109 protein-coding genes and 1 riboswitch (1 of these 110 cut by a window edge) are annotated in these 115,343 nt (G+C 51.6%); of the genes, 57 read left to right on the top strand and 52 right to left on the bottom strand.

Features of this window, described 5'->3' with window-relative positions:
- Together nfsA and G434_RS01575 are read right to left on the bottom strand one after the other, a co-directional pair.
- Nucleotides 1-417, bottom strand: partial view of a nitroreductase NfsA gene (gene nfsA, locus G434_RS01570; RefSeq protein ID WP_000189140.1) — the 5' portion only. The gene continues 306 nt to the left of window position 1, outside the view; only the first 417 of its 723 coding nucleotides appear in the window; it begins with the start codon at nucleotides 415-417; the stop codon falls past the left edge of the window.
- The gene (locus G434_RS01575) at nucleotides 401-688 is read right to left on the bottom strand and encodes a DUF1418 family protein (RefSeq protein WP_001201580.1); all 288 of its coding nucleotides are present in this window, start codon (nucleotides 686-688) and stop codon (nucleotides 401-403) included. Before G434_RS01575 ends, nfsA begins: the two co-directional genes overlap by 17 nt.
- 159 nt (nucleotides 689-847) lie before the next feature.
- On the opposite strand from G434_RS01575, the gene grxA reads away from it, so the two are divergent.
- Complete coding sequence (gene grxA, locus G434_RS01580; protein WP_001195231.1) at nucleotides 848-1,105, top strand: glutaredoxin 1; 258 nt, start codon at nucleotides 848-850, stop codon at nucleotides 1,103-1,105.
- Between the two features lie 29 nt (nucleotides 1,106-1,134).
- Here the strand turns inward: grxA and G434_RS01585 are convergent, their stop codons facing one another.
- A complete protein-coding gene (locus G434_RS01585) occupies nucleotides 1,135-1,512 on the bottom strand; it encodes an inner membrane protein YbjM (RefSeq protein WP_000681108.1) in 378 nt (125 codons plus the stop codon).
- A 269-nt stretch (nucleotides 1,513-1,781) separates the two neighbouring features.
- On the opposite strand from G434_RS01585, the gene G434_RS01590 reads away from it, so the two are divergent.
- Nucleotides 1,782-3,467 (top strand): aspartate:alanine antiporter, encoded by a 1,686-nt coding sequence (locus tag G434_RS01590; protein WP_001024876.1) that lies wholly within the window; start codon nucleotides 1,782-1,784, stop codon nucleotides 3,465-3,467.
- A gap of 174 nt (nucleotides 3,468-3,641) precedes the next feature.
- Here G434_RS01590 and rcdA read toward each other — a convergent pair whose 3' ends face one another.
- Complete coding sequence (gene rcdA / locus G434_RS01595; RefSeq protein WP_001297003.1) at nucleotides 3,642-4,178, bottom strand: DNA-binding transcriptional regulator RcdA; 537 nt, start codon at nucleotides 4,176-4,178, stop codon at nucleotides 3,642-3,644.
- Between the two features lie 83 nt (nucleotides 4,179-4,261).
- Between rcdA and G434_RS01600 the strand changes: the two genes are divergently transcribed.
- The 3 genes from G434_RS01600 (at nucleotide 4,262) to ybjH (ending at nucleotide 6,654) form a co-directional block, all read left to right on the top strand.
- Complete coding sequence (locus G434_RS01600) at nucleotides 4,262-5,470, top strand: MFS transporter (protein WP_000217859.1); 1,209 nt, start codon at nucleotides 4,262-4,264, stop codon at nucleotides 5,468-5,470.
- Entirely contained in the window at nucleotides 5,470-6,285 is an 816-nt protein-coding gene (gene ybjI / locus G434_RS01605) for a 5-amino-6-(5-phospho-D-ribitylamino)uracil phosphatase (protein ID WP_001305939.1), read from the top strand. The genes G434_RS01600 and ybjI overlap by 1 nt, the downstream gene beginning before the upstream one ends.
- A gap of 84 nt (nucleotides 6,286-6,369) precedes the next feature.
- A complete protein-coding gene (gene ybjH / locus G434_RS01610; RefSeq protein ID WP_000605480.1) occupies nucleotides 6,370-6,654 on the top strand; it encodes a protein YbjH in 285 nt (94 codons plus the stop codon).
- A 40-nt stretch (nucleotides 6,655-6,694) separates the two neighbouring features.
- On the opposite strand, the gene mdfA is transcribed toward ybjH, so the two are convergent.
- Nucleotides 6,695-7,927: a multidrug efflux MFS transporter MdfA gene (gene mdfA, locus G434_RS01615; RefSeq protein WP_001309380.1), complete on the bottom strand. Its 1,233-nt coding sequence runs from the start codon at nucleotides 7,925-7,927 to the stop codon at nucleotides 6,695-6,697.
- A gap of 284 nt (nucleotides 7,928-8,211) precedes the next feature.
- Here mdfA and ybjG point away from each other — a divergent pair, with 284 nt between their 5' ends.
- Nucleotides 8,212-8,808 (top strand): undecaprenyl-diphosphate phosphatase, encoded by a 597-nt coding sequence (gene ybjG / locus G434_RS01620; protein WP_001309379.1) that lies wholly within the window; start codon nucleotides 8,212-8,214, stop codon nucleotides 8,806-8,808.
- Between the two features lie 57 nt (nucleotides 8,809-8,865).
- Nucleotides 8,866-9,624, top strand: coding sequence for a DNA-binding transcriptional repressor DeoR (deoR, locus tag G434_RS01625; protein WP_000450119.1), 759 nt, complete (start codon nucleotides 8,866-8,868; stop codon nucleotides 9,622-9,624).
- A 46-nt stretch (nucleotides 9,625-9,670) separates the two neighbouring features.
- Here the strand turns inward: deoR and dacC are convergent, their stop codons facing one another.
- Nucleotides 9,671-10,873 (bottom strand): serine-type D-Ala-D-Ala carboxypeptidase, encoded by a 1,203-nt coding sequence (gene dacC / locus G434_RS01630; protein WP_000195961.1) that lies wholly within the window; start codon nucleotides 10,871-10,873, stop codon nucleotides 9,671-9,673.
- 246 nt (nucleotides 10,874-11,119) lie between these two features.
- Here dacC and gstB point away from each other — a divergent pair, with 246 nt between their 5' ends.
- Nucleotides 11,120-11,746, top strand: a complete 627-nt coding sequence (gene gstB / locus G434_RS01635) for a glutathione S-transferase GstB (protein ID WP_001295292.1) — start codon at nucleotides 11,120-11,122, stop codon at nucleotides 11,744-11,746.
- On the opposite strand, the gene yliI is transcribed toward gstB, so the two are convergent.
- Both yliI and bssR read right to left on the bottom strand, forming a co-directional pair.
- Entirely contained in the window at nucleotides 11,743-12,858 is a 1,116-nt protein-coding gene (gene yliI / locus G434_RS01640; protein ID WP_000555038.1) for an aldose sugar dehydrogenase YliI, read from the bottom strand. The genes gstB and yliI overlap by 4 nt on opposite strands.
- Before the next feature lie 110 nt (nucleotides 12,859-12,968).
- Complete coding sequence (gene bssR, locus G434_RS01645) at nucleotides 12,969-13,352, bottom strand: biofilm formation regulator BssR (protein WP_000497137.1); 384 nt, start codon at nucleotides 13,350-13,352, stop codon at nucleotides 12,969-12,971.
- 212 nt (nucleotides 13,353-13,564) lie between these two features.
- On the opposite strand from bssR, the gene rimO reads away from it, so the two are divergent.
- The 3 genes from rimO (at nucleotide 13,565) to G434_RS01660 (ending at nucleotide 15,821) form a co-directional block, all read left to right on the top strand.
- Nucleotides 13,565-14,890, top strand: a complete 1,326-nt coding sequence (gene rimO / locus G434_RS01650) for a 30S ribosomal protein S12 methylthiotransferase RimO (RefSeq protein ID WP_000049367.1) — start codon at nucleotides 13,565-13,567, stop codon at nucleotides 14,888-14,890.
- Between the two features lie 225 nt (nucleotides 14,891-15,115).
- Nucleotides 15,116-15,502: a type II toxin-antitoxin system RelE/ParE family toxin gene (locus G434_RS01655; protein WP_000539521.1), complete on the top strand. Its 387-nt coding sequence runs from the start codon at nucleotides 15,116-15,118 to the stop codon at nucleotides 15,500-15,502.
- Nucleotides 15,492-15,821 (top strand): helix-turn-helix domain-containing protein, encoded by a 330-nt coding sequence (locus tag G434_RS01660; RefSeq protein ID WP_001280945.1) that lies wholly within the window; start codon nucleotides 15,492-15,494, stop codon nucleotides 15,819-15,821. Before G434_RS01655 ends, G434_RS01660 begins: the two co-directional genes overlap by 11 nt.
- Before the next feature lie 69 nt (nucleotides 15,822-15,890).
- Here G434_RS01660 and G434_RS01665 read toward each other — a convergent pair whose 3' ends face one another.
- The 7 genes from G434_RS01665 to iaaA form a co-directional block, all read right to left on the bottom strand.
- Entirely contained in the window at nucleotides 15,891-17,219 is a 1,329-nt protein-coding gene (locus G434_RS01665) for a GGDEF domain-containing protein (protein ID WP_000086879.1), read from the bottom strand.
- Nucleotides 17,220-17,226: 7 nt separating this feature from the next.
- Nucleotides 17,227-19,575, bottom strand: a complete 2,349-nt coding sequence (locus G434_RS01670; protein ID WP_001322378.1) for a sensor domain-containing phosphodiesterase — start codon at nucleotides 19,573-19,575, stop codon at nucleotides 17,227-17,229.
- 177 nt (nucleotides 19,576-19,752) lie between these two features.
- A complete protein-coding gene (gsiD, locus tag G434_RS01675) occupies nucleotides 19,753-20,664 on the bottom strand; it encodes a glutathione ABC transporter permease GsiD (protein ID WP_001236042.1) in 912 nt (303 codons plus the stop codon).
- A 2-nt stretch (nucleotides 20,665-20,666) separates the two neighbouring features.
- A complete protein-coding gene (gene gsiC, locus G434_RS01680; protein WP_000936043.1) occupies nucleotides 20,667-21,587 on the bottom strand; it encodes a glutathione ABC transporter permease GsiC in 921 nt (306 codons plus the stop codon).
- 17 nt (nucleotides 21,588-21,604) lie between these two features.
- A complete protein-coding gene (gene gsiB, locus G434_RS01685; RefSeq protein WP_000090155.1) occupies nucleotides 21,605-23,143 on the bottom strand; it encodes a glutathione ABC transporter substrate-binding protein GsiB in 1,539 nt (512 codons plus the stop codon).
- 19 nt (nucleotides 23,144-23,162) lie between these two features.
- Entirely contained in the window at nucleotides 23,163-25,034 is a 1,872-nt protein-coding gene (gene gsiA, locus G434_RS01690) for a glutathione ABC transporter ATP-binding protein GsiA (RefSeq protein WP_001309378.1), read from the bottom strand.
- Nucleotides 25,021-25,986 (bottom strand): beta-aspartyl-peptidase, encoded by a 966-nt coding sequence (iaaA, locus tag G434_RS01695; RefSeq protein ID WP_000513763.1) that lies wholly within the window; start codon nucleotides 25,984-25,986, stop codon nucleotides 25,021-25,023. Before iaaA ends, gsiA begins: the two co-directional genes overlap by 14 nt.
- 203 nt (nucleotides 25,987-26,189) lie before the next feature.
- On the opposite strand from iaaA, the gene moeA reads away from it, so the two are divergent.
- Entirely contained in the window at nucleotides 26,190-27,425 is a 1,236-nt protein-coding gene (gene moeA, locus G434_RS01700) for a molybdopterin molybdotransferase MoeA (protein ID WP_000397322.1), read from the top strand.
- Nucleotides 27,425-28,174 carry a molybdopterin-synthase adenylyltransferase MoeB gene (gene moeB, locus G434_RS01705; protein ID WP_000829211.1) on the top strand — a complete coding sequence of 250 codons (750 nt, stop codon included), beginning with the start codon at nucleotides 27,425-27,427 and terminating at the stop codon, nucleotides 28,172-28,174. The genes moeA and moeB overlap by 1 nt, the downstream gene beginning before the upstream one ends.
- 75 nt (nucleotides 28,175-28,249) lie before the next feature.
- Here the strand turns inward: moeB and fsa are convergent, their stop codons facing one another.
- Complete coding sequence (gene fsa / locus G434_RS01710; RefSeq protein ID WP_001305948.1) at nucleotides 28,250-28,912, bottom strand: fructose-6-phosphate aldolase; 663 nt, start codon at nucleotides 28,910-28,912, stop codon at nucleotides 28,250-28,252.
- A gap of 130 nt (nucleotides 28,913-29,042) precedes the next feature.
- On the opposite strand from fsa, the gene G434_RS01715 reads away from it, so the two are divergent.
- From G434_RS01715 to G434_RS01730, 4 genes are all read left to right on the top strand, one after another.
- Nucleotides 29,043-29,942 carry a glycyl-radical enzyme activating protein gene (locus G434_RS01715; RefSeq protein WP_001305949.1) on the top strand — a complete coding sequence of 300 codons (900 nt, stop codon included), beginning with the start codon at nucleotides 29,043-29,045 and terminating at the stop codon, nucleotides 29,940-29,942.
- Nucleotides 29,943-29,947: 5 nt separating this feature from the next.
- Nucleotides 29,948-32,380 (top strand): glycyl radical protein, encoded by a 2,433-nt coding sequence (locus G434_RS01720; RefSeq protein WP_000209345.1) that lies wholly within the window; start codon nucleotides 29,948-29,950, stop codon nucleotides 32,378-32,380.
- A gap of 145 nt (nucleotides 32,381-32,525) precedes the next feature.
- On the top strand, nucleotides 32,526-33,341 hold the full coding sequence (ybiV, locus tag G434_RS01725; RefSeq protein ID WP_000114248.1) for a sugar-phosphatase YbiV: 816 nt from the start codon (nucleotides 32,526-32,528) through the stop codon (nucleotides 33,339-33,341).
- 151 nt (nucleotides 33,342-33,492) lie between these two features.
- Complete coding sequence (locus tag G434_RS01730; protein ID WP_000168809.1) at nucleotides 33,493-34,758, top strand: DUF1479 domain-containing protein; 1,266 nt, start codon at nucleotides 33,493-33,495, stop codon at nucleotides 34,756-34,758.
- Here the strand turns inward: G434_RS01730 and G434_RS01735 are convergent.
- Nucleotides 34,725-35,885: a LacI family DNA-binding transcriptional regulator gene (locus G434_RS01735; protein ID WP_000505360.1), complete on the bottom strand. Its 1,161-nt coding sequence runs from the start codon at nucleotides 35,883-35,885 to the stop codon at nucleotides 34,725-34,727. The genes G434_RS01730 and G434_RS01735 overlap by 34 nt on opposite strands.
- Before the next feature lie 237 nt (nucleotides 35,886-36,122).
- On the opposite strand from G434_RS01735, the gene G434_RS01740 reads away from it, so the two are divergent.
- Both G434_RS01740 and G434_RS01745 read left to right on the top strand, forming a co-directional pair.
- On the top strand, nucleotides 36,123-37,424 hold the full coding sequence (locus G434_RS01740) for an MFS transporter (protein ID WP_000077528.1): 1,302 nt from the start codon (nucleotides 36,123-36,125) through the stop codon (nucleotides 37,422-37,424).
- A gap of 14 nt (nucleotides 37,425-37,438) precedes the next feature.
- Nucleotides 37,439-39,802, top strand: coding sequence for a glycoside hydrolase family 31 protein (locus G434_RS01745; protein WP_000854251.1), 2,364 nt, complete (start codon nucleotides 37,439-37,441; stop codon nucleotides 39,800-39,802).
- Between the two features lie 179 nt (nucleotides 39,803-39,981).
- Here the strand turns inward: G434_RS01745 and G434_RS01750 are convergent, their stop codons facing one another.
- Complete coding sequence (locus G434_RS01750; RefSeq protein WP_000961457.1) at nucleotides 39,982-41,577, bottom strand: ABC-F family ATPase; 1,596 nt, start codon at nucleotides 41,575-41,577, stop codon at nucleotides 39,982-39,984.
- Nucleotides 41,578-41,795: 218 nt separating this feature from the next.
- On the opposite strand from G434_RS01750, the gene ldtB reads away from it, so the two are divergent.
- Nucleotides 41,796-42,716: a L,D-transpeptidase gene (gene ldtB, locus G434_RS01755; RefSeq protein ID WP_001056384.1), complete on the top strand. Its 921-nt coding sequence runs from the start codon at nucleotides 41,796-41,798 to the stop codon at nucleotides 42,714-42,716.
- 57 nt (nucleotides 42,717-42,773) lie between these two features.
- On the opposite strand, the gene G434_RS01760 is transcribed toward ldtB, so the two are convergent.
- Nucleotides 42,774-43,892 carry an anion transporter gene (locus G434_RS01760; RefSeq protein ID WP_000056477.1) on the bottom strand — a complete coding sequence of 373 codons (1,119 nt, stop codon included), beginning with the start codon at nucleotides 43,890-43,892 and terminating at the stop codon, nucleotides 42,774-42,776.
- Nucleotides 43,889-44,356 (bottom strand): manganese-binding transcriptional regulator MntR, encoded by a 468-nt coding sequence (mntR, locus tag G434_RS01765; RefSeq protein ID WP_000091016.1) that lies wholly within the window; start codon nucleotides 44,354-44,356, stop codon nucleotides 43,889-43,891. Before mntR ends, G434_RS01760 begins: the two co-directional genes overlap by 4 nt.
- Nucleotides 44,357-44,541: 185 nt before the next feature.
- On the opposite strand from mntR, the gene mntS reads away from it, so the two are divergent.
- Together mntS and opgE are read left to right on the top strand one after the other, a co-directional pair.
- The gene (mntS, locus tag G434_RS01770; protein WP_001001761.1) at nucleotides 44,542-44,670 is read left to right on the top strand and encodes a manganase accumulation protein MntS; all 129 of its coding nucleotides are present in this window, start codon (nucleotides 44,542-44,544) and stop codon (nucleotides 44,668-44,670) included.
- A 271-nt stretch (nucleotides 44,671-44,941) separates the two neighbouring features.
- A complete protein-coding gene (gene opgE / locus G434_RS01775; protein WP_001054646.1) occupies nucleotides 44,942-46,525 on the top strand; it encodes a phosphoethanolamine transferase in 1,584 nt (527 codons plus the stop codon).
- Between the two features lie 48 nt (nucleotides 46,526-46,573).
- Here the strand turns inward: opgE and ompX are convergent, their stop codons facing one another.
- Nucleotides 46,574-47,089: an outer membrane protein OmpX gene (gene ompX, locus G434_RS01780; RefSeq protein ID WP_001295296.1), complete on the bottom strand. Its 516-nt coding sequence runs from the start codon at nucleotides 47,087-47,089 to the stop codon at nucleotides 46,574-46,576.
- 52 nt (nucleotides 47,090-47,141) lie between these two features.
- Nucleotides 47,142-47,207 (bottom strand): protein YliM, encoded by a 66-nt coding sequence (locus tag G434_RS30115; RefSeq protein WP_120795379.1) that lies wholly within the window; start codon nucleotides 47,205-47,207, stop codon nucleotides 47,142-47,144.
- Between the two features lie 234 nt (nucleotides 47,208-47,441).
- Between G434_RS30115 and rhtA the strand changes: the two genes are divergently transcribed.
- The 6 genes from rhtA (at nucleotide 47,442) to ybiO (ending at nucleotide 54,284) form a co-directional block, all read left to right on the top strand.
- Nucleotides 47,442-48,329, top strand: a complete 888-nt coding sequence (gene rhtA / locus G434_RS01785) for a threonine/homoserine exporter RhtA (protein ID WP_001446792.1) — start codon at nucleotides 47,442-47,444, stop codon at nucleotides 48,327-48,329.
- Nucleotides 48,330-48,627: 298 nt separating this feature from the next.
- Nucleotides 48,628-49,131, top strand: a complete 504-nt coding sequence (dps, locus tag G434_RS01790) for a DNA starvation/stationary phase protection protein Dps (RefSeq protein WP_000100800.1) — start codon at nucleotides 48,628-48,630, stop codon at nucleotides 49,129-49,131.
- A 403-nt stretch (nucleotides 49,132-49,534) separates the two neighbouring features.
- Nucleotides 49,535-50,281, top strand: a complete 747-nt coding sequence (gene glnH, locus G434_RS01795; RefSeq protein WP_000843866.1) for a glutamine ABC transporter substrate-binding protein GlnH — start codon at nucleotides 49,535-49,537, stop codon at nucleotides 50,279-50,281.
- Between the two features lie 138 nt (nucleotides 50,282-50,419).
- The gene (gene glnP / locus G434_RS01800) at nucleotides 50,420-51,079 is read left to right on the top strand and encodes a glutamine ABC transporter permease GlnP (RefSeq protein WP_001159065.1); all 660 of its coding nucleotides are present in this window, start codon (nucleotides 50,420-50,422) and stop codon (nucleotides 51,077-51,079) included.
- A complete protein-coding gene (glnQ, locus tag G434_RS01805; protein WP_000569080.1) occupies nucleotides 51,076-51,798 on the top strand; it encodes a glutamine ABC transporter ATP-binding protein GlnQ in 723 nt (240 codons plus the stop codon). Before glnP ends, glnQ begins: the two co-directional genes overlap by 4 nt.
- Before the next feature lie 260 nt (nucleotides 51,799-52,058).
- Complete coding sequence (gene ybiO, locus G434_RS01810; RefSeq protein WP_001267252.1) at nucleotides 52,059-54,284, top strand: mechanosensitive channel protein; 2,226 nt, start codon at nucleotides 52,059-52,061, stop codon at nucleotides 54,282-54,284.
- Here ybiO and rlmF read toward each other — a convergent pair.
- A complete protein-coding gene (gene rlmF, locus G434_RS01815; RefSeq protein ID WP_001305954.1) occupies nucleotides 54,281-55,207 on the bottom strand; it encodes a 23S rRNA (adenine(1618)-N(6))-methyltransferase RlmF in 927 nt (308 codons plus the stop codon). The two genes, ybiO and rlmF, sit on opposite strands and share 4 nt — an antisense overlap.
- Nucleotides 55,208-55,482: 275 nt before the next feature.
- Between rlmF and mcbA the strand changes: the two genes are divergently transcribed.
- The 5 genes from mcbA (at nucleotide 55,483) to ybiJ (ending at nucleotide 59,874) form a co-directional block, all read left to right on the top strand.
- On the top strand, nucleotides 55,483-55,743 hold the full coding sequence (gene mcbA / locus G434_RS30110) for a DUF1471 family periplasmic protein McbA (protein WP_000710619.1): 261 nt from the start codon (nucleotides 55,483-55,485) through the stop codon (nucleotides 55,741-55,743).
- Nucleotides 55,744-56,007: 264 nt separating this feature from the next.
- Nucleotides 56,008-58,290 carry a catecholate siderophore receptor Fiu gene (locus G434_RS01825; RefSeq protein WP_000430000.1) on the top strand — a complete coding sequence of 761 codons (2,283 nt, stop codon included), beginning with the start codon at nucleotides 56,008-56,010 and terminating at the stop codon, nucleotides 58,288-58,290.
- Between the two features lie 41 nt (nucleotides 58,291-58,331).
- Nucleotides 58,332-59,009, top strand: coding sequence for a PKHD-type hydroxylase YbiX (gene ybiX / locus G434_RS01830; RefSeq protein ID WP_000990140.1), 678 nt, complete (start codon nucleotides 58,332-58,334; stop codon nucleotides 59,007-59,009).
- 73 nt (nucleotides 59,010-59,082) lie between these two features.
- Nucleotides 59,083-59,349: a C4-type zinc finger protein YbiI gene (gene ybiI / locus G434_RS01835; RefSeq protein ID WP_000146357.1), complete on the top strand. Its 267-nt coding sequence runs from the start codon at nucleotides 59,083-59,085 to the stop codon at nucleotides 59,347-59,349.
- Between the two features lie 264 nt (nucleotides 59,350-59,613).
- Complete coding sequence (ybiJ, locus tag G434_RS01840; protein ID WP_000849302.1) at nucleotides 59,614-59,874, top strand: DUF1471 family protein YbiJ; 261 nt, start codon at nucleotides 59,614-59,616, stop codon at nucleotides 59,872-59,874.
- Nucleotides 59,875-59,976: 102 nt separating this feature from the next.
- Here ybiJ and ybiE read toward each other — a convergent pair whose 3' ends face one another.
- The 4 genes from ybiE to dinG form a co-directional block, all read right to left on the bottom strand.
- Nucleotides 59,977-60,036 (bottom strand): protein YbiE, encoded by a 60-nt coding sequence (ybiE, locus tag G434_RS30555; RefSeq protein ID WP_211180490.1) that lies wholly within the window; start codon nucleotides 60,034-60,036, stop codon nucleotides 59,977-59,979.
- Between the two features lie 66 nt (nucleotides 60,037-60,102).
- On the bottom strand, nucleotides 60,103-61,188 hold the full coding sequence (hcxB, locus tag G434_RS01845; RefSeq protein WP_000443544.1) for a hydroxycarboxylate dehydrogenase HcXB: 1,086 nt from the start codon (nucleotides 61,186-61,188) through the stop codon (nucleotides 60,103-60,105).
- A gap of 140 nt (nucleotides 61,189-61,328) precedes the next feature.
- Nucleotides 61,329-62,291 (bottom strand): DNA-binding protein YbiB, encoded by a 963-nt coding sequence (gene ybiB, locus G434_RS01850; RefSeq protein WP_000386513.1) that lies wholly within the window; start codon nucleotides 62,289-62,291, stop codon nucleotides 61,329-61,331.
- A 27-nt stretch (nucleotides 62,292-62,318) separates the two neighbouring features.
- Nucleotides 62,319-64,469: an ATP-dependent DNA helicase DinG gene (gene dinG / locus G434_RS01855; protein ID WP_001309370.1), complete on the bottom strand. Its 2,151-nt coding sequence runs from the start codon at nucleotides 64,467-64,469 to the stop codon at nucleotides 62,319-62,321.
- Nucleotides 64,470-64,588: 119 nt separating this feature from the next.
- On the opposite strand from dinG, the gene ybiA reads away from it, so the two are divergent.
- Nucleotides 64,589-65,071, top strand: coding sequence for an N-glycosidase YbiA (gene ybiA, locus G434_RS01860; RefSeq protein ID WP_001145139.1), 483 nt, complete (start codon nucleotides 64,589-64,591; stop codon nucleotides 65,069-65,071).
- A gap of 235 nt (nucleotides 65,072-65,306) precedes the next feature.
- Here the strand turns inward: ybiA and rhlE are convergent, their stop codons facing one another.
- Nucleotides 65,307-66,671, bottom strand: a complete 1,365-nt coding sequence (rhlE, locus tag G434_RS01865; protein WP_000007147.1) for an ATP-dependent RNA helicase RhlE — start codon at nucleotides 66,669-66,671, stop codon at nucleotides 65,307-65,309.
- A gap of 228 nt (nucleotides 66,672-66,899) precedes the next feature.
- Between rhlE and cecR the strand changes: the two genes are divergently transcribed.
- The 5 genes from cecR to G434_RS01890 are packed head-to-tail and all read left to right on the top strand — an operon-like array spanning nucleotide 66,900 to nucleotide 72,541.
- A complete protein-coding gene (gene cecR / locus G434_RS01870) occupies nucleotides 66,900-67,571 on the top strand; it encodes a DNA-binding transcriptional regulator CecR (RefSeq protein ID WP_001296991.1) in 672 nt (223 codons plus the stop codon).
- A gap of 2 nt (nucleotides 67,572-67,573) precedes the next feature.
- Nucleotides 67,574-68,569, top strand: a complete 996-nt coding sequence (gene hlyD, locus G434_RS01875) for a secretion protein HlyD (protein WP_000743444.1) — start codon at nucleotides 67,574-67,576, stop codon at nucleotides 68,567-68,569.
- Nucleotides 68,562-70,298 (top strand): ATP-binding cassette domain-containing protein, encoded by a 1,737-nt coding sequence (locus G434_RS01880; protein ID WP_001309369.1) that lies wholly within the window; start codon nucleotides 68,562-68,564, stop codon nucleotides 70,296-70,298. Before hlyD ends, G434_RS01880 begins: the two co-directional genes overlap by 8 nt.
- Complete coding sequence (locus G434_RS01885; RefSeq protein WP_000070131.1) at nucleotides 70,291-71,424, top strand: ABC transporter permease; 1,134 nt, start codon at nucleotides 70,291-70,293, stop codon at nucleotides 71,422-71,424. Before G434_RS01880 ends, G434_RS01885 begins: the two co-directional genes overlap by 8 nt.
- 10 nt (nucleotides 71,425-71,434) lie before the next feature.
- Nucleotides 71,435-72,541, top strand: coding sequence for an ABC transporter permease (locus G434_RS01890; RefSeq protein WP_000469031.1), 1,107 nt, complete (start codon nucleotides 71,435-71,437; stop codon nucleotides 72,539-72,541).
- On the opposite strand, the gene G434_RS01895 is transcribed toward G434_RS01890, so the two are convergent.
- On the bottom strand, nucleotides 72,503-72,913 hold the full coding sequence (locus tag G434_RS01895; protein WP_000871982.1) for a YbhQ family protein: 411 nt from the start codon (nucleotides 72,911-72,913) through the stop codon (nucleotides 72,503-72,505). The two genes, G434_RS01890 and G434_RS01895, sit on opposite strands and share 39 nt — an antisense overlap.
- Nucleotides 72,914-73,045: 132 nt before the next feature.
- On the opposite strand from G434_RS01895, the gene G434_RS01900 reads away from it, so the two are divergent.
- The 3 genes from G434_RS01900 to G434_RS01910 are packed head-to-tail and all read left to right on the top strand — an operon-like array spanning nucleotide 73,046 to nucleotide 76,001.
- Complete coding sequence (locus G434_RS01900) at nucleotides 73,046-73,807, top strand: endonuclease/exonuclease/phosphatase family protein (RefSeq protein ID WP_001113348.1); 762 nt, start codon at nucleotides 73,046-73,048, stop codon at nucleotides 73,805-73,807.
- Nucleotides 73,804-75,045 (top strand): cardiolipin synthase ClsB, encoded by a 1,242-nt coding sequence (gene clsB, locus G434_RS01905; protein WP_000650337.1) that lies wholly within the window; start codon nucleotides 73,804-73,806, stop codon nucleotides 75,043-75,045. Before G434_RS01900 ends, clsB begins: the two co-directional genes overlap by 4 nt.
- Nucleotides 75,045-76,001 (top strand): lysylphosphatidylglycerol synthase domain-containing protein, encoded by a 957-nt coding sequence (locus G434_RS01910; RefSeq protein ID WP_000045450.1) that lies wholly within the window; start codon nucleotides 75,045-75,047, stop codon nucleotides 75,999-76,001. The genes clsB and G434_RS01910 overlap by 1 nt, the downstream gene beginning before the upstream one ends.
- A gap of 35 nt (nucleotides 76,002-76,036) precedes the next feature.
- Here G434_RS01910 and G434_RS01915 read toward each other — a convergent pair whose 3' ends face one another.
- The 7 genes from G434_RS01915 to moaA form a co-directional block, all read right to left on the bottom strand.
- Complete coding sequence (locus G434_RS01915; protein ID WP_000446924.1) at nucleotides 76,037-76,426, bottom strand: Bax inhibitor 1 family protein; 390 nt, start codon at nucleotides 76,424-76,426, stop codon at nucleotides 76,037-76,039.
- 204 nt (nucleotides 76,427-76,630) lie between these two features.
- Nucleotides 76,631-77,335, bottom strand: coding sequence for a Bax inhibitor-1/YccA family protein (locus G434_RS01920; protein ID WP_000373624.1), 705 nt, complete (start codon nucleotides 77,333-77,335; stop codon nucleotides 76,631-76,633).
- 136 nt (nucleotides 77,336-77,471) lie between these two features.
- Nucleotides 77,472-77,924 carry a molybdopterin synthase catalytic subunit MoaE gene (gene moaE / locus G434_RS01925; RefSeq protein ID WP_000852278.1) on the bottom strand — a complete coding sequence of 151 codons (453 nt, stop codon included), beginning with the start codon at nucleotides 77,922-77,924 and terminating at the stop codon, nucleotides 77,472-77,474.
- Nucleotide 77,925: 1 nt separating this feature from the next.
- Nucleotides 77,926-78,171, bottom strand: a complete 246-nt coding sequence (moaD, locus tag G434_RS01930; protein WP_000598612.1) for a molybdopterin synthase sulfur carrier subunit — start codon at nucleotides 78,169-78,171, stop codon at nucleotides 77,926-77,928.
- Entirely contained in the window at nucleotides 78,164-78,649 is a 486-nt protein-coding gene (gene moaC / locus G434_RS01935; protein WP_000080885.1) for a cyclic pyranopterin monophosphate synthase MoaC, read from the bottom strand. Before moaC ends, moaD begins: the two co-directional genes overlap by 8 nt.
- Nucleotides 78,650-78,651: 2 nt before the next feature.
- Nucleotides 78,652-79,164, bottom strand: coding sequence for a molybdenum cofactor biosynthesis protein B (gene moaB, locus G434_RS01940; RefSeq protein ID WP_000084639.1), 513 nt, complete (start codon nucleotides 79,162-79,164; stop codon nucleotides 78,652-78,654).
- A gap of 21 nt (nucleotides 79,165-79,185) precedes the next feature.
- Nucleotides 79,186-80,175 (bottom strand): GTP 3',8-cyclase MoaA, encoded by a 990-nt coding sequence (gene moaA, locus G434_RS01945; protein WP_001305603.1) that lies wholly within the window; start codon nucleotides 80,173-80,175, stop codon nucleotides 79,186-79,188.
- A riboswitch (molybdenum cofactor riboswitch) is annotated at nucleotides 80,163-80,307 on the bottom strand. It overlaps the preceding gene by 13 nt.
- A 264-nt stretch (nucleotides 80,308-80,571) precedes the next feature.
- Here moaA and yvcK point away from each other — a divergent pair.
- Complete coding sequence (gene yvcK / locus G434_RS01950) at nucleotides 80,572-81,480, top strand: uridine diphosphate-N-acetylglucosamine-binding protein YvcK (protein ID WP_001305602.1); 909 nt, start codon at nucleotides 80,572-80,574, stop codon at nucleotides 81,478-81,480.
- A 146-nt stretch (nucleotides 81,481-81,626) separates the two neighbouring features.
- Here the strand turns inward: yvcK and uvrB are convergent, their stop codons facing one another.
- From uvrB to bioB, 5 genes are all read right to left on the bottom strand, one after another.
- Nucleotides 81,627-83,648, bottom strand: a complete 2,022-nt coding sequence (gene uvrB / locus G434_RS01955) for an excinuclease ABC subunit UvrB (RefSeq protein WP_000042533.1) — start codon at nucleotides 83,646-83,648, stop codon at nucleotides 81,627-81,629.
- Between the two features lie 578 nt (nucleotides 83,649-84,226).
- On the bottom strand, nucleotides 84,227-84,904 hold the full coding sequence (gene bioD, locus G434_RS01960) for a dethiobiotin synthase (RefSeq protein WP_000044833.1): 678 nt from the start codon (nucleotides 84,902-84,904) through the stop codon (nucleotides 84,227-84,229).
- Nucleotides 84,897-85,652: a malonyl-ACP O-methyltransferase BioC gene (bioC, locus tag G434_RS01965; RefSeq protein WP_000246782.1), complete on the bottom strand. Its 756-nt coding sequence runs from the start codon at nucleotides 85,650-85,652 to the stop codon at nucleotides 84,897-84,899. The genes bioD and bioC overlap by 8 nt, the downstream gene beginning before the upstream one ends.
- Nucleotides 85,639-86,793, bottom strand: a complete 1,155-nt coding sequence (gene bioF / locus G434_RS01970) for an 8-amino-7-oxononanoate synthase (RefSeq protein ID WP_000118805.1) — start codon at nucleotides 86,791-86,793, stop codon at nucleotides 85,639-85,641. Before bioF ends, bioC begins: the two co-directional genes overlap by 14 nt.
- Nucleotides 86,790-87,830 (bottom strand): biotin synthase BioB, encoded by a 1,041-nt coding sequence (bioB, locus tag G434_RS01975; RefSeq protein WP_000951213.1) that lies wholly within the window; start codon nucleotides 87,828-87,830, stop codon nucleotides 86,790-86,792. The genes bioF and bioB overlap by 4 nt, the downstream gene beginning before the upstream one ends.
- A gap of 86 nt (nucleotides 87,831-87,916) precedes the next feature.
- Here bioB and bioA point away from each other — a divergent pair, with 86 nt between their 5' ends.
- The 3 genes from bioA to G434_RS01990 all read left to right on the top strand — a co-directional run bounded on the left by bioA (nucleotide 87,917) and on the right by G434_RS01990 (nucleotide 91,176).
- Entirely contained in the window at nucleotides 87,917-89,206 is a 1,290-nt protein-coding gene (bioA, locus tag G434_RS01980) for an adenosylmethionine--8-amino-7-oxononanoate transaminase (RefSeq protein ID WP_001309367.1), read from the top strand.
- 58 nt (nucleotides 89,207-89,264) lie between these two features.
- Nucleotides 89,265-89,741: a kinase inhibitor gene (locus G434_RS01985; protein WP_000767422.1), complete on the top strand. Its 477-nt coding sequence runs from the start codon at nucleotides 89,265-89,267 to the stop codon at nucleotides 89,739-89,741.
- A gap of 151 nt (nucleotides 89,742-89,892) precedes the next feature.
- Nucleotides 89,893-91,176, top strand: a complete 1,284-nt coding sequence (locus G434_RS01990; RefSeq protein WP_001091561.1) for a putative acyl-CoA thioester hydrolase — start codon at nucleotides 89,893-89,895, stop codon at nucleotides 91,174-91,176.
- Between the two features lie 140 nt (nucleotides 91,177-91,316).
- Here the strand turns inward: G434_RS01990 and G434_RS01995 are convergent, their stop codons facing one another.
- From G434_RS01995 to G434_RS02005, 3 genes are all read right to left on the bottom strand, one after another.
- Complete coding sequence (locus G434_RS01995; RefSeq protein ID WP_000593905.1) at nucleotides 91,317-93,578, bottom strand: hydratase; 2,262 nt, start codon at nucleotides 93,576-93,578, stop codon at nucleotides 91,317-91,319.
- A 182-nt stretch (nucleotides 93,579-93,760) separates the two neighbouring features.
- A complete protein-coding gene (locus G434_RS02000) occupies nucleotides 93,761-95,194 on the bottom strand; it encodes an anion permease (RefSeq protein ID WP_001036475.1) in 1,434 nt (477 codons plus the stop codon).
- Nucleotides 95,195-95,269: 75 nt separating this feature from the next.
- Nucleotides 95,270-96,322 (bottom strand): 4-oxalomesaconate tautomerase, encoded by a 1,053-nt coding sequence (locus G434_RS02005; protein WP_000723651.1) that lies wholly within the window; start codon nucleotides 96,320-96,322, stop codon nucleotides 95,270-95,272.
- A 183-nt stretch (nucleotides 96,323-96,505) separates the two neighbouring features.
- Here G434_RS02005 and G434_RS02010 point away from each other — a divergent pair, with 183 nt between their 5' ends.
- Entirely contained in the window at nucleotides 96,506-97,459 is a 954-nt protein-coding gene (locus G434_RS02010; protein WP_000679972.1) for a LysR family transcriptional regulator, read from the top strand.
- A gap of 40 nt (nucleotides 97,460-97,499) precedes the next feature.
- Here the strand turns inward: G434_RS02010 and pgl are convergent, their stop codons facing one another.
- Nucleotides 97,500-98,495: a 6-phosphogluconolactonase gene (pgl, locus tag G434_RS02015; protein ID WP_000815435.1), complete on the bottom strand. Its 996-nt coding sequence runs from the start codon at nucleotides 98,493-98,495 to the stop codon at nucleotides 97,500-97,502.
- A 154-nt stretch (nucleotides 98,496-98,649) separates the two neighbouring features.
- Here pgl and ybhA point away from each other — a divergent pair, with 154 nt between their 5' ends.
- On the top strand, nucleotides 98,650-99,468 hold the full coding sequence (gene ybhA, locus G434_RS02020) for a bifunctional pyridoxal phosphate/fructose-1,6-bisphosphate phosphatase (RefSeq protein WP_001309353.1): 819 nt from the start codon (nucleotides 98,650-98,652) through the stop codon (nucleotides 99,466-99,468).
- On the opposite strand, the gene modC is transcribed toward ybhA, so the two are convergent.
- The 4 genes from modC to acrZ all read right to left on the bottom strand — a co-directional run bounded on the left by modC (nucleotide 99,469) and on the right by acrZ (nucleotide 102,308).
- Complete coding sequence (gene modC, locus G434_RS02025) at nucleotides 99,469-100,527, bottom strand: molybdenum ABC transporter ATP-binding protein ModC (RefSeq protein ID WP_000891696.1); 1,059 nt, start codon at nucleotides 100,525-100,527, stop codon at nucleotides 99,469-99,471.
- A gap of 2 nt (nucleotides 100,528-100,529) precedes the next feature.
- A complete protein-coding gene (modB, locus tag G434_RS02030; RefSeq protein WP_000604034.1) occupies nucleotides 100,530-101,219 on the bottom strand; it encodes a molybdate ABC transporter permease subunit in 690 nt (229 codons plus the stop codon).
- Nucleotides 101,219-101,992 (bottom strand): molybdate ABC transporter substrate-binding protein, encoded by a 774-nt coding sequence (modA, locus tag G434_RS02035; protein WP_000101994.1) that lies wholly within the window; start codon nucleotides 101,990-101,992, stop codon nucleotides 101,219-101,221. The genes modB and modA overlap by 1 nt, the downstream gene beginning before the upstream one ends.
- Nucleotides 101,993-102,158: 166 nt before the next feature.
- Entirely contained in the window at nucleotides 102,159-102,308 is a 150-nt protein-coding gene (gene acrZ / locus G434_RS02040) for a multidrug efflux pump accessory protein AcrZ (RefSeq protein ID WP_000891515.1), read from the bottom strand.
- 128 nt (nucleotides 102,309-102,436) lie between these two features.
- Between acrZ and modE the strand changes: the two genes are divergently transcribed.
- The 7 genes from modE to gpmA all read left to right on the top strand — a co-directional run bounded on the left by modE (nucleotide 102,437) and on the right by gpmA (nucleotide 110,241).
- The gene (gene modE / locus G434_RS02045) at nucleotides 102,437-103,225 is read left to right on the top strand and encodes a molybdenum-dependent transcriptional regulator (RefSeq protein WP_001147439.1); all 789 of its coding nucleotides are present in this window, start codon (nucleotides 102,437-102,439) and stop codon (nucleotides 103,223-103,225) included.
- A gap of 67 nt (nucleotides 103,226-103,292) precedes the next feature.
- A complete protein-coding gene (modF, locus tag G434_RS02050; RefSeq protein WP_000096900.1) occupies nucleotides 103,293-104,765 on the top strand; it encodes a molybdate ABC transporter ATP-binding protein ModF in 1,473 nt (490 codons plus the stop codon).
- Between the two features lie 262 nt (nucleotides 104,766-105,027).
- Nucleotides 105,028-106,044 (top strand): UDP-glucose 4-epimerase GalE, encoded by a 1,017-nt coding sequence (gene galE, locus G434_RS02055; RefSeq protein ID WP_001265443.1) that lies wholly within the window; start codon nucleotides 105,028-105,030, stop codon nucleotides 106,042-106,044.
- 9 nt (nucleotides 106,045-106,053) lie between these two features.
- Nucleotides 106,054-107,100: a galactose-1-phosphate uridylyltransferase gene (galT, locus tag G434_RS02060; RefSeq protein WP_000191517.1), complete on the top strand. Its 1,047-nt coding sequence runs from the start codon at nucleotides 106,054-106,056 to the stop codon at nucleotides 107,098-107,100.
- A gap of 3 nt (nucleotides 107,101-107,103) precedes the next feature.
- A complete protein-coding gene (gene galK / locus G434_RS02065) occupies nucleotides 107,104-108,252 on the top strand; it encodes a galactokinase (RefSeq protein WP_000053399.1) in 1,149 nt (382 codons plus the stop codon).
- Nucleotides 108,246-109,286 (top strand): galactose-1-epimerase, encoded by a 1,041-nt coding sequence (gene galM / locus G434_RS02070; RefSeq protein WP_000931394.1) that lies wholly within the window; start codon nucleotides 108,246-108,248, stop codon nucleotides 109,284-109,286. The genes galK and galM overlap by 7 nt, the downstream gene beginning before the upstream one ends.
- Nucleotides 109,287-109,488: 202 nt before the next feature.
- Nucleotides 109,489-110,241: a 2,3-diphosphoglycerate-dependent phosphoglycerate mutase gene (gene gpmA, locus G434_RS02075; RefSeq protein WP_001295305.1), complete on the top strand. Its 753-nt coding sequence runs from the start codon at nucleotides 109,489-109,491 to the stop codon at nucleotides 110,239-110,241.
- 165 nt (nucleotides 110,242-110,406) lie between these two features.
- On the opposite strand, the gene aroG is transcribed toward gpmA, so the two are convergent.
- Nucleotides 110,407-111,459 (bottom strand): 3-deoxy-7-phosphoheptulonate synthase AroG, encoded by a 1,053-nt coding sequence (aroG, locus tag G434_RS02080; RefSeq protein ID WP_001109183.1) that lies wholly within the window; start codon nucleotides 111,457-111,459, stop codon nucleotides 110,407-110,409.
- A 315-nt stretch (nucleotides 111,460-111,774) separates the two neighbouring features.
- On the opposite strand from aroG, the gene G434_RS02085 reads away from it, so the two are divergent.
- Together G434_RS02085 and zitB are read left to right on the top strand one after the other, a co-directional pair.
- Nucleotides 111,775-112,155: a YbgS-like family protein gene (locus tag G434_RS02085; protein WP_000784342.1), complete on the top strand. Its 381-nt coding sequence runs from the start codon at nucleotides 111,775-111,777 to the stop codon at nucleotides 112,153-112,155.
- A 113-nt stretch (nucleotides 112,156-112,268) separates the two neighbouring features.
- Nucleotides 112,269-113,210, top strand: a complete 942-nt coding sequence (gene zitB, locus G434_RS02090; RefSeq protein ID WP_000951276.1) for a CDF family zinc transporter ZitB — start codon at nucleotides 112,269-112,271, stop codon at nucleotides 113,208-113,210.
- On the opposite strand, the gene pnuC is transcribed toward zitB, so the two are convergent.
- The gene (pnuC, locus tag G434_RS02095; RefSeq protein WP_000345388.1) at nucleotides 113,207-113,926 is read right to left on the bottom strand and encodes a nicotinamide riboside transporter PnuC; all 720 of its coding nucleotides are present in this window, start codon (nucleotides 113,924-113,926) and stop codon (nucleotides 113,207-113,209) included. The two genes, zitB and pnuC, sit on opposite strands and share 4 nt — an antisense overlap.
- A gap of 37 nt (nucleotides 113,927-113,963) precedes the next feature.
- A complete protein-coding gene (gene nadA, locus G434_RS02100) occupies nucleotides 113,964-115,007 on the bottom strand; it encodes a quinolinate synthase NadA (RefSeq protein WP_000115310.1) in 1,044 nt (347 codons plus the stop codon).
- Nucleotides 115,008-115,343: the final 336 nt, after the last annotated feature.

Raw genomic sequence — 115,343 nt, 5'->3', positions numbered from 1 at the left:
CACCGCTTCAATATTATTGCGCAGGCCGCCGATATATACCCCGCCCAATCCCAGCGATTCCGCTGCGGTTAATGCATTCTGCGCCATCATTGCCGTATCAACGACACCGAGCAACAGTTGTTCCGCCAGGCCAAGTTGTGCATCCGGACAGATCTGTAAATGGCGGTTAAAGTCGGCACAGAACACCCAGAACTCCGCCGCTTGCGCTACGTGTTTTTGCCCGCCGGTCAGCGTCACCAGTTCATCACGTAACGCTTTGTCGGTAATGCGAATAATGCTACTGCACTGCAAAAAACTGGAACTGGACGTCGCACGGGCGCTGTTAATAATCGCCTCACGCTGCGCTTCGGAAATGGGTTCATCAGTGAAATGGCGAATGGAGCGATGGCCACAAATAAGTTCAATGGTTGGCGTCATTATCTTTTTCTCTTTCTGAACGTGAATATTGCGGTGGACGGTTCATCAGCTGTGGGGCAAGACGTTTTGCCACCTGAAGAATAACCACCACCGCAGCGGGAAGCATGAGCAAAACACCGAGAAAAATCATCAGAATCTGCACTTCTGGCCGAGAAAATGGCTCAGGCAGCGACAGGGAGCCGCTTACCGACAGCAGCGCCACCGCCAGCAACATCATTCCGATAAATTCCAGTATCAACACGCTTTTAGGCAATTTACCGATCGCGCGCATACGCTTCCCTCTGCAAAGTGAGCCTTCAGTCTAAAACTTTTCACTGTATTGTGTTTAACAGTTATAGCTTTTAGCAATTAATGCAACAGGTTAAACCTACTTTCAGCGAATTCATTTTAGCGTGATCATTACAGGCATAAATCTATGAGGAGAGAAATAATGCAAACCGTTATTTTTGGTCGTCCGGGTTGCCCTTACTGTGTGCGTGCAAAAGATCTGGCTGAGAAATTGAGCAATGAACGCGATGATTTTCAGTATCAGTATGTAGATATTCGTGCGGAAGGGATCACTAAAGAAGATCTACAACAAAAGGCAGGTAAACCCGTAGAAACCGTGCCGCAGATTTTTGTCGATCAGCAACATATCGGCGGCTATACCGATTTTGCTGCATGGGTGAAAGAGAATCTGGACGCCTGATCGTCTGACAAGCCCTCGCGTTGAGGGCTTTATTGATTTTTTCTGTGCTGTGGTTTAAACAAACTACTGATAAATAAGAAACACAGTGCCCCCAGCGCACACCAGAACACCGCACTTAATAACCATGCCAGCTCTTGCCAGAATGAGCGCGTCGGTGAAAAAAACAGCCGCATAATAAGCATTGAACAGGGTGCCGCCAGCATTGCGCCAAACAGAGGTTTCAAGACTTCTCTACGCTGTGAAAAGAAGCTGGCAACTGCTCCAGGAAGAATGAAAAACAGCAAGCCGATTTCAGGATGCCCGGCAGCCCGAAAAGCGCCTTTCATGTGCGTCGCCAGAAAAAGGCACACCACAATGAAGAGGACAAAACAGCAGATTGCCCCCGCCCAACGTTGTTTATGTTTCACTCGTTCCTCCTGACACTGCGTCTATCGAACACATTTTTCGCCAGTGTGGCGTTCAGTAAGATAAAGCCGCTTCGCATTCCATGCTAATATAGGCCAACGCAATTCATATAGCCGTTGATACCTAATGTGATTACACTAGTAAAATATATTGTTACTTTACTATCGTTTAGGTGCGCTGAATGAATCTGCGCCCTGAATTCTGGTAAAAAACATTATCGTAAATTACCATTTCTTTCAACAGCTTACTAGTAAACAAGAAGTTAGCCTCCGTGAATATAAACGTCGCCGAATTGTTAAATGGGAATTACATTCTGTTATTATTTGTGGTCCTCGCGCTTGGGCTATGTCTCGGGAAATTACGACTTGGTTCGATCCAACTGGGTAATTCCATTGGCGTTTTAGTCGTATCGCTGTTATTAGGCCAACAACATTTCAGCATTAACACCGACGCGCTTAATCTTGGCTTTATGCTGTTTATTTTCTGCGTCGGGGTCGAAGCCGGACCGAACTTTTTTTCCATTTTTTTTCGCGATGGGAAAAATTACCTAATGTTAGCACTGGTGATGGTTGGCAGTGCGCTGGTGATCGCCTTAGGGTTAGGTAAGCTGTTTGGCTGGGATATTGGCCTGACGGCCGGTATGTTAGCAGGCTCTATGACGTCAACACCGGTTTTGGTCGGTGCTGGCGATACACTGCGTCATTCCGGCATGGAAAGCAGGCAGCTCTCACTGGCACTGGATAATCTGAGCCTCGGGTATGCCTTAACCTATTTAATCGGTCTGGTGAGTTTGATTGTTGGTGCGCGTTACTTGCCGAAATTGCAGCATCAGGACTTACAGACCAGCGCCCAGCAAATCGCCCGCGAACGTGGCCTGGACACAGATGCCAACCGTAAGGTTTATTTGCCGGTGATCCGCGCCTACCGCGTCGGCCCGGAGCTGGTAGCCTGGACCGACGGCAAAAATCTGCGTGAACTGGGTATTTATCGACAAACCGGCTGCTACATTGAACGTATTCGGCGTAACGGGATTCTGGCAAATCCAGACGGTGATGCCGTGCTACAAATGGGCGATGAAATAGCGTTGGTAGGCTACCCCGACGCCCACGCCCGACTCGATCCCAGCTTCCGTAACGGCAAAGAAGTTTTCGATCGTGACCTTCTCGACATGCGTATCGTCACTGAAGAAGTGGTCGTTAAAAACCATAACGCTGTTGGCAAACGCCTGGCACAACTGAAGTTGACCGATCACGGTTGCTTCCTTAACCGCGTCATTCGTAGCCAGATTGAGATGCCGATTGATGACAACGTCGTGCTTAACAAAGGTGACGTTTTACAAGTCAGCGGCGATGCCCGCCGGGTAAAAACCATCGCCGATCGCATCGGCTTTATCTCGATTCACAGCCAGGTCACTGACTTGCTGGCATTCTGCGCCTTCTTTGTTATTGGGCTGATGATCGGGATGATCACCTTCCAGTTCAGCACATTCAGTTTCGGCATGGGAAACGCTGCCGGGTTGTTATTCGCCGGAATTATGCTGGGCTTTATGCGTGCTAACCACCCGACCTTCGGTTACATTCCGCAGGGCGCATTAAGCATGGTGAAGGAGTTCGGCTTGATGGTGTTTATGGCAGGCGTTGGTCTGAGCGCTGGTAGCGGTATTAATAACGGCCTGGGCGCGATTGGCGGTCAGATGTTGATTGCCGGATTGATTGTCAGTCTGGTGCCAGTGGTTATCTGCTTCTTGTTCGGTGCTTATGTATTGCGAATGAACCGCGCACTGTTGTTCGGCGCAATGATGGGCGCACGCACCTGCGCGCCGGCAATGGAGATCATCAGTGATACAGCTCGCAGTAATATCCCGGCGCTGGGCTATGCGGGCACTTACGCAATCGCCAACGTCCTGCTGACGCTGGCAGGGACAATCATCGTCATGGTATGGCCAGGATTAGGATAAAACTGAAGTTGCCCTGAAAATGAAATTTTTTTGCACAACCGCAGAACTTTTCCGCAGGGCATCAGTCTTAATTAGTGCCACTGCTTTTCTTTGATGTCCCCATTTTGTGGAGCCCATCAACCCCGCCATTTCGGTTCAAGGTTGGTGGGTTTTTTGTTGCCTATAATTTATCTACTACCCTGCAACCCTCTCAACCATCCTCAAAATCTCCTCGCGCGATAGCGGCTTACGGTCGGTGACAAAATGCAGCGTCATCCCCTCAATAAACGCATCAAGCGCGCGGGCGGTTCCGGGTTCAAACCATTGTTCGAGCGTTTGCTGACTGCGCTGCATCCAGTTTTGCATTACCGTTTTTAATAGCGGTTTTCGGCTAGCCAGCGCGTAGAGCTGGTACATCAGCTCCATGTTATCCGGCGTTGCAACCTGTGAGCTGTAGATCATATCGGTGATAGCCTGGCATGCGCCTTGAGCATCACTAACATCGCTAAAAAATGCCTGATATTGCCGGGACATGATCTCAGTAAAACTGCTGAACGCCTCCAGCAACAACTCATCAATTCCTGAAAAATAGTAGGTCATCGACCCCAACGGTACCCCGGCAAGGGTAGCAATTTTGCGGTGCGTAACAGCATGTATTCCGTAAAGTTTCACCGCCTCCAGCGTGGCCTGGATAATTTTTTCTCGCCGTTGCGGATCGTTAGCGCGACGCATGTCATTTCCTCTCTCTGCAATTGTGTACAAATGTACACAACCTTGCTAATGTTGTCTTCCCTCTTCTTATTTTGACGTGATCTATGACCGTAAATTCTTCACGTAATGCATTGAAACGCCGAACCTGGGCGCTGTTTATGTTCTTCTTTTTGCCGGGCCTGTTAATGGCGTCCTGGGCAACCCGTACGCCTGCTATCCGCGATATTCTTTCTGTTTCGATCGCTGAAATGGGCGGAGTCCTCTTTGGTCTGTCGATCGGTTCAATGAGCGGTATTCTCTGCTCGGCGTGGTTAGTGAAACGCTTTGGGACGCGTAATGTCATCCTGGTCACGATGTCCTGCGCATTGATCGGGATGATGATACTAAGTCTGGCACTCTGGCTGACATCGCCCCTGCTCTTCGCGGTTGGCCTCGGCGTCTTTGGGGCAAGTTTTGGTTCTGCGGAAGTGGCGATAAACGTTGAAGGTGCTGCCGTTGAGCGAGAAATGAATAAGACGGTTTTGCCGATGATGCACGGTTTTTATAGCCTGGGCACGCTGGCAGGCGCTGGTGTCGGGATGGCACTGACGGCCTTTGGCGTTCCGGCAACGGTGCACATTTTATTGGCGGCGCTGGTAGGCATCGCGCCTATTTATATCGCCATTCAGGCAATCCCTGACGGTACGGGCAAAAATGCTGCCGATGGCACCCAGCATGGTGAAAAAGGCGTACCTTTTTATCGCGATATCCAGTTGCTGCTGATTGGTGTTGTGGTGCTGGCGATGGCCTTTGCCGAAGGTTCTGCCAACGACTGGTTACCCTTATTAATGGTTGACGGTCACGGTTTTAGCCCTACTTCCGGCTCGCTGATTTATGCCGGTTTTACCCTGGGGATGACTGTTGGACGCTTTACCGGCGGTTGGTTCATCGACCGTTACAGTCGCGTTGCCGTGGTTCGGGCCAGTGCACTAATGGGAGCGTTGGGTATTGGGCTGATTATTTTTGTCGATAGCGCCTGGGTCGCTGGGGTGTCTGTTGTACTTTGGGGACTGGGTGCCTCGCTGGGCTTCCCGCTGACCATTTCTGCCGCCAGCGATACCGGCCCCGATGCACCAACCCGCGTCAGTGTGGTAGCAACGACCGGTTATCTGGCTTTCCTCGTCGGGCCGCCACTGCTGGGCTATCTCGGCGAACATTATGGATTACGTAGTGCAATGCTGGTTGTACTGGCGCTGGTTATTCTCGCGGCTATTGTCGCGAAAGCCGTCGCCAAACCCGATACCAAAACGCAGACGGCGATGGAGAATAGTTGATGAGCATTAAATTAATTGCGGTAGACATGGATGGTACTTTCTTAAGCGATCAAAAAACCTATAACCGTGAGCGGTTTATGGCTCAGTATCAGCAAATGAAAGCACAAGGCATTCGCTTTGTGGTCGCCAGCGGGAATCAATATTATCAGTTGATCTCTTTCTTTCCGGAAATTGCTAATGAAATAGCCTTTGTGGCTGAAAACGGCGGCTGGGTAGTGAGCGAAGGCAAAGATGTTTTTAATGGCGAGCTGTCGAAGGATGCGTTTGCTACTGTCGTGGAACATTTGCTGACGCGCCCGGAAGTGGAAATTATTGCCTGCGGAAAAAATAGCGCCTATACCCTCAAAAAATATGACGATGCCATGAAAACGGTGGCGGAAATGTATTATCACCGTCTGGAATACGTCGATAACTTTGACAACTTAGAAGATATCTTCTTTAAGTTTGGTCTGAATCTTTCCGATGAACTGATTCCACAAGTACAAAAAGCATTACATGAGGCCATCGGCGATATTATGGTGCCGGTCCACACCGGCAACGGCAGTATCGATCTGATTATCCCCGGCGTACATAAAGCCAATGGCCTTCGCCAACTGCAGAAATTATGGGGAATAGACGACAGCGAAGTGGTGGTCTTTGGCGATGGCGGTAACGATATTGAGATGCTGCGTCAGGCAGGCTTTAGTTTTGCAATGGAAAATGCCGGCAGCGCGGTCGTCGCAGCGGCAAAATACCGGGCAGGCTCCAATAACCGTGAAGGCGTACTGGATGTGATCGATAAAGTGCTTAAACACGAAGCGCCATTTAACCAATAAAACGGCAGCACGCCCGGCAACACAATACCTGAATGAAGGCTGCATAATTCGCGCAAATTAACCCGCTGCATTATTTCAGGCGAAATGATTATGAAAAATTGTCTACTGTTGGGCGCGCTTTTAATGGGCTTTACTGGTGTGGCGATGGCGCAAAGTGTCACCGTCGATGTGCCGAGTGGATACAAAGTGGTTGTGGTTCCTGATTCAGTCAGCGTTCCACAAGCGGTCAGCGTCGCGACTGTGCCGCAAACCGTCTATGTGGCTCCCGCGCCAGCTCCGGCTTACCGCCCGCATCCTTATGTTCGCCATCTTGCCAGCGTAGGTGAAGGGATGGTTATCGAACACCAGATTGACGACCATCACCATTAATTTGAGAATGCCTGATCGCACAAAGCAATCAGGCATTTTTTTATCCTTCGTGCGAATTTCCCATCTGTTTATCTTTTAAAAAGATAACCATCAGCAACAGCCACAAAATTCCGTTGACAAGGTTGAAGAGATTAAACAGTCCGTTGCCCCCGTTCAGCCAGGCATGTTTGCTGATTTCAATACCGACGGTAAAGATCAGCATTTGCAGCATCCCCATCGCCGCAGAAACCGTACCTTTACTCATATCGCTGGCAAACAGAGTTAATCGCACCAGTCCCGCATTCGCCAGACCAATACCGAAAGCATAAAGACTTAACCCGGCGGCCATCCATAAATACGCATGCGATGAGATAACCGTTGCCGCAGCAGCGACCAACAGACCAATCATAATCGGCCAGCCGCCCATAATAATCAGCGAACGTACGGTGCGGCGCGAGGTCAGACGCGCTAACAGCAAGTTACCCGCAATTAACGCCCCGAAAATAGGCACTTGCAGCAAACCATATTCATAGCTGCTTAACTGCTCGCCGGTAATGATGATAATCGGCGACTGGGCGATCCACGCCAGCAACGGCAAACTAACGAATCCCAGCGCCAGCGCCCCCGCAACAAAGCGACCGTTCTTCAGCACCAGCTTATAGTCACGACCGAGTTCTTTCAGCGACAGTTTCTCGCCTATACGCGTGGCGGTTTCAGGCATGGCTCGTTGCAGACCGAAAAAGGAGATCGCTGCCAATGCGGCAAACAAGACAAACATCCCTTCCCAGGGCAGCACATGGATCCACGCCGCGCCCACCAGCGGGCCAAGTAGTGGAGCAATCAGCGCCACGTTCGCCATCAGCGCGGTGATCTTGATACAAACCGCCTCTTCGAAGGATTCCTGAATTGCGGCGTATCCCACAGCGCCAATGAAACAGAGGCTTATGCCCTGCAAGAAGCGCAACAGAGTGAATTGTTCAATGTTTTGCGCCAGTAATATTGCCAGACAGGTGATGATAAACCACACCACCCCCGCCAGCATCACCGGACGGCGACCAATACGATCCGACAGCGGCCCCAGGAGCCATTGTAAAAACATCCCGCCCGCCAGATATGCGGTCATCGAAGTAGGAACCCAATCAATGCCCGCCTGATATTGTTCCACCACGGCCAACATACCGGGTTGAATCATATCGTTGCCGATATAGGTTGAAAATTCGTACAGCACCAGACAGAGAGGGAAAAGTAACGCCTGACGTCCAAGCCTGGCACCGGAAGCTAATTTATTTTGCATGCAATTTCTTCGCCAATAATAATCGCGCAAAGTTTAATAAAAGCGCAGCTAACGAGAAAGCGAATTTTGTAGCTGAAACCACGGTTAAGCACATTCTTACATTATTGCGAGTATAGCTACGCTTTCTTTAAGTTTTATTTAACCTATGCCCGTTACAATCACCCACCGTAAACAGGCCGCTTGAGGGAAATAAGACGATGCCGCTTTACCCAGTTTAACCTGCACTTTATTCTCAACGACTTGCCTGTATTGGCTCCCTTTTAATCACTTTGCGTCGGGAAGTTATGCTGGAAAATTTGAATCTCTCTCTATTCTCTCTTATTAACGCGACGCCAGACTCGGCTCCGTGGATGATCTCGTTGGCGATTTTTATTGCTAAAGATTTGATTACCGTGGTGCCGTTGCTGGCCGCGATACTTTGGTTGTGGGGGCTTACAGCACAACGGCAACTGGTGATAAAAATCGCTATTGCGCTGGCGGTCAGCCTGTTTGTGTCCTGGACGATGGGACATCTTTTTCCGCACGACCGCCCCTTTGTCGAAAATATCGGCTATAACTTCCTGCATCATGCGGCGGATGACTCATTCCCGAGCGATCACGGTACGGTGATTTTCACCTTTGCACTGGCATTTTTATGCTGGCATCGCCTGTGGTCCGGCTCACTTTTAATGGTGCTGGCCGTCGTCATTGCCTGGTCGCGCGTTTATCTTGGCGTCCACTGGCCGCTGGATATGCTCGGTGGATTGCTGGCAGGTATGATTGGCTGCCTTAGCGCCCAGATTATCTGGCAAGCGATGGGGCATAAACTCTATCAACGTCTGCAATCGTGGTATCGCTTCTGTTTTGCATTACCGATCCGCAAAGGCTGGGTGCGTGACTGATCTCTGCTAAAAAGTGTAGTATTGAGCGGCTCGCTTCAATAACTATTCAGAGGGATTATGGAAACACGTCGCGAAGAGCGTATCGGGCAGCTGCTGCAAGAATTAAAACGCAGCGATAAGTTACATCTTAAAGACGCCGCCGCCCTGCTTGGGGTTTCGGAGATGACGATTCGTCGCGATCTGAACAACCACAGTGCGCCCGTCGTTTTGCTCGGCGGCTATATTGTTCTGGAACCGCGCAGTGCCAGCCATTATCTGTTAAGCGATCAAAAATCCCGCCTGGTGGAAGAAAAACGCCGGGCGGCAAAACTGGCTGCGACGCTGGTAGAACCCGATCAGACCCTCTTTTTTGACTGTGGCACCACCACACCGTGGATTATTGAAGCGATTGATAATGAAATCCCTTTCACCGCCGTTTGTTATTCGCTAAATACCTTTCTGGCACTGAAAGAGAAACCTCATTGCCGCGCGTTTCTTTGCGGTGGTGAATTTCACGCCAGCAACGCCATTTTCAAACCCATCGATTTTCAGCAAACGCTGAATAATTTTTGCCCGGATATCGCTTTTTATTCCGCGGCGGGGGTGCATGTCAGTAAGGGCGCTACCTGTTTTAATCTTGAAGAGTTGCCGGTAAAACACTGGGCCATGTCGATGGCGCAAAAGCATGTGCTGGTTGTCGACCACAGTAAATTTGGCAAGGTGCGTCCGGCGCGCATGGGTGACCTGAAACGCTTTGATATTATGGTAAGCGATTGTTGCCCGGAAGATGAATATGTGAAGTACGCGCAGACGCAGCGTATTAAGTTGATGTATTAATGACGTATAACCGGATGACGTTTCGCGCCATCCGGTTATCAGAAGATTAAGAGAACCAGCTGCCGAACCACTGATGGAATTTCATCATCACGAAATCCCACATCCGACCAAAGAATCCCCCCTCTTCCACATTTTCCATCACGATCAGCGGACGCTGCTCAATGGATTTACCGTTAAGCTGGAAATCAATGGTGCCGACAACCTGACCTTTTTTCAGCGGTGCGGTAAGCTGCGGTTCCGTTAACGTGTAGCTCGCTTTCAGGTTTTTCAGCTGCCCACGCGGTATGGTCACTGAGCCCGCTTCGCCTGCCCCGAGATTCACTTCGCTCTTATCACCAAACCAGACGCGCTGAGTCACAAAGGTGGCATCAGGTTTAATTGGCGTCACGGTTTCAAAGAAGCGGAAACCCCAGGTCAATAATTTCTCAGACTCATTAAAACGGATACGGTCAGTTTTCGCACCCAGTACTACGGAGATCAAACGCATATCGCCCTGGGTAGCCGAAGCAACCAGATTATATCCCGCGCCTGCCGTGGTTCCTGTCTTCATGCCATCAACATTCAGATTGCTGCTCCATAGCAGACGGTTACGGTTAGGCTGTCGAATTTTGTTGAAGGTGAACTCTTTCTCTTTATGAATGGCATACTCTTCCGGCACATCGTGGATCAATGCTTTACCCAGCAATGCCATATCGCGCGCGGTACTGAACTGCCCCGGCGCATCCAGACCGTGCACCGTCTGGAAGGTAGTGTTGGTCAGACCCAGTTTTTTGGCATAACCATTCATCAGACCAATAAATGACTCCTGGCTCCCGGCAACGTAATCGGCCAGCGCAATACAGGCGTCATTACCGGACTGGATAATCACACCTTTGTTCAGGTCTGCCACCGAAACCTGATCGCCCGGTTTAAGGAACATTACCGATGAACCACGCAGTGCCGGATTTCCCGTCGCCCAGGCATCTTTACCGACCGTCACCATATCGGTGAGTTTAATCTTATCGGCCTTAAGCGCCTGCCCAACCACATAGCTGGTCATGATTTTAGTCAGGCTCGCGGGGTCCAGTTTTTCATCCGCATTGCCTTCTGCCAGCACTTTACCGCTGGCGTAATCCATTAAAATCCATGCACGCGCATCCACGCTCGGCGCTTCAACGGTTTGTTCCGCCGCGAATGCCGTTGGGGCAAAAAGGAATAAAAATGCAGAACCCGCTGCAAGACCACGAAGGAGAGAGGAGTATTGCGTCATAAATGCCACCCGAGTATCCATTCAAAAAAAATACGTTATATCGCCGTATGATAAGTTCGGTGATTAATAACGCACACACAAACTTAAAGAAACCGTAAGTTGGTAAAGTTTTTAAAGTTTATGCAATATCCTGCCGCTTCGCTGCTTCTGGTGTCATTTTTTTGCCAGCTGTTGCTTAAAAGTTAACTTTACTTCACCATCGGAGTCCTGTTCAGCCTGTGGCTGCCTGTCGGAAAAGGGGTGAGTATGATTACGCTGTGGGGTCGGAATAATTCAACCAACGTAAAAAAAGTATTGCTGACGCTCGAAGAACTGGAACTACCTTATGAGCAAATTCTCGCGGGCCGTGAGTTTGGGATAAATCACGATGCTGATTTTCTGGCGATGAACCCTAACGGGCTGGTGCCGTTGTTGCGTGACGACGAAAGTGATCTCATTCTTTGGGAATCAAACGCCATTGTCCGCTATCTGGCGGCACAGTACGGGCAAAAACGCCTGTGGATCGACTCACCGGCACGTCGTGCGGAAGCAGAAAAATGGATGGACTGGGCAAACCAGACGCTCAGTAATGCCCATCGCGGGATCCTGATGGGATTAGTCAGAACACCACCGGAAGAGCGCGATCAGGCCGCCATTGATGCCAGTTGTAAAGAGTGCGACGCCCTGTTTGCCCTGCTCGATGCGGAACTGGCAAAAGTAAAATGGTTCTCCGGCGACGAGTTTGGTGTGGGCGATATCGCTATCGCACCGTTCATCTACAATTTGTTTAACGTTGGCCTGACCTGGACACCGCGTCCAAATCTGCAACGCTGGTATCAGCAACTCACTGAACGCCCAGCAGTGCGCAAAGTGGTGATGATTCCCGTTAGCTAATTGCGTGGGCTAACTTTAAGTAATTCCCCACTGGACTCGTCGGTGAGAACGTATAAATAACCGTCGGGTCCAGTGCGAACATCACGAATTCGCTGCCCTCTGTCCGTTAAAATACGGCCATCTTCTGTCACTTTGTCGCCGTTGACGCTCATCACAATGACATCTTTATCTTTCAGCGCGCCAATAAATAATTTTTGCTGCCACTGGGGGAATTTATCGCTGTTATAGAAGGCCATGCCGCTCACGGCGGGCGAATCTTTCCAGTAAAAAACAGGTTGCTCGGTCCCGGCGACGATCTCCCCTTTCGCTTCCGGTATCTTAAAGCCCGAATAGTTGATTCCCCAGGTTGCCAGCGGCCAGCCGTAGTTTTTGCCTTTTTGCGGGATATTAATTTCATCACCACCGCGCGGGCCATGTTCATTCAGCCACAGTGCATTACTCCACGGATTCATCGCCATTCCTTGCGGATTACGAATGCCATAAGACCAGATCTCGGCGCGCACACCGGATTCCTTTATAAAAGGATTATCATCCGGGATTTCGCCCAGGTCGGTCAGACGCACCAGTTTGCCCTGTAATTTATCCAGATCCTGCGCCGTCGAGCGCTGATTGTTTTCGCCCAGAGCAACAAAAAGATAACCTTTACCGTCGAATACCAGCCGCCCGCCAAAATGGTTGCCGGTAGACAGTTTTGGCATCTGGCGAAAGACGGTGCGGAAGTCGGTCACTTTTGAGAGATCATCACTTAAGCGGCCATAACCCACAGCAGTTCCGGCTTTGCCATCATCGCCAACTTCGGAATAACTTAACCAGATGCGGCGAGACTGAGCAAAATCAGGCGCTAAAACCACGTCCAGCAGGCCGCCCTGCCCGTGCGCCCAAACGTCCGGCACTCCGGAAAGCGGCGCAGATAATCCTTTTCCTGCTTGCCAGTGACGCAACTCGCCGCCGCGCAGAGTGATTAACATACCGTGATTATCGGGTAAAAAGGCCAGCGCCCAGGGATGGTCGAGTTTGTCTTGCAGTACTTCGACATTTACCGTTGCAGGAGCCGCCCAGAGAGCGGAAGAAAGACAAATAAGGGGCACAAGGAAAAAGGATTGTCGATGCATAACGCCTCCGGATTGACTCTGGCTTAAAGCGTAGTCAGTGGAGGAGATAACAAATTCATTTTTACAAAAACTTAAACATGAAGGGGGAGACGCTTTCTCCCCCTTAGTTTTTAGGCCTTCTCAAGCATGGCGTGCTTCTGCAGGCTCTGGATACTCAGCGTTAAGCTCATCAGACAATTTTCAAGCTTATCGGCGTTGACGGTAATAACAGTCGGGCAATCATGGTGCCCACTCATCAAACATACTGCGGCTGTCGCTAATGCTTCTTCAGCATGATGAAGAGCACTCCACTCTTCCTGATCCAGATGAAGATTCAACCGCAGCGATTTATCGTGCAGTTCGCGATTCAGTTTAAAAAAGTTATCTCGTAGATGATTGCTTTCGCTGACGGACATGTATCCTTTTGCCTTCCTCAGTTGCACGTATGCGGCGAGGTCAACGCGTGCGTCGATCAACCGGTTCAGCAGATCGATTCGCTGTCTGTCAACGAACATACTTCGATCCTCCTCTTTCCAGCCTTGTTGCAATTAAATAGTATGGCTATTTTTTGAGCAAAATGCTGTCCAGGATCAATTCTTCACGCCGAATTAACAAAATTTACATTTCCTTCGCCTCCGCCAGCGAATGAGATTGCGATACAAATTTTATCCAGAACTCTGTAGAATCCCTGCCCTGACCTTTCCTGTAACTGAATATTTTTTAAGCTATGAGCAAAGTAACTCCCCAGCCGAAAATCGGCTTTGTTTCCCTTGGCTGTCCGAAAAACCTTGTCGATTCAGAGCGTATTCTCACCGAACTACGCACTGAAGGTTATGACGTGGTACCGAGCTATGACGATGCGGACATGGTGATCGTCAACACCTGCGGCTTTATTGACAGCGCGGTACAAGAATCACTGGAAGCCATTGGTGAAGCGTTGAATGAAAACGGCAAGGTAATTGTGACCGGTTGTCTGGGGGCAAAAGAAGATCAGATCCGCGAAGTCCACCCGAAAGTGCTGGAAATCACCGGGCCTCATAGCTATGAGCAGGTTCTGGAGCACGTTCATCACTACGTGCCAAAACCGAAACACAACCCATTCCTGAGCCTGGTGCCAGAACAAGGCGTGAAACTGACGCCGCGTCATTATGCCTATCTGAAAATTTCTGAAGGCTGTAATCACCGCTGCACCTTCTGCATTATTCCGTCTATGCGCGGCGACCTGGTGAGCCGTCCGATTGGCGAAGTGTTAAGTGAAGCGAAACGTCTGGTTGATGCGGGCGTTAAAGAGATTCTGGTGATCTCGCAGGATACTTCCGCCTATGGCGTCGATGTTAAACATCGTACTGGCTTCCACAACGGCGAGCCGGTAAAAACCAGCATGGTCAGCCTGTGCGAACAGTTATCGAAACTGGGGATCTGGACACGTCTGCACTACGTTTACCCTTATCCGCATGTGGACGACGTCATCCCACTGATGGCAGAAGGCAAAATCCTGCCGTATCTGGACATTCCGTTGCAGCACGCCAGCCCGCGCATTCTCAAACTGATGAAGCGTCCGGGTTCTGTAGATCGCCAACTCGCGCGCATCAAACAGTGGCGCGAAATCTGCCCGGAACTGACCCTACGCTCAACCTTTATTGTCGGCTTCCCTGGCGAGACAGAAGAAGATTTCCAGATGCTACTCGACTTCCTGAAAGAAGCGCGTCTGGATCGCGTTGGCTGCTTTAAATACAGCCCGGTTGAAGGTGCAGACGCCAATGCCCTGCCTGACCAGGTTCCGGAAGAAGTGAAAGAAGAACGCTGGAACCGTTTCATGCAGTTGCAGCAGCAGATTTCCGCCGAGCGCCTGCAAGAGAAAGTGGGCCGTGAAATTCTGGTGATTATCGACGAAGTGGACGAAGAAGGTGCGATTGGTCGCAGCATGGCAGATGCACCGGAAATCGACGGCGCGGTTTATCTCAATGGTGAAACCAACGTTAAGCCGGGTGATATCCTGCGTGTGAAAGTCGAGCACGCCGATGAGTACGATTTGTGGGGTAGCCGGGTTTAATTAATCTTAAGGCAGATCTAACAAGAATATTGTTCTTCGATCTGCCTCTGCTACCCTTCCCTATGTCCTACCCTTACGCACAAAATCCCCTGACGCATAAATCGAGAAAAATGAATCGTACTCGAGGCAACTCTCACTTTTTCACACCAAATTAAAGTTTTGATCGCAATTACTTGAAATAAGCGTAATGGTTACTATAGTAAACATTACCACAAGGATGGATGTATGGGTGTGTATAAGGCAAGACGATTCAGCCAAAGCACGAAAAAACTTGGTATTCACGATAAAGTTCTCATGGCTGCCGCTGAAGAAGTGATGCAGGGCATATGGGAGGCTGATTTAGGTAGCGGTGTCATCAAAAAACGTTTACCCCTCCAACAAGGAAAGAGTGGTGGAGCCAGAACAATTATCTTTTTTAAATCAGCAAATCATGTGTTTTTTTATGATGGTTGGTCCAAGAGTGGTCTAAGCAGTAAAGGAACCAAAGAAATCGAAGATGATGAACTGGCGGCCTACAAAAAAATGGCAAATGCATTTCTGGCCTTTAGCAATAAGCAAATAGAGGATTTGATCGAAACTGGCTTTTTGATTGAGGTGAAAAATGAGCGATAAATTACAAATGATGCTGGAAGATGCAAAGGAACTGAATGCACTGGGCCTGATGTCTGATAGTGAAGTTGATGCCATTGCCGTCATGGTCAAAGCTCGTGAAGTCAGCGCCCGTATAGCCAAAGTCAAATCAATGACGGGTGAAGAGATCAAAGCCATCCGCACCCGATACGGCATGTCACAATCCGTGCTGGCACATACAATGGGAATGTCAAAAGAAAGTGTCTCGAAATGGGAACGAAATGAAATAAAACCGAGCGGCCCGGCACTACGTATTTTGAATACATTGGCAATAAAAGGACCGGAAGTTTTTGCAAAGTAAAATGTTTGCAAATGATTTACCACATTCATTAGTACCCCTTGATTAAGGGGTACTAACACTATTCTAATTCTACTGCCAGCTAATCTGCGCCCTGCCGTTTTTCTTACTCTTATACAGCCGCTCATCCGCCAGCATTTTCAAGCGTTCGACGGTAGTACATTCATTTGAATGCGCTACACCGATACTGGTGCTTAAATTAATGCTTCCCACCTGGAAATGAACGATTTCTTTTAGAATCGATAGCAACTCTTCCAGCGTTCCACCCGTATAAATCACCGCAAATTCGTCACCGCCGAAGCGGTAGACTTTACCTTTATCTACCGGGATCTGTGATTTAAGGATTTTCACCACTTTCATCAACACTTCATCGCCCAGCAAATGACCGAAGGTGTCGTTGATGTTTTTGAATTTATCGACGTCAAACAGGCACAAATAACCACCTTTTTCCGGTAGCGCTTTTAAATCTTCGTCAAAGGATTTTCTGCCCATCGCTTTAGTCAGGTCGTCCAGGAACGCCGAGTTATACATACTGTAGAGTTTTTTGACATCGGCAGCCGAAAAGAAAAGCCCGCCATCTAGTACGCGTTCAAAATGGTTATTAATAATGGCTTCTTTCTCCACAATACCACGATTAATCACTCTGCGTACCAGATAGAGGCAACTGGCACCCGATATCACTGCCACCAATGCGGCAAAGAAAATAATCAACGTACAAACCCGCAAATAAACATCTTTTTTATACGCAAATACGTACAATCCGGTCGGCAAATAGGAGAAGTGCTCCATCGCTTCCGAAACGGTGAAGATGGCGTTTTTAGCATTATATTCATCACCGGTCACCGGTTTACCGTTCTTAAACAGAGAGAACATCAGGTTCTCGCTATCCATCGCCAGCGATTTTGACAGTAAAGAAAAACGCTCCAGACCAAGCAAAAATATCAGACTGCGATTGTGAGTTACCGGATAGAGGTAATAGACGAAAGTTTTACCGTCAAAAGAGATAAACCCTGTATTTTTGACATGTCGATACTTCACAACCTGCATAATATCTGCACAATAATTTTTCTCGAACTCCTTTACCTGAATACATTCGTCACTGGAAATCAGATAAGGACCGACATCGTACAAATAAGAGGGTGAAACCGAGTCGGCGTAAGCTGTGCGCAAGCCAACCAACAGCTGTTCCTCCGTGGGGTTTAGCGTGTTGATGAGATCAATTGCCACGCTACGCCGATATTCAGCAATATTTGCCACCGCAAAAGCAGTATCAATAACGGACTGTTTCAGGCCATACACCCGTTCCTTTACCATTTGAGTGTAGATCCCGCAGGCAACTGCTGAAATCATGATAAAAATCAGCAGACTGACTGTAAGTACGAACTTATTGATTCTGGACATACGTAAACTACTCTTTTACTAATTTTCCACTTTTATCCCAGGCGGAGAATGGCATGGGTTTCTGGTACAGATACCCCTGAGCCTGAACACATCCTAATTTGATTAATTCGCGCGCAACATCTTCGCTCTCTACGCCTTCCGCAATCACCGGAATCCGGTTATAGCGTGCCAGATCGAAAATAATGCGCACAATTTTTCCCGCAGTACCGAAAATATCGCCGGTAAATTGCGAGTCCACTTTTATGCTATCTGGATTAATTTCATAAAAACGTTTCAGGTTTGACAAACCGGTGCCAAAGTCATCAATCGATATCCGTACCCCTTGTTTACGCAGTTGTTCAATATTGAGATAAAAATGTTCATTAATTCGCTCGATCACGGTTTCAGTGATCTCAACACAGAGGCTGTTCGCCTTCAGACCGTTTTCTTTCATGATGGTGGTAAAACGCTCATGAAAGTGTGGTTCGTTTAACTGCCAGGGCGAAACATTAATATGCAGTAAGAAACCGTCCTTCAGAACCGCACGCTCGCTAAAATGCCTGAATTCACCCATTGCCATTTTAATAATCTGATAACCCAGCTCATTGATAAACCCGATATCTTCAGCAATGGTAATGAACTTTAGCGGTGAAATGATCCCCCGCTCCGCAGACACCCAACGGCACAACGCCTCCGCGCCCAGAATGGTGCGGGTGTTAATATCAACGATCGGCTGATAGACCAGGAATAGTTCGCCAATTTCCATTGCATGGCGAATATTACGCGCAATCCAGATATTCTCTTCTATTTCGTTGAGTTTCGCGTCATCACAGAAAATAAACTCTGAGAACATATGGTCACGAATGCTGGAAATCGCCAGTTTCAGTTTTTCTGCGTAACTCCAGGCGTTTTCCCCCTGCAAAGGTTCACAAATGGCAGACTTATGGATGCGCAGATTGCGGTAGCCAAAGCTGCTGTCAAAATCGTTTACCATCGCTATTTTACGGGTAAATGTCTGTACATTTTCCCGGCACAGAAGTAAATAGAGATCGGCATTAAATGTCACGATATCGCAGCATTGCGCATATTTCTCGGCAATTCGCTGACACAATTTCCTGACGATTTTATTGCGTTCATCAACACCAAACACCGCTTCCACGGCTTCCAGACCACACAGTTTGATGATCCCCACAGCCAGATACTGATTATTGTTGGACTCAATAATCGCCATATTTTTAATAAAACCGCTTTCCTGATCGTAAGAGATCAGTGAGAGCAATTTATTTGACCGTTCAATTTCGGCATCTTTCATTTCCGCGATCGATTTTTTGATGCTGATAATCTCTTTCGCATCGCCTTCGCGAATTTTCAGAGCCTCGATTTGATCCGTTGAGTCAGGCAAAAACGCCAGCGTATTAACCAGCTCTGTCATTTCAGAAAATTGCCGACGGAACACACGAGTGGTCATTAAATAAACCACCAGCAATACGATAATAATGAAAGCAAACGGCAGATAAAAAAGTTTATCTGATGCGTTCAATAAATTACCGCCAGGATAATAAAAATAGATTTCGAATAATGCGTTGTTTGGCACCGCTGATGTTTTTTCGATATATTCAGTATCGACAGAATCAATAATATTATAATTACCTTCGCTATTATAAATAATCAGTTTTTCACGCGCGAGTTGATTCTTGGCAATGATCTCATGGCCTTGTTTCAAAAATAGAACTTCATCATTAGCGCTGATTTGATCAAGATACTCGTTCAGATATCGCCAGTTTAAATCGACATGAATTTTATCCACCGCTAACAAATCGTGATCTTTGCCGTTGATGTGTAGCGTAAAAGAGATACATTTTTTACCCGGACGATCAAAGCAATTGTATGCCGGATTCCAGCTGTTGTTAGAGTCATCTGAAGCCACCGACCACGGTCGTTTCGATGGGTTAAAATCGGCAAAAATAACCCGCCCTGACTCGTCGACAAGCGGTCCATTTACTTGTTCCTGATGATAAACTACGATTTTATCATTCGCCCTCCGCGAAAAGAGATAATATTTATTATCATCAAGTACCAGTCCCACCGAGTCTAAAAATGGCATCATTTCCATTTTAAGAATCACGGCGCGTTGAATCTCCTCTGTATTTTTTAATAAATACAGTGAGTCCTTTAATGTCAGGGCCGAACGTTCAATATCTTTAAAGAAATAGCCAACGTTTTTCTGAATAAGTTCAAAGCGGCTATCGGCACGTTTTACCGCGCGCTCCGATACCAGTTGATAGTTAATGATGAAAAAAAGACCAATAAATGACAGTGCTGCCAATAAAAATAAAATTATCAGCCTTATCTTTATCTTTTCGTATAAACTCAGCATGTTAATACATTTAACAAAATAACTATCTGAACGCTGTGCCGCTGCAAAAATTGTCCCTTGCTGCGGCTTTTTAACCAAATTACCCGATTCTACAAAATCAGCAGAAAGTTACAACACTTGCTTAGGGCAATAATTTCCTGTGAGGTGATTACCCTTTCAAGCAATATTCAAACGTAACTATCCTTTAATTTTCGGATCCAGCGCATCGCGTAAACCATCACCCAACAAATTGAACGCCAGTACAGTCAGAAAAATAGCCAGGGCCGGAAAAATAGCGACATGCGGCGCGATAACCATATCCGCTCGTGCCTCATTGAGCATTGCTCCCCACTCTGGTGTCGGCGGCTGCGCACCGAGGCCGAGAAATGACAGGCTGGCGGCAGAGATAATCGAGGTACCGATGCGCATGGTGAAAAACACCACGATAGACGAGACAGTCCCGGGCAAGATATGGCGCAATAAGATGGTCATGTCGCTGGCACCAATACTGCGCGCCGATTCAATAAAAGTTTGCTGTTTCAACACCAGCGTGTTGCCGCGCACCAGTCGGGCAAACGCGGGGATGGAAAAAATGGCGACTGCAATAATCACGTTAGCAATGCCGCTTCCCAACACCGCAACAACAGCGATCGCCAGTAAAATACCAGGGAAGGCAAACAGCACATCGCAAATGCGCATGATCAGCCGATCCCACCAGCCTTCATAATATCCAGCCAACAAGCCCAGCAACGTCCCGATCGCCGCACCGATAAACACGGCAAACACGCCCGCCGCCAGCGAGATTTGTGCACCAACCAGGACACGGCTGAAAATGTCACGCCCCAGTGAATCAACGCCAAACCAGTGCTGCAAAGAAGGTCCGTTATTCAGATTGTCATAATCAAAATAATTTTCGGCGTCATAGGGAGCGATCCAGCGTGCAAAAATAGCCACCACAATCAATAAAATAACGAACAATGCGGCGGTCATCGCCATATGCTGACGGCGAAATCGTCGCCAGAATTCATGCCACGGTGTACGTACCTGGTCAGGTTTGACCAGTGGCATGGCGTTTAACACCGCCTGACGTCGCCAGTTAAATAGTCGCATCCTTACTTGTACCTGATAGCCGGGTTAATGGCGGCGTAAAGCACATCCACCACTAAGTTGATAAGAATAAATTCCAGCGAGAAAAGCAGAATTTCCGCCTGAATCACCGGGTAATCGCGCATTTCTACGGAGTCAACGAGTAAGCGTCCAAGTCCGGGCCAGTTGAAAACCTTCTCCACCACGATGGAACCACCGAGCAAAAAGCCAAACTGTAAGCCCATCATGGTCACAACCGGGATCATCGCGTTACGTAGCCCGTGTTTGAGGACAACCCAGGTTTCGCTCACCCCTTTCGCCCTCGCGGTACGCATATAATCTTCGCTTAAAACATCGACAAACGACGCGCGGGTAAAGCGCGCCATCACGGCTGCCACTGCCGCGCCGAGCGTCAGGGAGGGTAAAATGTAGTGCTGCCAACTGTCTGCTCCCACGGTAGGCAGCCAGCCCAGTTCAACGGAGAATACCTGAATTAAAAGCATCCCCAGAGCAAATGCCGGAAACGAGATCCCCGACACCGCAATGGTCATACTCAATCGATCCGGCCAACGATTACGCCAGACGGCGGCGATAATTCCCGCCGCCATACCAAATATCACCGCCCAGACCATACTGGTTATGGTCAGCCACAGCGTTGGCATAAAGCGGCTGGCAATCTCATCGGCAACCGGACGACGCGACACCATCGACAGGCCAAAATCCCCCTGCACAGCATTGCTGATATAGTGCCAGAACTGGTGATACAGCGGCTGATCCAACCCCAGCTGCTGACGCACCAGTTCTATAACCTGCGCATCAGCTTCGGGCCCGGCAATCAATCGCGCCGGATCGCCGGGCAGCATATGCACAAATAAAAACACCAGCACCGAGACGATAAACAGCGTTGGAATCAACCCCAGTAAGCGTTTGATAACGTAATTAAGCATTCCACTCCCTGCGTTGCTTATTGCAAATCCGCGTCTTCAAAGCTGAAACCGGTGTCTGGCATGATCCAAAAACCGGTCAGGTTTTTACTGTGTGCCGACACCAGTTTTTCTACCACCAGCGGGATCCACGGCGACTCTTGCCAGATGATATCCTGCGCCGCCTTATATAAACGGGTCTTTTCTGCCGGATCATTAGTTTTCAGTGCCTGAGCCAGGAAGTCATCCACCTGTTTATTGCTGTAAAACGCGGTATTAAACAGCGTCGGTGGCCAGTTCTGCGAGGCAAACAGCGGCGATAGTGCCCAGTCCGCTTCGCCGGTTGAAGCCGACCAGCCAGTGTAGAACATCCGCACGCCGCTCTCTTTTTGCCCTTTACCTTCAACTTCTGCCGCCCGCTGTCCGGCATCCATCGCAGTCACCTGGGCTTTAATCCCGACCTGCGCTAACTGCTGCTGGGTAAATTGCAGCACTTTCTGCGCGGTGCTGTGGTTATGTGACGACCACAGCGTGGTATTGAAACCGTTGGGATATCCCGCCTCTTTCAGTAATTCGCGCGCTTTCACTGGATCGTAAGGCCACGGTTTATAGCTTTGCGCGTAGGCGATACTCGGCGGTACCACACCAGTAGCTGGCGTTGCATAGCCCGCGAAGGCCACTTTCACCAGCGCCGGGCGGTTAATGGCGTAATTCAGCGCCTCACGGACCTTCGGGTTATCGAACGGCTTTTGCGTCACGTTCATACTGATATAACGCTGCATAATTGACGGACTGGCCATCAACTCGATATTTTTGTTTTTCTCCAGCAGTGCGGCCTGCTCGTAAGGAATGGGGAAAGCAAACTGCGCTTCACCGGTTTGCAGCATTGCCGCGCGGGTGTTGTTATCCGCCACCGGACGCCAGGTTATGCTGTCCAGTTTGGGCAATCCTGGCTGCCAGTAACCCGCGAATTTTTTCACCTTCACAAAATCGGTCTGATTCCAGGTATCCAGTTCATACGGCCCGGTTCCCACCGGATGAAAACCAATCTCCTTGCCATATTTTTCCAGCGCTGCCGGCGAAATCATCGCGGTCGCCGGATGGGCAAGAATATTAATAAACGCTGAGAACGGCTGTTTGAGGGTAATCTTTACCGTTGTTGGATCGATCGCTTCCGTTTTGGCAATATTCTTATACAGGTTGTAGCGTTTAAGATGATTCGCCGGATCGCTGGCCCGGTCCAGATTCGCTTTTACCGCCGCTGCGTTGAAGTCGGTGCCATCCTGGAATTTAATTCCTTCCCGCAATTTCACGGTGTAAGTAAGGCCGTCATCGGAAACGGTATAACTCTCCGCCAGCACGTTTTTCAGTTTCATCTCTTTATCGAGACCGAACAGCCCCTGGTAAAACGATTTCGCTACGGCCTGAGATAACGTGTCATTTGCGTCATACGGATCGAGCGTGGTGAAGTTCGATCCTACCGCCACCACCACATCTTTGGCAGCGAATGCACAAGATGCCATCAACGCTGTCGCAATGCCCAGCGCCACTAACCCACTACGGTGTACAGCTCTTGCCATTTTATTCTCCGCCTGAATGTTATCTACGCATGAATGCGTATTCTGATTGTGGTTGTGCGACGTAATGCCCCGGCCCGACGCATTGCAACGAGACGGCTGCCACCTCTTCGCCACGCAGATGAATATTGCTGGGAAGATCGTCCGACAGCAGTACACGCTGCGGTCGTTGTCGGGACGGTTCAGCGACCGGAACTGCCGCCAGTAATTTACGCGTATAAGGATGCTTCGGGTTTTCAAAGACCGCGCGCCGTGGACCAATTTCAACAATTTGTCCGAGATACATCACCGCCACACGATGACTAATCCGCTCTACCACGGCCATATCGTGGGAGATAAACAGATACGCAATGCCGAAATCACGCTGGAGATCGAGCAACAAGTTGATAATCTGCCCGCGAATAGAAACATCCAGCGCCGAGACGGCTTCGTCGGCAATGATCACTTTTGGATTCAATGCCAACGCGCGAGCAATGCAGATGCGCTGGCGCTGACCGCCGGAAAACTCATGCGGGTAACGCCAGGCATGTTCAGGTAACAGGCCCACGCGCTCCAGCAACCACGCAACGCGTGCAGCCGCTTCTTTACCTGGCAATAAACCGTGTACGCGCAGCGGTTCGATAATCGAATCACCGATGGTCTGACGAGGGTCCAGCGAAGCGTAAGGGTCCTGAAAAATAAACTGAATATCCCGGCGCAATGCCTGAAGTTTACCGGATGACAAGGTATCGATTCGCTGACCGTTAAAGATAATTTCGCCGCCCTGCGATTCGACCAGGCGCAGCAACGCCCGCCCGGTAGTGGATTTACCGCTGCCAGACTCGCCCACCAGCGATAGCGTTTCGCCAGGCCAGAGATCAAAACTGACTTTCTCAACGGCATGCACTTCCCGCGTTACGCGATTCAACAAACCGCTGCGCAAAGGGAAACGGGTGACCAGATTACGCACCCGTAAAACAGGTTCGCCATCCACCACCGTTTTCTGCTCGATGGGGGGTTCCTGTTTCGCTGGATGTTCAAGCGATATCAATGGGAAACGTCGGGGATAATCTAACCCTTTCATCGCACCAAGTTGCGGAACAGCAGCTAACAGCGCACGGGTGTACGGATGTTGCGGTGCATGAAAAATATGTTCGACGCTACCCGTTTCCACCGCCTCGCCCTGATACATCACCAGTACCCGATCGGCAATCTCTGCCACCACGCCCATATCGTGAGTGATAAAGATAACGCCCATCGACATCTCTTTTTGCAATACTTTGATTAATTGCAGGATCTGCGCCTGAATAGTGACATCCAGCGCGGTGGTTGGCTCATCGGCAATCAGCACCGCCGGGCGGCATGACAGCGCCATCGCAATCATCACTCGCTGGCGCATCCCGCCAGAGAGTTGATGCGGATAACGTGAAAGAATGGTTTGTGCCTCCGGAATGCGTACCTGATCCAGCATCCGCTTCGCCTCGACCATTGCTTCTTCACGACTGGCGTTTTGATGCAGACGAATAGATTCAGCAATCTGTTCACCCACAGTAAATACCGGGTTCAGCGATGTCATCGGCTCCTGAAATATCATTGCCATATCCGCACCGCGCACATGGCGCATTTGTGCAGCGCTCTGCTCGCTAAGTTCAATCACTTCGCGACTGCGCCGCCGCAACAGCATTTGATCGCACTGCACTAAACCGCCCGCCTGTTCCAACAAGCGCATTAATGCCAGCGCAGTCACTGACTTACCAGAGCCGGATTCGCCAACAATTGCCAGCGTCTCACCGCATTGCAGGCTAAAAGAGAGATTGCGGACCGCAGCTATTTTCTGCTGGTCCTGCATAAAGGCAATATTCAGATTTTCAACCGCCAGCACATCACCGGCATCAAGTTCATCACTGTGTGGCAACGGTGTCCCCTTTTTCACGGTAGATACCGGTGGTTGGCGTATCGCCTGCGTAGCCCCAGGCGCGATACATTCCTTCGGTGTTAAACGGTAGCGCGATATTACCTTCATGGTCGATAGCGATTAAGCCACCGCTACCGCCAAGCGCAGGGAGTTTTTCCATTACTACCCGCTCGCAGGCTTCCGCGAGACTTAATCCGCCGTAATCCATTAACGCGGCGATGTCATATGCCGCCAGCGCGCGGATGAAGACTTCGCCCGTGCCGGTACATGAAACCGCCACACTGGCGTTATTGGCGTAGCATCCGGCCCCCACTAAGGGACTATCGCCAACTCGTCCGGGTAATTTATTGGTCATTCCGCCTGTGGACGTGGCTGCCGCCAGATTGCCGTCTAAATCCAACGCCACGGCCCCCACAGTGCCCATTTTCTGTTTTTCATCCAGTGGCGCACCGCTATGGTCGAGGACCATTTCCCCTTCCTCGCGCGCTGCCAGTAGTTGTTCATAACGCAAAGGCGTGGAGAAAATCTCCGGCGAGACGCGCTCCATGCCATGAGCAAACGCAAAATTTTCTGCCCCTTCGCCAATCATCATCACATGCGGGCTTTGCTCCATCACCAGCCGGGCGGCAAGAACCGGATTACGCAGATGACTAACGCCCGCCACCGCACCGGCTTTCAGGGTGTTACCATCCATCACACAGGCGTCCAGTTCATGGGTTTCATCACGCGTAAAGACAGCGCCAATTCCGGCGTTAAACAGTGGACACTCTTCCAGCAGACGCACCGCTTCCGTCACCACATCCAGCGCACTTTCGCCCGCTTCCAGCATTTTCTGCCCGGTTTCAACAATGGCAGACAGCGCCTCGATGTAGCGTAATTCCTGTTGCAGACTCATCTGCGCGCGGCTAATTGCACCTGCGCCACCATGAATTGCAATGACTGCTTTGCCCATAGTATTCGTCCATTAAGGGTGGCTCGCCACTTTTGCTATAAATATCAGAATTTTTATGAATTACTCATTCAATTTTTGAATATAGAAAGATGGATATGGCATGTAAAGGCAGGAGCCAGCGCTACGCCCGAGGTGGCATACAGTCTGTGGCGTTTTTCTGACATAATAGGCAAATTCGATTTTGCCTCCGCAGGAGTGTTTTCATGGAATTTACCACCGGATTGATGTCGCTCGACATCGCGCTTAATGAGATGCTTTCTCGCGTTACCCCACTGACCGCCCAGGAAACGCTGCCACTGGTACAGTGTTTTGGTCGTATTCTGGCGAGCGATGTCGTTTCGCCACTGGATGTCCCGGGGTTTGATAACTCCGCTATGGACGGCTACGCGGCGCGTTTAGCCGATATTGCCTCCGGGCAACCGCTGCCCGTTGCCGGTAAATCCTTTGCCGGTCAGCCGTACCATGGTGAATGGCCTGCGGGTACCTGCATTCGTATTATGACCGGTGCGCCGGTGCCGGAAGGCTGCGAAGCGGTGGTGATGCAGGAACAGACCGAACAGACTGACGCTGGCGTGCGTTTTACTGCTGAAGTGCGTAGCGGGCAAAATATTCGCCGTCGCGGTGAAGATATCTCTGCAGGTGCGGTTGTTTTCCCGGCGGGAACACGCCTGACTACCGCAGAGCTGCCAGTAATTGCTTCACTGGGGATTGCCGAAGTTCCGGTGATTCGTAAAGTGCGTGTAGCGCTGTTTTCTACCGGTGATGAACTCCAGTTGCCAGGCCAGCCGCTGGGCGACGGCCAAATCTACGATACCAACCGTCTCGCCGTACACCTGATGTTAGAACAGTTGGGATGCGAGGTAATCAACTTAGGGATTATCCGCGACGATCCCCATGCCCTGCGCGCCGCATTTATTGAAGCCGACAGCCAGGCGGATGTGGTGATCAGTTCCGGCGGTGTTTCAGTGGGTGAAGCGGATTACACCAAAACGATTCTTGAAGAGCTGGGGGAGATCGCCTTCTGGAAGCTGGCGATTAAACCAGGTAAACCGTTCGCGTTCGGTAAACTCAGCAATAGCTGGTTCTGCGGCCTGCCGGGCAACCCGGTTTCAGCAACGCTGACCTTCTATCAACTGGTACAGCCTTTGCTGGCAAAACTAAGCGGCAATACCGCCAGCGGCCTGCCCGCGCGCCAGCGTGTACGCACGGCATCGCGTCTGAAAAAAACGCCAGGACGCCTTGATTTCCAGCGCGGCGTGCTGCAACGCAACGCCGATGGCGAACTGGAAGTGACGACCACCGGACATCAGGGTTCACATATATTTAGCTCCTTTAGCCTCGGCAACTGCTTTATCGTGCTGGAGCGCGAACGCGGCAATGTGGAAGCGGGCGAATGGGTGGAAGTAGAACCGTTTAACGCGTTGTTCGGAGGCCTGTAATGGCGGAACTCAGCGATCAGGAGATGCTGCGCTATAACCGGCAAATCATTCTGCGCGGCTTTGATTTTGATGGTCAGGAGGCGCTAAAAGATTCTCGTGTGCTGATCGTCGGCCTCGGTGGACTCGGCTGCGCAGCCTCACAGTATCTGGCAAGCGCCGGTGTCGGCAACCTGACGCTGCTCGACTTCGACACGGTTTCGCTCTCAAATTTACAGCGCCAAACGCTGCACAGCGATGCCACAGTCGGGCAACCGAAGGTGGATTCTGCCCGTGACGCCCTGACGCGGATCAACCCACATATCGCGATTACGCCAGTCAATGCACTGCTGGATGACGCAGAACTTGCTGCGATGATTGCAAAACACGATCTGGTGCTCGACTGTACGGATAACGTTGCGGTACGTAATCAACTGAACGCAGGCTGTTTTGCCGCGAAGGTGCCGCTGGTTTCCGGCGCGGCAATTCGCATGGAAGGTCAAATCACGGTCTTCACTTATCAGGACGGCGAGCCTTGCTACCGCTGCCTCAGCCGTTTGTTTGGCGAAAATGCATTAACCTGCGTAGAAGCAGGCGTGATGGCACCGTTGATCGGCGTAATTGGTTCGTTGCAGGCAATGGAAGCGATCAAACTGCTGGCAGGTTATGGCAAACCTGCCAGTGGCAAAATCGTCATGTACGATGCGATGACCTGTCAGTTTCGCGAAATGAAACTGATGCGTAATCCGGGATGTGAGGTGTGCGGGCAGTAATTGCCACCTCCAGGCCTGATAAGACGCGGCACTGCGCCACGTCATCAGCAATTTATGAGGATGCAGAACGTCCGGTTAAATCGACGTTCTGCCAAACGCTCCCTGCCAGTCCTGCTCAAACTTCGCCACAGCGGCATCAACCGCCGGATAGCTAATCATCTGTTGTGCCACATCCAGTGGCAGAGTAATTGATTCACATCCTGCCAGTAAGCAGTCCAGCGCCTGACGCGGGGTTTTGAAACTTGCGGCTAACACTTTTGCCTGCGGCGCATGCATTTTCAATAACTGGTGTAAGTCGGTCACAGTCTGAATGCCGCTACCGCCCTGAGCATCAATACGATTAACGTAAGGCGCAACATATTCCGCACCTGCCAGCGCCGACAGTAGCCCTTGTGCTGCGCCATATACCGCGGTTCCCAGCGTCGGAATCCCTTCCGCTTTTAACATCTTAATTGCTGCCAGCCCCTCAGCGGTCACCGGAACTTTCACCACGATATCCGCAATAATAGAGCGCAGCTTACGCGCGTCATTCACCATCCCTTCAGCAGTGGTAGCCATTACCTGGGCAAACAGACGCCCCTGACCGCCCATCGCTTCATGAAGTTCCGGAAGCACAACCTCCAGCGGTTTTTTACCCGCTGCGATAATGCTTGGGTTAGTGGTTACACCCGCCAGCGGAAAAATACGTGACAGCGCCTTCACCGCAACAACGTCTGAAGTATCCAGATACAGTTCCATAACCATCCTCAAAATGTACTTTTTGTCTGAATGTAGACTATCACGGGAAAACTCTCTGAACAGTTGACGCACATCAATCTAACTTTCATTCGAAAGTATTTTAATGTTTGAACGAAACAGAGAGGCAACTATGATTTTCAATATTCAGCGCTACTCGACCCATGATGGCCCCGGTATCCGCACGGTCGTATTTCTTAAAGGCTGTTCGCTGGGCTGCCGCTGGTGTCAGAACCCGGAAAGCCGCGCCCGCACGCAAGATCTGCTGTATGACCCACGACTCTGTCTGGAAGGCTGTGAGCTGTGCGCTAAGGCCGCGCCGGAAGTGATTGAGCGCGCGTTGAATGGTTTGCTTATTCATCGAGAAAAGTTAACCCCGGAGCATTTTACGGCGCTAACCGACTGCTGCCCGACACAGGCATTAACCGTGTGTGGTGAAGTGAAAAGCGTTGAGGAGATCATGGCGACCGTTTTGCGGGATAAACCGTTTTACGATCGCAGCGGCGGCGGCTTAACGCTTTCGGGCGGTGAACCGTTTATGCAGCCGGAAATGGCGACGGCGCTACTGCAAGCCAGCCACGAGGCCGGCATTCATACTGCGGTAGAAACCTGTCTGCATGTGCCGTGGAAATATATCGCCCCTTCTCTGCCCTATATCGATCTGTTTCTTGCCGATTTAAAACACGTTGCCGACGCGCCGTTTAAACAGTGGACCGACGGTAACGCCGCCAGAGTGCTGGATAACCTGAAAAAACTCGCCGCAGCGGGCAAAAAAATCATTATCCGCGTGCCGCTGATTCAGGGCTTTAATGCCGACGAAACCTCTGTAAAAGCCATTACCGATTTTGCCGCCGACGAGCTGCACGTTAGCGAAATTCATTTCCTGCCCTACCACACGCTGGGCATCAACAAATATCACTTACTTAATCTGCCCTATGACGCCCCGGAAAAACCGCTTGATGCGCCAGAACTGCTCGACTTTGCCCAGCAGTATGCCTGCCAGAAAGGGTTAACCGCGACCTTACGAGGATAACAACCATGACCACACTGAAACTGGACACGCTCAGCGATCGCATTAAAGCGCACAAAAATGCGCTGGTGCATATTGTGAAACCGCCGGTCTGTACCGAGCGCGCGCAGCACTATACCGAGATGTATCAACAACATCTCGATAAGCCGATCCCGGTACGTCGCGCGCTGGCACTGGCGCATCACCTGGCGAATCGCACCATCTGGATCAAGCACGATGAGTTGATCATTGGCAACCAGGCAAGCGAAGTTCGCGCCGCGCCGATCTTCCCGGAATATACTGTCTCATGGATCGAAAAAGAGATCGATGATCTGGCAGATCGTCCCGGTGCTGGCTTTGCGGTGAGCGAAGAGAACAAACGCGTTCTGCATGAAGTGTGCCCGTGGTGGCGCGGTCAGACCGTACAGGATCGCTGCTACGGCATGTTTACCGATGAGCAAAAAGGTCTGCTGGCGACCGGCATCATTAAAGCGGAAGGCAATATGACCTCCGGCGATGCGCACCTGGCGGTCAATTTCCCGCTGCTGCTGGAAAAAGGGCTTGATGGTCTGCGCGAGAAAGTAGCGGAACGTCGCTCGCGCATCAACCTGACGGTGCTGGAAGATTTACATGGCGAGCAATTCCTGAAAGCGATTGATATCGTGCTGGTAGCGGTCAGTGAACACATTGAACGTTTCGCTGCCCTGGCGCGTGAAATGGCCGCGACCGAAACTCGCGAAAGCCGTCGCGATGAACTGCTGGCGATGGCAGAAAACTGCGATCTTATCGCCCACCAACCGCCGCAGACTTTCTGGCAGGCGCTGCAACTGTGTTACTTCATCCAGTTGATTTTGCAGATCGAATCTAACGGTCACTCAGTATCTTTTGGTCGTATGGACCAGTATCTGTACCCGTATTATCGTCGCGACGTTGAACTCAACCAGACGCTGGATCGTGAACACGCCATCGAGATGCTGCATAGCTGCTGGCTGAAATTGCTGGAAGTGAACAAGATCCGCTCCGGCTCGCACTCAAAAGCCTCTGCGGGAAGTCCGCTGTATCAGAACGTCACTATTGGCGGGCAAAATCTGGTTGATGGTCAACCAATGGACGCGGTGAATCCACTCTCTTACGCGATCCTTGAATCCTGCGGTCGCCTGCGTTCCACTCAGCCTAACCTCAGCGTGCGTTACCACGCGGGAATGAGCAACGATTTCCTCGACGCCTGCGTACAGGTGATCCGTTGCGGCTTCGGGATGCCGGCGTTCAACAACGACGAAATCGTGATCCCGGAATTTATTAAACTCGGTATTGAACCGCAGGACGCTTACGACTATGCAGCGATTGGTTGTATCGAAACCGCCGTCGGTGGCAAATGGGGCTATCGCTGTACCGGCATGAGCTTTATCAACTTCGCCCGCGTGATGCTGGCGGCGCTGGAAGGCGGTCGTGATGCCACCAGCGGCAAAGTGTTCCTGCCACAAGAAAAAGCGTTGTCGGCGGGTAACTTCAACAACTTCGATGAAGTAATGGACGCATGGGATACGCAAATCCGTTACTACACGCGTAAATCAATCGAAATCGAATATGTCGTTGACACCATGCTGGAGGAGAACGTGCACGATATTCTCTGCTCGGCGCTGGTGGATGACTGTATTGAGCGAGCAAAAAGTATCAAGCAAGGCGGCGCGAAATATGACTGGGTTTCTGGCCTGCAGGTCGGCATTGCCAACCTCGGCAACAGCCTGGCGGCAGTGAAGAAACTGGTGTTTGAACAGGGCGCGATTGGTCAGCAACAACTGGCTGCCGCACTGGCGGATGACTTCGACGGCCTGACTCACGAGCAACTGCGTCAGCGGCTGATTAACGGCGCGCCGAAGTACGGCAACGACGACGATACTGTCGATACGCTGCTGGCTCGCGCTTATCAGACCTATATCGACGAACTGAAACAGTACCATAACCCGCGCTACGGTCGTGGTCCGGTTGGCGGCAATTATTACGCGGGTACGTCGTCTATCTCCGCTAACGTACCGTTTGGCGCGCAAACTATGGCAACGCCGGACGGACGTAAAGCGCATACCCCGCTGGCAGAAGGCGCAAGCCCGGCCTCCGGTACTGACCATCTTGGCCCTACCGCGGTCATTGGCTCGGTGGGTAAACTGCCTACGGCCGCGATTCTCGGCGGCGTGCTGCTCAACCAGAAACTGAATCCAGCAACGCTGGAGAACGAATCTGACAAGCAGAAACTGATGATCCTGCTGCGCACCTTCTTCGAGGTGCATAAAGGCTGGCATATTCAGTACAACATCGTTTCCCGCGAAACGCTGCTGGAAGCGAAAAAACATCCGGATCAGTACCGCGATCTGGTAGTGCGTGTCGCGGGCTATTCCGCCTTCTTCACCGCGCTCTCTCCAGACGCTCAGGACGATATCATCGCCCGTACTGAACATATGCTGTAATCTCCTCAGCCCGGCGGCGGCGTCGCCGGGCTAAATCATTCACATCATCAATTTCAGCCTCGCTTTCATTCGAAATATAATTTGTGCTCTGCGTCACATTGTTATTACACTGTTACGGTTTCATTTTCGAGCCAGGAGCACACCTATGAGCGTAAAAGTTATCGTCACAGACATGGACGGTACTTTTCTTAACGACGCCAAAACGTACAACCAACCACGTTTTATGGCGCAATATCAGGAACTGAAAAAGCGCGGCATTGAGTTCGTTGTCGCTAGCGGTAATCAGTATTACCAGCTTATTTCGTTCTTTCCTGAGCTAAAGGATGAGATCTCTTTTGTCGCGGAAAACGGCGCACTGGTTTACGAACATGGCAAGCAACTGTTCCACGGCGAACTGACCCGACATGAATCGCGGATTGTTATTGGCGAGTTGCTAAAAGATAAGCAACTCAATTTTGTCGCCTGCGGTCTGCAAAGTGCATATGTCAGCGAAAACGCCCCCGAAGCATTCGTCGCACTGATGGCAAAACACTACCATCGCCTGAAACCTGTAAAAGATTATCAGGAGATTGACGACGTACTGTTCAAGTTTTCGCTCAACCTGCCGGATGAACAAATCCCGTTAGTGATCGACAAACTGCACATAGCGCTGGATGGCATTATGAAACCCGTTACCAGTGGTTTTGGCTTTATCGACCTGATTATTCCCGGTCTACATAAAGCAAACGGTATTTCGCGGTTACTGAAACGCTGGGATCTGTCGCCGCAAAATGTGGTAGCGATTGGCGACAGCGGTAACGATGCGGAGATGCTGAAAATGGCGCGTTATTCCTTTGCAATGGGGAATGCTGCGGAAAACATTAAACAAATCGCCCGTTACGCTACCGATGATAATAATCATGAAGGCGCGCTGAACGTGATTCAGGCGGTGCTGGATAACACATCCCCTTTTAACAGCTGACCTCTCTACCGGAGCCATGCGCTCCGGTTTTCCCTTCTTTTTACATCCTGTACATCACATCAAATCATTAAACTTGCATTAACTTATTTATAACTTATATTGTCACATGCAAATCATAATAGTTTCGAATGAAAGTTAATGCGAGGTGGTTATGGCTTCTACTTTTACCAGCGACACATTGCCTGCCGATCACAAAGCAGCTATCCGTCAGATGAAGCACGCGCTGCGGGCACAGCTTGGCGACGTCCAGCAGATCTTTAATCAGCTAAGCGATGACATTGCTACGCGAGTGGCTGAAATCAACGCACTCAAAGCACAGGGCGATGCCGTCTGGCCGGTGCTGTCTTATGCCGATATCAAAGCAGGTCATGTTACTGCAGAGCAGCGCGAACAGATTAAACGTCGCGGTTGTGCGGTGATAAAAGGCCATTTCCCCCGCGAACAAGCGCTAGGCTGGGATCAGTCGATGCTGGACTATCTGGACCGCAACCGCTTTGACGAGGTCTACAAAGGCCCCGGCGATAATTTCTTCGGGACGCTCAGCGCTTCACGTCCCGAGATTTACCCCATCTACTGGTCGCAGGCGCAAATGCAGGCCCGCCAGAGTGAAGAAATGGCGAATGTGCAGTCGTTTCTCAATCGTCTGTGGACATTTGAAAGTGATGGAAAGCAATGGTTTAACCCGGATGTGAGCGTCATCTACCCTGACCGTATCCGCCGCCGTCCGCCCGGAACGACCTCCAAAGGTCTTGGAGCGCATACCGACTCCGGGGCGCTGGAACGCTGGCTGCTTCCAGCGTATCAGCACGTTTTCGCCAACGTCTTTAATGGCAATCTGGCGAAATACGATCCCTGGCATGCGGCACATCGTACGGAAGTTGAAGAGTACACGGTGGACAACACCACCAAATGTTCCGTGTTTCGGACATTCCAGGGCTGGACAGCGCTCTCTGATATGCTGCCTGGTCAGGGGTTGCTGCACGTCGTGCCCATTCCTGAAGCCATGGCGTACGTACTGTTACGTCCGCTGCTTGATGATGTGCCGGAGGATGAACTGTGCGGCGTAGCGCCCGGAAGAGTGTTGCCGGTATCAGAGCAATGGCATCCACTGTTAATTGAGGCGTTAACCAGCATTCCAAAACTCGAGGCCGGAGACTCCGTCTGGTGGCACTGCGACGTCATCCATTCCGTTGCCCCCGTTGAAAATCAACAGGGTTGGGGCAACGTGATGTACATTCCTGCGGCACCGATGTGCGAGAAAAATCTTGCCTACGCGCACAAGGTGAAGGCCGCACTGGAAAAAGGCGCATCGCCGGGCGACTTCCCGCGCGAGGACTATGAAACAAACTGGGAAGGACGCTTTACGCTTGCCGACCTCAACATTCACGGTAAGCGAGCGTTGGGAATCGACAGCTGAGTGTCGTACAGCCCTTCCCGTTCCACGGCGGTGTTCCCTTTTCCTGGGCGAACCCGCCGCACTGACTCCCGCACCGCCAATCGTCCGTGCAGCAGCAGCGAGCCCACCGGAGCATCCGGGCGAATCAGCCGCTGTTGCAACATTTGCACCGCTTCATTGCCTAGCTCATCGCGTGGCACATGCACAGCCGTCAGGGGAACATCCTCGATTGCCGCAAGGTTAAAGCCGTCGATACTCATCACCGAGACATCCTGTGGTACGCGCAGACCACGACGATGTAGCGCATTTACCGTTCCCGCCGCCATAAAATCCCCGCCGACCAGAAACGCCGTCGGCAACGTCTTGCCATTGGCGGCATCCAGCCACGCTCCGACCTTTTCTTCCGCTTCTTTAGCGCTAAAACTGCTGATATTCAGCAAATGACGGTCATGGTGAAAGGCCAGATTATGCTGACGCCATGATTCTTTAATCCCTGCAAACCGCTGCTCCATAGTGTAGCGGCGCAGGCACATCACATTCATCACCTCCCGGTGACCCATTTCAAACAGATAGCGGGCGGCGAACGCGCCAATTAACCGATGGTCCGGCGCAATCGCCGGGAGGCGCATTCGTTCATCACGGCAGTTGATCAGCACACAAGGCTTAGCGAGATCGGCGGCCAGATCATGGATGTGCGGATCGTCAATCCCCAGCAGGATCGCCGCCTGCGTATCTGCTTCATTCATCCGCGAGAGAAATAGCGCGGGATCGCTGTCAAACTCCTCCAGCGCGCAGTAACGCAGCCGCACTTCATGCGGCGATAACGCTTTGCTGATGCTCTGGATCACACGGTAATAAAAGATATCAGATCGTTGGTCAAAAGCGCGTTGCTGCGCGAAAATAATCAGGTTGTTCAGCAACATACGACCTGCTGCCATGCCATCCATCACGCCCAACTCACGCGCGCAGGCCAGCACCTGTTCGCGAGCGCGTGCACTGGTATTCGCTTTGCCAGCCAGCACCCGCGAAACCGTACTCGGCGATAGCCCGGTACGTGCGGCGATATCGGCGATTTTCAGCTTCTTGTCCATTTTGTGATCTGCCTCTAATTCGGAAATGACAGAATTTTCATGAGCAAAAAAGCCCATTCTGTCTGGCATTAAATCCATTTCAGTAATGTATATCAGTCACTCATGGAAAAACGTGCACAAAACCCGCTTTCTTTCGCTTTTAGGGTCTCTTACTGTGAATTGGTAGAACAACTTCCATACAAAAATAATGGAAAAACGAACAATAAAGACTTTATTTATCAAAAAGTTAAAAGTGGTGTGACAACTCCATTCTGACGTTGCCACACAAACCCTATACCATTCTGTGGAGTGCATATGAGTCAGGGTATCAATAACGATATGACTGCCAGTAAACCGCGCCATATCGTCAAAAATCTGCGTTGGTGGATACTGGTCCTTTTTTTGCTCGGTGTTACTGTCAACTACATCACGCGTAACTCGCTGGGTATTCTCGCCCCCGAACTGAAAAGCAACCTGGGGATTACCACCGAACAATATTCCTGGATTGTAGGTGCTTTCCAGCTCGCCTATACCCTATTCCAACCGTTGTGTGGATGGCTGATTGACGTCATTGGCCTCAAACTGGGCTTTATGATCTGCGCGGGACTGTGGGCGCTGGCCTGTCTGATGCATGCGGGGGCGGGAAACTGGGTACATCTGGCGCTGTTGCGCTTCTTTATGGGCGGTGCGGAAGCCGCGGCAACCCCAGCAAACGCCAAAACCATCGGTGAATGGTTTCCAAAATCAGAACGCCCGATCGCCGCAGGCTGGGCAGGCGTCGGTTTTTCCATCGGTGCCATGCTGGCCCCACCGATTATCTATTTTGCCCACGCTTCATTCGGCTGGCAGGGTGCATTTATGTTCACTGGCATCCTGGCGATGCTGTGGGTGGTGCTGTGGTGGGCGTTCTATCACAACCCGGATAAGCATCCTAACCTCAGCAAAGCCGAGCTGGACTTTATCCGCCAGGATAACGAAGCGCCCCCTGTCAAGTTACCCTTTCTGACCGCACTGAAAACCGTAGGCAAAAATAAACGCTTTTACGGTATCGCTATCCCGGCCTTTATGGCAGAACCGGCGTGGGCGGTGATGAGTTTCTGGGTTCCGCTATACCTGTCCAAAACCTATGGCATGGACCTTAAGCAGATCGCATTATTCGCCTGGTTGCCGTTCCTCGCCGCTGATCTTGGCAGTATTGCCAGCGGCTATCTGACCAAACTTTACACCCGCCTGTTTGGGCTGAGTCGTGTGAACTCCGTTGTCGCATCATCGGTCAGTGGCGCATTCCTGATGGTTTCGCTGGCGGTGATGGCCTTTACCAATAACCCGTATATCGCCATCGTCCTTATTTCCATCGGCGGCTTCGGTCACCAGATCATCTCCTGCATGCTGAGCGCACTGGTGGTGGAATCCTTCGACAAAGGTCAGATGGCCACTGTTAACGGCATGCGCGGTTCTGCCGCGTGGATCGCAAGTTTCCTGTTCTCCCTGATTATCGGGGTTACCGCTGACAAAATCGGCTTTAACCCCCTGTTTATCGCCATGGGCTTCTTTGACCTGATTGGTGCTTTCTTCCTGGTCACCTTTATTGCTGAACGTCGCGCAAAACGCGCCTGAGAATGGATGTAAACATGAAAACGCTGAAAAACTGGACCCTGCACAAACAGTCTGCCCACCACGTTGAACTGCTGGTCGATGGCCAGCATATCCTGTGCCTGTACGTGCTGGAAGAAAATCTGTTCCGCGTGCTGTTAAAACGCAAAGGCGAGCTGGCGCTGGATCGCACCTGGAGCATTGCTCCGGCGCAGGATGTGCCATGGGAAGGGCGCAGCCGCGAAGATCTCAGCGGCTTTAGCCTGCCCGCGTGGACATTGATCCAGCACGACGACACCGTGGTTATCGCCACCGAGTCACTGCGTGCCACCGTTCACCAGCCGCTGTGGCTGGAGTGGCACTATCGTAACAACGAAGGCGAATGGCTGCCGTTGGTGAATGACCGCCCGACCAGCGCTTATCTGCTGAATGCCCACGGCGACGGCGTGGCGCACTATCAGAGCCGTCGTAAAGATGAACGCTTTTATGGCCTCGGAGATAAAGCCGGCGACCTGCAACGCAACGGTAAACGTTACGAGATGCGTAACCTCGACGCGATGGGCTACAACGCCGTGAGTACTGACCCGTTGTACAAACACATTCCATTCACCATCACCCGCCGCGATGACATTAGCTTCGGCCTGTTTTATGACAACCTCAGCAGCTGCTGGCTGGATCTGGGCAACGAGATCGACAACTACCACACCGCCTATCGCCGCTGGCAGGCGGAAGCGGGTGATATCGACTACTACCTGTTTACCGGCGAACGCGTACTTGATATCACCAAAGCCTTCGTACGCCTGACCGGCAAAACCCTGTTCGGACCGAAATGGAGCCTGGGCTACAGCGGTTCAACTATGCACTACACCGATGCGCCGGACGCACAAAATCAGTTGATGAACTTTATCCGCCTGTGTGAAGAACATGCAATTCCCTGCGATTCGTTCCAGCTCTCATCCGGTTATACCTCAATTAACGGCAAACGCTATGTGTTCAACTGGAACTACGAAAAAGTGCCGCAGCCGAAAGTGATGAGCCAGGCATTTCACAATGCTGGTTTGCACCTGGCCGCCAATATCAAGCCGTGCCTGTTGCAGGATCACCCACGCTATAACGAAGTGGCAGAAAGAGGACTATTCATCCGTGATTCAGAAACAGATGAACCAGAACGTTCCAGCTTCTGGGATGACGAAGGTTCTAACCTCGACTTTACTAATCCGCAGACCATCCAGTGGTGGCAGGAAGGCGTGACCACACAGCTTCTGGAGATGGGTATCGACTCCACCTGGAACGACAACAACGAATTCGAAGTATGGGACGGTGAAGCACGCTGTCACGGCTTTGGTCAGACGATCGCGATCAAACATATTCGCCCAGTGATGCCACTGCTGATGATGCGAGCCTCGATGGAAGCCCAGCAGCGTTTCGCTCCGGAAAAACGTCCGTACTTGATCTCCCGCTCCGGCTGCGCGGGAATGCAGCGCTACGTGCAGACCTGGAGTGGCGATAACCGCACTAGCTGGGACACTCTGCGCTACAACACCCGCATGGGTCTGGGGATGAGCCTCTCCGGGCTGTATAACCTCGGTCACGACGTCGGCGGTTTCTCCGGTGATAAGCCGGACCCGGAACTGTTTGTACGCTGGGTACAAAACGGCGTGATGCATCCGCGCTTTACGATTCACTCATGGAACGATGACCATACCGTAAACGAACCGTGGATGTATCCGGGCGTCACTCCGGCGATCCGCAGCGCTATTGAGTTGCGCTATCGCCTGCTGCCCTACTTTTATACCCTGATGTGGCAGGCATACGCCGATGATGAACCAATGCTACGTCCGACTTTCCTTGACCACGAGCACGACGTTCAGACTTTTGAAGAGTGTGATGACTTCCTGCTTGGTCGCGATATTTTGGTTGCCAGCGTCGTAGAGCAAGGCGAGCGCCAGCGCCGTGTATGGCTGCCAGATAACGAAACTGGCTGGTACGATTTCTACAACGGCGAATGGTTCAGTGGCGGTCAGTGGATCACCCTCGACGCACCGCTGGAGAAACTGCCGCTGATGGTGCGTGCCGGGGCTGGTCTACCGCTCAGCAAACGCATCACCTATGTGAGCGCAGAACAAGACGATACCCGCGAACTGAAACTGTTCCCGCTGAAAGGTGTGGGCACAACGTCCGGCCTGCTGTTTGAAGACGATGGCGAAAGCTGGGGCTACCAAACTGGTAATGCGCTTTGGGTGGAATGGGAAATGGTTTGCGATGGGGCGACCATCAACCTGAAAGTCAACGCGCGCGGGGATTATCGACCTGCATGGAGTGCACTGAAAGTGTCATTACCAGTGGAAGAAAAACGCACGCTGCTGGTCAATGGTGTTGAAGGGAGTGAATGGATGCGTTAAATCATTACCGGGGCCGGGAGGCGACTGCGCCTTACCCGGTCCAGCCATCGAATCCTTTACCTCAGTATTTCACGCTGCAGGAAGGCAGCAAACCTGTAAACCCCGGGAGCTTAAATAAGTAAGTGACCGGGGTGAACAGGTGAAGCCAATGCATCTGCCGCATGAAAGACGGCGGGAAATTAACCGTCGATCCCTTTACTACGCAGATAATCTTCGTAATTACCGCTAAAGTCGATCACGCGTTCCGGGGTGATTTCCAGAATACGGGTCGCCAGGGAGCTTACGAACTCACGGTCGTGTGAAACAAAGATCAGCGTGCCCTGATACAGTTCCAGCGCCATGTTCAGCGACTCAATAGATTCCATATCCAGGTGGTTGGTCGGTTCGTCCATGATCAGAATGTTCGGCTTCTGCATCATTAATTTACCAAACAGCATCCGCCCTTTTTCTCCACCGGAAAGCACTTTCGCTGGCTTTTTGATGTCGTCCTGGCTAAACAGCAAACGACCGAGAATGCTGCGTACCGCCTGCTCGTCATCGCCTTCCTGCTTCCACTGGCTCATCCATTCGAACACGGTCAGATCATTTTCGAACTCATATTCATGGTCCTGGGCGTAGTAACCAATGCGTGCGTTTTCAGACCATTTTACGGTGCCGCTGTCCGGTTGCAGATCGCCCACCAGCGTTTTCAGCAGCGTTGATTTACCGACGCCGTTGGTACCCAGTACCGCCAGTTTTTCACCGACCTCCAGCAGCAGGTTGAGATTTTTAAACAGCGGACCGTTATCAAACCCTTTGGTCAGACCTTCCACTTCCAGCGCGTTACGGAACAGTTTCTTATCCTGTTCAAAACGGATGAACGGGTTCTGACGGCTGGAGGCTTTCACCTCTTCCAGTTTGATTTTATCAATCTGGCGCGCGCGCGAAGTTGCCTGGCGAGATTTCGAGGCGTTGGCACTAAAGCGGCTAACGAAAGATTGCAGCTCAGCAATCTGCGCTTTCTTCTTGGCGTTATCAGCCAGCAGACGCTCACGCGCCTGGGTCGCCGCCGTCATGTACTCATCGTAGTTACCTGGATAAACGCGCAGCTCGCCGTAATCCAGATCAGCCATGTGGGTACAAACCATGTTAAGGAAGTGACGGTCGTGCGAGATGATGATCATGGTGCTGTCACGCTCGTTCAGCACCTGTTCCAGCCAACGAATGGTGTCGATGTCGAGGTTGTTGGTCGGTTCGTCGAGCAGGAGAATGTCCGGATCAGCAAACAGCGCCTGCGCCAGCAGCACACGCAGCTTCCAGCCAGGAGCAACTTCACTCATCGGGCCGTAGTGCTGTTCCACTGGAATTCCCACGCCAAGCAACAGTTCACCGGCGCGAGCTTCCGCAGAGTAACCGTCCATTTCGCCGTATTTCACTTCCAGATCGGCCACTTTATAGCCGTCTTCTTCACTCATTTCCGGCAAAGCATAGATGCGGTCACGCTCCTGCTTCACTTCCCACAACTCTTTATGCCCCATGATCACCGTATCCAGCACAGTGAACTCTTCAAAGGCAAACTGATCCTGACGCAGCTTACCAATGCGCTCGTTGGGATCGAGGGAAACGTTACCCAACGTCGGCTCTAAGTCGCCGCCGAGGATCTTCATAAAGGTGGATTTACCACTACCGTTCGCGCCAATCAGGCCGTAACGGTTGCCGCCGCCAAATTTGACGGAAATGTTTTCAAACAACGGCTTACTGCCGAACTGCATGGTGACGTTACTGGAAACTAACACAGGCGTATCCTGAAAAGAGATATGACAAACCGCGCATTATGCCATAAGTCTGAAAGAAGATCCTGCTCCTCGCTTAAGGTCTACACTCAAGCCAAAGGCAAAAAATGTGATTTCGTACACATCTGATTTCACTGTGAGCAGGAATGAACTTATAATGCGCTTCCAATACTCTAATATTCTCAACCCAATGGCCTGCCAGGCACAAAATCTCGCTTAACATGAATATGAAATTGAAAACATTATTCGCAGCGGCCTTCGCTGTTGTCGGCTTTTGCAGTACCGCCTCTGCGGTAACTTATCCTCTGCCAACCGACGGGAGTCGCCTGGTTGGTCAGAATCAGGTGATCACCATTCCTGAAGGTAACACTCAGCCTCTGGAGTATTTTGCCGCCGAGTACCAGATGGGTCTTTCCAATATGATGGAAGCGAACCCCGGTGTGGATACCTTCCTGCCGAAAGGCGGTACTGTACTGAACATTCCGCAGCAGCTGATCCTGCCGGATACCGTTCATGAAGGCATCGTCATTAACAGTGCAGAGATGCGTCTGTATTACTATCCGAAAGGGACCAACACCGTTATCGTGCTGCCGATCGGCATTGGTCAGTTAGGCAAAGACACGCCTATCAACTGGACCACCAAAGTTGAGCGTAAGAAAGCAGGCCCGACCTGGACGCCAACCGCTAAAATGCACGCAGAGTACCGCGCTGCGGGCGAACCGCTTCCGGCTGTCGTTCCGGCAGGTCCGGATAACCCGATGGGTCTGTATGCACTCTACATCGGTCGCCTGTACGCAATCCATGGCACCAACGCCAACTTCGGTATCGGCCTGCGCGTAAGTCATGGTTGTGTGCGTCTGCGTAACGAAGACATCAAATTCCTGTTCGAGAAAGTGCCGGTCGGTACTCGCGTACAGTTTATTGATGAGCCGGTAAAAGCGACCACCGAGCCAGACGGCAGCCGTTATATTGAAGTCCATAACCCGCTGTCTACCACCGAAGCCCAGTTTGAAGGTCAGGAAATTGTGCCAATTACCCTGACGAAGAGCGTGCAGACAGTGACCGGTCAGCCAGATGTTGACCAGGTTGTTCTGGATGAAGCGATCAAAAATCGTTCCGGGATGCCGGTTCGTCTGAATTAATCGTCAAAACGTAAAACAGAGGCGGACTCATCATCCGCCTTTTTTATTTGCCAGACCCTACCAGGCCGGGAGCATAACGAATAAAACGTATCCCACCAGCGCCGCCCACAACAGCATCGGTATTGAATAGAGATGGAAACGCCACCAGATACGGCGATCGTTCGCCATCCGTAACGCAATCAAATTTGCCAGCGATCCGGGTAATAAACCAAAGCCCCCCACGTTTACCGCCCATGCCAGCAGCAACGACGGCGGCACATAGTTCAGCAACAATATGGTACTCGGCACGTTACTGATCACCTGCGATAAACCGATTGCCGTTAACCATAATCCGGGTTCGGATAAATGACTCACGTTACTTAACACCCCCTGCAAAGCTGGCAGTTGGGTTAGTAAATGGACGTCGATAAACATCGCCATAAACACCAGCAGCAGCGTCCAGTCCACACTCAACACCACGCGACGTGCCAGCAGCGCAAAGCCCGCCGCCACAATCACCAGTCCCCACAGCTCTTGTTTTAACTCCAGCGCCGTCAGAAAGACGATATACAGCCCCAGACAACTCCACACCAGCCGCGGTTTCCACTCCGGAGTTTGCACCCCCGTATGGTATTGCAGTGCCTTTCCAGGGAAACAACACCAGCACAGGAGCAGGAGCGTCAGCATCATTGCGCCAGCCAGTGGTGCCATTTGGGCAATAAATCCGGCAAACGAAAGACCAGAACGTCCCCAGATAAGAATATTTTGCGGGTTGCCAATTGGCGTCAGTAGCGAACCAGCGTTGACTGCCAGCGCTTCAAAAATAATCAGCCGATTAACCGGGATCTCACACAGTCTTTTTAGCGTGATAGTCAGCGGAACAACAATAAACAGCGCGACATCGTTGGTCAGAAAGGTAGAAAGCAGCGCCGCCGCCAGCACCATAAACATCGCCAGCCGACGCTCCGTAGCAAAGCGGCGCACCATTTTGCGCCCCAGCACATCAAAATAACCGCTTAGCTCCACACCTTTAGTCAGCAGCATCAGGCCGCTTAAGGTGATGATGGTGTGCCAGTCGATAGCAGCAGGCCAGGATTTCGGTGCAAAGGGAACAAAAAAACTTAATCCGACGCCAACAAGAATTAATAACTGAAAAAAACGATCGCCTTGCAGCGTGCGTAAAAAAGGCAGGCTCATTTGGCACCGTGTTTCTGGGTAAACAAACGAAAAGCGTCGAGCGTCTCTTCACTAACATGGTGCTCCATGCCTTCCGCGTCGCGACGGGCAATTTCCGGACTGACGCCCAACACCAACAAGAAATTTTCGACTATCTGATGTCGCTCGCGGCTTTCCTGCGCCAGCTTCTCTCCTTCTGCCGTTAAAAACACGCCACGCCAGGGGATCATTTCAATCAGCCCCATGGTTGCCAGTCGCTTAAGCATTTTAGCCACCGTCGGTTGCGAAACTCCCAAACGAGCAGCCATGTCTACCTGACGAGCTTCCCCCACTTCCCTGATCAAGTCAGAAATCAGCTCAACGTAATCATCAATAAGCTCGCGCCGATGCGCCTCTCTGACCTGGCGGAACCCTTCAACGTGCTCTTCCACGTTCACTAACTGCGTCACTTTTTTTGCTGTTGGCGTACCTGCGCGACGACTCATTGTGCTTCCTCATTATGGTGACGCATACCTAGCGTTCTCATTTCGTGCGCACATTGTAAACCAGAGTTGCGAAGGTACAAAAAATTAACGTTTTAGCAATAGCTATATAATATAGCCTGTGCTATATCTGTATGTAATGCAATCATCCCTCAAGGATCGACGGGATTAGCAAGTCAGGAGGTCTTATGAATGAGTTCAAGAGGTGTATGCGCGTGTTTAGTCATTCTCCCTTTAAAGTACGGTTAATGCTGCTCTCTATGTTGTGCGATATGGTCAACAACAAACCGCAGCAAGATAAACCTTCCGATAAATAGCGGCGTCGCGGTACGCCGCTTCACTCCTGCTTTTATGCAGGCACAACGCGTTTTGCCCTGAAAAACCCCACTTTTTGTCGGATTTGCAATCCCCTTCGCAAAAGATTTGTTCGTCAGTAGTTGACCTGAACGGCAGCTCGCTCTATCTTCTTGCAGCCCTGCGTATATTGCGGCTCGCGGATGCGGACCCCTTTCCCCTCTTCACGCACTCTTGCAGGTATTGACCCTTGACGCCAGGGTAAGCACATGGCGTTTGTTACGATAGTGGCATATGAATTTAACCCTCAAAGAATCGCTTGTTACCCGTAGCCGGGTATTTAGCCCGTGGACTGCGTTCTACTTTTTACAGTCGCTATTAATTAACCTCGGCTTAGGTTACCCCTTCAGTTTGCTCTACACCGCCGCATTTACGGCTATTTTGCTTTTGCTATGGCGAACATTGCCTGGCGTACAAAAAGTTCTGGTCGGTGTCAGTTCGCTGGTGGCGGCTTGTTATTTCCCTTTTGCTCAGGCCTACGGCGCGCCTAATTTCAATACATTGCTGGCATTGCACTCCACCAATATGGAAGAGTCGACCGAAATCCTGACGATTTTTCCGTGGTACAGCTACCTGGTCGGCTTATTTATTTTTGCGCTCGGCGTAATAGCAATCAGGCGAAAAAAAGAGAGTGAAAAAGCGCGCTGGAATACCTTCGACAGCTTGTGTCTGGTATTCAGTGTGGCGACATTTTTTGTTGCTCCCATGCAAAACCTGGCCTGGGGCGGCGTATTTAAACTGAAAGATACTGGCTATCCGGTATTTCGTTTTGCTAAGGATGTCATCGTCAATAATAACGAGGTGATTGAAGAGCAAGAACGGATGGCAAAACTTTCCGGAATGAAAGATACCTGGACGGTCACTGCCGTTAAGCCGAAATATCAGACCTATGTGGTGGTGATCGGTGAAAGCGCGCGTCGCGATGCCCTCGGTGCCTTTGGCGGTCACTGGAACAATACCCCGTTTGCCAGCAGTGTTAACGGTTTGATATTTGCTGACTACATTGCCGCCAGTGGCTCCACGCAGAAATCGCTTGGCTTAACGCTCAATCGCGTAGTCGATGGCAAACCACAGTTTCAGGATAACTTTGTCACCCTGGCAAATCGCGCGGGCTTCCAGACCTGGTGGTTTTCCAACCAGGGCCAAATCGGCGAATACGATACCGCCATCGCCAGCATCGCCAAACGTGCAGATGAAGTGTACTTCCTGAAAGAAGGTAATTTTGAAGCAGATAAAAACACGAAAGACGAAGCGTTACTGGATATGACCGCTCAAGTGCTGGCGCAAGAGCACTCGCAACCGCAGCTGATTGTTTTACATCTGATGGGCTCACATCCGCAGGCCTGCGACCGGACACAAGGCAAATACGAAACCTTTGTGCAATCGAAAGAAACGTCGTGCTATCTCTATACCATGACGCAAACAGACGATTTACTGCGCAAGCTGTACGATCAGTTACGCAACAGCGGCAGCAGCTTCTCGCTGGTTTACTTTTCTGACCACGGTCTGGCTTTTAAAGAGCGCGGCAAAGACGTGCAATACCTTGCCCATGATGATAAGTATCAGCAAAATTTCCAGGTGCCTTTTATGGTCATTTCCAGCGACGATAAAGCGCATCGGGTGATTAAAGCCCGCCGCTCAGCCAATGACTTCTTAGGCTTTTTCTCGCAGTGGACGGGAATTAAAGCGAAGGAAATTAACATCAAATACCCGTTTATATCTGAGAAGAAAGCCGGGCCGATATACATCACCAACTTCCAGTTACAGAAGGTGGATTACAACCATCTCGGAACCGATATTTTCGACCCGAAACCTTAAAAACAAAAATCCGCCCCGAGAGGCGGATTTTTTATATCACCGAAGTGATTAGAAGCGGTAACCAACACCGGCAATCCAGGTGCCTACGTCAACGCTACGAATACGGCTCTGCTCGTAAGAGAAGTCCAGAGCAACGTTTTCCATCGGGTTGAACTGCAGACCAGCACCGTAGGAGAAACCGTAGTCGCTGGTGTCGTGTTTGTAAGTCGGGTATTCAGTGGTCTGGAATTTACCATAACCCACACCCACTACACCGTAGATGCTTGCCCAGTCGTTAATGCGGTAAGCCGGACCAGCAGTGATGCCGTAGTACTGGTTTTTGTTGTAGTCACCAGAGCTTGCAGTACGGCTTTTCTCGGTGTAAGTGAAAGAACCGATCACACCCAGCGGGCTGTTGTCTTCTTCATAGCGGTATTTCAGGTTGAAACCGCCCATTTTGTTCATTTGGCCCTGAGCGTCGCTCTGTGCGTAACCGCCAGTTACGGTAGAAGTTGCAGCTACGGAAGTACCTGCGGTGAAAGCCAGAACTGCGGCCAGTGCTGAAAGACATGCAATTTTTTTCATAACCACCTCAAATGTGATTCAAATAAGTCCTAAGTTTTAAATATATCAAAAATTAATGGGAAACTCTTCGCGATTTGTGATGTCTAACGGGCCATTTCATGTAACAGAACGTTTCCATACACCGCTATCCATCTAAATTTAAATCACTTTTTCAGAGAACTGCGTAAGTATTACGCATGTTTTCCCTGTCATTCATCCAGATTATTCCTAATCACCAGACTAATGATTCCATCAATCCTGGCGCATTTTAGTCAAAACGGGGGAAAATTTTTTCAACAAATGCTCAACCAGCATTGGGTATATCCAGTACACTCCACGCTTTACTTAAGTCTAGATATTTGTGGGAGAAAGGATGCCTGGTTCATTACGTAAAATGCCGGTCTGGTTACCAATAGTCATATTGCTCGTTGCCATGGCGTCTATTCAGGGTGGAGCCTCGTTAGCTAAGTCACTTTTTCCTCTGGTGGGCGCACCGGGTGTCACTGCGCTGCGTCTGGCATTAGGAACGCTGCTCCTCATCGCGTTCTTTAAGCCATGGCGACTGCGCTTTGCCAAAGAGCAGCGGTTACCGCTGTTGTTTTACGGCGTTTCGCTGGGGGGGATGAATTATCTTTTTTATCTTTCTATTCAGACGGTACCGCTGGGTATTGCGGTGGCGCTGGAGTTCACCGGACCACTGGCGGTGGCGCTGTTCTCTTCTCGTCGCCCGGTAGATTTCGTCTGGGTTGTTCTGGCGGTTCTTGGTCTGTGGTTCCTGCTACCGCTGGGGCAAGACGTTTCCCATGTCGATTTAACCGGCTGTGCGCTGGCTCTGGGGGCCGGGGCTTGTTGGGCTATTTACATTTTAAGTGGGCAACGCGCAGGAGCGGAACATGGCCCTGCGACGGTGGCAATTGGTTCGTTGATTGCAGCGTTAATTTTCGTGCCAATTGGAGCGCTTCAGGCTGGTGAAGCACTCTGGCACTGGTCGGTTATTCCATTGGGTCTGGCTGTCGCTATTCTCTCGACCGCTCTGCCTTATTCGCTGGAAATGATTGCCCTCACCCGTTTGCCAACACGGACATTTGGTACGCTGATGAGCATGGAACCGGCGCTGGCTGCCGTTTCCGGGATGATTTTCCTCGGAGAAACACTGACACCCATACAGCTGCTGGCGCTCGGCGCTATCATCGCCGCTTCAATGGGGTCTACGCTGACAGTACGCAAAGAGAGCAAAATAAAAGAATTAGACATTAATTAAATTTACATTTCTGCATGGTTATGCATAACCATGCAGAATTTCTCGCTACTTTTCCTCTACACCGTCTTTATATATCGAATTATGCAAAAGCATATTTATTCCGAAAATTCCTGGCGAGCCAATAAATAAGAATTGTTCTTATCAATATAACTAACCCATTGAATTTTTATTAGTTTTGTTTTTCACGCTTGTTACCACTATTAGTGTGATAGGAACAGCCAGAATAGCGGAACACATAGCCGGTGCTATACTTAGTCTCGTTAATTACTGGGACATAACATCAAGAGGATATGAAATTATGAGTACCGCTAAATTAGTTAAATCAAAAGCGACCAATCTGCTTTATACCCGCAACGATGTCTCCGACAGCGAGAAAAAAGCAACAGTAGAGTTGCTGAATCGCCAGGTTATCCAGTTTATTGATCTTTCTTTGATTACCAAACAAGCGCACTGGAACATGCGCGGCGCTAACTTCATTGCCGTACATGAAATGCTGGATGGCTTCCGCACCGCACTGATCGATCATCTGGATACCATGGCAGAACGTGCAGTGCAGCTGGGCGGTGTAGCTCTGGGGACCACTCAAGTTATCAACAGCAAAACTCCGCTGAAAAGTTACCCGCTGGACATCCACAACGTTCAGGATCACCTGAAAGAGCTGGCTGACCGTTACGCAATCGTCGCTAATGACGTACGCAAAGCGATTGGCGAAGCGAAAGATGACGACACCGCAGATATCCTGACCGCCGCGTCTCGCGACCTGGATAAATTCCTGTGGTTTATCGAGTCTAACATCGAATAAATCCATCGCTGATGGTGCAGAACTTTAGTACCCGATAAAAGCGGCTTCCTGACAGGAGGCCGTTTTGTTTTGCAGCCCGCCTCAACGCACTTATTTAGTGCATCCATCTGCTATCTCCAGCTGATTAAGTAAATTTTTTGTATCCACATCATCACACAATCGTTACATAAAGATTGTTTTTTCATCAGGTTTTACGCTAAATAATCACTGTGTTGAGTGCACAATTTTAGCGCACCAGTTTGGCGCCCCAGAATGGTGCATCTTCAGGGTATTGCCCTATAAATCGTGCATCACGTTTTTACCGCATCTCGATAAATCAATGAGTTGCAAAACTGGCACGATTTTTTCATATATGTGAATGTCACGCAGGGGATCGTCCCGTGGATAGAAAAAAGGAAATGCTATGAAGTCTGTATTAAAAGTTTCACTGGCTGCACTGACCCTGGCTTTTGCGGTTTCTTCTCATGCCGCGGATAAAAAATTAGTTGTCGCGACGGATACCGCCTTCGTTCCGTTTGAATTTAAACAGGGCGATAAATATGTGGGCTTTGACGTTGATCTGTGGGCTGCCATCGCTAAAGAGCTGAAGCTGGATTACGAACTGAAGCCGATGGATTTCAGTGGGATCATTCCGGCACTGCAAACCAAAAACGTCGATCTGGCGCTGGCGGGCATCACCATTACCGACGAGCGTAAAAAAGCGATCGATTTCTCTGACGGCTACTACAAAAGCGGCCTGTTAGTGATGGTGAAAGCTAACAATAACGATGTGAAAAGCGTGAAAGATCTCGACGGGAAAGTGGTTGCGGTGAAGAGCGGCACTGGCTCCGTTGATTACGCGAAAGCAAACATCAAAACTAAAGATCTGCGTCAGTTCCCGAACATTGATAACGCCTATATGGAACTGGGCACCAACCGCGCAGATGCCGTTCTGCACGATACGCCAAACATTCTGTACTTCATCAAAACCGCCGGTAACGGTCAGTTCAAAGCGGTAGGTGACTCTCTGGAAGCACAGCAATACGGTATTGCGTTCCCGAAAGGTAGCGACGAGCTGCGTGACAAAGTCAACGGCGCGTTGAAAACCCTGCGCGAGAACGGAACTTACAACGAAATCTACAAAAAATGGTTCGGTACTGAACCGAAATAATAACGCTACGCCTGTAAGGCGCACTGGCAGTTCCCTCTCCCCTCTGGGGAGAGGATTAGGGTGAGGGGCGCAAACCCGCTCCGGGGCCATTAATTACCCTGAATTTGATTATTTACACCACGGTAACAGGAACAACATATGCAGTTTGACTGGAGTGCCATCTGGCCTGCCATTCCGCTTCTGATTGAAGGTGCCAAAATGACCCTGTGGATCTCGGTCCTCGGTCTGGCTGGCGGCCTGGTGATCGGATTGCTGGCAGGTTTTGCACGCACCTTCGGTGGTTGGATAGCCAACCACGTCGCGCTGGTCTTTATTGAAGTGATCCGCGGCACACCTATCGTCGTCCAGGTGATGTTTATCTATTTCGCCCTGCCGATGGCGTTTAACGACTTACGCATCGACCCGTTTACTGCGGCGGTGGTCACCATCATGATCAACTCCGGCGCGTACATTGCGGAAATCACGCGTGGTGCGGTGCTGTCTATTCACAAAGGTTTTCGTGAAGCAGGACTGGCGCTCGGTCTTTCACGTTGGGAAACCATTCGCTACGTCATTTTACCGCTGGCACTGCGTCGTATGCTGCCGCCGCTGGGTAACCAGTGGATCATCAGCATTAAAGACACCTCGCTGTTTATTGTGATCGGCGTGGCGGAACTGACCCGTCAGGGGCAAGAAATTATTGCCGGTAACTTCCGCGCCCTTGAGATCTGGAGCGCCGTGGCGGTGTTCTATCTGATTATTACCCTGGTGCTGAGCTTTATTCTGCGTCGTCTGGAAAGAAGGATGAAAATCCTGTGATTGAATTTAAAAACGTCTCCAAGCATTTTGGTCCAACCCAGGTGCTGCACAATATCGATTTGAACATTGCTCAGGGCGAAGTCGTGGTGATTATCGGGCCGTCCGGTTCCGGTAAATCGACCCTGCTGCGCTGCATCAACAAACTGGAAGAAATCACCTCCGGCGATCTGATTGTCGATGGCCTGAAGGTTAACGATCCGAAAGTTGACGAGCGCCTGATTCGCCAGGAAGCGGGTATGGTGTTCCAGCAGTTTTACCTCTTCCCGCATCTGACGGCGCTGGAAAACGTGATGTTTGGTCCGCTACGCGTGCGTGGCGCGAACAAAGAAGAGGCGGAAAAACTGGCGCGTGAGCTGCTGGCGAAAGTCGGTCTGGCAGAACGTGCACATCACTACCCTTCCGAACTTTCTGGTGGTCAACAGCAGCGTGTGGCCATCGCCCGCGCGCTGGCGGTGAAGCCGAAAATGATGCTGTTTGATGAACCGACTTCCGCTCTTGACCCGGAACTGCGCCATGAAGTGCTGAAGGTTATGCAGGATCTGGCTGAAGAAGGGATGACGATGGTGATCGTGACCCACGAAATCGGTTTTGCCGAGAAAGTAGCTTCGCGCCTTATCTTTATCGACAAAGGCCGGATTGCGGAAGATGGCGATCCGCAGGTGTTGATCAAGAACCCGCCGAGCCAGCGCTTGCAGGAATTTTTGCAGCACGTCTCTTAATAAGACACATTGCCTGATGCGCTACGCTTATCAGGCCTACAGGATATCTGGCAACTTATTAAAATTGCATGAACTTGTAGGACGGATAAGGCGTTCACGCCGCATCCGGCAAAAAAGCCCGCACGTTGTCAGCAACCTGCTTAATATCCCTTCCTCCCTTTCCCCCGAAAGGGAGGCACACCAGATTCCTCTCATTTAAAATCGCCCCTCCCCCAGCATCTATACTTATCTTTTTGCTCTGTTTTCTCACTGGAGGAGTCATGCGGTGGATCCTGTTCATCCTCTTCTGCCTGCTGGGCGCACCTGCCCACGCGGTATCCATACCCGGCGTTACAACCACAACGACAACGGACTCAACGACTGAACCGGCCCCGGAACCGGATATCGAACAAAAAAAAGCGGCCTATGGCGCACTGGCGGATGTGCTGGATAATGACACCTCGCGTAAAGAATTGATCGACCAGTTGCGCACCGTCGCCGCTACGCCCCCTGCGGAACCGGTACCAAAGATCGTGCCGCCGACGCTGGTTGAAGAGCAAACCGTGCTGCAAAAGGTCACCGAAGTCAGCCGCCATTATGGTGAAGCCCTTTCCGCCCGCTTCGGGCAACTTTATCGCAATATCACCGGCTCCCCGCATAAGCCGTTTAATCCACAAACCTTCAGCAATGCGCTGACCCATTTTTCAATGTTAGCGGTATTAGTGTTTGGTTTTTACTGGCTGATTCGCCTGTGCGCACTTCCGCTGTATCGCAAAATGGGCCAGTGGGCGCGGCAAAAAAATCGTGAGCGCAGTAACTGGTTGCAGCTTCCGGCGATGATTATCGGGGCGTTTATTATCGACCTGCTGTTACTGGCACTGACATTATTTGTCGGTCAGGTTTTAAGCGACAACCTGAATGCGGGCAGTCGCACCATCGCTTTCCAACAAAGTTTGTTTCTCAACGCCTTTGCCCTGATTGAATTTTTCAAAGCTGTACTACGCCTGATTTTTTGCCCAAACGTGGCGGAGCTGCGCCCGTTCACGATTCAGGACGAGAGCGCCCGTTACTGGAGTCGTCGCCTGAGCTGGTTAAGCAGCCTGATTGGCTATGGCCTGATTGTGGCCGTGCCGATTATCTCTAATCAGGTGAATGTACAGATAGGTGCGCTGGCGAACGTCATCATTATGCTGTGCATGACGGTCTGGGCGTTGTACCTGATCTTTCGTAATAAAAAAGAGATTACCCAGCATTTGCTCAACTTCGCGGAGCATTCGCTGGCCTTTTTCAGCCTGTTTATCCGCGCCTTTGCGCTGGTGTGGCACTGGCTGGCAAGCGCCTATTTTATCGTGCTGTTTTTCTTTTCGTTGTTCGATCCGGGCAACAGCCTGAAATTTATGATGGGTGCAACGGTGCGCAGCCTGGCGATTATTGGTATCGCAGCATTTGTTTCCGGTATGTTTTCCCGCTGGCTGGCGAAAACCATCACTCTCTCGCCACATACTCAGCGTAACTATCCGGAGCTGCAAAAACGGTTGAATGGCTGGCTGTCGGCGGCGCTGAAAACGGCGCGTATTCTGACCGTCTGCGTGGCGGTAATGTTGCTGTTGAGCGCATGGGGATTGTTCGATTTCTGGAACTGGCTGCAAAACGGTGCGGGGCAGAAAACCGTAGATATCCTGATCCGTATCGCACTCATTCTTTTCTTCTCGGCGGTTGGCTGGACGGTGCTCGCCAGTTTGATCGAAAACCGGCTGGCTTCGGATATTCATGGCCGCCCGCTACCCAGCGCCCGTACGCGTACCCTGCTGACGCTGTTCCGTAACGCGCTGGCGGTGATTATCAGTACCATCACCATCATGATTGTGTTGTCGGAAATCGGCGTCAATATCGCACCATTGCTGGCAGGTGCCGGTGCATTGGGGCTGGCTATCTCTTTTGGTTCGCAAACGCTGGTGAAAGATATTATCACCGGCGTATTTATTCAGTTTGAAAACGGCATGAACACTGGAGATTTGGTGACTATCGGGCCGTTGACCGGCACAGTGGAACGGATGTCGATTCGCTCCGTGGGCGTGCGTCAGGATACCGGGGCGTATCACATCATTCCGTGGTCTTCGATAACCACCTTTGCTAACTTCGTCCGCGGCATTGGTTCGGTGGTGGCAAATTACGATGTTGATCGCCATGAAGATGCTGATAAAGCCAATCAGGCACTGAAAGATGCGGTAGCTGAATTGATGGAAAACGAAGAAATTCGCGGGTTGATTATCGGTGAACCGAACTTTGCCGGGATTGTCGGCTTAAGCAATACCGCATTTACACTGCGTGTTTCGTTCACCACGCTGCCACTCAAACAGTGGACGGTCCGCTTTGCCCTCGACAGCCAGGTGAAAAAACATTTCGACCTGGCGGGTGTTCGCGCGCCGGTACAGACTTATCAGGTGCTGCCTGCTCCGGGCGCGTCCCCGGCTGAACCGCTGCCGCCGGGGGAGCCAACGCTTTAACGTTGGCGATTGACAAAACGGCGGCGCTGCTCGTCGTTCATAAAGGTCCAGGCAATAAAGCGACTCTGCTTTTGCCCCTGGGCCATCTCTTTTTTAACCACCTTCACCGCGCCAACGTCCGTCAGGGCACGATACAATGGCGGTAAGTTTTCACCACGAGATACCAGTGAGGTAAACCACATCACCTGCTTCGCGAAGCCTTTGCTCTCTTCAATCATCTTTTTGATAAAAGCGACTTCACCGCCTTCACACCACAACTCCTGTTGCTGACCACCAAAGTTCAGTACATCGTCTTTGTTCAGCCCCAAGTTACGGCGTTTACGTTCACTACCTGCCCGTGCCGCAGCGGCGGAATCGTGGAATGGCGGGTTACACAAGGTCGCGTCGTATTGCTCGTTTTTATGGATGATGCCGTTAAAAATCGCCCCACTCTCTTTTTGCCGACGCAGACGAATGGCGCGGTTAAGCCCCGGATTAGCACTGATGATCGCCTGCGCACTGCTTAACGCCTGGCTGCTGGTTTCACTACCGGTAAAACGCCAGCCATATTCATGTACGCCAATCAGCGGGTAAATACAGTTCGCACCAACACCGATATCCAGAATGCTGGCATTCGCTGGAATTGATCCTGTTGCTTCTGCCAGTAAATCGGCAAGGTGATGAATATAATCCGCCCGGCCCGGTACTGGTGGGCAGAGAAAACCGTCGGGGATATCCCAGTTCGCTACGGCGTAAAAATGGGCCAGCAACGCCTTATTGAGCGCCTTCACCGCCAGCGGATTGGCAAAGTCTACGCTTTGCTCCCCGGCGGGTGTAAGCGTGAGGAATTGCCTGAGTTCAGGATTGACCTGACAAAGCGTGGCGAGATCGTAGCGGCTGTGATGACGGTTGCGCGGATGCAACCCCGGTTTCTGGGCGGACATAGCATTCTCCTTTAAGCAGCGGCGTAAGATACCCGCATAACGCGACAGGGTAAATATCTGGCTGCGTTTATCATTTCTATAAACCTTCACATGGCTATGGTTTATGGCAATTCATCATAAAAATCATCATTATGCATGTCATTGATTTGTCTTGTTTTGTAAAAATATATCGTTCAAAAAACAAGCGCATCTCTGTCAATTTTTTGCGTCATTTTCATCGCCCAGGCGACCTACACTTATCAGGCACTACCCGTTGTATTTATGAGGATGTCATTATGAAAAAGTGCCTCACACTACTGATTGCCACCGTCCTGAGCGGAATCTCTCTCACGGCTTATGCCGCGCAACCGATGAGTAACCTGGACAGCGGTCAGCTACGGCCCGCCGGTACCGTTTCGGCAACTGGCGCATCAAACCTAAGCGATCTGGAGGATAAACTGGCAGAAAAAGCGCGCGAGCAAGGCGCGAAAGGTTATGTCATTAATTCCGCGGGCGGAAATGACCAGATGTTCGGTACTGCAACCATCTACAAATAACCCCACCAACGTAACTGCATTCGCCTCTGGATGCAGTTTTCGCCTGTTTTGTAATCAAAAAACATCAAATATGAACGCAATGTAAATAAATGTATTTCTTTTTCGCGCAATGGGTGATAGAAAATCGCGCCAAGTGATAATGCTTATCAAAATTATTATCACTTGCACGAACGCTATCACGAGATTAACAGTGGCATCGCATCCGCAGAGAGGCTTTCTCGTGGCAGTGAAAATTTCAACATATAAGAAAAAGTCACCTGCAAAATGGAAAACAATCGCAATTTCCCTGCCAGACAATTTCATTCGCTCACGTTCTTTGCCGGTCTTTGTATTGGCATCACGCCTGTGGCTCAGGCACTCGCCGCCGAAGGGCAAGCAAACGCGGATGACACGCTGGTTGTCGAAGCATCAACGCCTTCGCTTTATGCGCCACAACAATCTGCCGATCCGAAATTCTCGCGTCCGGTAGCGGATACTACCCGCACGATGACGGTGATTTCTGAACAAGTGATTAAAGATCAGGGCGCAACCAACCTTACCGACGCGCTCAAAAACGTCCCCGGCGTGGGTGCGTTTTTTGCGGGTGAGAACGGTAACTCCACCACTGGCGACGCCATTTATATGCGCGGTGCCGATACCTCTAACAGTATTTATATCGATGGCATTCGCGATATCGGCAGCGTCTCGCGCGACACCTTCAATACCGAGCAGGTCGAAGTGATTAAAGGGCCGTCCGGCACCGACTACGGGCGCAGCGCACCGACGGGCTCGATCAATATGATCAGCAAGCAGCCGCGCAATGATTCGGGCATTGACGCCTCCGCGAGTATTGGCAGCGCCTGGTTCCGCCGCGGCACGCTGGACGTCAATCAGGTCATTGGTGATACCACTGCGGTGCGCCTGAACGTGATGGGCGAAAAAACGCACGATGCCGGACGCGACAAAATCAAAAATGAGCGTTACGGCGTCGCCCCTTCTGTCGCTTTTGGCCTTGGTACAGCGAATCGTTTGTATCTTAATTATCTGCATGTCACCCAGCACAACACGCCAGACGGCGGCATTCCGACCATCGGTTTACCGGGTTATTCTGCCCCATCTGCGGGAACAGCGGCTCTGAATCATTCCGGAAAAGTTGATACTCATAACTTTTACGGCACGGATTCCGATTACGACGATTCGACCACCGACACCGCTACTATGCGTTTTGAGCACGACATCAACGATAACACCACCATTCGCAATACTACCCGTTGGTCGCGCGTGAAGCAGGATTACCTGATGACGGCGATTATGGGCGGGGCGTCGAATATTACCCAGCCCACCAGCGATGTGAATAGCTGGACCTGGTCACGCACGGCGAATACTAAAGATGTGAGTAATAAAATTCTCACCAACCAGACCAACCTGACCTCGACGTTCTATACCGGTTCTATCGGTCATGATGTCAGTACCGGCGTGGAATTTACCCGTGAAACGCAGACTAACTACGGCGTTAATCCGGTGACGTTACCTGCGGTAAATATTTATCATCCTGACAGCAGCATTCATCCCGGCGGCCTGACGCGCAACGGCGCAAACGCCAATGGTCAGACGGATACCTTCGCAATTTACGCCTTCGATACGCTGCAAATCACCCGTGATTTTGAGCTGAACGGCGGGATCCGTCTGGATAATTATCATACTGAATATGACAGTGCCACCGCCTGCGGCGGCAGCGGACGCGGTGCCATCACCTGCCCTGCTGGCATGGCAAAAGGTTCTCCGGTCACCACCGTCGATACCGCTAAGTCGGGCAATCTGGTGAACTGGAAAGCCGGGGCGCTGTATCACCTGACGGAAAACGGCAATGTCTATATTAACTATGCCGTTTCCCAGCAGCCTCCGGGCGGCAACAACTTCGCCCTTGCGCAGTCTGGCAGCGGTAACAGTGCCAACCGCACCGATTTTAAACCACAAAAAGCCAACACCAGCGAGATTGGCACCAAATGGCAGGTTCTGGATAAACGCCTGTTGCTCACCGCCGCGCTGTTCCGTACTGATATCGAAAATGAAGTTGAGCAAAATGATGACGGAACTTACTCGCAATACGGTAAGAAACGCGTCGAAGGCTATGAGATATCCGTGGCCGGGAATATCACTCCCGCGTGGCAGGTGATTGGCGGCTATACCCAGCAAAAAGCAACCATCAAAAACGGCAAAGATGTTGCCCAGGATGGTTCCTCATCGCTGCCGTATACCCCGGAGCACGCCTTTACCTTATGGAGCCAGTATCAGGCAACCGATGATATCTCTGTTGGTGCGGGCGCACGCTATATCGGCAGTATGCATAAAGGTTCTGACGGCGCGGTGGGAACGCCAGCGTTTACCGAAGGTTATTGGGTCGCCGACGCTAAACTGGGGTATCGGGTTAATCGCAATCTCGACTTCCAGCTAAACGTCTACAACCTGTTTGATACCGATTACGTCGCCTCAATCAACAAGAGCGGCTACCGTTATCACCCGGGCGAGCCAAGAACCTTCTTGCTCACGGCCAATATGCATTTCTGATTCAGATGTGGGGCGCAGGCCCCACTTTTTGGAGAACTTGTATGATGTACCACATTCCCGGCGTGCTATCGCCAAAGGACGTCGCCCGTTTTCGCGAACAACTGGAACAAGCCGAATGGGTGGATGGACGCGTCACCACCGGCGCACAAGGTGCGCAAGTTAAGAACAATCAACAGGTAGACACCCGCAGCGCGTTATACGCCGCACTGCAAAATGAGGTGCTGAACGCGGTTAACCAACATGCATTGTTCTTTGCCGCTGCCTTGCCGCATACCCTTTCCACGCCGCTGTTTAATCGCTATCAGAACAATGAAACTTATGGTTTTCATGTGGATGGCGCAGTACGCAGTCACCCACAAAACGGCTGGATGCGCACTGACCTTTCTGCCACGCTGTTTTTAAGCGATCCACAAAGCTACGACGGCGGCGAACTGGTCGTTAATGACACCTTCGGGCAACATCGGGTAAAACTTCCGGCAGGCGATCTGGTGTTGTATCCCTCCAGCAGCCTGCATTGCGTGACGCCCGTAACCCGCGGCGTACGAGTGGCATCATTTATGTGGATCCAGTCGATGATCCGCGATGATAAAAAGCGCGCCATGCTGTTCGATCTGGACAACAATATTCAGTCGCTGAAAAGCCGCTACGGCGAAAGTGAAGAGATCCTGTCGCTGCTCAATCTTTATCATAATCTGCTGCGGGAATGGTCGGAGATCTGACGCTTGAACTGCCCGAGTTCGTCCCTATATTAGCTACACTTAACTGTACAAGTATTGATATGGGGAGGACGATATGGCATCCGGTTGGGCTAACGATGACGCCGTCAACGAACAGATCAACAGTACAATTGAAGATGCGATTGCCCGCGCTCGGGGTGAAATTCCGCGTGGTGAAAGCCTGTATGAATGTGAAGAGTGCGGAGCCCCCATCCCGCAAGCCCGTCGGGAAGCCATTCCTGGTGTGCGCTTATGCATTCATTGTCAGCAGGAGAAAGATTTACAAAAACCAGCTTATACAGGATATAATCGCAGAGGTTCGAAAGACAGCCAGTTACGTTAACTACAACTGGCGGGATGTATAGCGAGTATAATTTGTATTTTGCGTGGCATTCCGTGCCTTTAACGCTGTCGTGACTGCCACGCTGCATAAAACAAGTCCATAAGTTCAACAAATAAATGGGTTATCAGTATGTTAGATATCAATCAATTTATTTGAACAAGGCGGTCAATTCTCTTCGATTTTATCTCTCGTAAAAAAACGTGATACTCATCACATCGACGAAACAACGTCACTTATACAAAAATCACCTGCGAGAGATTAATTATGAAAACTATCAATACTGTTGTTGCTGCTATGGCTCTGTCAACTTTGTCATTTGGCGTGTTTGCCGCGGAACCGGTAACGGCATCCCAGGCACAGAACATGAATAAAATCGGCGTGGTTTCTGCCGATGGCGCATCCACCCTCGATGCCCTGGAAGCGAAACTGGCTGAGAAAGCGGCGGCAGCCGGTGCTAGTGGATACAGCATCACTTCTGCCACCAACACCAATAAATTAAGTGGTACTGCGGTAATTTATAAGTAATTCGTAGGACGGATAAGGCGTTTACGCCGCATCCGGCAACAGATGCCTGATGCGACGCTACCGCGTCTTATCAGACCTACAAAATCCGAACCGTTGGCTGGATCAGGCGTTTACGCTACGTCCAGCACAAGTATTTCCCTGTCTGTTTGCCGACAGACGCATATGCTCTAACCCTCATTGATCCTATGTTACCCTTGTTTGCCCGTCCGCCACTGGACGGGCTTTTTTTTAGCTGGCTAACTGCTGACAGAAAGCCTGCAACGTCTCTTCCGGCATACCAATCTGCCGCGCCGCATCACAAATGGCCTGCCAGCTTCCCGCATCCAATGGAATCCCCTGCTCCTGCCGTTCGAGACGCGTGTTAACTTCCCACTCGCCCGGTAGCAAAATCGGCTTATCGTCATCATGCGGCGAGGCTTTCACCCACTCGGCAAAGGCTTCGGTCTGCGCGCTACAATCCGGCGCGCCGAACAGCTCCGGATTGATGATGATGGTGGTCATGCAGTTAAGAATGGCATCGGGGCTGGTTTGCAACGTTTCCTGATGCGTCGTTTTACCGCCAGAAAGCGCCCCACCAAGAATTTCACACATTGCTGCAAGGGCGTAGCCTTTATGTTCGGCAAAGGTCAACAGCGAACCCAACGGCGACTCCTGCATTACCGCCGGATTGGTCGTCGGCACGCCGTTAACGTCAATCAGGCAACCTGGCGGCACGGGGATGCCTTTATGCCAGGCGACGCGGGTTTTGCCAAATGCGATGGCGCTGGTGGCGTAATCAAGCAACAGCGGGAAATTATCTTTACGAGGGAAAACCACACAGAACGGATTGGTGCCAAAGCGGCTGTCGCGACCGTGGAACGGCGCGACCATTGGAATACCGACCACGCTAACAAAGTGGATAGAGACAAACCCCGCTGCTGCACACTGCTCCGCCCAGTAACCGATACGGCCGATATGATGCGAGTTATGTAGCGCCACGGCAGCAATACCGTGCTGATGCGCTTTCTCAATCCCCAGCGCCATCGCTTCGTGTGCTGCGACCTGACCAAATGCGCGATCGCCATCGAGCGTGACCGCCGCCCCCGCCTCTTTAACGATTTTGGCATGGTGGTTAATTCGCAGATGCCCCTGACTCCAGGAACGCACATAGCTTGGGATCATGCCAATACCATGTGAATCATGCCCTGCCAGGTTTGCCGCTATTAAATGATCGGCAACTAATTTCGCTTCTTGTTCCTCGCTACCCATCTGACGAAATACAGCCTGAATAAAACTGTGCAACGTCTGAGCATCAAAGCGATGACCACTTTCCATGGTTAACTCCTGTTTATGTTATGTGTTTGTTGTTTTTTTATGCTGCACGCCGGGCGCGGGAAGGTCAATAAAGATGCAGGAATTTCATATTACGGTGGGGTAAAAGCCGGATGACGTGGCTCATCCGGCTGAGATAAAAATTAAAATGCCTGATTAACGCGCGCCAGGCCATCGCTGATAGTTGCCGCTTCCCCCGTAGCCACCAGGCAGCAAGCCATCTGGATTTTCAGCGATTCGGGAATCGGTTCGCTGCCAGCCAGGCAACGCTCAATCCACTGCGCCGTGGTTTCCGGATCTTTTGCTTGCGGCAGTAACTCGCTACCAGCAGGGTCCTGTTTTTCATACAGCACCCGCATCCCTTCATGGTCGATCAAATTGATCTGCGGGCAGCGTTGCGGATTAGCATACACTTCACCTTCAGTACCATGCATTAGTAACGCCCGCCCGCCGATATCGCTAAAGAACTTCGCGACGCGTCCAATGTATTCCGGATGCGAAACGCTGGAAAGACGCAGTGCCTCACCTTCGGCAAATGGCGTCGCCAGTTTCGCCAGGGTATGTGCACTGTTACGCACGCCCATCCGCCAGCGCATCGCCAGTTGTTTTTCCAGCGGCGGGCAAAACGCGCCGACAGGCATAAACACCGGTTGATGTTCGTCGAGCTTCGCCTGCGCCTGCCCGCCGTGCAACGTTGGCGTAATACCCATCAGTTCGAAAATGGTTTCTGTCAGCACGCGGGTTGGATCTTCGCTAACCCCGTGAACCACCACAGGAAAACCGAGTTTGTGCAGGAGAATCGCCAACAACGGCGTCAGGTTGGCCTGTTTACGCGCGCCGTTGTAACTGGGGATGACAATCGGCATCGGCTTGTCTGCAGGCGGCGTCAGCTTGATGGTGTGATTTTGCATGGCTTCGTAAAAGCCGAGCATCTCTGCTTCCCCTTCCCCTTTGATACGCAGCGCAATCAATACGCCGCCCAACTCAAGGTCAGGGACTTCACCATTGAGCATATGGGCATACAGGCCGCGCGCAGTATCCCGGTCTAAATCGCGCGCGTGGTTTTTCCCGCGCCCGATCTCTTTAATGATTTTGCGATAGTCCATTTACGACTCCTTACCTGACTCACATCATTAACGCCGCCGACGGCGTGGGGATTTCGTTTTTTCTTTCTTTTTAACTATACCTTCAGGGACTTCCGGTTGCTCTATCGGAAATACCGGTAATGCATCCAGTAGCCGCTTGCCGTAGTTTTTGGTGAGCAAGCGTTTATCGTAAATCACCACTTCGCCCCAGCAACCGTGGCTTCGAATCAGTCGCCCAACCTGCTGAATCAGGTTAAACGAGGCACTCGGCAGGCTTTGCACCTCAAACGGATAGCGGTTGAGGCTTTTCAGCCATTCCCCTTCGGTGATCACCACCGGGCTGTCGATGGGCGGAAAAGCGATTTTGTGGATATGCACCTGGCTGAGCAGATCACCTTTCAAATCAAGTCCTTCGGCAAAGGACTGTAAGCCCACCAGCACACTACGCTCACCGTTGGCAACGCGTTTGCGGTGCAGTTCAACTAAGCGATAACGCGGCTGATCGCCCTGCACCAGCAACATCAGGCGTAAATCCGTCACATAGTCGAGAAACCGCTGCATCGCCCGTCCGCTGGCAAACAGTACCAACATACCGAGATGTTTTTTGCTCTCCACCTGCTCACGGAAAAAGGCTGCCATTTCAGCAATGTGCTGCTCTTCGTTGTCGATGGAAGGCTCAACGCGCATCCGGGGAATAACAATTTTGCCCTGTTCGCAGTGGTTAAAGGGGGAATCCAGCGCCACAAAACGGTCGCCCGCTTTCTCTTTCAGCCCGCTCATCTCCTGCAAACGCGAAAAACTGTTCAGCGAACGTAAGGTCGCGGAAGTGATAATAATGTGCGGAATACTGCGCCACAGCAGCCTTTCCAGCTGATCGCTGACACGAATACCCACACAGTGAAACCAGAGATGTAGCTGCCCTTCGCGCTCTTCCCGCGTCGCCCATTTGGTCACCGGCGCACCGGAAGATTGCGCCAGAGACGCCAGCCGCCAGAGTTTGCTTTGCGCCTCGAACATCCCCAGCGCGCGGTTCATCTGCAAAATCAACCGATGCAGACGTACAATGTCATGGCTGCCGGTTTTCTCACTTAAATCGTTAAGAAATAACTCCGCCAGACCACGCAGCATCTCGGTGAGTTTTGCCAGCCGCTGGCAGATCTCCAGCACTTCATCAGGTAGTACGCCCATCGCAAAACGGTGTTCTGCCTCCTGCCCGGCAGGCATGTAGAGATTGAGAATGTTGTTTAACGAGGCGATAAGCTCATACAACTCTTCACAATGCGCATTCAAACGCTCGGGGATCGCCAGCGGTGGGATGGTCTTCGGGCGAAACTGCTCCATACAGGTAGCGACCAGTTTCGTGAACAAGTCCAGTTGCAGCCGATACCAGGGCGCGGTGATTTCGGCGCTCATCTCCAGCGCATCCCGCGCCACATCCGGCAGGTGATGACCTTCGTCCAGCACCAGCAGTAAATTTTTCGGGTCAGGCAATACGGCTTCGCTTTCCATCGCCGCCATCACCAGCGCATGGTTTGCCACCACCACTTCCGCTTCCTGAATCTCCCGACGAGCGACAAAAAACGGGCATTCGCGATAGTAATAACAGTTGCGGTTGAGGCAGCTGGCTTTGTCGGTACTTAAACGACGCCAGAGATCGTCATCTATAGCAATATCCGTATGATCGCGCAGACCATCCCATTTATAAGTATCGAGATCGCCCTTAAGTTTCGCACAACGTTTTTGCTCTTCCTGATTATTTGGCGTCAGTTCGTCGTCAAGAAACGCCAGCAGATCCTGTTGCGTGGGTTCAGTACTGGCAAGCGCCGTCAGATTACGCGGGCAAACGTAGCGCCCACGCCCAAAAGCGGCAGTGAATTTAAGATCGGGAATGATCTTTTTCAGCAGCGGTAAATCTTTGCTGTAAATCTGATCCTGCAACGCCACGTTGGCGGTACTCACCACCAGCGTTTTTTGCTCTTCGCGGGCAATGGCGATGCCGGGGATCAAATAGGAGAGCGTTTTCCCAACGCCGGTGGGAGCTTCAATCGCCAGATGCCGCCCTTCTTCTCCGGCCAGCGTTTTGGCGACGTCCGCAATCATCTGCCGCTGCGGCGCACGGGGAATAAAGTCGGGGATCTGTTCCTGAAGCGCCTTATACCAGGCGGCAATTTGCGCTTTAAGCGCGGCGGTTAATGCCATGAGAAAACCTGAAATACTGTATAAACAGCCAATATTGTGGCATTTTTCGGTTTTCAGGGGTAATGGTTTTTCTGTTTCTGGAAAGCGACTCGCAATAACCACCAACATAATGCGGTTTAATGCCCGTTCGAGCACAAAGGATCCAACACGTCATGCAAGACACCACCATAAATTTCTACAGCACCGGCGATGACTACGGTGATTTTTCTAACTTTGCCGCCTGGCCCATTAAGGTTGACGGGAAAACCTGGCCCACCTCAGAACACTATTTCCAGGCACAAAAATTCCTTGATGAAAAATACCGCGAAGAGATCCGTCGGGTTTCTTCCCCTATGGTCGCCGCTCGCATGGGGCGTGATCGTTCCAAGCCACTTCGTAAAAACTGGGAGTCGGTCAAAGAACAGGTGATGCGAAAAGCGCTTCGCGCTAAATTCGAACAACATGCAGAACTGCGTGCGCTCTTGCTGGCAACCGCGTCCGCAAAACTGGTTGAGCATACGGAAAATGATGCTTACTGGGGAGACGGTGGTAATGGTAAGGGCAAGAATCGACTGGGCTACCTTTTAATGGAGTTGCGTGAACAATTGGCTATAGAGAAGTAACATCTCGGGTGACTTATGGGCGATAAAACAGAGAAATCTTTTTGCCGCGTTCTCAAATTGCTGACAAGTGCTTGTTGTGAAATGCCGGATGCGGCGCAAACGCCTTATCCGGCCTACAAAAGCATGCAAATTCAATATATTGCAGAGTTCATGTAGGCCTGATAAGCGTAGCGCATCAGGCAGTTTTGCGTTTGCCATCAGGCTCAGTTGCCGGGCATAGCCCGGCATCAAAAGATTACTGCGCAGCGGCAGGTTTACGCGGACGGCGGCGACGTTGTTGTTCGCCTGCCGGTTTGGCATCGCCGAGGCGACGAGACGGTTTTTCTCCAGGTTTAGCGCTTGCAGATTTTGCGCCACCTTCTCCACGGCGTGGTTGCTGTTGACCGCGACCACCACCTTGCCCACGACCGCCGCCGCCACGTTGCTGGCGACCGTTCTGGATTGGTTCGGCTTTGATTGACGGGTCCGGCTCATAGCCCGGAATCGCAATGCGCGGGATCTCTTTTTTCAGCAGTTTTTCGATATCACGCAGCAGTTTGTGTTCATCAACACACACCAGCGACAACGCTTCACCGGTAGCAGCCGCACGACCGGTACGCCCGATACGGTGGACATAATCTTCCGGTACGTTTGGCAGTTCATAGTTGACCACGTGCGGCAGCTCTTCAATATCCAGGCCGCGCGCAGCGATGTCAGTTGCCACCAGTACACGAATATCGCCCGATTTAAAATCAGCCAGCGCACGGGTACGCGCACCTTGCGATTTATTGCCGTGGATCGCCGCACTGCGGATGCCATCTTTATTGAGCTGTTCAGCCAGATGGTTAGCGCCATGTTTGGTACGGGTAAACACCAGCACCTGCTGCCAGTTCCCTTTCCCAATCATGTGCGACAACAATTCGCGTTTGCGTTTCTTATCAACAAAGTGAACATGCTGGGTCACCTGATCAGACGCGGTATTGCGGCGTGCCACTTCGATTTCCAGCGGGTTGTGCAACAGTTTTTCCGCCAGAGCTTTAATATCGTCAGAGAAGGTCGCGGAGAACAACAGGTTCTGGCGCTTCGCAGGTAGTTTTGTTAACACGCGACGGATATCGTGGATAAAGCCCATGTCGAGCATGCGGTCAGCTTCATCGAGGACGAGGATTTCAACCTGATCCAGCTTCACCGCATTCTGATGTTCCAGGTCCAGCAGACGTCCCGGCGTTGCCACCAGCACATCAACGCCGCCGCGCAACTTCATCATCTGCGGGTTAATGCTGACACCGCCAAACACCACCAGCGAACGAATGTTCAGGTATTTGCTGTAATCACGGACGTTTTCGCCAATCTGCGCCGCCAGTTCACGGGTCGGGGTAAGAATGAGCGCACGTACCGGACGACGCCCTTTGGCGTGCGGCTGGCGAGTAATCAGGTGTTGCAACAGCGGCAGCGTAAAGCCCGCTGTTTTGCCGGTGCCGGTCTGGGCACTGGCCATCAGGTCGCGGCCTTCCATCACCGCAGGGATCGCCTGCTGCTGAATAGGGGTGGGTTCACGGTAACCCTGCTCGGCAACGGCGCGCAGGATATCAGGGCTTAAACCCAAAGAATCGAAAGACATAACTACTCCGAACCGCCCCGACCGTTACCGGTGTAGTTTTCAGGGAGATACTGAAAAGGAAAATGACAAAAACCACAATGTCATGAGGGAGCGGAGTGTAGCAGTTTTTGTGACGCAGCGCATAAATTATCCCTGTGACTGGCGTTGCTAAAATTCTTAGCCATACTGGACAACTCTCATATGGAGTCATAATCTTAATCAATCATTTGATTAAGAATGGACTGTGCGATGAATAATCCTGCCATGACAATCAAGGGTGAACAGGCGAAAAAACAGCTGATTGCTGCCGCACTGGCGCAGTTTGGTGAATATGGAATGAACGCCACCACCCGCGAGATAGCCGCCCAGGCCGGGCAGAATATCGCTGCCATCACCTACTACTTCGGTTCGAAAGAGGATTTGTACCTCGCCTGCGCCCAGTGGATTGCCGATTTTATTGGCGAGCAGTTCCGTCCGCACGCCGAAGAGGCCGAACGCTTGTTCGCACAACCACAGCCAGATCGGGCTGCCATCCGTGAACTGATCCTTCGCGCCTGCAGGAACATGATTAAGCTGCTCACCCAGGATGACACTGTCAACCTCAGCAAGTTTATCTCCCGTGAGCAGCTCTCTCCCACGGCAGCCTACCACCTGGTGCACGAACAGGTGATTAGTCCGCTACACAGCCACCTGACACGCCTGATTGCCGCCTGGACCGGCTGCGACGCCAATGACACCCGCATGATCCTTCATACCCATGCGTTGATTGGTGAGATTCTGGCGTTTCGTCTTGGCAAAGAAACAATTCTGTTACGTACCGGCTGGACCGCGTTCGATGAAGAAAAGACCGAACTGATCAACCAGACGGTGACCTGTCATATCGACCTGATTTTGCAAGGATTATCGCAAAGGAGTTTGTAGTGATGAAAAAACCTGTCGTGATCGGACTGGCGGTAGTAGTACTTGCCGCCGTGGTTGCCGGAGGCTACTGGTGGTATCAAAGCCGCCAGGATAACGGCCTGACGCTGTATGGCAACGTGGATATTCGTACGGTGAATCTTAGTTTCCGTGTTGGGGGGCGCGTTGAATCGCTGGCGGTGGACGAAGGTGATGCTATCAAAGCGGGCCAGGTGCTGGGCGAACTGGATCACAAGCCGTATGAGATTGCCCTGATGCAGGCGAAAGCGGGCGTTTCGGTGGCGCAGGCGCAGTATGACCTGATGCTTGCCGGGTATCGCGATGAAGAAATCGCTCAGGCCGCCGCAGCGGTGAAACAGGCGCAAGCTGCCTATGACTATGCGCAGAACTTCTACAACCGCCAGCAAGGACTGTGGAAAAGCCGCACCATTTCGGCAAATGACCTGGAAAATGCCCGCTCCTCGCGCGACCAGGCGCAGGCAACGCTGAAATCGGCACAGGATAAATTGCGTCAGTACCGTTCCGGTAACCGCGAACAGGATATCGCCCAGGCAAAAGCCAGCCTCGAACAGGCGCAGGCGCAACTGGCGCAGGCGGAGCTGAATTTACAGGACTCAACGTTGATAGCCCCGTCTGATGGCACGCTGTTAACGCGCGCGGTGGAGCCAGGCACGGTTCTCAATGAAGGTGGCACGGTGTTTACCGTCTCGCTGACGCGTCCGGTGTGGGTACGCGCCTATGTTGATGAACGTAATCTTGACCAGGCCCAGCCGGGGCGCAAAGTGTTGCTTTATACCGATGGTCGCCCGGACAAGCCGTATCACGGGCAGATTGGTTTCGTTTCACCGACTGCTGAATTTACCCCGAAAACCGTCGAAACGCCGGATCTGCGTACCGACCTCGTCTATCGCCTGCGTATTGTGGTGACCGACGCCGATGATGCGTTACGCCAGGGCATGCCAGTGACGGTACAATTCGGTGACGAGGCAGGACATGAATGATGCCGTTATCACGCTGAACGGCCTGGAAAAACGCTTTCCGGGCATGGACAAGCCCGCCGTCGCGCCGCTCGATTGCACCATTCATGCCGGTTATGTGACGGGACTGGTAGGGCCAGACGGTGCGGGCAAAACCACGCTGATGCGGATGCTGGCGGGATTACTGAAACCCGACAGCGGCAGTGCCACAGTGATTGGCTTTGATCCAATCAAAAACGACGGCGCGCTGCACGCCGTGCTCGGCTATATGCCGCAGAAATTCGGTCTGTATGAAGATCTGACGGTGATGGAGAACCTCAATCTGTACGCGGATTTGCGCAGCGTCACCGGCGAGGCACGGAAGCAAACTTTTGCTCGCCTGCTGGAGTTTACATCTCTTGGCCCGTTTACCGGACGCCTGGCGGGCAAGCTCTCCGGTGGGATGAAACAAAAACTTGGCCTGGCCTGTACCCTGGTGGGCGAACCGAAAGTGTTGCTGCTCGATGAACCCGGCGTCGGCGTTGACCCTATCTCACGGCGCGAACTGTGGCAGATGGTGCATGAGCTGGCAGGCGAAGGGATGTTAATCCTCTGGAGTACCTCGTATCTCGACGAAGCCGAGCAGTGCCGTGACGTGTTACTGATGAACGAAGGTGAATTGTTGTACCAGGGAGAACCGACGGCCCTGACACAAACCATGGCCGGACGCAGCTTTCTGATGACCAGCCCGCACGAGGGCAACCGCAAACTGTTGCAACGCGCCTTGAAACTGCCGCAGGTCAGCGACGGCATGATTCAGGGGAAATCGGTACGACTGATCCTCAAAAAAGAGACCACACCAGACGATATTCGCCATGCCGACGGGATGCCGGAAATCAACATCAACGAAACTACGCCACGTTTTGAAGATGCGTTTATTGATTTGCTGGGCGGTGCCGGAACCTCGGAATCGCCGCTGGGCGCAATATTACATACGGTAGAAGGCACACCCGGCGAGACGGTGATCGAAGCGAAGGAACTAACCAAGAAATTTGGTGATTTTGCCGCCACCGATCACGTCAACTTTGCCGTTAAACGCGGGGAGATTTTTGGTTTGCTGGGACCAAACGGCGCGGGTAAATCGACCACCTTTAAGATGATGTGCGGTTTGCTGGTACCGACCTCTGGCCAGGCGCTGGTGCTGGGCATGGATCTGAAAGAGAGTTCCGGTAAAGCGCGCCAGCATCTCGGCTATATGGCGCAAAAATTTTCGCTCTACGGCAACCTGACGGTCGAACAGAATTTACGCTTTTTCTCTGGTGTGTATGGCTTACGCGGTCGGGCGCAGAACGAAAAAATCTCCCGTATGAGCGAGGCGTTCGGCCTGAAAAGTATCGCCTCCCACGCGACCGATGAACTGCCATTAGGTTTTAAACAGCGGCTGGCACTGGCCTGCTCGCTGATGCATGAACCGGACATTCTGTTTCTCGACGAACCGACGTCCGGCGTTGATCCCATCACCCGCCGTGAATTTTGGCTACATATCAACAGTATGGTAGAGAAAGGCGTCACGGTGATGGTCACCACCCACTTTATGGATGAAGCGGAATATTGCGACCGCATCGGCCTGGTGTACCGCGGGAAATTAATCGCCAGCGGCACACCGGACGATTTGAAAGCGCAGTCGGCCAACGATGAGCAACCCGATCCCACTATGGAGCAAGCCTTTATTCAGTTGATCCACGACTGGGATAAGGAGCATAGCAATGAGTAATCCGATCCTGTCCTGGCGTCGCGTGCGGGCGCTGTGCGTCAAAGAGACACGGCAGATCGTTCGCGATCCGAGTAGCTGGCTGATTGCGGTAGTGATCCCTCTGCTGCTGCTGTTTATTTTTGGCTACGGCATTAACCTCGACTCCAGCAAGCTGCGGGTCGGGATATTGCTGGAACAGCGTAGCGAAGCGGCGCTGGATTTCACCCACACCATGACAGGTTCGCCCTACATCGACGCCACCATCAGCGATAACCGTCAGGAACTGATCGCCAAAATGCAGGCGGGGAAAATTCGCGGTCTGGTGGTTATTCCGGTGGATTTCGCCGAACAGATGGAGCGCGCCAACGCCACCGCACCGATTCAGGTGATCACCGACGGCAGTGAGCCGAATACCGCTAACTTTGTGCAGGGGTATGTCGAAGGGATCTGGCAGATCTGGCAAATGCAGCGAGCGGAGGACAACGGGCAGACTTTTGAACCGCTTATTGATGTACAAACCCGCTACTGGTTTAACCCGGCGGCGATTAGCCAGCACTTCATTATCCCCGGTGCGGTGACCATCATCATGACGGTCATCGGCGCGATTCTCACCTCGCTGGTGGTGGCGCGAGAATGGGAACGCGGCACCATGGAGGCTCTGCTCTCTACGGAGATTACCCGCACGGAACTGCTGCTGTGTAAGCTCATACCCTACTATTTCCTCGGGATGCTGGCGATGTTGCTGTGTATGCTGGTGTCGGTGTTTATTCTCGGCGTGCCGTATCGCGGGTCGCTGCTGATTCTGTTTTTTATCTCCAGCCTGTTTTTACTCAGTACCCTGGGGATGGGGCTGCTTATTTCCACGATTACCCGCAACCAGTTCAATGCCGCTCAGGTCGCCCTGAACGCGGCTTTTCTGCCGTCGATTATGCTTTCCGGCTTTATTTTTCAGATCGACAGTATGCCCGCGGTGATCCGCGCGGTGACGTACATTATTCCCGCACGTTATTTCGTCAGCACCCTGCAAAGCCTGTTTCTCGCCGGGAATATTCCGGTGGTGCTGGTGGTGAACGTACTGTTTTTGATCGCTTCGGCGGTGATGTTTATCGGCCTGACGTGGCTGAAAACCAAACGTCGGCTGGATTAGGGAGAAGAGCATGTTTCATCGCTTATGGACGTTAATCCGCAAAGAGTTGCAGTCGCTGCTGCGCGAACCGCAAACCCGTGCGATTCTTATTTTACCCGTGCTGATTCAGGTGATCCTGTTCCCGTTCGCCGCCACGCTGGAAGTGACTAACGCCACCATCGCCATCTACGATGAAGATAACGGCGAGCATTCGGTGGAGCTGACCCAACGTTTTGCCCGCGCCAGCGCCTTTACTCATGTGCTGCTGCTGAAAAGCCCACAGGAGATCCGCCCAACCATCGACACACAAAAGGCGTTACTACTGGTGCGTTTCCCGGCTGACTTCTCGCGCAAACTGGATACCTTCCAGACCGCGCCGTTGCAGTTGATCCTCGACGGGCGTAACTCCAACAGTGCGCAAATTGCCGCCAACTACCTGCAACAGATCGTCAAAAATTATCAGCAGGAGCTGCTGGAAGGAAAACCGAAACCTAACAACAGCGAGCTGGTGGTACGCAACTGGTATAACCCGAATCTCGACTACAAATGGTTTGTGGTGCCGTCGCTGATCGCCATGATCACCACTATCGGCGTAATGATCGTCACTTCACTTTCTGTTGCCCGCGAACGTGAACAAGGTACGCTCGATCAGCTACTGGTTTCGCCGCTCACCACCTGGCAGATCTTCATCGGCAAGGCCGTACCGGCATTAATTGTCGCCACCTTCCAGGCCACCATTGTGCTGGCGATTGGTATCTGGGCGTATCAAATCCCCTTCGCCGGATCGCTGGCGCTGTTCTACTTTACGATGGTGATTTACGGTTTATCGCTGGTGGGATTCGGTCTGTTGATTTCATCACTCTGCTCGACACAACAGCAGGCGTTTATCGGCGTGTTTGTTTTTATGATGCCCGCCATTCTCCTTTCCGGTTACGTTTCTCCGGTGGAAAACATGCCAGTATGGCTGCAAAACCTGACGTGGATTAACCCTATTCGCCACTTTACGGACATTACCAAGCAGATTTATTTGAAGGATGCGAGTCTGGATATTGTGTGGAATAGTTTGTGGCCGCTACTGGTGATAACGGCCACGACAGGGTCAGCGGCGTACGCGATGTTTAGACGTAAGGTGATGTAACTTCTTATCTTTCGCCAGCAAAGACACCACCGCCGGGCCGGCAAGGATTGCCAGCCCTGCAATCGCCAGCAAAAAGTTGTTTTCCAGTACGCGGGACAACAGCCACAGCACAATCAGCGCTGCGCCAAAATACCAGGTCGTGGTCAGCTCTTCCAGCACGTCTGCCACCTCACGCCAGCGTTGCTCGGGGTGGCGCTGAAACACCAGCATCATCACTACCGTGACACAATACAGTGCGCATAATCCCACGCCGACGTGAACCAGAGTCTTACTCATCCAGCCCACCACCAGCAGCGCCACTACCAGTAAATGCAACATAATCTGCCAGCAACTTAGACCCGTTGCGACACGAACACGTTGTTGCCACTTCATGGCTTCTCTCCTGAAGAATTTATCTCTACTTACTCAGAGTACCGAACTTTACGGAAAATTCCGTAAGACCGCACCTTTTTGTGACGCCGACTACACTATTTCAATGAGATAAGAGGCAAAGACAGGAAAATTATGCCCGATCAAACACAACAATTTTCGTTCAAGGTGCTCACCATCAATATTCACAAAGGCTTTACCGCGTTTAACCGACGCTTCATTTTGCCGGAACTTCGCGACGCCGTGCGTACCGTCAGCGCCGATATTGTTTGCCTGCAGGAAGTGATGGGCGCGCACGAAGTTCATCCGCTGCATGTGGAAAACTGGCCCGATACCTCGCACTACGAGTTTCTCGCCGACACTATGTGGAGCGATTTTGCCTACGGTCGCAATGCCGTATACCCGGAAGGACATCACGGTAACGCCGTTCTTTCACGTTATCCCATTGAACATTATGAGAATCGTGATGTTTCGGTCGATGGTGCGGAAAAGCGCGGCGTGCTCTACTGCCGCATTGTGCCGCCGATGACCGGGAAAGCGATTCATGTGATGTGCGTACATCTGGGCCTGCGTGAGGCGCACCGTCAGGCGCAGCTTGCGATGCTCGCCGAATGGGTGAATGAGCTGCCGGACGGCGAACCGGTATTGGTGGCGGGTGATTTCAACGACTGGCGGCAAAAAGCTAATCATCCGTTAAAAGTGCAGGCCGGGCTGGATGAGATATTTACCCGCGCCCACGGACGCCCGGCGCGCACGTTTCCGGTGCAATTTCCTCTACTACGTCTGGACAGGATCTATGTCAAAAATGCCAGCGCCAGCGCGCCAACCGCGTTGCCGCTGCGGACATGGCGACACCTTTCTGATCATGCCCCTTTAAGTGCGGAGATTCATTTATGAAATGTAGCTGGCGCGAAGGCAATAAGATCCAGTTGCTGGAAAACGGCGAGCAATATTATCCCGCGGTGTTTAAGGCGATTGGCGAGGCGCAAGAACGCATCATTCTTGAAACGTTTATCTGGTTTGAAGATGACGTCGGCAAACAGCTGCATGCGGCGCTACTGGCAGCAGCGCAACGCGGGGTGAAAGCGGAAGTCTTGCTGGATGGCTACGGTTCGCCGGATCTCAGCGATGAGTTTGTCAATGAATTGACGGCAGCTGGCGTGGTATTTCGCTACTACGATCCCCGCCCTCGCCTTTTTGGTATGCGCACCAATGTGTTTCGCCGGATGCATCGCAAAATTGTGGTGATCGACGCGCGTATTGCCTTTATTGGCGGGCTGAACTACTCCGCCGAGCATATGTCCAGCTACGGTCCGGAGGCTAAACAGGATTACGCGGTGCGCCTTGAAGGGCCGATTGTCGAAGATATTCTGCAATTTGAACTGGAAAACCTGCCAGGACAGAGCGCGGCACGACGCTGGTGGCGACGTCATCACAAAGCGGAAGAGAACCGCCAGCCGGGAGAAGCGCAGGTATTGCTGGTCTGGCGCGATAACGAAGAACATCGCGATGATATTGAACGTCACTATCTGAAAATGCTCACTCAGGCGCGGCGAGAAGTCATTATCGCCAACGCCTACTTCTTCCCCGGCTATCGATTTTTACACGCCTTGCGTAAAGCGGCACGGCGCGGGGTGCGGATCAAACTGATCATTCAGGGCGAACCGGATATGCCGATTGTCAGAGTCGGTGCACGCTTGCTGTATAACTATCTGGTTAAAGGCGGCGTTCAGGTGTTTGAGTACCGCCGCCGTCCGCTACATGGCAAAGTGGCATTGATGGACGATCACTGGGCGACGGTAGGGTCCAGTAATCTCGATCCGCTCAGTTTGTCACTGAATCTCGAAGCAAATGTCATCATCCACGATCGTCATTTTAACCAGACGCTGCGCGATAATCTGAACGGCATTATCGCCGCAGACTGCCAGCAGGTGGATGAAACCATGCTGCCGAAACGCACCTGGTGGAATCTGACCAAAAGCGTGCTGGCCTTCCACTTTTTACGCCACTTCCCGGCGCTGGTCGGCTGGCTTCCGGCACACACACCACGTCTGGCGCAGGTTGACCCGCCCGCTCAGCCGACAATGGAAACGCAGGATCGGGTAGAAACTGAAAACACGGGGGTAAAACCCTGATGAGTAAATCACACCCGCGCTGGCGCTTAGCAAAGAAGATCCTCACCTGGCTGTTTTTTATCGCGGTGATTGTGTTGCTGGTGGTCTACGCCAAAAAGGTGGACTGGGAAGAGGTCTGGAAGGTCATCCGCGACTACAATCGCGTTGCGTTGCTCAGTGCGGTCGGGCTGGTGGTCGTCAGTTATCTGATTTACGGCTGCTATGATCTGCTCGCCCGCTTTTACTGCGGTCACAAACTGGCGAAGCGCCAGGTGATGCTGGTGTCGTTTATCTGCTACGCCTTCAACCTGACGCTCAGTACCTGGGTCGGCGGCATTGGTATGCGCTATCGTTTGTACTCCCGGCTAGGGTTACCGGGCAGCACTATTACGCGGATTTTCTCGCTCAGTATTACCACCAACTGGCTGGGCTATATTTTGCTGGCAGGGATTATCTTTACCGCGGGCGTGGTGGAGCTGCCGGATCACTGGTATGTCGATCAAACTACGCTGCGTATTCTCGGCATTGGCTTACTGATGATTATCGCGGTTTATTTGTGGTTTTGCGCTTTCGCGAAGCACCGCCATATGACCATCAAAGGGCAAAAGCTGGTGCTGCCTTCATGGAAATTCGCCCTCGCTCAGATGCTGATTTCCAGCGTTAACTGGATGGTAATGGGGGCGATTATCTGGCTGTTACTTGGTCAAAGCGTGAACTATTTCTTTGTACTGGGCGTGTTACTGGTTAGTAGTATTGCTGGCGTCATCGTGCATATTCCGGCGGGAATTGGTGTGCTGGAAGCGGTATTTATCGCGCTACTGGCTGGGGAGCATACCTCCAAAGGTACAATTATCGCCGCCCTACTCGCTTACCGTGTGCTGTATTACTTTATCCCACTGCTGCTGGCGCTGATCTGTTACCTGCTACTGGAAAGCCAGGCGAAGAAGCTGCGGGCGAAAAATGAAGCGGCGATGTGAAGTTTAGTTAAGTTCTTTAGTATGTGCATTTACGACTAATGAAAAAAACGCGTATGCCTTTGCCAGACAAGCGTTATCGCTATTGCTGCAAGTATCCCAAAGAAGCCGATAAAATAGTAATAGAGAGTTAATGCACCTGTAAAAGCGCAACGAACCGGACTCCACAACTCTTCACTATGGCATTTCCCCGCCAGTTCAAGGAGCTTATTTCGTCCATGCGAGATAATGCCTGACCATAACACAATCATTAAGCAACTTATTACCCAAACGGGTCGTTCACTCATTAATGCGGCATTCATGATGATCACCAGGGCCAGCCCTGCGGTTGCCACCATACCCAAAGCGGTAATGAGCCATATGCCGTTTAATATCCTGGCTTCGTGCTGAAAATCTAATTTATTGCTGTTTTGCGAGTATGATTCCATTCTTTTAGTTATCCTTAGATAAAATATTAATATTCACCATCAATAAATTTAAAACCACGCATACAAAATACTTTTGTATTTATGGATACGGAAAACACTTCCGCTCGGCCATAAGGCATATTTTATACCTGGTACTTGTTAAGTGTCGTTTTTAGTAAGAAAAAAATCCCGACACATGGCCGGGATATTGATGGTGAAAAAGAATTAACGGCGGTTGCCGAAGATCCGCAACAACATCAGGAACAAGTTGATGAAGTCCAGATACAAGGTTAACGCGCCAAGAATGGAATATTTGCGCAGGTTCGACGTGTCGCGGGTATCAATCTGCTCACCCATATTTTTCAATTTCTGAGTGTCATACGCCGTCAATCCGACAAAGACAATCACGCCGATGTAGGTAACTGCCCACATCAATGCTTCGCTTTTCAGCCAGAAGTTGACCAGCGATGCCAGCACAATGCCGATTAACGCCATAAACAGCATATTGCCAAAGCCGCTTAGATCGCGCTTCGTGGTGTAACCGTACAGGCTCATTGCGCCAAACATCCCGGCAGTAACGACGAAAGTACTGGCGATAGAAGCAGCGGTATAGACAATGAAAATACTGGAAAGCGTAAGACCCGTCAGCGCCGAATAAAGCATAAAGAGCATCGTCGTTACACCTGCGCTCAGCTTTTGAATCATCGCTGATAACACAATAACCAATGCTAATTGCGCGATGATCAGACCGATTAAAAAGACACGGTTAGTGAACAACAGCTCCATCACGGCCGCGGAATTAGCCGCATACCAGGCAACAAATGCGGTCAGCAACAAGCCAACGGTCATCCAGCCATAGACTTGCGCCATATAAGTTTGCAAGCCAGCCCGGGGTTGTACAATTGAATCAGAACGTGGGAATCTGTCCATGACGATCTCCTGAAGATATAAGGAATATCTTAAGGATACTGCAAAATGATGAGGCTGTGCATCGACGCAGCGTAAACGCATGTACTGAGCGGTGAAATTGCCGGACGCAGCGGTGCCTTATCCGGCTAACAAAAAACTACCAGCGTTTTGCCGCCTGCTGATCGCTCTCCCGAGCTTCAACCCAGCGGTCGCCTTCCGGCGTGGCTTCACGCTTCCAGAACGGTGCGCGGGTTTTGAGATAATCCATAATAAACTGCCCGGCTTCAAACGCACTGCTGCGATGCGCACTGGTGACACCGACAAAAACGATTTCATCTCCCGGCCATAATTCCCCGATGCGGTGAATCACCGTGATGCGCCCCAGCGGCCAGCGGTTACGCGCTTCATCGACAATTTCTGCCAGTGCTTTTTCAGTCATCCCCGGATAGTGTTCGAGGGTTAATGCTTTGACGCTGTCGCCAAGGTTATGGTTGCGCACCTTACCGGTAAAGGTGACTACCGCACCGTCTTCATCACGCTCAGCCAGCCACGGGTACTCTTCTCCTACGCTGAATGGCTGCGGGCCGACAACAATTTTGGTTTCTGCCATCTTAACCTCCGGTTACCGGCGGGAAGAAAGCCACTTCGTCGCCGTCAGTCAGCGGATGGTCAAAACTCACCAGCGTCTGGTTGACGGCAGCCAGCAATTTGCCATCTTCCAGCGCCAGCGCCCAGCGATCGCTCTGCGCAGCCAGATGTTGGCGTAACGCTTCAACGGTTGGGAAATCCGCAGCCACTTCGGTTGCATCTGTTCCCACCAACTCGCGCACCTGGGCGAAAAAAAGAACTTTAATCATCCGCTTCCACCTTAAAGTCACCCGACTTGCCGCCACTCTTCGCCAGCAAACGTACCGGACCAATTACCATATCTTTTTGCACCGCTTTGCACATGTCATAAATGGTCAGCGCCGCCACGGAGGCCGCGGTTAACGCTTCCATTTCGACACCGGTTTTCCCGGTCAGGCGGCATAAGGTTTCTATACGCACCCGATTGTGCTCCGGCTCAGCCTGTAAATTGACTTCAACTTTGCTGAGCATCAGCGGATGACACAGCGGGATCAGATCCCAGGTGCGTTTTGCCGCCTGAATACCGGCAATACGCGCAGTGGCAAATACGTCGCCTTTATGGTGGCGACCATCAATAATCATCGCCAGCGTCTCGCTGCGCATGGTGACAAAGGCTTCCGCCCGTGCTTCACGCACGGTTTCCGCTTTGGCGGAGACATCCACCATGTGCGCTTCGCCAGCGGCGTTGATATGGGTCAGTTGCGACATACTTATTTCTTCAAATGTGGATGGAAATTGCATGGACGTGTACGGGCATCGAGCTGCGGCGCGATGATATTTTCCCACGCGGTGCGGCACGCTTTGGTCGAACCCGGCATGGCGAAAATCAGCGTTTTGTTAGCGACGCCCGCTACCGCACGAGATTGCAACGTGGAAGTGCCAATCTCTTCGAACGACAACATCCGGAACACTTCACCAAAACCTTCAACTTCACGGTCGAACAACGGCAGCAGCGCTTCGGGAGCCTGATCTCCTTCCGTCAGGCCAGTCCCCCCCGTAATCAATACCACTTGTACATCGTCGCTGGCGATCCACGCAGATACCTGAGCGCGAATAGCGTAGCGGTTTTCTTTCACAATGGCTTTATCGACAACGTGATGGCCCGCTTCCTGCGCCGAATCGCGCAGATAGTGACCGGAGGTATCGTCTTCTTCACCGCGACGATTAGAAACCGTAAGAATAGCAATACGGGTCGGGATAAATTCAGTGCTTACCTGACTCATCTGATCTCTCCTTTTGACGTTTTAGCCGCCAATGTACGATAAGTTTTGCGTAATACCGGTGTTGTTTTGATGCAGGAAATGGGTCTGTTTCTTCTCCCGCAGCGCCGCTGAAATACGCGCTTCCAGCGCCTGTTGCTGGGTATCGTCTTCCAGCAGATCGCGCAGGTTAACGCCGCCTTCACCAAACAGGCAGAGATGGAGTTTACCAATGGAGGAAACGCGCAGGCGGTTGCAAGTGGCGCAGAAGTCTTTTTCATACGGCATGATAAGGCCAATCTCTCCGGCGTAATCCGGATGACAAAAGACTTGCGCGGGACCGTCACTGCGTTGACGTAATTGGTGGATCCAGCCGCGACGCAGTAGCTCGTCACGCAGAACCTGACCAGAGATGTGATGCTTACGGAAGAGCTCGCTGCCCTCGCCCGTTTCCATCAATTCGATGAAACGCAGCTGGATAGGGCGATGCTGGATCCAGTTCAGAAAGGTGTCGAGCTGATGATGATTAACATCACGCATCAGCACGGTATTGACTTTGACCTTCTCAAAACCGGCCTCAAATGCAGCATCGATCCCTGCCATGACCTGGTTGAATTTATCCTGCCCGGTAATGGCATGAAACTGGCGAGCGTCAAGGCTATCAACGCTGACGTTGATGCCAGTAAGTCCCGCATCGCGCCAGTTCGCCACATCGCGTTCCAGACGGTAACCATTGGTGGTGACCGCAATCTGGCGGATAGCGTCGTTTTCCCGCACAGCGGCGATGATATCGGTAAAGTCGCGGCGTAAAGACGGCTCACCGCCTGTCAGGCGCACTTTTTCGGTGCCCAGACTGGCAAAGGCGCGCGTAACCCGGCGAATTTCATCGACGGTAAGAAAGCCTTTATTGGTGACGCCGCTCGGTTTGTAGCCATCCGGCAGGCAGTAGGTGCAACGAAAGTTACACACATCAGTAATCGACAGGCGCAAGTAGTAGTACTTACGCGCAAATGCATCAGTCAGTTGTGAAGCCATGTACACCTTTCCAGATACGGGAGGCGAAGTCATTTCTTTCTTCGCCCTGGTGGCAATCTTTACGAGCATTGTCACGGCCAAAGCACCGTATCAGTTGACCCAGGTGCAGAGGCTAGAGTGTTTAGTGGTTAAGCCGATACTAGCGTGTAAATGAGATTTTTACCATCCACACTTTCGCTATGTAATCATGTATATAGCGTCATGATCGTGCTATTTCGCTACAGAATAAGGGAAAATGGCGGTTTTACTTTGATATACATCATCAGAGAGGCATAGCGTGCTTCATCCTTTAGAGGTAGAAGAAAATAGTTTGTATCCTCAATATTGGCAGGTTAATTGCTGTTTCCCCGCAATTTGCGCTACTGTAGCGCGGATAATCTGACTCCAGGAAACTATATGCGCAATCGTACGCTGGCTGATCTTGATCGTGTCGTTGCTCTCGGCGGAGGGCATGGACTGGGACGCGTTCTCTCATCACTTTCGTCTTTGGGTTCTCGTTTAACGGGTATCGTCACCACCACGGATAATGGCGGATCGACGGGGCGTATTCGCCGCTCAGAAGGCGGTATTGCCTGGGGCGATATGCGTAACTGCCTCAACCAGCTGATAACTGAACCCAGCGTCGCTTCCGCAATGTTTGAATATCGTTTCGGCGGTAATGGCGAACTTTCCGGACACAACCTTGGAAACCTGATGCTGAAGGCACTGGATCACCTTAGCGTGCGACCTCTTGAAGCGATCAATCTGATTCGCAATCTGCTGAAAGTGGACGCACATTTGATTCCGATGTCGGAGCATCCGGTGGATCTGATGGCGATTGACGATCAGGGGCATGAAGTTTACGGCGAGGTCAATATCGACCAGTTAACTACGCCGATTCAGGAGTTACTGTTAACGCCGAATGTACCCGCAACGCGTGAGGCTGTTCACGCTATCAATGAAGCGGATCTCATCATTATTGGGCCTGGCAGTTTTTATACAAGCCTGATGCCAATTCTGCTGCTGAAGGAAATCGCACAGGCATTACGCCGCACGCCAGCGCCGATGGTCTATATCGGCAATCTGGGGCGTGAGTTGAGTTTACCTGCGGCTAATTTGAAGCTGGAAAGCAAGCTGGCAATTATGGAGCAGTATGTCGGTAAAAAGGTCATTGATGCGGTCATCGTCGGGCCAAAAGTGGATGCCTCGGCGGTGAAAGAGCGGATTGTGATTCAGGAGGTACTGGAGGCCAGCGATATTCCGTATCGTCATGACCGCCAGTTGTTACATAACGCACTGGAAAAGGCGTTACAAGCACTGGGTTAATGTGGCCGAGATTGCTGACCAGGCTTCTGGTGCAATGCGACCTGTTCCCCTCACCCTCTCCCCGGAGGGACGAGGGGACCGTTCGAGCACTTTTTTGACTTGATCGTTAATCTGAACCGGAAGAACATTCCGGCTTTTTCATCTTGTCACGACGCGGCAATGAACAATTCACGCAGCTGATGCAACTGGTCACGAATTTGCGCCGCTTCTTCGAACTCCAGATTCTGCGCGTGTTGCATCATCAACCCTTCCAGTTCATGGATCTTCTGCTGCAACGCTTTAGGCGACATATCCATCGGCACATTATCCGGCTCAACAATCGGTCGCGATTTTCCTCTGCCCTTCGCTTTGGTTTTAGCAATGTTCTGCCCCAGCGCCAGGATATCGACCACTTTCTTGTTCAAGCCCTGCGGCGTAATACCGTGTTCCTCGTTGTACTTCTGCTGTTTCTCGCGACGACGTTCGGTTTCGCCAATCGCTTTCGCCATTGACGGGGTGATCTTATCGCCGTAGAGAATCGCTTTACCGTTAACGTTACGCGCCGCACGACCAATAGTCTGGATTAACGAACGTTCAGAACGCAGGAAGCCTTCTTTGTCGGCGTCGAGGATCGCCACCAGCGAAACCTCCGGCATATCCAGACCTTCGCGCAGTAAGTTGATCCCCACCAGCACGTCGAACTCGCCCAGACGCAAGTCGCGGATAATCTCCATACGCTCGACGGTGTCGATATCGGAGTGAAGATAACGCACGCGCTCGCCGTGTTCTTCGAGATATTCCGTGAGATCTTCCGCCATTCGCTTGGTCAGAGTTGTAACCAGTACGCGTTCGTTAATTGCCGCTCGCTGACGAATCTCCGATAGAAGATCATCGACCTGTGTCGCCACTGGCCGCACTTCGATAATCGGATCCAGCAATCCGGTTGGACGCACCACCTGATCCACCACATCGCCGCCCGATTTTTCCAGCTCGTAATTACCCGGCGTCGCCGAAACATAGATGGTTTGCGGCGCTAATGCTTCGAACTCTTCAAATTTCAGCGGACGGTTATCCAGCGCTGATGGCAGGCGGAAGCCGTACTCCACCAGCGTCTCTTTACGCGCCCGGTCACCGCGATACATGCCGCCAATTTGCGGAATGGTGACGTGTGATTCATCGACCACCAGCAGCCCATCGGCAGGCAGGTAATCAAACAGCGTCGGCGGTGGCTCACCCGGTCCACGACCGGAGAGGAAGCGCGAGTAGTTCTCAATCCCGGAACAGTAGCCCAGCTCGTTCATCATCTCCAGATCAAACTGGGTACGCTGGGTCAGCCGCTGCTCTTCCAGCAGTTTGTTATTCTCCAACAGCACTTTGCGTCTGGCGGCCAGTTCTTCTTTGATCTCTTCCATCGCCTGTACGATGCGCTCGCGCGGCGTGACGTAGTGCGTTTTCGGGTAGATGGTAAAACGTGGAATAGTGGAAACAATCTGCCCGGTGAGCGGGTCAAATAACGACAATCGTTCCACTTCCTCGTCAAACAGCTCCACGCGAAGTGCAATGTCATCCGATTCTGCTGGGAAGATATCAATCACCTCACCACGAACGCGGAAAGTACCACGCTGGAATGCCTGATCATTACGAGCGTATTGCAGCTCCGCCAGTCGGCGCAGGATCGCGCGCTGATCGATAATCATGCCGACCGTGAGATGGAGCATCATCTTGAGATATAAATCAGGATCGCCCAGACCATAAATCGCGGAAACAGACGCCACCACAACCACATCACGCCGCTCCAGCATCGCTTTGGTGGCGGACAAACGCATCTGTTCAATATGTTCGTTAACCGAGGCATCTTTCTCAATGAAGGTGTCGGAACTCGGTACATAGGCTTCCGGCTGATAGTAGTCGTAGTAGGAGACGAAATATTCCACCGCGTTTTCCGGGAAGAACTCTTTCATTTCGCCATACAACTGGGCCGCCAGCGTTTTGTTGGGCGCAAGTACCATGGTAGGGCGCTGAAGATCAGCAATGACATTGGCAATGGTGAAGGTTTTCCCGGAGCCAGTCACGCCAAGTAACGTCTGGTGCGCCAGGCCATCTTCCAGCCCCTCTTCGAGACGTCGAATCGCCTCTGGCTGATCGCCAGAAGGTTTAAAAGCGGAATTCAGTTTGAACGGTTTACTCATGAGTCGCTACCTGAAGGAGTTGGGCGGGCAGGTATGTAATTTTACTCGTCGTACTTAATTATGCCAACAAATTATACTGGATAAAAAAACAGTTTCTCACCATAATATTTCTGTTACAGCGTAAACTCCGCTGTCAAACATGAGCAAAATTTACTCTGTGGCGAGATAAAACTCCGGCCTTACCGGGTTATCCCCAAAGCAACGGCTTTTTTAACATTTGTCAAGATGAGTGATGACAGTTTTATGGCAAGAGATGCCTCTTCAGTGACTGCCATTGCAATTATCTAACCAGTTAAAAAATAAAAGATATTTCTTTGAGCCGTCTTTAACGCCAATTCGCGTGCAAGCCGCGTATTCTCTCGCTTGCCTCGTGTTTTCTAACTCTAATACACATGGTTATCCACAGGAATAGTGGATAACTGTCTGCAGCCCCTATCCCCCGCCGCCTGGGCAATTCCCACATACATCGCATGATGCGGAAGTAAAATTTTTTTCGTGATTATTTTAGAATTTAATTGGTTAAATTGCAGTCAATCGAAGACGCGATCTCGCTCGCAATTTAACCAAATACAGGATGGCTACAACAAGGCAAGGTTTATGTACTTTCCGGTTGCCGCATTTTCTGGATTTTCTGCAAGCCAGGGGATCTCTCCCAGCAGCGGCGCGGGAATCATGCGGGTGAGCGTGGTCATATATTCAGCGTGACGTTTTCCCGGAGGCGTGACATCATTCGCCACCCAACCCGCCAGAGTCAGCCCGGCGTGTTGTATTGCCTGTGCCGTCAACATCGCGTGATTAATACAGCCGAGTTTCACACCAACTACCAGTATCACCGGCAGTTGTTCCTGTGTTACCCAATCCGCAAAAGTGAAAGTGTCAGAAAGCGGCGTAAACCAGCCGCCAGCACCTTCCACTAACACCCAGTCAGCCTGTTGTTCAAGCCCGCGTAATCCGGCGCTCATTACCAATGATTCTATCGGCCTGCCCTCTTGTGCGCTGATGATGTGCGGCGAAGTGGGTTCTGCGAAGGTGTAAGGATTTACCGTTGCGTAATCCAGCTGCAGGCTGCTGTTGTGCTGTAACGCCAGCGCGTCACTATTACGTAAGCCTTCCGGGGTCTTTTCGCTGCCAGAGGCGACCGGTTTATAACCTGCCGTCCGATAACCTGCTGCCTTCGCGGCTTGTAAAAGTGCACAACTGGCGACAGTTTTCCCCACTTCGGTATCTGTTCCGGTGACAAAATAACGTTTACTCACGAGCAATTACTCCCAAAAAAAGATGATACGTCAGAGGATATCGCCCCTGTTGTTGCGGCCAGGCCAGTTGTAATCGCTGCAACTGCGAACGCGTTAATATTCGCGGGTCGCGCCCTTCATGAAGATGCGTGGCACCGATGCCTTTCAGCGAACGCATGGCACTGAGCGCATCATCAAACCACAGCGTGATGGGCTGAATATGATGTTGATAATGCAGGCCGTTCAGCGACTGTTCGATTTTATCTGGCGGTAAAAAGCGATTAGCATGCGGGCGCTCGTCCACCACCTGCCACGCCTGATGTAATTCAGGGAGCGATCCCTGCACCAGCGTGGTAAACGCGACCACGCCTCCGGGGCGCACCACCCTGTATAGCTCGCGGAGTGCCGTGGATAAATTACCGCACCACTGCACCGCGAGATTGCTCCATGCAAGATCGAAGGTTGCAGTCGCTAACGGCAGGGATTCGATATCTCCCGCCAGATAATGGTCTGCGGCATCCTTCTGGCGTGCCTGAACAAGCATTGGCGGCGAGAGATCTAACGCCGTCACCTGCGCGTGACGTTCCCGCCAGTGGCGGCTCATCCAGCCAGGTCCACAACCCGCGTCCAGTACGTGGGTGTATTTACGCTGTGGAAGCATTGCCAGTAAGACGTCAGCACTCTGGCGCTGTAGATCCGCATGTTGCTCATAGTGCGCGGCTGCCCGACCAAATGCCGCTGCAATGGCTTGTTTATTAACCGTTGCCATGCAGCACCTCCAGCAGACGGTCGATATCCTGCATTTCATGCGCGGCGGTTAGTGTTAAGCGCAGTCGCGCAGTACCAGCAGGTACGGTTGGTGGGCGAATCGCCGTGACCCAGCAGCCTTGCTGGCGCAGTTTTTCTGCCAGTTGTAACGCACGGCTGTTATCACCGACGATCAATGGCTGGATGGCGCTGCATGAATCAGCAAGCGTAAACGGCAAATCCTGTACTCCGGCACGAAAACGCGTAATGAGTGCCGCCAGTTTTTCGCGCCGTGCATCACCCTCATCACTGCGAATGACCGCCAGCGACGCACGTAATGCCTGCGCCTGAGCGGGCGGCATACTGGTGCTGTAAATAAGATGGCGGGCAAATTGCAGTAGATAATCCGCCACCGCATCGGAGCAAAGCACCGCTGCCCCGCTGACGCCAAATCCTTTGCCAAAAGTCACCACCAGCAATTCTGGATTTACCTTTTGCAACCAGCAGCTGCCGCGCCCCTGCTCCCCGATAACGCCCGTGCCGTGGGCATCATCGACCATCAACCAGCCATTGTGCTGTTGCGTTACCTGCTGGATTTCCGCCAGTGGCGCACTATCGCCGTCCATGCTGAACACGCCTTCTGTCACCACCAGTTGCTGCCCCGGACAGGGGGAAGCAAGCAGTCGCGCCAGATGAGCGACATCGTTATGGGTAAAACGGCGAAGCTGCGCCGGGCTTAAACTGGCAGCTTCCAGCAATGAGGCGTGACTCAGCCGATCGGCAACAATACGGTCCTCTTTCGCCGTCATCGCGGTAATAACTGCCTGGTTAGCGGCAAAACCAGAGATAAACAGCAGTGCCCGCGAATAGCCCAGCCACTCGGCCAGTTCTTCTTCCAGCGCCTGATGCGCCACGCTATAACCGCTGACGTGACCGGAACCGCCGCTACCGACGCCAAATTGCTCCGCTCCCTGCTTCCATGCACGAATGATGTCCGGATGATGGCTTAAGCCGAGGTAATCATTGCAGGAAAAGTTCAGATACTGGCGATCATCCGCCACCAGCCAGCGTCCGGCCCCTTGCGCCACCGGATAACGGCGACGCAGGGCATCGGCAGCACGCCGCGCATCGAGCGCCGCGTTGATTTTCTCCTGCCAGCTCATAGTGCTGCCGCGTTGTAATATTCGTCAGTGTCCGGGGTCATCAGTGCCTGCTCCAGACGCTGCTGTTGTTCGTTATCCCCTGCCAGCACGGCAGTTTGCTGTGGATTTAGCCCCAGTTTGCGGAACAGTTGCAGGTCTTTATCTTCTTCCGGATTCGGCGTGGTTAGCAGTTTGCAACCGTAGAAAATCGAGTTAGCCCCGGCCATAAAGCACATCGCCTGAGTCTGTTCGTTCATCTGCTCGCGTCCGGCAGAAAGGCGCACGTAAGAGGTCGGCATCATGATCCGCGCTACGGCAATGGTGCGAATAAAATCAAAGGCATCGACATCATCGTTATCTGCCAGTGGAGTACCTTTCACCTTCACGAGCATGTTGATTGGCACGCTTTCCGGCGGCGTCGGCAGGTTTGCCAGTTGCAGTAATAATCCGGCGCGATCTTTTACCGTTTCGCCTAAACCCACAATGCCACCTGAGCAGACTTTGATCCCGGCATCGCGCACTTTTTCCAGCGTATCGAGGCGTTCCTGATAAGTGCGTGTGGTGATGATATTGCCGTAAAACTCCGGCGAGGTGTCGAGGTTGTGGTTGTAGTAATCCAGCCCGGCATTCGCAAGGCGCTGCGCCTGAGATTCACTCAACGTACCCAGCGTCATACACGCCTCCAGCCCCATCGCTTTTACTCCCTGCACCATTTGTTCCAGGTAGGGCATATCGCGTTCGTGGGGATTCTTCCACGCCGCGCCCATGCAGAAGCGCGTCGATCCTGCCGCTTTCGCTTTGCGCGCCGACTCCAGCACCTGTTCAACTTCCATCAACCGCTCGGCTTCCAGCCCGGTTTTGTAGCGCGAGCTTTGCGGGCAGTATTTGCAATCTTCCGGACAAGCTCCGGTCTTAATTGACAGCAAAGTGCTGACCTGCACCTGACGTGGATCGAAATGCTGACGATGCACCTGCTGCGCTTCAAACAGCAGATCCAGCAACGGTTTTTCAAATAATTCTGTGACTTGCGACAATGTCCAGCGTGGGCGGTGAGCCATGGGGCTTCTCCAAAACGTGTTTTTTGTTGTTAATTCGGTGTAGACTCGTAAACCTAAATCTTTTCAATTTGGTTTACAAGTCGATTATGACAACGGACGATCTTGCCTTTGACCAACGCCATATCTGGCACCCATACACATCCATGACCTCCCCGCTACCGGTTTATCCGGTGGCGAGCGCCGAAGGTTGCGAGCTAATTTTGTCTGACGGCAGACGCCTGGTTGACGGTATGTCGTCCTGGTGGGCGGCGATCCACGGTTACAATCACCCGCAGCTTAATGCGGCGATGAAGTCGCAAATTGATGCCATGTCGCATGTGATGTTTGGCGGTATCACCCATGCGCCAGCCATTGAGCTGTGCCGCAAACTGGTGGCAATGACGCCGCAACCGCTGGAATGCGTTTTTCTCGCGGACTCCGGTTCCGTAGCGGTGGAAGTGGCGATGAAAATGGCGTTGCAGTACTGGCAAGCCAAAGGCGAAGCGCGCCAGCGTTTTCTGACCTTCCGCAATGGTTATCATGGCGATACCTTTGGCGCGATGTCGGTGTGCGATCCGGATAACTCAATGCACAGTCTGTGGAAAGGCTATCTGCCAGAAAACTTGTTTGCTCCCGCCCCGCAAAGCCGCATGGATGGTGAATGGGATGAGCGCGATATGGTGGGCTTTGCCCGCCTGATGGCGGCGCATCGTCATGAAATCGCGGCGGTGATCATTGAACCGATTGTCCAGGGCGCAGGCGGGATGCGCATCTACCATCCGGAATGGTTAAAACGAATCCGCAAAATGTGCGATCGCGAAGGTATCTTGCTGATTGCCGACGAGATCGCCACCGGATTTGGTCGTACTGGCAAACTGTTTGCCTGTGAACATGCAGATATCGCGCCGGACATTTTGTGCCTCGGTAAAGCCTTAACCGGCGGTACAATGACCCTTTCCGCCACACTCACCACGCGCGAGGTTGCGGAAACCATCAGTAACGGCGAAGCCGGTTGCTTTATGCATGGGCCAACTTTTATGGGCAATCCGCTAGCCTGCGCGGCAGCAAACGCCAGCCTGGCGATTCTCGAATCTGGCGACTGGCAGCAGCAGGTGGTGGCTATTGAAGTACAACTGCGCGAGCAACTGGCACCAGCCCGTGATGCCAAAATGGTTGCCGATGTGCGCGTGCTAGGGGCCATTGGCGTGGTCGAAACCACTCGTCCGGTGAATATGGCAGCGCTGCAAAAATTCTTTGTCGAACAGGGTGTCTGGATCCGGCCTTTTGGCAAACTGATTTACCTGATGCCGCCCTATATTATTCTCCCGCAACAGTTGCAGCGTCTGACCGCAGCGGTTAATCGTGCGGTGCAGGATGAAACATTTTTTTGCCAATAACGGGAAGTCAGCGTGAGGGTTTCTGGCTACACTTTCTGCAAACTAGAAAGGAGGGTTCATGAAACTCATCAGTAATGATCTGCGCGATGGCGATAAGTTGCCACATCGTCATGTCTTTAACGGCATGGGTTACGATGGCGATAATGTTTCACCGCATCTGGCGTGGGATGATGTTCCTGCGGGAACGAAAAGTTTTGTTGTCACCTGCTACGACCCGGATGCGCCAACCGGCTCCGGCTGGTGGCACTGGGTAGTTGTTAATTTACCCGCTGATACCCGCGTATTACCGCAAGGGTTTGGCTCTGGTCTGGTAGCAATGCCAGACGGCGTTTTGCAGACGCGTACCGACTTTGGTAAAACCGGGTACGATGGTGCAGCGCCGCCGAAAGGCGAAACCCATCGCTACATTTTTACCGTTCACGCGCTGGATGTAGAACGTATTGATGTCGATGAAGGTGCCAGCGGCGCGATGGTCGGGTTTAACGTCCATTTCCATTCTCTGGCAAGCGCCTCGATTACTGCGATGTTTAGTTAATCACTCTGCCAGATGGCGCTATGCCATCTGGTATCACTTAAAGGTATTAAAAACAACTTTTTGTCTTTTTACCTTCCCGTTTCGCTCAAGTTAGTATAAAAAAGCAGGCTTCAACGGATTCATTTTTCTATTTCATAGCCCGGAGCAACCTGTGAACACATTTTCAGTTTCCCGTCTGGCGCTGGCATTGGCTTTTGGCGTGACGCTGACCGCCTGTAGCTCAACACCGCCCGATCAACGTCCTTCTGATCAAACCGCGCCTGGTACCTCTTCTCGCCCGATTCTGTCGGCAAAAGAAGCGCAGAATTTCGATGCTCAACACTATTTTGCATCCCTGACACCAGGTGCGGCAGCGTGGAATCCTTCCCCGATTACCCTGCCTGCGCAACCTGACTTTGTTGTCGGCCCGGCGGGTACTCAAGGTGTAACGCATACCACGATTCAGGCGGCGGTAGATGCGGCAATTATCAAGCGCACCAACAAGCGCCAGTATATTGCCGTGATGCCTGGTGAGTATCAGGGAACGGTGTATGTCCCTGCCGCTCCGGGTGGAATTACTCTGTACGGTACAGGTGAAAAACCGATTGATGTGAAGATTGGGCTTTCCCTTGATGGGGGCATGAGCCCTGCCGACTGGCGTCACGACGTCAACCCGCGCGGCAAATATATGCCAGGTAAACCAGCGTGGTATATGTACGATAGCTGCCAGAGCAAACGCAGCGACAGTATCGGTGTTCTCTGCTCTGCGGTCTTCTGGTCACAAAACAATGGCCTGCAACTGCAAAATCTGACCATCGAAAACACGCTGGGCGATAGCGTAGATGCGGGTAACCATCCGGCGGTGGCACTGCGTACTGATGGTGACAAAGTGCAGATCAATAACGTCAACATTCTCGGTCGTCAGAATACCTTCTTTGTCACCAACAGTGGTGTGCAAAACCGTCTGGAAACCAACCGTCAGCCGCGTACTCTGGTGACCAACAGTTACATTGAAGGGGATGTGGATATCGTTTCTGGTCGCGGCGCAGTGGTGTTCGATAACACCGAATTCCGCGTGGTGAACTCACGTACTCAGCAAGAAGCGTATGTGTTTGCACCGGCTACGCTGTCTAACATCTATTACGGTTTCCTCGCCGTAAACAGCCGTTTCAATGCTTCCGGTGATGGCGTGGCGCAACTGGGTCGCTCGCTGGATGTTGATGCCAATACCAACGGTCAGGTGGTGATCCGTGATAGCGCCATCAACGAAGGTTTTAACACAGCCAAACCCTGGGCTGATGCGGTGATCTCTAATCGTCCGTTTGCGGGTAACACCGGCAGCGTTGATGATAACGACGAAATACAACGCAATCTGAATGACACTAACTACAACCGCATGTGGGAATACAATAACCGCGGCGTGGGTAGCAAAGTGGTTGCAGAGGCGAAGAAGTAAGAGCTATTAACTATTTGCCGGATGCGGCGTAAACGCCTTATCCGGCCTACGGTTCGATGCGATTTGTAGGTCGGATAAGATGCGCCAGCATCGCATCCGACAATAAGTGCCGAATGCGACCTACATTCACATGGCGCTTTTTACATCTGACGGTTTTTATTGAAGTTAATCAAACTACCCGCCTTGATAATCTCGCGCTCTTCGGCCGTCAGGCTTTCCATGTAAAGCGTAATTTCCGTTACCGGCGCATCTTCATGGATCACATAACCTTTAAACGTCGTACCCGGATTATCCAGCGCTGCTTTAATGCCAGGGATGTAAATGTAATCCCCCACTTCAAACGTTGGTGCTTCCGCCATCTGCAGCGGTAACATCCCCCAGTTGATGACGTTAGAACGGTAGCGTTTAGTCGCGTACTCCTCGGCAATATTCGCCAGACCGCCAATCACACGCTGGCAGCTCGCCGCCTGCTCACGCGCAGAACCATCGCCTGGTTTCACCGCATAGACCATGCTGCCAATTTCAGTTTGCAGCGGATCAATATGCTCCTGACCAGCAATCTGCTTAATGCGCGCAAACACCTCTGTCAGCTCGCTGACATTCCCCGCCAGACGCTGATTTTCCAGCTCAGCAGTCGCTTTACTTCTGCCAACATAACCTGGATCGCGGCGTGACAGGGTAAACTCCGCCAGACCAATCGGATTTGAACGATAAGAAGAGGTTTCACCGGAAGGGATCAGTTCGTCGGTGGTGGTCACTTCGTCGAGGATCTTCGAGCACACTTTGAGGACGATATTGTCAGTTAGCGCCCCCAATTCTGGCCAGTCTTTTATGTTCGGTCCGTAAATCAACGGTTGCTGGGTCGCCCCTTTCACAAAGCCCTGATAAACACGGTTTTTATACGGCGTTACATCGAAGGCGTACTCCGGTACGTTGTCCCAGCAATCAAGTTCGCTGGCAGAGGTTAAATAGCCACCGTTTGCCGCAGTCGCAGCGATAGAACGAGCGTCCATCAACGCCACCGCTGACATCTGCCCATTGGCTGGCTTAGAGCCTTCGCGGTTCGGGAAGTTACGCGTGGTGTGGCGAATACTCAAACCGTTGTTGATTGGCGTATCGCCCGCGCCAAAGCATGGGCCGCAGAACGCGGTTCTGATGATTGCGCCTGCGCCAATCAAATCTGCTACCACACCTTTTTTGGCGAGATCCATAAACACCGGCTGTGATGACGGGTAAACCGCTAACGAGAAGGTGTCATTGCCACAGGATTGACCGCGCAGTGCATTCGCCGCCGCGATGACGTTTTCGTAGTTACCGCCAGAACAGCCCGCGATAATCCCCTGCTGCACTTTCAGGCGACCGTTTTCGACTTTATCCAGCAGCGAGAGTTTGGCTTTACCGTGCGCCACGCGCTCGGACTCAATTTCAATCTCACGCAGAATATCGGTCAGGTTCTGGTTCAGCGTGTCGATTTCATACACGTTGCTCGGGTGAAACGGCAGCGCAATCATTGGTTTGATGGCGCTTAAATCAACGCTGATGCAGCCATCGTAGTACGCCATCGGTTGAGGGTTAAGCTGGCAGTAATCCTGGCCGCGACCGTGCAGCGCCAGCCAGTTATGGACTTCTTCATCGGTTTGCCAGACAGAACTTAAACAGGTCGTTTCCGTGGTCATAACGTCAACGCTGTTACGGAAATCGGTAGAGAGCGCAGCAACACCGGGACCTACGAATTCCATCACTTTGTTTTTGACGTAGCCGTTTTTGAACACGGCACCGATGATAGCCAGCGCCACATCCTGTGGCCCCACATACGGCGCTGGTTTTCCGGTCAGATGCACCGCAACAACTCCCGGATAGTCGATATCCCAGGTGTCATTAAGCAATTGTTTTACCAACTCGCCGCCGCCCTCACCGACTGCCATTGTCCCTAATGCACCGTAACGGGTGTGGCTGTCTGACCCGAGGATCATTTTGCCGCCGCCTGCCATCATCTCACGCATATATTGATGGATGACCGCAATATGCGGAGGCACAAAAATACCGCCATAACGCTGAGCCGCCGATAAACCAAAAACATGGTCATCACCGTTAATGGTGCCACCGACGGCGCAAAGTGAGTTATGGCAGTTGGTCAGCACATACGGCAGCGGGAAACGTTCCATACCGGACGCTTTAGCGGTCTGTACAATACCAACAAAGGTAATATCGTGAGAGGCTAATGAATCAAACTTAATTTTAAGTTTATCCATATTTCCGGACGTATTATGAGAAGAGAGAATAGACCAGGCAATAGTGCCTTTTTTTGCTTCTTCTTTTTTAATTTCGCCGGTGAAATGTTCTTCGGCAATTATTTCGTTATTACTGGCGAGAAACACGCCTTTTTCAGATAACTTGATCATCAAATGCTCCAGATATCTGCGCACCGAGAAGTGCGCAGAAAGATAATAAATGGATATACTCTAAATAATTCGAGTTGCAGGAAGGCGACAAGCGAGTGAATCCCCAGGAGCTTACATAAGTAAGTGACTGGGGTGAGCGAACGCAGACGCAGCACATGCAACTTGAAGTATGACGAGTATATTTACAGCATGTTCCAGCCGATCAGCATATTCCACCACCACACGCCGAGGGTGATATGCACCAGGAAGGTTAATATCGTCAGTACCGCACCGACCAACCACCAGGATTTAATATCGTTATAACCCACGCCAAAGATGACCGGACCTGCCGCGCCGCCATAGTGAGTAACCATGCCGCCATAGGAGTTGGAGAACAACAGTGCCAGCGCGGTTAACATTAACGGTGCGCCGGAGACGTTCGCCAGCATGGCAAATACCGGTAACATAGCAACGATATAGGCACTACCGGAAGCGAAGAAATAACGAACGATGATGCTGAGGAAAATAATAACGAAGAAAGCAACGTTACCGTGACCATCAAATGCCAGGTTATTTTTAAAGACTTCAGCTAACCATTCGAAGAATTTAACTTTCGATAATAAGGAGCTTAAGCCGATAATACCGCCGTACCAGATTAAGGTATTCCAGCCGCCTTTATTTTTAACCACGTCTTCCCAGGTAACGATACCCAGCAGCAGCATGGTCGCCATAACAACGATTGCCACGGTGGATTCATCAACCCCCAGGGACTTACTGAAAATCCAGCCCAGCAGCGCCAGCACAAAGACACCGAGCAGCATTTTTTCGCGGATTTTCATCGGTCCCAGTTCGGCAAGGCCCGCTTTGGCGATGGTTTTATTATCCACCTTCTTAATTTCTGGCGGATACATGGTGTAAATCACCAGCGGGGTGACCAGCAGCATAATGATGCCCGGCAATCCGGCGGCCAGCGCCCATCCACCCCAGCTAATTTGCAGGTGCAGAATGTCGTTGATCATTTTCAGCGCCAGAATGTTCCCCGCCATTGCGGTAAAGAACATATAGCTGGTGGTTTTGGTGACCATGTAAATGGACATCATCAGGTAATGTCCAACACGACGCGGACTTTTTTCCGGTTCTGACCCCAAAGCCACCGCCACGCTGTTGATGATCGGTAACACAATGCCGCCCGCACGCGCGGTGTTAGACGGTGTTGCCGGAGCCAGTACCAGATCGAGGAATACCGTAACGTAACCCAGACCCAGCGTGGTGTTACCGATTTTACCAATCAGCAGATAGGCAATACGTTTACCTAAGCCGGTGGTCACAAATGCGGCGCTTAAGGTAAACGCCGAGAACACCAGCCAGGTGGTACCTGAAGAGTAACCGCTTAATACGGCGGTGGTCTTAAACGCACCGTCGGATAAGTTACCGACCACCACCATTGAGGCAGCAACGGCAATTAACAGTACGACAGGTTCCGGGAAAGGCTTGATAACCAGCCCCACAATGGCCGCCAGGTAAATACCAAAAAGCACCCACGCCAGTTCGCTTAATCCTGCCGGAGCTGGCATAAAGCCAATAATACATGGGATCGCTAATATCAGAATTAGCTTCCATAACGATTTTTTATTCATTTAAAATCCTGTTCTTTCTGTATGACTCATACAGAAGTCCTTTATTGATTGTCCTTATCCTGACAACGAATTTTTTCAGGGAAGAAAAACTTCACCGGAAAATATTTTTCTGGTTGTCCGAATAACAGATGCGCGTAACGTCGTGGCATCCTGACCTTCATTACTTAAATGAACGTCGAGCGCACCACTGGGGTGTTCAATATTGATATTGCCGTATCCTACAGAAGGGACGATTTGTCGGGTGACGGTGCCTTCCAATGCACAACTACTGGAAATGGCAATAGCACCGGTTATCGCCAGCGCGCGATGGCAAGAATGCGGCATAAAATAACGCACATTAATTGCTCCGCCTTTCTGCGCTGGAGAAATAAGCACAGGTTTAGGGATAACCATATTACTGACATCGCCTAAGCCCATTGCTTTACCCGCTTGTAGACGGATAGATTCAATGCGGGCTAATAATGCTTTGTCGGCATCCAGCTCCGCCGGTAATTCATAGCCTGTTTTTCCCAGATATTCAGCAGGAATAATGACAACTGGCATCGCCATATCGATACAGGTCACCGGGACATCGTCAAAATAATCAATCTGATTATCCGTCGGGAAGACTTTTCCGGTTTTGGTTCCGGCGGCATTCAGGAAAGTGAGCGCAACCGGTGCGGCAGTACCCGGTACGCCGTCAATTCTGGCGCTACCCTCGTACTCGACAACACCATTTGGCGTTTGCACATCAGCTTCGATGAACGTACCCGTATTGACGTTGCGGATACGTACGCGGGTAACTGGCGAAGTCGCTGCAATCAAACCATTTTCAATGGCGAATGCCCCAACGCCAGACAGCATATTGCCGCAGTTAGGCGTGGTATCGACACGTTGCTCATGGACGATAACTTGAGCAAACAGATAATCGACATCAGCACGCGGATCGCTGGAACGGCTAATAATGGCGACTTTACTGGTCAGCGGATTACCGCCGCCAATACCGTCAATTTCCAGATCGTTACCGGAACCCATAATTGCCATCAATATTTTATCGCGCTGCGTTTGATCTTCGGGTAAATGTTCCGCTAACAGGAACGCGCCCCTCGAGGTTCCACCTCGCATCATCACGCAGGGTATTTTTTTCATAATAATGCCCTCAATTTAAAAACATAACTTATTGCGATATGGTTACATTAAGGGCAAAGCATCTCTAATGACTTTAGCTCAACGATTAATAACATTTTTTCATTAATTTAAGTTGGCTAAATGCAGTTAAAATTTTTAACGGCCAGCCACCCAAAATCGACGCTTCCATTTTCCGGAGTAATAATGAAGCATGAATTATCAAGTATGAAGGCATTTGTCATACTGGCAGAGTCCAGTTCATTTAACAATGCCGCTAAATTACTCAATATTACGCAACCTGCATTAACGCGAAGAATAAAAAAGATGGAGGAAGATTTACATATCCAACTATTTGAGCGTACAACTCGCAAGGTTACGTTAACAAAAGCAGGAAAAAGGTTGCTCCCGGAGGCGCGGGAATTAATAAAGAAATTCGATGAAACGCTTTTTAATATTCGTGATATGAATGCTTATCATCGTGGTATGGTGACATTAGCGTGTATTCCGACCGCAGTATTTTATTTTTTACCGCTGGCAATCGGTAAATTTAATGAGCTGTATCCCAATATTAAAGTGCGGATTCTGGAACAAGGCACGAATAATTGCATGGAATCGGTGCTGTGTAACGAATCAGACTTTGGCATAAACATGAACAACGTCACAAATTCATCCATTGATTTTACCCCACTGGTCAACGAGCCGTTCGTGCTGGCCTGTCGGCGTGACCATCCATTGGCCAAAAAGCAGCTTGTTGAATGGCAGGAGTTAGTGGGTTACAAAATGATTGGCGTACGCTCCTCCAGCGGCAACCGACTGTTGATAGAACAACAGCTGGCCGACAAGCCCTGGAAGCTGGACTGGTTTTACGAAGTGCGTCATCTTTCGACGTCATTAGGACTGGTGGAGGCGGGACTGGGGATTTCGGCGCTTCCTGGTCTGGCAATGCCCCATGCACCCTATTCTTCGATTATTGGTATCCCGCTGGTGGAACCGGTTATACGTCGGACATTGGGGATTATTCGCCGCAAAGATGCCGTGCTTTCTCCGGCAGCTGAACGCTTTTTTGCCTTGCTGATTAATTTGTGGACTGACGATAAAGACAATTTGTGGACCAATATCGTCGAACGCCAGAGACATGCGTTACAGGAGATAGGTTAATACACCGGCGCAGAAGAGACTGCGCCGGGTAAATCAGCGGTTAGTGTGCGTTAACCACCACCCACATTGGTCCCTGCCCGACCGCATAGCGGCCTTTTTCATGCAGTAGCCCCTGCTCGCCAACAATTTCGTATACCGAGATGTGGTGAGATTTTTGCCCGGCGGCAATCAGATACTTGCCGCTGTGATCAACATTGAAGCCGCGCGGCTGGGTTTCCGTTGGCTGGAAGCCTTCTTTACTCAACACGCTGCCATCTTCCGAAACGCTGAAAACGGTAATCAGGCTGGCGGTACGGTCGCAGGCGTATAAATGACGACCATCCGGGGTGATATGAATATCAGCCGCCCAACGGGTGTCGGAGAAGTTTTCCGGCATCATATCCAGCGTCTGGACACATTCGATATTGCCATGCGGATCTTTCAGTTCCCAGACATCCACTGAGCTGTTTAACTCATTGACGCAATACGCATATTGTTCGTTTGGATGGAATACCATATGACGCGGGCCGGCCCCTTCAACGGTAGTCACTTCCGCAGGGTCCTGTGCCACCAGATGACCATCATCGCTGACCGTAAACAGACAAATGCGATCCTGCTTTAATGCCGGAACCCACAGCGTACGGTTGTCCGGTGAGATATTGGCGGAATGGCAACCGTCCAGCCCCTCGACCACATCGACGACGCCCACTGGCAGGCCATCTTCCAGACGCGTTACGCTCACGTTACCCGCATTGTAAGAACCTACAAAGACAAACTGCCCCTGGTGATCGGTGGAAATATGCGTCGGACTACCCGGCAGCGCAGACTCTGCGGCAAAGGTCAGTGCGCCATCGTCCGGGGCGATACGATACGCCAGGACGCGAAACTCAGGGCGCACACCAACATAGAGATAACGTTTGTCCGGGCTGACCACCATCGGCTGCACCTGCCCCGGCACATCGACAACCTGTGTCAGCGTCAGTGCGCCTTCATGATTCAGGTTCCAGACGTGAATTTGCTGGCTCTCAGGGCTGGCGATATAAACTGTTTGCTTCATGAATGCTCCTTTGCATTTAGCAACTGACTGTAACAGCTAAAATTAGTCGCTTTTGGCGGTGAATGCTGAATTAAAACGCAGAATTTTGTCCGATAGTGGTATCGGTGTACCATTCGCGCAGACGAAAATTCTTAACCTTAATCTGGAATACGCCATGACCACACGCGTGATTGCTCTCGACTTAGACGGCACCTTATTGACCCCGAAAAAGACCTTGCTTCCATCATCGATAGAAGCCCTGGCCCGCGCTTGCGAAGCAGGCTATCAATTAATCATCGTCACAGGTCGCCATCACGTCGCTATTCATCCTTTTTATCAGGCGCTGGCGCTGGATACACCTGCTATTTGCTGTAATGGCACCTATTTGTATGATTATCATGCAAAAACAGTGCTGGAAGCGGACCCAATGCCCGTTAATAAAGCCCTGCAACTCATTGAGATGCTGAATGAACACCACATTCACGGTCTGATGTATGTCGATGATGCAATGGTCTATGAGCACCCGACCGGGCATGTCATTCGCACGTCTAACTGGGCGCAAACCCTGCCACCGGAACAGCGTCCGACTTTCACACAAGTCGCTTCTCTGGCTGAAACGGCGCAACAAGTTAACGCCGTATGGAAGTTCGCCCTGACGCACGATGACCTGCCGCAATTGCAGCATTTTGGTAAGCATGTCGAACATGAACTGGGACTTGAGTGTGAATGGTCCTGGCACGATCAGGTTGATATTGCACGCGGCGGCAACAGCAAAGGTAAACGTTTGACGAAATGGGTTGAGGCACAAGGTTGGTCGATGGAAAACGTCGTGGCATTCGGCGATAACTTTAATGATATCAGTATGCTGGAAGCCGCTGGTACAGGCGTGGCGATGGGCAACGCCGATGACGCGGTAAAAGCGCGCGCCAACATTGTGATTGGTGATAACACCACCGACAGCATTGCCCAGTTCATTTATAGCCACCTGATTTAATCAGGCGGTTATCGACACACTTTTAATTTGCGCGTACAGCCACAGGCCTGGTTTGATCGCCAGTTCATCCCTGGCCCACGGGCTGATACGCGCCCACAGCGTTTTACCGCCGACTTCCAGCTCCACTTCCACCTGGCCGTTGTCGTCATAACTATTAACAACTTTTGCCCGCAATACGTTACGAATGCTGGTTTGCTGCGGCGGTTGTAAAACCAGAGAAACATCTGAAGCCTGAATGCGGATGCGTAGCGCAGCTTGCAGCGGTTCGTCCAGCTTATTGACCCACAAATGCTGATCGCCCAGCGCCAGCGCGGTCATCGCGTAATGCGGATGATGCTCAAGCACCGTCACTTTCAGAATGCTACTTTGTTGCTCTTTCGGCAGCCACGGATTCATCACGCTACTGCCCCACACTTCCTCCAGCACGCCAAAGGCTTTCACCTGACCGTTTTCCAGTACCATCACTCTGTCTGCCAGATGGAGGATCTCATCCAGCGAATGGCTGACATACAACATCGGAATGTTGATTTCCCGTGTCAGCCGTTGCAGATAAGGCAACAGTTCGCGTTTACGCGGAATATCCAGTGACGCCAGCGGTTCATCCAGCAACAGCAATTCCGGTGCTGTCAGCAAAGCCCGACCAATCGCCACGCGCTGTTTTTCGCCTCCGGACAGGCTGCCTGGTAAACGGTCAAGCAACGGTTCAATGCCTAAAAGCGCCACCAGCTTATCGAACTGATCGACCATACTTTTCGACATGCCGTAGCGCAGATTGCCACGCACTTTGTAATGCGGGAACAGCCGCGCATCCTGAAAAACATAGCCAACGCGACGCTTTTCCGGCGTCAGGCAGATACCTTTTTCGGCATCATTTAGTACCCGCCCATTGAGGACAATCCGCCCTTTTTGCGGGCGCGTCAGTCCACTGATGGCGTTAATCAGCGAAGTTTTTCCGGCACCGGAGACGCCAAAGATAGCAGTGATACCATTGGCGGGCAGCGTTTCATTAATGGTCAGGCAATGGTTGCCCAACGTCTGGGAAAAATTCAGTTCCAGCATGATTAGCGCCCCGCCCGTTCACGGCTGATTCTGGCCAGCCATTCTGAAATCAACAGGGAGATCATCGCCAGTGCAATAGAAATAATGCACAGTCTCGCCGCGCCACTTTCCCCGCCGGGGGTCTGGATCAGGGTATACATGGCAGAAGGAATGGTTCGCGTTTCACCAGGAATGTTCGACACAAAGGTGATGGTTGCACCAAACTCACCGAGAGAACGAGCAAAAGCCAGTACCGTACCAACAATAATGCCCGGTAAGGTCAGCGGTAACGTGATAGTAAAGAAAACGCGCCAGCGCCCGGCACCCAGTGTTCTTGCGGCCTGTTCCAGTTTGACATCAACCCCTTCCAGCGCCAGACGAATTGCCCGCACCATCAGCGGAAACGACATGACGGCGGCAGCGAGAACCGCGCCGCGCCAGCTAAAGGCGAAGGTAATGCCAAACCAGTCATACAGACGTTCACCGATAAATCCGCGCCGTCCCATCGAAACTAATAATAAGTAACCGACGACCACGGGCGGTAACACCAGCGGTAGATGCAGTACGCTATCGAGCAGAGCTTTGCCCGGAAACGTGCAACGCACCAGTAACCAGGCAAAAAAGATCCCAAACGGCAGGCTAAACAGCACAGCCAGGGAAGAAACTTTCAGGCTTAGTAAAACCGCCTGCCATTCTGGATCGGTCAGTATCATTACTTGGTTGTAAATCCGTAACGTTTAAAGATTTCCGCAGCCTGCGGCCCCTTCAGATAATCATAAAATGCTTTCACTGTCGCATTGTTATGCCCTTCCACAACAGCAACCGGGTATTCCACTTTTTTATGTGAATCTTCCGGGAAGGTGGCAACCACTTTTACCCCTTTGCTGGCAACTGCGTCAGAACCGTAAACAATACCCAGCGGCGCTTCATTGCGTTCGACCAACGCCAGCGCGCCACGAACATCTTCCGCCGGAGCCAGTTTCGGGGAGAGCGTATCCCATGCGCCCAGTTTTTGCAGTGCTTCTTTTGCATAAATGCCAGCGGGAACATGTTCCGGATCGCCAACCGCCAGGCGACCGCCATTCAGCAGTGAAGTCCAGTTGGTTTTGCTGTCGATGGTGAAATCTTTCTGCTCGCTGGCTTTCGGTGCTACAACGACCAGGCTATTGCCGAGCAGTGTCTGACGCGTAGCTGTATCGATCGCTTTTTTATCAACCGCATAATCCATCCATTTCTGATCGGCAGAAATAAACAGATCCGCAGGGGCTCCCGCTTCAATCTGACGGGCGAGAGTAGATGACGAAGCGAAAGAAGAAACCACATCCACGCCTTTCTCTTTTTTATACTGCGTAGCAATGTCCTGCATTGCGTTAGTCAGTGATGCGGCGGCGAACACCGTGATTTTCCCTTCATCTGCCAGTGCATTGCCAGCAACAGCGAAAGAGAGTGCCGCCCCGGCAAACAAGTTCAACCATTTACGAGCCATTGGTAACCCCTTAATGTAACGTTATGTAGGCGTCAATATAACGGCAAGTTCGGAATTTTCCCAGCAGTTATTGCTAACCTTTGTGAGGTAGATGAGAAAAAATATCGGCAGGAAAAGCAGGAAGTTGAGAAAAAGAAAATGCCCGACTAAGCGGGCATTCAGGGAATCAATGATTTTGTCCGGGCTGGTCTTTTTTACCAACACCAGAAAAGATGTTGAATACTTCACCAAGACCGTAAATCAGACCCAGGATGATGGCCATCACGACAGGTACCATGATTACGGCGAATACCAGACTTTTTAATAACTCTAACATGGTCAACTCCAGATATAGTCATGAGACTATTCTAACCGCTAAGCACAGAAAAGCACTCCCCTTTTGTGCGGTCAGCTTTGCGTGGCGTTCGTTTTCCGTCACAATAAGACTTTTGCCAGGACATTGTTATGCAGGCCGAAATCCTTCTCACCCTTAAGCTCCAACAAAAATTATTCGCCGACCCGCGCCGCATTTCGCTACTAAAACACATTGCGCTTTCCGGTTCCATTAGCCAGGGAGCGAAAGATGCCGGTATCAGCTATAAAAGCGCCTGGGATGCCATTAACGAGATGAATCAGTTAAGTGAGCATATTCTGGTTGAGCGCGCAACAGGCGGTAAAGGTGGAGGCGGCGCAGTACTGACCCGCTATGGTCAGCGACTGATTCAGCTCTATGACTTACTGGCGCAAATCCAGCAAAAAGCCTTTGATGTGTTAAGTGACGATGACGCCCTGCCGCTGAACAGCCTGCTGGCCGCGATCTCACGTTTTTCACTGCAAACCAGCGCCCGTAACCAATGGTTTGGCACCATCACCGCCCGCGATCATGATGACGTTCAACAGCATGTTGATGTCTTACTGGCTGACGGAAAAACACGCCTGAAAGTCGCAATTACCGCACAAAGCGGCGCGCGTCTGGGGCTGGATGAAGGCAAAGAAGTGTTGATATTACTAAAAGCGCCGTGGGTAGGCATTACTCAGGACGAAGCGGTCGCACAAAACGCCGACAACCAATTACCGGGTATTATTAGTCATATTGAGCGCGGCGCAGAGCAGTGCGAAGTATTAATGGCGCTACCCGACGGGCAAACACTGTGCGCCACAGTGCCGGTAAATGAAGCGACTTCTCTTCAGCAAGGACAGAATGTCACGGCCTACTTTAATGCCGACAGCGTGATTATCGCCACGCTGTGCTAAGCGTGTTGACAATTTGTTATGAAACACGTATCCCTGTCAGTAATCGCTGCACAAAATGGGATATAAAATGTCATCGTTGCAAATTTTGCAAGGCACGTTTCGTCTTAGCGACACAAAAACGCTGCAATTGCCTCAGCTAACGTTAAACGCGGGTGATAGTTGGGCGTTTGTCGGTTCGAATGGAAGCGGGAAATCGGCCCTGGCCCGTGCGCTGGCGGGGGAACTTCCGCTTTTGAAAGGTGAACGGCAAAGCCAGTTTTCCCACATCACTCGTCTCTCCTTCGAGCAATTGCAAAAGCTCGTCAGCGACGAATGGCAGCGGAATAACACCGATATGCTTAGTCCTGGCGAAGATGACACCGGGCGTACCACGGCTGAGATCATTCAGGATGAAGTAAAGGATACTCCGCGTTGCATGCAACTGGCGCAGCAGTTCGGTATTACCGCCCTCCTCGACCGACGCTTTAAATACCTTTCCACTGGCGAGACGCGAAAAACCCTGCTGTGCCAGGCGCTGATGTCGGAGCCTGACTTGTTGATCCTTGATGAACCGTTCGATGGCCTGGATGTTGCCTCACGTCAGCAGCTGGCTGAGCTACTCGCCTCGTTACATCAGTCCGGTATTACTCTGGTACTGGTGCTCAATCGCTTCGATGAGATCCCGGAGTTTGTCCAGTTTGCTGGCGTGCTGGCGGATTGCACGTTAGCGGAAACTAGCGCTAAAGAGGAACTGCTCCAACAAGCACTCGTCGCGCAACTGGCGCATAGTGAACAGCTTGAAGGTGTACAACTGCCGGAGCCGGATGAACCTTCAGCACGTCACGCCTTACCCGCCAACGAACCGCGCATTGTGCTGAACAACGGCGTGGTTTCTTATAACGATCGCCCCATTCTTAATAACCTTAGCTGGCAGGTGAATCCAGGCGAGCACTGGCAAATTGTCGGTCCAAATGGCGCGGGAAAATCGACGTTATTAAGCCTGATTACTGGCGATCATCCGCAAGGTTACAGCAACGATTTGACGCTTTTCGGACGACGTCGCGGCAGCGGCGAAACCATCTGGGATATCAAAAAGCATATCGGTTACGTCAGCAGTAGTTTGCATCTGGATTACCGGGTCAGCACTACCGTGCGTAATGTGATCCTTTCTGGCTATTTTGATTCGATTGGCATTTATCAGGCCGTTTCGGATCGCCAGCAAAAACTGGTGCAGCAGTGGCTGGATATTCTCGGCATTGATAAACGCACGGCTGACGCTCCGTTCCATAGTCTTTCCTGGGGGCAACAACGCCTGGCGCTGATCGTCCGTGCACTGGTGAAACATCCGACGTTGCTTATTCTCGATGAACCACTACAGGGGCTTGATCCGCTCAATCGCCAGCTTATCCGCCGGTTTGTTGATGTGCTGATTAGCGAAGGTGAAACGCAATTGTTGTTTGTTTCGCACCACGCTGAAGATGCGCCTGCCTGTATTACCCATCGTCTTGAGTTCGTGCCAGACGGCGGACTCTATCGCTATGTGCTGACAAAAATAAATTGAGTCGGTAGTGCTGACCGTGCCGTAGGCGGCCTAAGCGCCCTCTCCGGCCAACGGTTCGACGCATCCAGGCATGAAACCGCGTCTTTTTTTTCAGATAAAAAGCGCAATCATTCATAAACCCTCTGTTTTATAATCACTTAATCGCGCATAAAAAACGGCTAAATTCTTGTGTAAACGATTCCACTAATTTATTCCATGTCACACTTTTCGCATCTTTGTTATGCTATGGTTATTTCATACCATAAGCCTAATGGAGCGAATTATGAGAGTTCTGGTTACCGGTGGTAGCGGTTACATTGGAAGTCATACCTGTGTGCAATTACTGCAAAACGGTCATGATGTCATCATTCTTGATAACCTCTGTAACAGTAAGCGCAGCGTACTGCCCGTTATCGAGCGTTTAGGCGGCAAACATCCAACGTTTGTTGAAGGCGATATCCGTAACGAAGCGTTGATGACCGAGATCCTGCACGATCACGCTATCGACACCGTGATCCACTTCGCCGGGCTGAAAGCCGTTGGCGAATCGGTACAAAAACCGCTGGAATATTACGACAACAATGTTAACGGCACCCTGCGCCTGATTAGCGCCATGCGCGCCGCGAACGTCAAAAACTTTATCTTTAGCTCCTCCGCCACCGTTTATGGCGATCAGCCCAAAATTCCATACGTTGAAAGCTTCCCGACCGGCACACCGCAAAGCCCTTACGGCAAAAGCAAACTGATGGTTGAACAGATCCTCACCGATCTGCAAAAAGCCCAGCCGGACTGGAGCATTGCCCTGCTGCGCTACTTCAACCCGGTTGGCGCACATCCGTCGGGCGATATGGGCGAAGATCCGCAAGGCATTCCGAATAACCTGATGCCATACATCGCCCAGGTTGCTGTAGGCCGTCGCGACTCGCTGGCGATTTTTGGTAACGATTATCCGACCGAAGACGGTACTGGCGTACGCGATTACATCCACGTAATGGATCTGGCGGACGGTCACGTCGTGGCGATGGAGAAACTGGCGAACAAGCCAGGCGTACACATCTACAACCTCGGCGCTGGCGTAGGCAGCAGCGTGCTGGACGTGGTTAATGCCTTCAGCAAAGCCTGCGGCAAACCAGTTAACTATCATTTTGCACCGCGTCGCGAGGGCGACCTTCCGGCCTACTGGGCGGACGCCAGCAAAGCCGACCGTGAACTGAACTGGCGCGTGACGCGCACACTCGATGAAATGGCGCAGGACACCTGGCACTGGCAGTCACGCCATCCACAGGGATATCCCGATTAAGGAACGACCATGACGCAATTTAATCCCGTTGATCATCCACATCGCCGCTACAACCCGCTCACCGGGCAATGGATTCTGGTTTCACCGCACCGCGCTAAGCGCCCCTGGCAGGGGGCGCAGGAAACGCCAGCCAAACAGGTGTTACCTGCGCACGATCCAGATTGCTTCCTCTGCGCAGGTAATGTGCGGGTGACTGGCGATAAAAACCCCGATTACACCGGGACTTACGTTTTCACTAATGATTTTGCGGCCTTGATGTCTGACACGCCAGATGCGCCAGAAAGCAACGATCCGCTGATGCGTTGCCAGAGCGCGCGCGGTACCAGCCGGGTGATCTGCTTTTCACCGGATCACAGTAAAACGTTGCCAGAACTGAGCGTTGCGGCATTGACGGAAATCGTCAAAACCTGGCAGGAGCAAACCGCAGAGCTGGGAAAAACGTACCCGTGGGTGCAGGTCTTTGAAAACAAAGGTGCGGCGATGGGCTGCTCTAACCCGCATCCGCACGGACAGGTTTGGGCAAATAGCTTCCTGCCTAACGAAGCTGAGCGCGAAGACCGCCTGCAAAAAGAATATTTTGCCGAGCAGAAATCGCCAATGCTGGTGGATTATGTTCAGCGCGAGCTGGCAGACGGTAGCCGTACCGTTGTCGAAACCGAACACTGGTTAGCCGTCGTGCCTTACTGGGCTGCCTGGCCGTTCGAAACGCTACTGCTGCCCAAAGCCCACGTTTTACGGATCACCGATTTGACCGACGCCCAGCGCAGCGATTTGGCACTGGCGTTGAAAAAGCTGACCAGTCGTTATGACAACCTCTTCCAGTGCTCCTTCCCCTACTCTATGGGCTGGCACGGCGCGCCATTTAATGGCGAAGAGAATCAACACTGGCAGCTGCACGCGCACTTTTATCCGCCTCTGTTGCGCTCCGCCACCGTACGTAAATTTATGGTTGGTTATGAAATGCTGGCAGAGACCCAGCGAGACCTGACCGCAGAACAGGCAGCAGAGCGTTTGCGCGCAGTCAGCGATATCCATTTTCGCGAATCCGGAGTGTAAGAAATGAGTCTGAAAGAAAAAACACAATCTCTGTTTGCCAACGCATTTGGCTACCCTGCCACTCACACCATTCAGGCGCCTGGCCGCGTGAATTTGATTGGTGAACACACCGACTACAACGACGGTTTCGTTCTGCCCTGCGCGATTGATTATCAAACCGTGATCAGCTGTGCGCCACGCGATGACCATAAAGTTCGCGTAATGGCAGCCGATTATGAAAATCAGCTCGACGAGTTTTCCCTCGATGCGCCCATTGTCGCGCATGAAAACTATCAATGGGCTAACTACGTTCGTGGCGTGGTGAAACATCTGCAACTGCGTAACAACAGCTTCGGCGGCGTGGACATGGTGATCAGCGGCAATGTGCCGCAGGGTGCCGGGTTAAGTTCTTCCGCTTCACTGGAAGTCGCGGTCGGAACTGTATTGCAGCAGCTTTATCATTTGCCGCTGGATGGCGCACAAATCGCGCTTAACGGTCAAGAAGCAGAAAACCAGTTTGTTGGCTGTAACTGCGGGATCATGGATCAGCTAATTTCCGCACTCGGCAAGAAAGATCATGCCTTGCTGATTGACTGCCGCTCACTGGGGACTAAAGCAGTTTCCATGCCGAAAGGTGTGGCTGTCGTCATCATTAACAGTAACTTCAAACGTACCCTGGTTGGCAGCGAATACAACACCCGTCGTGAACAGTGCGAAACCGGTGCGCGTTTCTTCCAGCAGCCAGCCCTGCGCGATGTCACCATTGAAGAGTTCAACGCTGTTGCGCATGAACTGGACCCGATCGTGGCAAAACGCGTGCGTCATATCCTGACTGAAAACGCCCGCACCGTTGAAGCTGCCAGCGCGCTGGAGCAAGGCGACCTGAAACGTATGGGCGAGTTGATGGCGGAGTCTCATGCCTCTATGCGCGATGATTTCGAAATCACCGTGCCGCAAATTGACACTCTGGTAGAAATCGTCAAAGCTGTGATTGGCGACAAAGGTGGCGTACGCATGACCGGCGGCGGATTTGGCGGCTGTATCGTCGCGCTGATCCCGGAAGAGCTGGTGCCTGCCGTACAGCAAGCTGTCGCTGAACAATATGAAGCAAAAACAGGTATTAAAGAGACTTTTTACGTTTGTAAACCATCACAAGGAGCAGGACAGTGCTGAACGAAACTCCCGCACTGGCACCCGATGGTCAGCCGTACCGACTGTTAACTTTGCGTAACAACGCAGGGATGGTAGTCACGCTGATGGACTGGGGTGCGACTTTACTTTCAGCCCGTATTCCGCTTTCCGATGGCAGCGTCCGCGAGGCGCTGCTCGGCTGTGCCAGCCCGGAATGCTATCAGGATCAGGCCGCGTTTCTGGGGGCCTCTATTGGTCGTTATGCCAACCGTATCGCCAATAGCCGTTATACCTTTGACGGTGAAACCGTGACGCTTTCGCCAAGTCAGGGCGTTAACCAGCTGCACGGCGGCCCGGAAGGGTTCGACAAACGTCGCTGGCAGATTGTGAACCAGAACGATCGTCAGGTACTGTTTGCCCTGAGTTCAGATGATGGCGATCAGGGCTTCCCGGGTAATCTCGGTGCGACGGTGCAATATCGTCTGACCGACGATAACCGTATCTCCATTACTTATCGCGCCACAGTTGATAAACCTTGCCCGGTGAATATGACTAATCACGTCTATTTCAATCTTGACGGCGAGCAGTCTGACGTGCGCAATCACAAGTTGCAGATTCTGGCGGACGAATATCTGCCGGTTGATGAAGGCGGCATTCCGCTCGACGGCCTGAAATCTGTCGCCGGAACGTCTTTTGATTTCCGCAGCGCCAAAATCATCGCCAGTGAGTTTCTTGCCGACGACGATCAGCGCAAAGTGAAAGGTTACGATCACGCATTCTTGTTACAGGCCAAAGGCGATGGCAAGAAAGTGGCGGCGCATGTCTGGTCAGCAGATGAAAAATTGCAGCTGAAGGTCTACACCACCGCTCCGGCTCTGCAATTCTACTCCGGCAACTACCTCGGCGGCACACCGTCGCGGGGAACCGAACCTTACGCCGACTGGCAAGGGCTAGCTCTGGAAAGCGAGTTTCTGCCGGACAGCCCGAACCACCCTGAATGGCCGCAACCGGACTGCTTCCTGCGTCCTGGCGAAGAGTATTCCAGCCTGACGGAATATCAGTTTATTGCTGAGTAATGTTAAGCCCTCGTACTGAGGGCTTTATCCTCATATTGTTCAAATCACCAGCAAACACCGACATATTTGCAACTCAATATTCACAACAACCTTACACTGCGACACTATTTTCGCTATGGTTATGCGTAAGCATTGCTGTTGCTTCGTCACGGCAATATAATGAGAATTATTATCATTAAAAGATGATTTGAGGAGTAAGTATATGGCTGTAACTAAGCTGGTTCTGGTTCGTCATGGCGAAAGTCAGTGGAACAAAGAAAACCGTTTCACCGGTTGGTACGACGTGGATCTGTCTGAGAAAGGCGTAAGCGAAGCAAAAGCAGCAGGTAAGCTGCTGAAAGAGGAAGGTTACAGCTTTGACTTTGCTTACACCTCTGTGCTGAAACGCGCTATTCATACCCTGTGGAATGTGCTGGACGAACTGGATCAGGCATGGCTGCCCGTTGAGAAATCCTGGAAACTGAACGAACGTCACTACGGTGCGTTGCAGGGTCTGAACAAAGCGGAAACTGCTGAAAAGTATGGCGACGAGCAGGTGAAACAGTGGCGTCGTGGTTTTGCAGTGACTCCGCCGGAACTGACTAAAGATGATGAGCGTTATCCGGGTCACGATCCGCGTTACGCGAAACTGAGCGAGAAAGAACTGCCGCTGACGGAAAGCCTGGCGCTGACCATTGACCGCGTGATCCCTTACTGGAATGAAACCATTCTGCCGCGTATGAAGAGCGGTGAGCGCGTAATCATCGCCGCACACGGTAACTCGTTACGTGCGCTGGTGAAATATCTCGATAACATGAGCGAAGAAGAGATTCTTGAGCTGAATATCCCGACTGGTGTGCCACTGGTGTATGAGTTCGACGAGAATTTCAAACCGTTGAAACGCTATTATCTGGGTAATGCTGACGAGATCGCGGCGAAAGCAGCGGCCGTTGCGAACCAGGGTAAAGCGAAGTAAACGTCATTCGCTTAAAAATGAGAAAGCCGACTGCAAGTGAGTCGGCTTTTTTGTTTGTCGTTGCTAACAATGGAGCACATTGCCTGATGCGACGCTACGCGTCTTGTCAGGGCTACGGTGATTCATCGGATACGCCACTCTGACGGCGCATCCGACAATTAAACCTTACCCGCGACGCGCTTTTACTGCATTCGCCAGTTGACGTAATAGAGCATCGGTATCTTCCCAGCCGATGCAGGCATCAGTGATGCTCTTTCCGTAGGCCAGCGGCTCCCCGCTCTCGAGGCTCTGATTGCCTTCCACCAGATGGCTTTCCACCATCACGCCAATAATGGCCTTTTCGCCACCGGCAATCTGCTGGCAAACGTCAGCACAAACATCCATCTGCTTTTTGAATTGTTTGGACGAATTAGCATGGCTGAAATCGATCATCACCTGTGCTGGCAGGCCTGCTTTGTTCAGCCCTTCTTTCACTTCAGCAACGTGCTTCGCACTGTAGTTAGGCTCTTTACCGCCGCGCAGAATGATATGGCAATCGCCGTTACCGCTGGTATTCACAATCGCCGAATGCCCCCATTTCGTTACGGACAGGAAGCAGTGCGGCGCACCGGCGGCATTAATGGCATCGATAGCCACTTTAATCGTACCATCAGTGCCATTTTTGAAGCCTACCGGGCAAGAAAGCCCTGATGCCAGTTCGCGGTGCACCTGCGATTCCGTAGTACGTGCGCCAATTGCGCCCCAGCTCATCAGGTCAGCGAGATATTGTGGGGTGATCATATCCAGGAATTCACCCGCCGCTGGCAGACCGCTGTCGTTAATATCGAGCAGCAATTTGCGGGCAATACGCAGACCGTCGTTGATCTGGAAGCTGTTATCCATATGCGGATCGTTAATCAGCCCTTTCCAGCCCACTGTAGTACGCGGCTTTTCAAAATAGACGCGCATCACGATTTCCAGCTCATCTTGCAGCTCTTCACGCAGCGTCAGCAAGCGAGCGGCATACTCTTTAGCCGCGACAGGATCATGAATTGAGCACGGACCAATCACCACCAACAGGCGATCATCATTACCTTTCAGGATTTTATGGATCGCTTTTCGGGCATGGGCGACCGTATTCGCGGCATTTTCAGTAGCGGGGAATTTTTCCAGCAATGCGACAGGAGGAAGTAACTCTTTGATTTCTTTGATGCGTAAATCGTCGTTCTGATAATTCATGTCTGTTCCAGTGTTGCCATACTTATCTTAGTGAATGCAATACTTCCAATCTATATCTTCCGTCAGAATGTGTAAACGGGGTTTTACACTATGAACGGATTAATCCTGGAATTAGCAAGAAAAACGCCAGATTGTCGCGAAAAACGAGATCTCTCCTACAATTTCTAACTGTAACTCCTTTGTTTGTTAATTATTTCAAGATTCTCTGCTGGGTATCTTAGCCTGGCTGAAATCTTAAACCATTGCCTTATATTCACCTGCAAATGCACTGTTGGAAGAGGTTATCCGACATAACGACCATAACAGGAGCATCCTATGAAAATGACAAAACTGGCCACACTATTTTTGACTGCCACTCTAAGCCTTGCCAGCGGTGCCGCACTGGCTGCCGATAGCGGAGCGCAAAGCAATAACGGCCAGGCAAACGCCGCAGCTGATGCGGGCCAGGTAGCCCCTGATGCCCGTGAAAATGTCGCGCCAAATAACGTCGACAATAACGGGGTAAATACCGGTTCTGGCGGCACAATGCTGCATCCGGATGGTTCTTCAATGAACAATGACGGCATGACCAAAGATGAAGAGCACAAGAACACCATGTGCAAAGATGGTCGCTGTCCGGATATCAATAAAAAGGTACAAACTGGTGATGGCATCAACAATGATGTCGATACCAAAACCGACGGTACCACGCAGTAACCCTGCGAAATAGCCAATAATGGGAGAGCGGAGTCTCTCCCTTTTAATTTTTCCCTTCTAAAAGCAGTATGATGTCATAAAGTTAAGTGAGAATAATTAAGGGATGACTCGTCATGGCGCACTCACACTCACACACTTCCTCACACCTGCCAGAAGATAATAATGCTCGTCGCTTGTTGTATGCTTTCGGCGTGACTGCCGGGTTTATGCTCGTAGAAGTCATTGGTGGTTTTCTTTCCGGTTCTCTGGCATTGCTGGCCGATGCGGGTCATATGTTGACCGATACTGCCGCCCTGCTTTTCGCCCTACTCGCAGTGCAATTTTCCCGTCGTCCTCCCACCATTCGCCACACTTTCGGTTGGCTAAGATTGACCACGCTCGCGGCGTTTGTGAATGCCATCGCCCTGGTGGTGATTACTATTTTGATTGTCTGGGAGGCGATAGAACGCTTCCGCACTCCGCGTCCGGTCGAGGGCGGCATGATGATGGCAATTGCCGTGGCTGGGCTGCTGGCAAATATACTTTCTTTCTGGTTACTTCATCACGGCAGCGAAGAGAAAAACCTCAACGTGCGAGCAGCGGCACTGCATGTGCTCGGGGACCTGCTGGGTTCGGTTGGGGCTATTATTGCCGCGTTGATTATTATCTGGACCGGCTGGACACCTGCTGACCCCATTCTCTCAATACTGGTGTCGCTTCTGGTTCTGCGTAGCGCGTGGCGACTGTTGAAAGATAGCGTGAATGAATTACTTGAAGGTGCACCGGTATCGCTGGATATCGCCGAACTGAAGCGTCGTATGTGCCGGGAAATCCCGGAAGTCCGCAATGTGCACCATGTACATGTATGGATGGTAGGCGAGAAGCCGGTGATGACGCTGCATGTGCAGGTGATCCCGCCACACGATCACGATGCCTTGTTAGATCAGATCCAACACTACCTGATGGATCACTATCAGATTGAACACGCCACTATTCAGATGGAATATCAACCTTGTCATGGGCCAGACTGCCACCTGAATGAAGGGGTGTCTGGCCATTCACATCATCACCATTAATGGGACAGCGCGCGTGAACCTCTTTCGCGTGCGCTGTTGATCCACATCCGGCTGCCGTTGAGGGTAATAAAGGTCAGGATGATGTACTCCAGAGACATGGCGTAAACGCCCTGAAGTGCAAAAATAACGACGCTAATCACGTTAATAATCACCCACAACAGCCAGTTTTCCACATACTTACGCGTCATCAGAATCATTGCCACGATAGATAACACCATCATGCAGGAATCCCAGAACGGGAAAGCGTCCGGCTGTAGTTCAGGCATCGCAACCTGTAATCCTAATGCTTGCATGATCATGACTGCCACGCGGGTCAAAAATGCAAACACCGGATTGATAAATACCGTCATCAGACCAATCGAAACAACGCAAACCGCCAACCAGCTTAGCGCCTTCGGCAATGGCAACCAGCGAATTTTCAACTCCGCCTCGTTCTGACTGGTTTGTCGCGACCACGCATACCAGCCGTAAATATTCGCGGCAAAGAAAAACACCTGTAATAGCAGGCTGGCATACAGCAGAATCTGAAAGAAAATAATGCCAAACAATGTGACGTTGATCAGGCCAAAGAAGTAGTTGCTGATCTTCTCCAGACTGGCAAGGCCAATACACAGCAACCCGGCGATCGTGCCTACCGCTTCGATCCATGAGAGATCATAACCGCCTGCTCCTATTGGTATATGTACCAGGATATTCTGCACACTAAAAAAATCCATCTTTCCCCCAAAGCGTAACGTTACGCCTTATTATTCGTTATCCACGTAGTGTAGCCGCAAAATCCAGCATACGATTGAGCGGCACCAGCGCCCTCTCTCGCAGCCTTTCCTCAACATGAACCTCGTGATTGCTTCCTTCCTGTTCTAATGCCTCTGCGATGGCCTGAAGGCCATTCATGGCCATCCACGGACAATGCGCGCAGCTGCGGCAGGTTGCGCCCTCACCCGCGGTTGGTGCTTCCAGTAACTCTTTATCTGGTACCGCCTGCTGCATTTTGTAGAAAATACCCCGATCGGTTGCCACGATAAGTCGCTGATGTGGCAATGTTTTCGCAGCAGCGATCAGTTGACTGGTGGAACCGACCGCATCCGCCATCTCTACAATAGCTTGCGGTGATTCTGGATGCACCAGTATGGCAGCATCCGGGTATTCTTCTTGCAAGCGGGTTAACGCCTGAGTCTTAAATTCATCATGCACAATGCAGGCACCCTGCCAGCATAAAATGTCTGCGCCCGTCTGTTTTTGCACGTAACGCCCCAGATGTTTGTCGGGTGCCCAGATGATTTTTTCACCCAAACTATCCAGATGATCAATAAGTTCGACGGCAATGCTTGAAGTTACCACCCAATCTGCCCGCGCTTTTACCGCAGTAGAAGTGTTGGCGTAGACGACGACAGTATGATCGGGATGGGCATCGCAAAACGCGTTAAATTCTTCAACAGGGCAGCCGAGATCCAGTGAACATTCAGCCTGAAGTGTCGGCATCAGAATTGTTTTTTCCGAACTGAGAATTTTGGCGGTTTCTCCCATAAATCTCACCCCAGCGACTAACAACGTAGAAGCGGGATGCTTTGCACCGAAGCGCGCCATTTCCAGAGAATCAGAAATACAGCCACCGGTTTCTTCTGCCAGTTGTTGAATTTCGGGATCGGTATAGTAATGGGCAACCATCACCGCATTACGTTCTTTTAGCAGACGTTTTATCTTCTCGCGGTAATACGCTTTTTCATCAATGCTTAACGGCGTCGGCTTCGGGGGGAAAGGATAAATCGCCGTGTCTGGATCAAACATCACGCTCATCTTACCATCTCGTTTCACAGGCTTAACGTTAAAACCGACTTAAGCGTGATATTCGCTATTATCGGCGTAATTTGTTTTATATGCTAAACAAGATAGTCGAATGGTGGGGAAAAGTCACTCGAATTACGTATGAGATGACGAATGCCACACTTTGCGTCTTATTCCTCCGACGTAGAGTTGTTTACGCAGCAAGCGCGGAGTATGTCATCAGGGTTAAGAATTGAAATTGAGAGATGCCTGAATAGCAAAAAAGCGCCTTTAGGGCGCTTTTTTACATTGGTGGGTCGTGCAGGATGACTCGCTTCGCTCGCCCTTCGGGCCGTCGCCGCGAGCGGC

The sequence above is a fragment of the Escherichia sp. KTE172 genome (genome assembly GCF_000408845.1).
In the GTDB taxonomy this organism is placed as follows: Bacteria; Pseudomonadota; Gammaproteobacteria; order Enterobacterales; family Enterobacteriaceae; genus Escherichia; species Escherichia coli.
The sequence above is the reverse complement of the archived record's forward strand: the minus strand, read 5'-3'. Positions and strand labels throughout refer to the sequence as shown.

Coding starts and splice junctions, on each gene's coding strand:
- G434_RS01600 (WP_000217859.1), top strand. CDS start 4,262: ATGACCGTAAATTCTTCACGTAATGCATTGAAACGCCGAACCTGGGCG.
- bioA (WP_001309367.1), top strand. CDS start 87,917: ATGACAACGGACGATCTTGCCTTTGACCAACGCCATATCTGGCACCCA.
- modB (WP_000604034.1), bottom strand. CDS start 101,219: ATGATACTGACCGATCCAGAATGGCAGGCGGTTTTACTAAGCCTGAAA.
- moaB (WP_000084639.1), bottom strand. CDS start 79,164: ATGAGTCAGGTAAGCACTGAATTTATCCCGACCCGTATTGCTATTCTT.
- ybiI (WP_000146357.1), top strand. CDS start 59,083: ATGGCATCCGGTTGGGCTAACGATGACGCCGTCAACGAACAGATCAAC.
- bioF (WP_000118805.1), bottom strand. CDS start 86,793: ATGAGCTGGCAGGAGAAAATCAACGCGGCGCTCGATGCGCGGCGTGCT.
- bioC (WP_000246782.1), bottom strand. CDS start 85,652: ATGGCAACGGTTAATAAACAAGCCATTGCAGCGGCATTTGGTCGGGCA.
- pgl (WP_000815435.1), bottom strand. CDS start 98,495: ATGAAGCAAACAGTTTATATCGCCAGCCCTGAGAGCCAGCAAATTCAC.
- moeB (WP_000829211.1), top strand. CDS start 27,425: ATGGCGGAACTCAGCGATCAGGAGATGCTGCGCTATAACCGGCAAATC.
- G434_RS01660 (WP_001280945.1), top strand. CDS start 15,492: ATGAGCGATAAATTACAAATGATGCTGGAAGATGCAAAGGAACTGAAT.
- G434_RS02010 (WP_000679972.1), top strand. CDS start 96,506: ATGAAGCATGAATTATCAAGTATGAAGGCATTTGTCATACTGGCAGAG.
- G434_RS01745 (WP_000854251.1), top strand. CDS start 37,439: ATGAAAACGCTGAAAAACTGGACCCTGCACAAACAGTCTGCCCACCAC.
- G434_RS01730 (WP_000168809.1), top strand. CDS start 33,493: ATGGCTTCTACTTTTACCAGCGACACATTGCCTGCCGATCACAAAGCA.
- G434_RS01885 (WP_000070131.1), top strand. CDS start 70,291: ATGAGTAATCCGATCCTGTCCTGGCGTCGCGTGCGGGCGCTGTGCGTC.
- G434_RS01655 (WP_000539521.1), top strand. CDS start 15,116: ATGGGTGTGTATAAGGCAAGACGATTCAGCCAAAGCACGAAAAAACTT.
- rlmF (WP_001305954.1), bottom strand. CDS start 55,207: ATGTCCGCCCAGAAACCGGGGTTGCATCCGCGCAACCGTCATCACAGC.
- mcbA (WP_000710619.1), top strand. CDS start 55,483: ATGAAAAAGTGCCTCACACTACTGATTGCCACCGTCCTGAGCGGAATC.
- modC (WP_000891696.1), bottom strand. CDS start 100,527: ATGCTGGAACTGAATTTTTCCCAGACGTTGGGCAACCATTGCCTGACC.
- glnH (WP_000843866.1), top strand. CDS start 49,535: ATGAAGTCTGTATTAAAAGTTTCACTGGCTGCACTGACCCTGGCTTTT.
- G434_RS01920 (WP_000373624.1), bottom strand. CDS start 77,335: ATGGACAGATTCCCACGTTCTGATTCAATTGTACAACCCCGGGCTGGC.
- G434_RS01880 (WP_001309369.1), top strand. CDS start 68,562: ATGAATGATGCCGTTATCACGCTGAACGGCCTGGAAAAACGCTTTCCG.
- opgE (WP_001054646.1), top strand. CDS start 44,942: ATGAATTTAACCCTCAAAGAATCGCTTGTTACCCGTAGCCGGGTATTT.
- fsa (WP_001305948.1), bottom strand. CDS start 28,912: ATGGAACTGTATCTGGATACTTCAGACGTTGTTGCGGTGAAGGCGCTG.
- modE (WP_001147439.1), top strand. CDS start 102,437: ATGCAGGCCGAAATCCTTCTCACCCTTAAGCTCCAACAAAAATTATTC.
- G434_RS01915 (WP_000446924.1), bottom strand. CDS start 76,426: ATGGAATCATACTCGCAAAACAGCAATAAATTAGATTTTCAGCACGAA.
- mdfA (WP_001309380.1), bottom strand. CDS start 7,927: ATGCAAAATAAATTAGCTTCCGGTGCCAGGCTTGGACGTCAGGCGTTA.
- rimO (WP_000049367.1), top strand. CDS start 13,565: ATGAGCAAAGTAACTCCCCAGCCGAAAATCGGCTTTGTTTCCCTTGGC.
- bioB (WP_000951213.1), bottom strand. CDS start 87,830: ATGGCTCACCGCCCACGCTGGACATTGTCGCAAGTCACAGAATTATTT.
- ldtB (WP_001056384.1), top strand. CDS start 41,796: ATGAATATGAAATTGAAAACATTATTCGCAGCGGCCTTCGCTGTTGTC.
- G434_RS01895 (WP_000871982.1), bottom strand. CDS start 72,913: ATGAAGTGGCAACAACGTGTTCGTGTCGCAACGGGTCTAAGTTGCTGG.
- G434_RS01715 (WP_001305949.1), top strand. CDS start 29,043: ATGATTTTCAATATTCAGCGCTACTCGACCCATGATGGCCCCGGTATC.
- galK (WP_000053399.1), top strand. CDS start 107,104: ATGAGTCTGAAAGAAAAAACACAATCTCTGTTTGCCAACGCATTTGGC.
- moaC (WP_000080885.1), bottom strand. CDS start 78,649: ATGTCGCAACTGACCCATATCAACGCCGCTGGCGAAGCGCACATGGTG.
- yvcK (WP_001305602.1), top strand. CDS start 80,572: ATGCGCAATCGTACGCTGGCTGATCTTGATCGTGTCGTTGCTCTCGGC.
- modA (WP_000101994.1), bottom strand. CDS start 101,992: ATGGCTCGTAAATGGTTGAACTTGTTTGCCGGGGCGGCACTCTCTTTC.
- uvrB (WP_000042533.1), bottom strand. CDS start 83,648: ATGAGTAAACCGTTCAAACTGAATTCCGCTTTTAAACCTTCTGGCGAT.
- rcdA (WP_001297003.1), bottom strand. CDS start 4,178: ATGCGTCGCGCTAACGATCCGCAACGGCGAGAAAAAATTATCCAGGCC.
- G434_RS01740 (WP_000077528.1), top strand. CDS start 36,123: ATGAGTCAGGGTATCAATAACGATATGACTGCCAGTAAACCGCGCCAT.
- cecR (WP_001296991.1), top strand. CDS start 66,900: ATGAATAATCCTGCCATGACAATCAAGGGTGAACAGGCGAAAAAACAG.
- moaE (WP_000852278.1), bottom strand. CDS start 77,924: ATGGCAGAAACCAAAATTGTTGTCGGCCCGCAGCCATTCAGCGTAGGA.
- G434_RS01910 (WP_000045450.1), top strand. CDS start 75,045: ATGAGTAAATCACACCCGCGCTGGCGCTTAGCAAAGAAGATCCTCACC.
- G434_RS01985 (WP_000767422.1), top strand. CDS start 89,265: ATGAAACTCATCAGTAATGATCTGCGCGATGGCGATAAGTTGCCACAT.
- G434_RS02000 (WP_001036475.1), bottom strand. CDS start 95,194: ATGAATAAAAAATCGTTATGGAAGCTAATTCTGATATTAGCGATCCCA.
- iaaA (WP_000513763.1), bottom strand. CDS start 25,986: ATGGGCAAAGCAGTCATTGCAATTCATGGTGGCGCAGGTGCAATTAGC.
- ybjG (WP_001309379.1), top strand. CDS start 8,212: ATGCTGGAAAATTTGAATCTCTCTCTATTCTCTCTTATTAACGCGACG.
- G434_RS01900 (WP_001113348.1), top strand. CDS start 73,046: ATGCCCGATCAAACACAACAATTTTCGTTCAAGGTGCTCACCATCAAT.
- glnP (WP_001159065.1), top strand. CDS start 50,420: ATGCAGTTTGACTGGAGTGCCATCTGGCCTGCCATTCCGCTTCTGATT.
- mntS (WP_001001761.1), top strand. CDS start 44,542: ATGAATGAGTTCAAGAGGTGTATGCGCGTGTTTAGTCATTCTCCCTTT.
- G434_RS01575 (WP_001201580.1), bottom strand. CDS start 688: ATGCGCGCGATCGGTAAATTGCCTAAAAGCGTGTTGATACTGGAATTT.
- rhlE (WP_000007147.1), bottom strand. CDS start 66,671: ATGTCTTTCGATTCTTTGGGTTTAAGCCCTGATATCCTGCGCGCCGTT.
- G434_RS01995 (WP_000593905.1), bottom strand. CDS start 93,578: ATGATCAAGTTATCTGAAAAAGGCGTGTTTCTCGCCAGTAATAACGAA.
- gpmA (WP_001295305.1), top strand. CDS start 109,489: ATGGCTGTAACTAAGCTGGTTCTGGTTCGTCATGGCGAAAGTCAGTGG.
- yliI (WP_000555038.1), bottom strand. CDS start 12,858: ATGCATCGACAATCCTTTTTCCTTGTGCCCCTTATTTGTCTTTCTTCC.
- ybiV (WP_000114248.1), top strand. CDS start 32,526: ATGAGCGTAAAAGTTATCGTCACAGACATGGACGGTACTTTTCTTAAC.
- zitB (WP_000951276.1), top strand. CDS start 112,269: ATGGCGCACTCACACTCACACACTTCCTCACACCTGCCAGAAGATAAT.
- acrZ (WP_000891515.1), bottom strand. CDS start 102,308: ATGTTAGAGTTATTAAAAAGTCTGGTATTCGCCGTAATCATGGTACCT.
- moaD (WP_000598612.1), bottom strand. CDS start 78,171: ATGATTAAAGTTCTTTTTTTCGCCCAGGTGCGCGAGTTGGTGGGAACA.
- ybiJ (WP_000849302.1), top strand. CDS start 59,614: ATGAAAACTATCAATACTGTTGTTGCTGCTATGGCTCTGTCAACTTTG.
- G434_RS02085 (WP_000784342.1), top strand. CDS start 111,775: ATGAAAATGACAAAACTGGCCACACTATTTTTGACTGCCACTCTAAGC.
- ybjI (WP_001305939.1), top strand. CDS start 5,470: ATGAGCATTAAATTAATTGCGGTAGACATGGATGGTACTTTCTTAAGC.
- moaA (WP_001305603.1), bottom strand. CDS start 80,175: ATGGCTTCACAACTGACTGATGCATTTGCGCGTAAGTACTACTACTTG.
- ompX (WP_001295296.1), bottom strand. CDS start 47,089: ATGAAAAAAATTGCATGTCTTTCAGCACTGGCCGCAGTTCTGGCTTTC.
- bssR (WP_000497137.1), bottom strand. CDS start 13,352: ATGTTCGTTGACAGACAGCGAATCGATCTGCTGAACCGGTTGATCGAC.
- deoR (WP_000450119.1), top strand. CDS start 8,866: ATGGAAACACGTCGCGAAGAGCGTATCGGGCAGCTGCTGCAAGAATTA.
- gstB (WP_001295292.1), top strand. CDS start 11,120: ATGATTACGCTGTGGGGTCGGAATAATTCAACCAACGTAAAAAAAGTA.
- grxA (WP_001195231.1), top strand. CDS start 848: ATGCAAACCGTTATTTTTGGTCGTCCGGGTTGCCCTTACTGTGTGCGT.
- ybiA (WP_001145139.1), top strand. CDS start 64,589: ATGCCCGTTCGAGCACAAAGGATCCAACACGTCATGCAAGACACCACC.
- modF (WP_000096900.1), top strand. CDS start 103,293: ATGTCATCGTTGCAAATTTTGCAAGGCACGTTTCGTCTTAGCGACACA.
- rhtA (WP_001446792.1), top strand. CDS start 47,442: ATGCCTGGTTCATTACGTAAAATGCCGGTCTGGTTACCAATAGTCATA.
- aroG (WP_001109183.1), bottom strand. CDS start 111,459: ATGAATTATCAGAACGACGATTTACGCATCAAAGAAATCAAAGAGTTA.
- G434_RS01890 (WP_000469031.1), top strand. CDS start 71,435: ATGTTTCATCGCTTATGGACGTTAATCCGCAAAGAGTTGCAGTCGCTG.
- G434_RS01665 (WP_000086879.1), bottom strand. CDS start 17,219: ATGTCCAGAATCAATAAGTTCGTACTTACAGTCAGTCTGCTGATTTTT.
- ybiO (WP_001267252.1), top strand. CDS start 52,059: ATGCGGTGGATCCTGTTCATCCTCTTCTGCCTGCTGGGCGCACCTGCC.
- G434_RS01670 (WP_001322378.1), bottom strand. CDS start 19,575: ATGCTGAGTTTATACGAAAAGATAAAGATAAGGCTGATAATTTTATTT.
- G434_RS02005 (WP_000723651.1), bottom strand. CDS start 96,322: ATGAAAAAAATACCCTGCGTGATGATGCGAGGTGGAACCTCGAGGGGC.
- gsiB (WP_000090155.1), bottom strand. CDS start 23,143: ATGGCAAGAGCTGTACACCGTAGTGGGTTAGTGGCGCTGGGCATTGCG.
- ybjH (WP_000605480.1), top strand. CDS start 6,370: ATGATTATGAAAAATTGTCTACTGTTGGGCGCGCTTTTAATGGGCTTT.
- ybiB (WP_000386513.1), bottom strand. CDS start 62,291: ATGGACTATCGCAAAATCATTAAAGAGATCGGGCGCGGGAAAAACCAC.
- pnuC (WP_000345388.1), bottom strand. CDS start 113,926: ATGGATTTTTTTAGTGTGCAGAATATCCTGGTACATATACCAATAGGA.
- gsiC (WP_000936043.1), bottom strand. CDS start 21,587: ATGCTTAATTACGTTATCAAACGCTTACTGGGGTTGATTCCAACGCTG.
- nadA (WP_000115310.1), bottom strand. CDS start 115,007: ATGAGCGTGATGTTTGATCCAGACACGGCGATTTATCCTTTCCCCCCG.
- ybhA (WP_001309353.1), top strand. CDS start 98,650: ATGACCACACGCGTGATTGCTCTCGACTTAGACGGCACCTTATTGACC.
- dinG (WP_001309370.1), bottom strand. CDS start 64,469: ATGGCATTAACCGCCGCGCTTAAAGCGCAAATTGCCGCCTGGTATAAG.
- galE (WP_001265443.1), top strand. CDS start 105,028: ATGAGAGTTCTGGTTACCGGTGGTAGCGGTTACATTGGAAGTCATACC.
- clsB (WP_000650337.1), top strand. CDS start 73,804: ATGAAATGTAGCTGGCGCGAAGGCAATAAGATCCAGTTGCTGGAAAAC.
- galT (WP_000191517.1), top strand. CDS start 106,054: ATGACGCAATTTAATCCCGTTGATCATCCACATCGCCGCTACAACCCG.
- mntR (WP_000091016.1), bottom strand. CDS start 44,356: ATGAGTCGTCGCGCAGGTACGCCAACAGCAAAAAAAGTGACGCAGTTA.
- moeA (WP_000397322.1), top strand. CDS start 26,190: ATGGAATTTACCACCGGATTGATGTCGCTCGACATCGCGCTTAATGAG.
- hcxB (WP_000443544.1), bottom strand. CDS start 61,188: ATGGAAAGTGGTCATCGCTTTGATGCTCAGACGTTGCACAGTTTTATT.
- gsiD (WP_001236042.1), bottom strand. CDS start 20,664: ATGCGACTATTTAACTGGCGACGTCAGGCGGTGTTAAACGCCATGCCA.
- dps (WP_000100800.1), top strand. CDS start 48,628: ATGAGTACCGCTAAATTAGTTAAATCAAAAGCGACCAATCTGCTTTAT.
- hlyD (WP_000743444.1), top strand. CDS start 67,574: ATGAAAAAACCTGTCGTGATCGGACTGGCGGTAGTAGTACTTGCCGCC.
- G434_RS01735 (WP_000505360.1), bottom strand. CDS start 35,885: ATGGGCTTTTTTGCTCATGAAAATTCTGTCATTTCCGAATTAGAGGCA.
- G434_RS01760 (WP_000056477.1), bottom strand. CDS start 43,892: ATGAGCCTGCCTTTTTTACGCACGCTGCAAGGCGATCGTTTTTTTCAG.
- ybiX (WP_000990140.1), top strand. CDS start 58,332: ATGATGTACCACATTCCCGGCGTGCTATCGCCAAAGGACGTCGCCCGT.
- G434_RS01825 (WP_000430000.1), top strand. CDS start 56,008: ATGGAAAACAATCGCAATTTCCCTGCCAGACAATTTCATTCGCTCACG.
- dacC (WP_000195961.1), bottom strand. CDS start 10,873: ATGACGCAATACTCCTCTCTCCTTCGTGGTCTTGCAGCGGGTTCTGCA.
- G434_RS01720 (WP_000209345.1), top strand. CDS start 29,948: ATGACCACACTGAAACTGGACACGCTCAGCGATCGCATTAAAGCGCAC.